Source organism: Phyllobacterium sp. SYP-B3895, assembly GCF_009647635.1.
Classification (GTDB): domain Bacteria; phylum Pseudomonadota; class Alphaproteobacteria; order Rhizobiales; family Rhizobiaceae; genus Phyllobacterium; species Phyllobacterium pellucidum.
The window spans coordinates 54,804-169,575 of the sequence record NZ_WJIG01000002.1 but is presented as its reverse complement, the minus strand read 5'-3'; the positions used below and the strand labels follow the sequence as shown (position 1 = coordinate 169,575).

Annotated in this window: 106 protein-coding genes, 1 tRNA gene and 4 pseudogenes (2 of these 111 only partly in view); 46 read left to right on the top strand and 65 right to left on the bottom strand. The window is 58.6% G+C overall.

Annotated features, from left to right (window positions below; translation table 11 throughout):
* A protein-coding gene (locus GF108_RS07290; RefSeq protein WP_246663887.1) for an autotransporter outer membrane beta-barrel domain-containing protein crosses the window boundary here: on the bottom strand, positions 1-24 show its 5' end (the start). 2,058 nt of this gene lie to the left of the window's left edge; only the first 24 of its 2,082 coding nucleotides appear in the window; it begins with the start codon at positions 22-24; its stop codon lies off the left edge, out of view.
* Positions 21-509: a hypothetical protein gene (locus GF108_RS22370; protein ID WP_246663886.1), complete on the bottom strand. Its 489-nt coding sequence runs from the start codon at positions 507-509 to the stop codon at positions 21-23. Before GF108_RS22370 ends, GF108_RS07290 begins: the two co-directional genes overlap by 4 nt.
* A 268-nt stretch (positions 510-777) precedes the next feature.
* Between GF108_RS22370 and GF108_RS07285 the strand changes: the two genes are divergently transcribed.
* A complete protein-coding gene (locus tag GF108_RS07285; RefSeq protein ID WP_027233266.1) occupies positions 778-1,023 on the top strand; it encodes a hypothetical protein in 246 nt (81 codons plus the stop codon).
* A 6-nt stretch (positions 1,024-1,029) separates the two neighbouring features.
* Here GF108_RS07285 and GF108_RS07280 read toward each other — a convergent pair whose 3' ends face one another.
* The gene (locus GF108_RS07280; RefSeq protein WP_153667458.1) at positions 1,030-1,572 is read right to left on the bottom strand and encodes a flavin reductase family protein; all 543 of its coding nucleotides are present in this window, start codon (positions 1,570-1,572) and stop codon (positions 1,030-1,032) included.
* Positions 1,573-1,928: 356 nt separating this feature from the next.
* On the opposite strand from GF108_RS07280, the gene GF108_RS07275 reads away from it, so the two are divergent.
* From GF108_RS07275 to GF108_RS07265, 3 genes are all read left to right on the top strand, one after another.
* A complete protein-coding gene (locus tag GF108_RS07275; RefSeq protein WP_153667457.1) occupies positions 1,929-2,072 on the top strand; it encodes a hypothetical protein in 144 nt (47 codons plus the stop codon).
* A 50-nt stretch (positions 2,073-2,122) separates the two neighbouring features.
* Positions 2,123-3,211, top strand: a complete 1,089-nt coding sequence (locus GF108_RS07270; RefSeq protein WP_153667456.1) for an alkene reductase — start codon at positions 2,123-2,125, stop codon at positions 3,209-3,211.
* Between the two features lie 168 nt (positions 3,212-3,379).
* The gene (locus GF108_RS07265; RefSeq protein ID WP_153667455.1) at positions 3,380-3,538 is read left to right on the top strand and encodes a hypothetical protein; all 159 of its coding nucleotides are present in this window, start codon (positions 3,380-3,382) and stop codon (positions 3,536-3,538) included.
* Positions 3,539-3,798: 260 nt separating this feature from the next.
* Here GF108_RS07265 and GF108_RS07260 read toward each other — a convergent pair whose 3' ends face one another.
* Positions 3,799-4,275 carry a host attachment family protein gene (locus GF108_RS07260; protein WP_246663885.1) on the bottom strand — a complete coding sequence of 159 codons (477 nt, stop codon included), beginning with the start codon at positions 4,273-4,275 and terminating at the stop codon, positions 3,799-3,801.
* A 193-nt stretch (positions 4,276-4,468) separates the two neighbouring features.
* Between GF108_RS07260 and GF108_RS07255 the strand changes: the two genes are divergently transcribed.
* The 7 genes from GF108_RS07255 (at position 4,469) to bfr (ending at position 7,971) form a co-directional block, all read left to right on the top strand.
* Complete coding sequence (locus GF108_RS07255; protein ID WP_153667454.1) at positions 4,469-4,648, top strand: hypothetical protein; 180 nt, start codon at positions 4,469-4,471, stop codon at positions 4,646-4,648.
* Between the two features lie 100 nt (positions 4,649-4,748).
* Entirely contained in the window at positions 4,749-5,111 is a 363-nt protein-coding gene (locus tag GF108_RS07250) for a putative quinol monooxygenase (RefSeq protein WP_153667453.1), read from the top strand.
* 114 nt (positions 5,112-5,225) lie between these two features.
* Entirely contained in the window at positions 5,226-5,456 is a 231-nt protein-coding gene (locus GF108_RS07245; protein ID WP_036815271.1) for a hypothetical protein, read from the top strand.
* A gap of 296 nt (positions 5,457-5,752) precedes the next feature.
* Positions 5,753-5,998, top strand: coding sequence for a hypothetical protein (locus tag GF108_RS07240; protein ID WP_027233260.1), 246 nt, complete (start codon positions 5,753-5,755; stop codon positions 5,996-5,998).
* 188 nt (positions 5,999-6,186) lie between these two features.
* The gene (gene rirA / locus GF108_RS07235; protein WP_153667452.1) at positions 6,187-6,648 is read left to right on the top strand and encodes an iron-responsive transcriptional regulator RirA; all 462 of its coding nucleotides are present in this window, start codon (positions 6,187-6,189) and stop codon (positions 6,646-6,648) included.
* A 560-nt stretch (positions 6,649-7,208) separates the two neighbouring features.
* Entirely contained in the window at positions 7,209-7,520 is a 312-nt protein-coding gene (locus tag GF108_RS22175) for a (2Fe-2S)-binding protein (RefSeq protein WP_081815984.1), read from the top strand.
* The gene (gene bfr / locus GF108_RS07230) at positions 7,486-7,971 is read left to right on the top strand and encodes a bacterioferritin (RefSeq protein ID WP_027233257.1); all 486 of its coding nucleotides are present in this window, start codon (positions 7,486-7,488) and stop codon (positions 7,969-7,971) included. Before GF108_RS22175 ends, bfr begins: the two co-directional genes overlap by 35 nt.
* Before the next feature lie 63 nt (positions 7,972-8,034).
* Here the strand turns inward: bfr and GF108_RS07225 are convergent, their stop codons facing one another.
* The 6 genes from GF108_RS07225 to pcsA all read right to left on the bottom strand — a co-directional run bounded on the left by GF108_RS07225 (position 8,035) and on the right by pcsA (position 14,582).
* A complete protein-coding gene (locus GF108_RS07225; RefSeq protein ID WP_153667451.1) occupies positions 8,035-9,102 on the bottom strand; it encodes a BMP family ABC transporter substrate-binding protein in 1,068 nt (355 codons plus the stop codon).
* A gap of 52 nt (positions 9,103-9,154) precedes the next feature.
* Positions 9,155-10,075: an ABC transporter permease gene (locus GF108_RS07220; protein ID WP_172982585.1), complete on the bottom strand. Its 921-nt coding sequence runs from the start codon at positions 10,073-10,075 to the stop codon at positions 9,155-9,157.
* A 1-nt stretch (position 10,076) separates the two neighbouring features.
* Positions 10,077-11,168 carry an ABC transporter permease gene (locus GF108_RS07215; RefSeq protein ID WP_153668205.1) on the bottom strand — a complete coding sequence of 364 codons (1,092 nt, stop codon included), beginning with the start codon at positions 11,166-11,168 and terminating at the stop codon, positions 10,077-10,079.
* Positions 11,168-12,751 carry an ABC transporter ATP-binding protein gene (locus GF108_RS07210; protein WP_153667449.1) on the bottom strand — a complete coding sequence of 528 codons (1,584 nt, stop codon included), beginning with the start codon at positions 12,749-12,751 and terminating at the stop codon, positions 11,168-11,170. The genes GF108_RS07215 and GF108_RS07210 overlap by 1 nt, the downstream gene beginning before the upstream one ends.
* Positions 12,752-12,867: 116 nt before the next feature.
* Positions 12,868-13,845, bottom strand: coding sequence for a quinone oxidoreductase (locus GF108_RS07205; protein WP_153667448.1), 978 nt, complete (start codon positions 13,843-13,845; stop codon positions 12,868-12,870).
* Positions 13,845-14,582: a phosphatidylcholine synthase gene (gene pcsA, locus GF108_RS07200; protein ID WP_036815269.1), complete on the bottom strand. Its 738-nt coding sequence runs from the start codon at positions 14,580-14,582 to the stop codon at positions 13,845-13,847. The genes GF108_RS07205 and pcsA overlap by 1 nt, the downstream gene beginning before the upstream one ends.
* Before the next feature lie 180 nt (positions 14,583-14,762).
* Here pcsA and GF108_RS07195 point away from each other — a divergent pair, with 180 nt between their 5' ends.
* The gene (locus GF108_RS07195) at positions 14,763-15,965 is read left to right on the top strand and encodes a UbiH/UbiF family hydroxylase (RefSeq protein WP_153667447.1); all 1,203 of its coding nucleotides are present in this window, start codon (positions 14,763-14,765) and stop codon (positions 15,963-15,965) included.
* Here GF108_RS07195 and GF108_RS07190 read toward each other — a convergent pair.
* Positions 15,962-17,308 carry an Nramp family divalent metal transporter gene (locus GF108_RS07190; RefSeq protein WP_091922869.1) on the bottom strand — a complete coding sequence of 449 codons (1,347 nt, stop codon included), beginning with the start codon at positions 17,306-17,308 and terminating at the stop codon, positions 15,962-15,964. The genes GF108_RS07195 and GF108_RS07190 overlap by 4 nt on opposite strands.
* Before the next feature lie 162 nt (positions 17,309-17,470).
* The gene (locus GF108_RS07185; protein ID WP_153667446.1) at positions 17,471-18,415 is read right to left on the bottom strand and encodes an AEC family transporter; all 945 of its coding nucleotides are present in this window, start codon (positions 18,413-18,415) and stop codon (positions 17,471-17,473) included.
* A 94-nt stretch (positions 18,416-18,509) separates the two neighbouring features.
* On the opposite strand from GF108_RS07185, the gene hspQ reads away from it, so the two are divergent.
* Entirely contained in the window at positions 18,510-18,845 is a 336-nt protein-coding gene (gene hspQ / locus GF108_RS07180; protein WP_027233248.1) for a heat shock protein HspQ, read from the top strand.
* Between the two features lie 71 nt (positions 18,846-18,916).
* Here the strand turns inward: hspQ and GF108_RS07175 are convergent, their stop codons facing one another.
* Positions 18,917-19,537, bottom strand: a complete 621-nt coding sequence (locus GF108_RS07175; RefSeq protein ID WP_153667445.1) for an invasion associated locus B family protein — start codon at positions 19,535-19,537, stop codon at positions 18,917-18,919.
* Positions 19,538-19,906: 369 nt separating this feature from the next.
* Here GF108_RS07175 and GF108_RS07170 point away from each other — a divergent pair, with 369 nt between their 5' ends.
* Together GF108_RS07170 and GF108_RS07165 are read left to right on the top strand one after the other, a co-directional pair.
* The gene (locus GF108_RS07170) at positions 19,907-21,631 is read left to right on the top strand and encodes an extracellular solute-binding protein (RefSeq protein WP_246663884.1); all 1,725 of its coding nucleotides are present in this window, start codon (positions 19,907-19,909) and stop codon (positions 21,629-21,631) included.
* Between the two features lie 9 nt (positions 21,632-21,640).
* Positions 21,641-22,312 carry a DsbA family oxidoreductase gene (locus GF108_RS07165; RefSeq protein WP_153667443.1) on the top strand — a complete coding sequence of 224 codons (672 nt, stop codon included), beginning with the start codon at positions 21,641-21,643 and terminating at the stop codon, positions 22,310-22,312.
* Here the strand turns inward: GF108_RS07165 and mfd are convergent.
* Both mfd and GF108_RS07155 read right to left on the bottom strand, forming a co-directional pair.
* The gene (gene mfd, locus GF108_RS07160) at positions 22,309-25,809 is read right to left on the bottom strand and encodes a transcription-repair coupling factor (protein ID WP_153667442.1); all 3,501 of its coding nucleotides are present in this window, start codon (positions 25,807-25,809) and stop codon (positions 22,309-22,311) included. The genes GF108_RS07165 and mfd overlap by 4 nt on opposite strands.
* A gap of 7 nt (positions 25,810-25,816) precedes the next feature.
* Positions 25,817-26,104: a succinate dehydrogenase assembly factor 2 gene (locus GF108_RS07155; protein WP_027233243.1), complete on the bottom strand. Its 288-nt coding sequence runs from the start codon at positions 26,102-26,104 to the stop codon at positions 25,817-25,819.
* Between the two features lie 230 nt (positions 26,105-26,334).
* On the opposite strand from GF108_RS07155, the gene recG reads away from it, so the two are divergent.
* Positions 26,335-28,434, top strand: coding sequence for an ATP-dependent DNA helicase RecG (recG, locus tag GF108_RS07150; RefSeq protein WP_153667441.1), 2,100 nt, complete (start codon positions 26,335-26,337; stop codon positions 28,432-28,434).
* Here recG and glmS read toward each other — a convergent pair whose 3' ends face one another.
* The 3 genes from glmS to GF108_RS07135 all read right to left on the bottom strand — a co-directional run bounded on the left by glmS (position 28,435) and on the right by GF108_RS07135 (position 32,566).
* Positions 28,435-30,258, bottom strand: a complete 1,824-nt coding sequence (glmS, locus tag GF108_RS07145) for a glutamine--fructose-6-phosphate transaminase (isomerizing) (RefSeq protein WP_153667440.1) — start codon at positions 30,256-30,258, stop codon at positions 28,435-28,437.
* Between the two features lie 109 nt (positions 30,259-30,367).
* On the bottom strand, positions 30,368-31,729 hold the full coding sequence (gene glmU, locus GF108_RS07140; RefSeq protein WP_153667439.1) for a bifunctional UDP-N-acetylglucosamine diphosphorylase/glucosamine-1-phosphate N-acetyltransferase GlmU: 1,362 nt from the start codon (positions 31,727-31,729) through the stop codon (positions 30,368-30,370).
* 90 nt (positions 31,730-31,819) lie between these two features.
* Positions 31,820-32,566: a cytochrome c biogenesis CcdA family protein gene (locus GF108_RS07135; protein WP_153667438.1), complete on the bottom strand. Its 747-nt coding sequence runs from the start codon at positions 32,564-32,566 to the stop codon at positions 31,820-31,822.
* 272 nt (positions 32,567-32,838) lie between these two features.
* Between GF108_RS07135 and GF108_RS07130 the strand changes: the two genes are divergently transcribed.
* Together GF108_RS07130 and GF108_RS07125 are read left to right on the top strand one after the other, a co-directional pair.
* Positions 32,839-32,914, top strand: a tRNA-Lys gene (locus tag GF108_RS07130).
* 75 nt (positions 32,915-32,989) lie between these two features.
* On the top strand, positions 32,990-33,286 hold the full coding sequence (locus GF108_RS07125) for a hypothetical protein (RefSeq protein ID WP_153667437.1): 297 nt from the start codon (positions 32,990-32,992) through the stop codon (positions 33,284-33,286).
* A 170-nt stretch (positions 33,287-33,456) separates the two neighbouring features.
* Here the strand turns inward: GF108_RS07125 and GF108_RS07120 are convergent, their stop codons facing one another.
* Positions 33,457-33,678 carry a hypothetical protein gene (locus tag GF108_RS07120; protein WP_153667436.1) on the bottom strand — a complete coding sequence of 74 codons (222 nt, stop codon included), beginning with the start codon at positions 33,676-33,678 and terminating at the stop codon, positions 33,457-33,459.
* Between the two features lie 405 nt (positions 33,679-34,083).
* Between GF108_RS07120 and GF108_RS07115 the strand changes: the two genes are divergently transcribed.
* Entirely contained in the window at positions 34,084-34,497 is a 414-nt protein-coding gene (locus tag GF108_RS07115) for a heme-binding protein (protein ID WP_153667435.1), read from the top strand.
* 196 nt (positions 34,498-34,693) lie between these two features.
* On the opposite strand, the gene GF108_RS07110 is transcribed toward GF108_RS07115, so the two are convergent.
* The 6 genes and pseudogenes from GF108_RS07110 to GF108_RS07090 form a co-directional block, all read right to left on the bottom strand.
* Positions 34,694-35,407 carry a type 1 glutamine amidotransferase domain-containing protein gene (locus GF108_RS07110; RefSeq protein ID WP_153667434.1) on the bottom strand — a complete coding sequence of 238 codons (714 nt, stop codon included), beginning with the start codon at positions 35,405-35,407 and terminating at the stop codon, positions 34,694-34,696.
* Between the two features lie 141 nt (positions 35,408-35,548).
* Complete coding sequence (locus tag GF108_RS22695; RefSeq protein ID WP_370462145.1) at positions 35,549-35,731, bottom strand: tautomerase family protein; 183 nt, start codon at positions 35,729-35,731, stop codon at positions 35,549-35,551.
* A 116-nt stretch (positions 35,732-35,847) separates the two neighbouring features.
* Positions 35,848-35,940: pseudogene (locus tag GF108_RS22690) on the bottom strand (tautomerase family protein); the annotation flags it as partial.
* Between the two features lie 194 nt (positions 35,941-36,134).
* Complete coding sequence (locus GF108_RS07100; protein WP_153667433.1) at positions 36,135-36,371, bottom strand: 4-oxalocrotonate tautomerase family protein; 237 nt, start codon at positions 36,369-36,371, stop codon at positions 36,135-36,137.
* A 36-nt stretch (positions 36,372-36,407) separates the two neighbouring features.
* Positions 36,408-37,040, bottom strand: coding sequence for a DsbA family protein (locus GF108_RS07095; protein WP_153667432.1), 633 nt, complete (start codon positions 37,038-37,040; stop codon positions 36,408-36,410).
* A 70-nt stretch (positions 37,041-37,110) separates the two neighbouring features.
* Positions 37,111-37,824, bottom strand: a complete 714-nt coding sequence (locus GF108_RS07090) for an SDR family NAD(P)-dependent oxidoreductase (protein ID WP_153667431.1) — start codon at positions 37,822-37,824, stop codon at positions 37,111-37,113.
* 342 nt (positions 37,825-38,166) lie between these two features.
* Here GF108_RS07090 and GF108_RS07085 point away from each other — a divergent pair, with 342 nt between their 5' ends.
* From GF108_RS07085 to GF108_RS07060, 6 genes are all read left to right on the top strand, one after another.
* Positions 38,167-38,661 carry a VOC family protein gene (locus tag GF108_RS07085; RefSeq protein WP_246272417.1) on the top strand — a complete coding sequence of 165 codons (495 nt, stop codon included), beginning with the start codon at positions 38,167-38,169 and terminating at the stop codon, positions 38,659-38,661.
* A gap of 351 nt (positions 38,662-39,012) precedes the next feature.
* Entirely contained in the window at positions 39,013-39,468 is a 456-nt protein-coding gene (locus tag GF108_RS07080) for a tripartite tricarboxylate transporter TctB family protein (protein WP_153667429.1), read from the top strand.
* 21 nt (positions 39,469-39,489) lie between these two features.
* Positions 39,490-41,025: a tripartite tricarboxylate transporter permease gene (locus GF108_RS07075; RefSeq protein WP_370462105.1), complete on the top strand. Its 1,536-nt coding sequence runs from the start codon at positions 39,490-39,492 to the stop codon at positions 41,023-41,025.
* A gap of 77 nt (positions 41,026-41,102) precedes the next feature.
* Positions 41,103-41,795, top strand: a complete 693-nt coding sequence (locus tag GF108_RS07070) for a response regulator transcription factor (RefSeq protein WP_246272424.1) — start codon at positions 41,103-41,105, stop codon at positions 41,793-41,795.
* Entirely contained in the window at positions 41,779-42,195 is a 417-nt protein-coding gene (locus GF108_RS07065; protein WP_153667428.1) for a response regulator transcription factor, read from the top strand. Before GF108_RS07070 ends, GF108_RS07065 begins: the two co-directional genes overlap by 17 nt.
* A gap of 137 nt (positions 42,196-42,332) precedes the next feature.
* Positions 42,333-47,900 carry an AAA family ATPase gene (locus GF108_RS07060; protein WP_370462104.1) on the top strand — a complete coding sequence of 1,856 codons (5,568 nt, stop codon included), beginning with the start codon at positions 42,333-42,335 and terminating at the stop codon, positions 47,898-47,900.
* On the opposite strand, the gene GF108_RS07055 is transcribed toward GF108_RS07060, so the two are convergent.
* Complete coding sequence (locus GF108_RS07055; RefSeq protein ID WP_153667426.1) at positions 47,897-50,194, bottom strand: PAS domain-containing sensor histidine kinase; 2,298 nt, start codon at positions 50,192-50,194, stop codon at positions 47,897-47,899. The genes GF108_RS07060 and GF108_RS07055 overlap by 4 nt on opposite strands.
* 470 nt (positions 50,195-50,664) lie before the next feature.
* Here GF108_RS07055 and GF108_RS07050 point away from each other — a divergent pair, with 470 nt between their 5' ends.
* The 3 genes from GF108_RS07050 to GF108_RS07040 all read left to right on the top strand — a co-directional run bounded on the left by GF108_RS07050 (position 50,665) and on the right by GF108_RS07040 (position 55,898).
* Positions 50,665-52,956 (top strand): FdhF/YdeP family oxidoreductase, encoded by a 2,292-nt coding sequence (locus tag GF108_RS07050; RefSeq protein ID WP_153667425.1) that lies wholly within the window; start codon positions 50,665-50,667, stop codon positions 52,954-52,956.
* A 695-nt stretch (positions 52,957-53,651) separates the two neighbouring features.
* On the top strand, positions 53,652-54,689 hold the full coding sequence (locus GF108_RS07045) for an alpha/beta hydrolase (RefSeq protein WP_153667424.1): 1,038 nt from the start codon (positions 53,652-53,654) through the stop codon (positions 54,687-54,689).
* Between the two features lie 171 nt (positions 54,690-54,860).
* Positions 54,861-55,898: an Atu2307/SP_0267 family LLM class monooxygenase gene (locus GF108_RS07040; RefSeq protein WP_153668202.1), complete on the top strand. Its 1,038-nt coding sequence runs from the start codon at positions 54,861-54,863 to the stop codon at positions 55,896-55,898.
* Between the two features lie 40 nt (positions 55,899-55,938).
* On the opposite strand, the gene GF108_RS07035 is transcribed toward GF108_RS07040, so the two are convergent.
* Both GF108_RS07035 and GF108_RS07030 read right to left on the bottom strand, forming a co-directional pair.
* Positions 55,939-56,400, bottom strand: coding sequence for a nuclear transport factor 2 family protein (locus GF108_RS07035; RefSeq protein ID WP_153667423.1), 462 nt, complete (start codon positions 56,398-56,400; stop codon positions 55,939-55,941).
* A 21-nt stretch (positions 56,401-56,421) separates the two neighbouring features.
* Positions 56,422-57,068, bottom strand: a pseudogene (locus GF108_RS07030) (type 1 glutamine amidotransferase domain-containing protein).
* 337 nt (positions 57,069-57,405) lie between these two features.
* Between GF108_RS07030 and GF108_RS07025 the strand changes: the two are divergent.
* Complete coding sequence (locus GF108_RS07025; RefSeq protein ID WP_246663883.1) at positions 57,406-58,062, top strand: response regulator transcription factor; 657 nt, start codon at positions 57,406-57,408, stop codon at positions 58,060-58,062.
* Positions 58,063-58,066: 4 nt separating this feature from the next.
* Here the strand turns inward: GF108_RS07025 and GF108_RS07020 are convergent, their stop codons facing one another.
* The gene (locus GF108_RS07020; RefSeq protein WP_153667421.1) at positions 58,067-59,293 is read right to left on the bottom strand and encodes a YbfB/YjiJ family MFS transporter; all 1,227 of its coding nucleotides are present in this window, start codon (positions 59,291-59,293) and stop codon (positions 58,067-58,069) included.
* Positions 59,294-59,437: 144 nt separating this feature from the next.
* Positions 59,438-60,523 carry a nitronate monooxygenase family protein gene (locus GF108_RS07015; protein ID WP_153667420.1) on the bottom strand — a complete coding sequence of 362 codons (1,086 nt, stop codon included), beginning with the start codon at positions 60,521-60,523 and terminating at the stop codon, positions 59,438-59,440.
* Positions 60,524-60,801: 278 nt separating this feature from the next.
* On the opposite strand from GF108_RS07015, the gene GF108_RS07010 reads away from it, so the two are divergent.
* The 6 genes from GF108_RS07010 to GF108_RS06985 all read left to right on the top strand — a co-directional run bounded on the left by GF108_RS07010 (position 60,802) and on the right by GF108_RS06985 (position 66,066).
* Positions 60,802-61,527, top strand: coding sequence for an SDR family NAD(P)-dependent oxidoreductase (locus GF108_RS07010; RefSeq protein ID WP_153667419.1), 726 nt, complete (start codon positions 60,802-60,804; stop codon positions 61,525-61,527).
* A complete protein-coding gene (locus tag GF108_RS07005) occupies positions 61,521-62,009 on the top strand; it encodes a RidA family protein (RefSeq protein WP_153667418.1) in 489 nt (162 codons plus the stop codon). Before GF108_RS07010 ends, GF108_RS07005 begins: the two co-directional genes overlap by 7 nt.
* Before the next feature lie 14 nt (positions 62,010-62,023).
* Entirely contained in the window at positions 62,024-63,013 is a 990-nt protein-coding gene (locus GF108_RS07000; RefSeq protein WP_172982584.1) for an enoyl-CoA hydratase/isomerase family protein, read from the top strand.
* A gap of 86 nt (positions 63,014-63,099) precedes the next feature.
* Positions 63,100-63,648, top strand: coding sequence for a hypothetical protein (locus GF108_RS06995; protein WP_153667417.1), 549 nt, complete (start codon positions 63,100-63,102; stop codon positions 63,646-63,648).
* A 19-nt stretch (positions 63,649-63,667) separates the two neighbouring features.
* The gene (locus tag GF108_RS06990; protein ID WP_153667416.1) at positions 63,668-64,303 is read left to right on the top strand and encodes an isochorismatase family cysteine hydrolase; all 636 of its coding nucleotides are present in this window, start codon (positions 63,668-63,670) and stop codon (positions 64,301-64,303) included.
* A 209-nt stretch (positions 64,304-64,512) separates the two neighbouring features.
* Complete coding sequence (locus GF108_RS06985; protein WP_153668200.1) at positions 64,513-66,066, top strand: aldehyde dehydrogenase (NADP(+)); 1,554 nt, start codon at positions 64,513-64,515, stop codon at positions 66,064-66,066.
* 44 nt (positions 66,067-66,110) lie between these two features.
* Here the strand turns inward: GF108_RS06985 and GF108_RS06980 are convergent, their stop codons facing one another.
* Genes GF108_RS06980 through GF108_RS06965 form a run of 4 tightly spaced genes read right to left on the bottom strand, consistent with a single transcriptional unit; the run spans position 66,111 to position 69,952 of the window.
* Positions 66,111-66,704 (bottom strand): NADPH-dependent FMN reductase, encoded by a 594-nt coding sequence (locus tag GF108_RS06980; protein ID WP_153667415.1) that lies wholly within the window; start codon positions 66,702-66,704, stop codon positions 66,111-66,113.
* 53 nt (positions 66,705-66,757) lie between these two features.
* Positions 66,758-67,786 (bottom strand): D-cysteine desulfhydrase family protein, encoded by a 1,029-nt coding sequence (locus tag GF108_RS06975; RefSeq protein ID WP_153667414.1) that lies wholly within the window; start codon positions 67,784-67,786, stop codon positions 66,758-66,760.
* Positions 67,787-67,821: 35 nt separating this feature from the next.
* Positions 67,822-68,631 carry an SDR family oxidoreductase gene (locus tag GF108_RS06970; protein WP_153667413.1) on the bottom strand — a complete coding sequence of 270 codons (810 nt, stop codon included), beginning with the start codon at positions 68,629-68,631 and terminating at the stop codon, positions 67,822-67,824.
* A 37-nt stretch (positions 68,632-68,668) separates the two neighbouring features.
* Positions 68,669-69,952, bottom strand: coding sequence for an epoxide hydrolase family protein (locus tag GF108_RS06965; protein WP_153667412.1), 1,284 nt, complete (start codon positions 69,950-69,952; stop codon positions 68,669-68,671).
* Positions 69,953-70,165: 213 nt separating this feature from the next.
* Here GF108_RS06965 and GF108_RS06960 point away from each other — a divergent pair, with 213 nt between their 5' ends.
* Positions 70,166-70,834, top strand: coding sequence for a VOC family protein (locus GF108_RS06960; protein ID WP_153668199.1), 669 nt, complete (start codon positions 70,166-70,168; stop codon positions 70,832-70,834).
* Between the two features lie 271 nt (positions 70,835-71,105).
* Here GF108_RS06960 and GF108_RS06955 read toward each other — a convergent pair whose 3' ends face one another.
* Positions 71,106-72,038, bottom strand: coding sequence for a LysR family transcriptional regulator (locus GF108_RS06955; protein ID WP_153667411.1), 933 nt, complete (start codon positions 72,036-72,038; stop codon positions 71,106-71,108).
* Positions 72,039-72,202: 164 nt separating this feature from the next.
* Between GF108_RS06955 and GF108_RS06950 the strand changes: the two genes are divergently transcribed.
* The 5 genes and pseudogenes from GF108_RS06950 (at position 72,203) to GF108_RS06930 (ending at position 79,064) form a co-directional block, all read left to right on the top strand.
* Positions 72,203-73,486, top strand: coding sequence for an epoxide hydrolase family protein (locus tag GF108_RS06950; RefSeq protein WP_153667410.1), 1,284 nt, complete (start codon positions 72,203-72,205; stop codon positions 73,484-73,486).
* A gap of 257 nt (positions 73,487-73,743) precedes the next feature.
* Positions 73,744-74,139: a response regulator transcription factor gene (locus tag GF108_RS06945; RefSeq protein WP_153667409.1), complete on the top strand. Its 396-nt coding sequence runs from the start codon at positions 73,744-73,746 to the stop codon at positions 74,137-74,139.
* Between the two features lie 2 nt (positions 74,140-74,141).
* Positions 74,142-77,213: a PAS domain-containing sensor histidine kinase gene (locus GF108_RS06940; RefSeq protein WP_246663881.1), complete on the top strand. Its 3,072-nt coding sequence runs from the start codon at positions 74,142-74,144 to the stop codon at positions 77,211-77,213.
* A gap of 497 nt (positions 77,214-77,710) precedes the next feature.
* Positions 77,711-78,055, top strand: a pseudogene (locus GF108_RS06935) (cupin domain-containing protein); the annotation flags it as partial.
* A 301-nt stretch (positions 78,056-78,356) separates the two neighbouring features.
* Positions 78,357-79,064, top strand: coding sequence for a haloacid dehalogenase type II (locus GF108_RS06930; protein WP_153667408.1), 708 nt, complete (start codon positions 78,357-78,359; stop codon positions 79,062-79,064).
* 75 nt (positions 79,065-79,139) lie between these two features.
* Here the strand turns inward: GF108_RS06930 and GF108_RS06925 are convergent, their stop codons facing one another.
* The 11 genes and pseudogenes from GF108_RS06925 to GF108_RS06875 all read right to left on the bottom strand — a co-directional run bounded on the left by GF108_RS06925 (position 79,140) and on the right by GF108_RS06875 (position 93,134).
* Positions 79,140-79,532, bottom strand: coding sequence for an ester cyclase (locus GF108_RS06925; protein WP_153667407.1), 393 nt, complete (start codon positions 79,530-79,532; stop codon positions 79,140-79,142).
* Between the two features lie 148 nt (positions 79,533-79,680).
* Positions 79,681-81,285: an MFS transporter gene (locus tag GF108_RS06920; RefSeq protein WP_153667406.1), complete on the bottom strand. Its 1,605-nt coding sequence runs from the start codon at positions 81,283-81,285 to the stop codon at positions 79,681-79,683.
* Positions 81,282-82,577, bottom strand: coding sequence for an HlyD family secretion protein (locus tag GF108_RS06915; protein ID WP_246663879.1), 1,296 nt, complete (start codon positions 82,575-82,577; stop codon positions 81,282-81,284). Before GF108_RS06915 ends, GF108_RS06920 begins: the two co-directional genes overlap by 4 nt.
* A gap of 99 nt (positions 82,578-82,676) precedes the next feature.
* Positions 82,677-83,558, bottom strand: a complete 882-nt coding sequence (locus GF108_RS06910) for an N-acyl homoserine lactonase family protein (protein ID WP_246663878.1) — start codon at positions 83,556-83,558, stop codon at positions 82,677-82,679.
* Positions 83,559-84,726: 1,168 nt separating this feature from the next.
* Positions 84,727-86,247, bottom strand: a complete 1,521-nt coding sequence (locus tag GF108_RS06905) for a mechanosensitive ion channel family protein (protein WP_091922327.1) — start codon at positions 86,245-86,247, stop codon at positions 84,727-84,729.
* Entirely contained in the window at positions 86,232-86,543 is a 312-nt protein-coding gene (locus GF108_RS06900) for a hypothetical protein (protein WP_153667404.1), read from the bottom strand. Before GF108_RS06900 ends, GF108_RS06905 begins: the two co-directional genes overlap by 16 nt.
* A gap of 11 nt (positions 86,544-86,554) precedes the next feature.
* Positions 86,555-88,255 carry an FAD-dependent oxidoreductase gene (locus GF108_RS06895; RefSeq protein ID WP_113282198.1) on the bottom strand — a complete coding sequence of 567 codons (1,701 nt, stop codon included), beginning with the start codon at positions 88,253-88,255 and terminating at the stop codon, positions 86,555-86,557.
* A 334-nt stretch (positions 88,256-88,589) separates the two neighbouring features.
* A pseudogene (locus GF108_RS06890) lies at positions 88,590-89,000 on the bottom strand (GFA family protein).
* Between the two features lie 712 nt (positions 89,001-89,712).
* On the bottom strand, positions 89,713-91,971 hold the full coding sequence (locus tag GF108_RS06885) for a xanthine dehydrogenase family protein molybdopterin-binding subunit (protein WP_153667403.1): 2,259 nt from the start codon (positions 91,969-91,971) through the stop codon (positions 89,713-89,715).
* A gap of 1 nt (position 91,972) precedes the next feature.
* Complete coding sequence (locus GF108_RS06880; RefSeq protein WP_153667402.1) at positions 91,973-92,434, bottom strand: (2Fe-2S)-binding protein; 462 nt, start codon at positions 92,432-92,434, stop codon at positions 91,973-91,975.
* 271 nt (positions 92,435-92,705) lie between these two features.
* Positions 92,706-93,134: a heme-binding protein gene (locus GF108_RS06875; protein WP_091922333.1), complete on the bottom strand. Its 429-nt coding sequence runs from the start codon at positions 93,132-93,134 to the stop codon at positions 92,706-92,708.
* 469 nt (positions 93,135-93,603) lie between these two features.
* Between GF108_RS06875 and GF108_RS06870 the strand changes: the two genes are divergently transcribed.
* On the top strand, positions 93,604-96,456 hold the full coding sequence (locus GF108_RS06870; protein WP_172982583.1) for a winged helix-turn-helix domain-containing protein: 2,853 nt from the start codon (positions 93,604-93,606) through the stop codon (positions 96,454-96,456).
* 25 nt (positions 96,457-96,481) lie between these two features.
* Here the strand turns inward: GF108_RS06870 and GF108_RS06865 are convergent, their stop codons facing one another.
* The 10 genes from GF108_RS06865 to GF108_RS06820 form a co-directional block, all read right to left on the bottom strand.
* The gene (locus GF108_RS06865) at positions 96,482-96,790 is read right to left on the bottom strand and encodes a putative quinol monooxygenase (protein ID WP_081815769.1); all 309 of its coding nucleotides are present in this window, start codon (positions 96,788-96,790) and stop codon (positions 96,482-96,484) included.
* A 20-nt stretch (positions 96,791-96,810) separates the two neighbouring features.
* Positions 96,811-97,563 (bottom strand): alpha/beta fold hydrolase, encoded by a 753-nt coding sequence (locus tag GF108_RS06860; protein ID WP_153668195.1) that lies wholly within the window; start codon positions 97,561-97,563, stop codon positions 96,811-96,813.
* Positions 97,564-97,624: 61 nt separating this feature from the next.
* Positions 97,625-98,422 (bottom strand): type 1 glutamine amidotransferase domain-containing protein, encoded by a 798-nt coding sequence (locus GF108_RS06855; RefSeq protein WP_153667400.1) that lies wholly within the window; start codon positions 98,420-98,422, stop codon positions 97,625-97,627.
* A gap of 147 nt (positions 98,423-98,569) precedes the next feature.
* Positions 98,570-99,805 carry an MFS transporter gene (locus tag GF108_RS06850; RefSeq protein WP_172982582.1) on the bottom strand — a complete coding sequence of 412 codons (1,236 nt, stop codon included), beginning with the start codon at positions 99,803-99,805 and terminating at the stop codon, positions 98,570-98,572.
* A gap of 414 nt (positions 99,806-100,219) precedes the next feature.
* Entirely contained in the window at positions 100,220-101,335 is a 1,116-nt protein-coding gene (locus GF108_RS06845; RefSeq protein ID WP_153667398.1) for a hypothetical protein, read from the bottom strand.
* An 81-nt stretch (positions 101,336-101,416) separates the two neighbouring features.
* Positions 101,417-101,692: a hypothetical protein gene (locus GF108_RS06840; protein ID WP_153667397.1), complete on the bottom strand. Its 276-nt coding sequence runs from the start codon at positions 101,690-101,692 to the stop codon at positions 101,417-101,419.
* 92 nt (positions 101,693-101,784) lie between these two features.
* Positions 101,785-102,165, bottom strand: coding sequence for a DUF6481 family protein (locus tag GF108_RS06835; protein ID WP_153667396.1), 381 nt, complete (start codon positions 102,163-102,165; stop codon positions 101,785-101,787).
* A gap of 30 nt (positions 102,166-102,195) precedes the next feature.
* Positions 102,196-102,420, bottom strand: coding sequence for a hypothetical protein (locus tag GF108_RS06830; RefSeq protein ID WP_153667395.1), 225 nt, complete (start codon positions 102,418-102,420; stop codon positions 102,196-102,198).
* 124 nt (positions 102,421-102,544) lie between these two features.
* Entirely contained in the window at positions 102,545-102,754 is a 210-nt protein-coding gene (locus GF108_RS06825; RefSeq protein WP_003567907.1) for a cold-shock protein, read from the bottom strand.
* Positions 102,755-103,016: 262 nt separating this feature from the next.
* A complete protein-coding gene (locus tag GF108_RS06820) occupies positions 103,017-103,610 on the bottom strand; it encodes a hypothetical protein (protein WP_153667394.1) in 594 nt (197 codons plus the stop codon).
* Positions 103,611-103,995: 385 nt separating this feature from the next.
* On the opposite strand from GF108_RS06820, the gene GF108_RS06815 reads away from it, so the two are divergent.
* Positions 103,996-104,412: a response regulator gene (locus tag GF108_RS06815; RefSeq protein ID WP_153667393.1), complete on the top strand. Its 417-nt coding sequence runs from the start codon at positions 103,996-103,998 to the stop codon at positions 104,410-104,412.
* A gap of 186 nt (positions 104,413-104,598) precedes the next feature.
* Here the strand turns inward: GF108_RS06815 and GF108_RS06810 are convergent, their stop codons facing one another.
* The 9 genes from GF108_RS06810 to GF108_RS06770 form a co-directional block, all read right to left on the bottom strand.
* Complete coding sequence (locus GF108_RS06810) at positions 104,599-105,318, bottom strand: hypothetical protein (protein ID WP_153667392.1); 720 nt, start codon at positions 105,316-105,318, stop codon at positions 104,599-104,601.
* 130 nt (positions 105,319-105,448) lie between these two features.
* Complete coding sequence (locus GF108_RS06805) at positions 105,449-106,672, bottom strand: hypothetical protein (protein WP_153667391.1); 1,224 nt, start codon at positions 106,670-106,672, stop codon at positions 105,449-105,451.
* Positions 106,672-107,280 (bottom strand): hypothetical protein, encoded by a 609-nt coding sequence (locus GF108_RS06800; RefSeq protein ID WP_153667390.1) that lies wholly within the window; start codon positions 107,278-107,280, stop codon positions 106,672-106,674. The genes GF108_RS06805 and GF108_RS06800 overlap by 1 nt, the downstream gene beginning before the upstream one ends.
* Before the next feature lie 263 nt (positions 107,281-107,543).
* Entirely contained in the window at positions 107,544-107,996 is a 453-nt protein-coding gene (locus GF108_RS06795) for an ATP-binding protein (RefSeq protein WP_153667389.1), read from the bottom strand.
* Entirely contained in the window at positions 107,993-108,235 is a 243-nt protein-coding gene (locus GF108_RS06790) for a hypothetical protein (protein ID WP_153667388.1), read from the bottom strand. Before GF108_RS06790 ends, GF108_RS06795 begins: the two co-directional genes overlap by 4 nt.
* A 55-nt stretch (positions 108,236-108,290) precedes the next feature.
* Positions 108,291-108,899, bottom strand: coding sequence for a hypothetical protein (locus tag GF108_RS06785; protein WP_153667387.1), 609 nt, complete (start codon positions 108,897-108,899; stop codon positions 108,291-108,293).
* Positions 108,868-109,347 (bottom strand): helix-turn-helix domain-containing protein, encoded by a 480-nt coding sequence (locus GF108_RS06780; RefSeq protein WP_172982581.1) that lies wholly within the window; start codon positions 109,345-109,347, stop codon positions 108,868-108,870. The genes GF108_RS06785 and GF108_RS06780 overlap by 32 nt, the downstream gene beginning before the upstream one ends.
* A gap of 216 nt (positions 109,348-109,563) precedes the next feature.
* On the bottom strand, positions 109,564-109,752 hold the full coding sequence (locus GF108_RS06775; RefSeq protein ID WP_153667385.1) for a hypothetical protein: 189 nt from the start codon (positions 109,750-109,752) through the stop codon (positions 109,564-109,566).
* A 190-nt stretch (positions 109,753-109,942) separates the two neighbouring features.
* Positions 109,943-111,175 (bottom strand): site-specific integrase, encoded by a 1,233-nt coding sequence (locus tag GF108_RS06770; RefSeq protein WP_153667384.1) that lies wholly within the window; start codon positions 111,173-111,175, stop codon positions 109,943-109,945.
* Between the two features lie 478 nt (positions 111,176-111,653).
* Between GF108_RS06770 and GF108_RS06765 the strand changes: the two genes are divergently transcribed.
* The 3 genes from GF108_RS06765 to GF108_RS06755 form a co-directional block, all read left to right on the top strand.
* Positions 111,654-112,751 (top strand): hypothetical protein, encoded by a 1,098-nt coding sequence (locus GF108_RS06765; RefSeq protein ID WP_153667383.1) that lies wholly within the window; start codon positions 111,654-111,656, stop codon positions 112,749-112,751.
* Between the two features lie 198 nt (positions 112,752-112,949).
* Positions 112,950-113,186 carry a hypothetical protein gene (locus tag GF108_RS06760; RefSeq protein ID WP_153667382.1) on the top strand — a complete coding sequence of 79 codons (237 nt, stop codon included), beginning with the start codon at positions 112,950-112,952 and terminating at the stop codon, positions 113,184-113,186.
* Between the two features lie 103 nt (positions 113,187-113,289).
* On the top strand, positions 113,290-114,772 hold the 5' portion of the coding sequence (locus tag GF108_RS06755; protein ID WP_246663877.1) for a S10 family peptidase. Its footprint extends 89 nt past the window's final position; only the first 1,483 of its 1,572 coding nucleotides appear in the window; the start codon lies at positions 113,290-113,292; its stop codon lies beyond the right edge, outside the window.

The window sequence follows — 114,772 nt, the reverse complement described above, 5'->3', positions numbered from 1 at the left end:
CTCCCCGATCTGCCCCCCCGTCATCGTGAAAAAGTCACCCGCAAAAAACTGCCCGATGATTCTTCCGCCAGAGACGACAGCCGTGTCGAGCTCGCTGCCTTGCTCGACGCGCTGAACGGTGCCCCGGTCATCTTGAACGTGTCGACGCCGGCGCCCTGGGTTATCGTTCCGTTGACGAAGCCTCCCCTCAGTTCGACGGTGTCATTGCCTGCACCAGTGTCGAGGTTGCCCTGTATGGTGCCCGATTCGATGAAGACCGAATCCGCGCCCGCGCCGAATACGACCGGACCGTTGATAAACCCCGTTCCGCGAACCGGCATGATGAGGGTGTTGTTGCCGCCCGTATCGATCAGTGGTCCGCCAACACCGCTGTCGCACGTATAAGTATTGTTGCCGGGATTTGGAATGAGGACACAAGCCGCCTGTGCCGATTGGCCCGCTAATAGAATGGTGGGAACTGAAATGATGGAGGGCCAGAGAAGTCGTGTGCGTACACCATGAAACTTCATGCTTCCCCTCACCTGACAGCAGTAGCTGGCATAGCTCGATTGCTATGCTGGCTCTTTGGAAGAACGCTCCAGACCCAACCTATATTTCACCGGCACACTCTACAACCGCAGGTTTCAGTTCGTGCTGCGCTGTGACAAATATGGCGCAATTGTGCGACGGCACATTCTTTGGGTCACGTTTTGGCCTCCATCGATTGATTTGACTGACACAGCATGTTTCGTTGTAATTGGAATGATCAGAATGCCGTTGAATGCTGGAGTACCGAAGATGGACCGCTACGAAACCTTCGCAACCTGGATTTTTATTGTCTTCGGGGCGCTGATCGTAGCCGGCCTGATGGCGTTCGCGATTGCGACCGGCGATAAGCCGGCCTTTCTGTTCGCACTTGCTTCGGGGTGCTCCGCCTTCTTCCTTGGCTTTGCTGTAATCTTCGATCAGCCGCGCCTTTACGGGCTTATTCTATTTGTATCGGTCGCGCTCATCGGCTGTTCGATAACCGCAATCGTTACTTGACGCCTCTCATTTCCGGGACTGCGGCGCGATCTGACGATAGGCGCCATGCCAGTAGAGCAGCGGTTCGGCATTTGCGCGCAGTGTGACCGCTCTTACCCTACCGATCAGAATGCCATGCGAATGCCGTTCGATCGCGTCATCAAGTTCGCAATCGAGCACCGTCAGGGCATGAGCGAGCGCCAAGGTGCCCGTCGAAAGTTCCAGCCACTCGGCATCCTTGTAGCGGTCGATCCCCTTTCGCCCGCCGCGTCCGGAAAAACTCTCGGCCACGTGGCGTTGATCGTGGGCGAGAACGTTCACGCAAAACGTGCCGTGGCGCTGCAGCACCGGCCAGGAGGACGAATCGCGATTGAGACTGACAATCACCGAAGCGGGATCGACCGCCAGTGATGAAACCGATGTTGCGGTAAATCCGGTTCGGTCGTTGCCGCGACCGACGGTTACGACGCTCACGGCACCGGCGAGATGCCGCATGGAATCCTTGAACAGGTCTGGTTCAACGGAAAGCTCGCGGCGGGCCGCGCCCGCTCCCGAATAAAATACGGACATACTTTCCTCATCATAGGTTGGTCGCGGATCCGCGAATGTAGGTCGTGCGGCAATTGCACCACACCAGGCACCCGGACAGCCAGCTTTTGCTTTGCGCCGGATACAACCATTTGGCGATTTTGTTTTGCCCATCCCGACACTTTGGAGAAATCCAATCTAGTCAGACGCTTTAGACGACTGTTGTGGTAGAGATATCCGCTTTTGGCTTGGAGGGTTCAGACGAAATTTAATCCTACCGAACAGGGGTTGGGCGCAAAACCCTACCGGAGGACAGCCTCAAATCGTAATCTCTATCGTGTTAATCGTGTAACCAATCCGTCAAGATAGCCATACGACCAAACGGAGAATCGGTCCTCATGGCCTCCATCGACTTCGCCCAGCGCACAACCCTGGGCCGGCCCCCTCGCCGGCTTGTCCGGGAAAGCGCGCCCGGTATCCTGCTTTTCGCAACGGCAGTCGCTTTCCACCTGGCGATCCTGTTCAACCTGTTGCCAGCCTGATCATCCGCTCGAATTTTCCTTCGCCTCATTAATTCATTCCCGATGTGACAATGTCTGCTACATGCCTGTTTGCGCCGATGACTTTCGGCGACCTTTCACTCTCCAACCGCATCGTCATGGCTCCGATGACGCGCCGCCGTGCGCTGCACGGCAAGATCCCCAGCGAACTCAACGCCCTTTATTACCGCCAGCGCGCCGGCGCCGGATTGATCGTTTCGGAATCGATCGAAGTCGATCCGTTCAGCACAATCGACGTTCCGACGAGACCGGGGCTCACCAATTCAGCCCAGGAGGCCGGCTGGCGCCTGGTGACCGATGCCGTTCACGCGGCCGGTGGAAAGATCTTTGCCCAATTGTCGCATATGGGACGCACGGCCCATCCTTCGCAATTGCTTGATGGCAGGCAACCGGTGGGACCATCGGCACTCGCCGCATCCGGGACTGTCTACACGTTGACAGGTCCCGAGCCTTACGCGACACCGCGCGCGCTCGAAATACCGGAAATAGGCACGATCGTCGCCGAGTTTGCGGCCGCTGCAAGACGGGCGCGCTCAGCAGGTTTCGACGGTATCGAGATCCATGGCGCCAATGGCTACCTGATCGATCAATTCTTGCGCGACGGCAGCAATATCCGGACCGATCGTTACGGCGGCTCGGTCAGTAACCGGACTCGCATTCTCATCGAGATCATCGCTGCAACCCAGATGCATTGGCCGGCCGCCCGCGTTGGCGTCCGTCTATCCCCGACAAACACCTACCAGGGAATGAGCGACAGCGATCCAACGGGGCATTTCGCCGGGATCGCCGCGTTGCTCGATCCGCTCGGACTGGCCTACCTTCACATCGTCGAGCCAATCGTGCAATCGTCCGGCCAACCGCGGACATTGCCAGGCATTCGCGATGCATTCGGCGGAACGCTTATTGTTGCCGGTGGCTATGGGCGCGCTGACGCAGAAAACGTACTCGCCTCTGGCGCGGCTGACCTCGTTGCCGTCGGCGAGGCCTTCATTGCCAACCCCGATCTTCCGGAACGGTGGCGACTGAGCGCCGATCTTAGTGCAGCAGACAAATCCACGTTCTACACGCCCGGTGAAGGAGGCTACACCGATTACCCGCCCTTGAGCGCAGTGACCGATTAGCAGATTTTTTAGAAAATTCGGAACCAAATTCCCAATCTAGCGTTTTGATTGTACTGGTTCCCCCAAACCAGCCCTTGGCTAACCCACAAGCCAACATGGCCCAATCCTCATGCCCCTTGAGGATTGGGCTTTCTGCATGTACCGTCCCCGGCACGAGTGGAGGTAGAGATGTCGATTGAAAATGCCAGACATGCGATCGAAGCCGCGATCCATAGCGGTGATTTCAAAGGCATGGGCGTTGCTGTCTTTAAGGCAATCAATGCCTTGGAAGAACGAATTAAACATCTGGAAGAAGAAGTAGAGCGCCTGAAACGTTCGTCGAAATAACGTTATCGGCATCTATTTCTTGAAATTCGCGATACTTGTGGTAGCATCTACGCAAGTTGAGTGTAGCGGTGCCTTGAGCCTGAGCCGCACTGAAACGATGCGCGATATTTTTATCCAGAATCCAGTTTGCTAGAGCCAAATCAAGCCTCAACCCGCGAAACCCCTACCGTCAAGGCAGGGGTTTTGCTTGTGTAGGAAGAGCTTGATCGAAGGCGCATTAACCTTGCCGTCCACCGCCGCTCTACCCAACGACCTGATACTTAATTCTCTTCTACGATGGCCTGAATATCTGTCGTCGAATGGTTTGTCAGGGTCTTGGGGATTTCGGCCACCACCCGGTCCGAGACTTCCTTGTGGAACTCCTGACGCATCTCTCCCAGCATAAGCGGAGGCGCGACGATGACGAGTTTCTCAAATTCACCCTTGTGAGCGTGGGCATAAAGCGTGTGAGCGATTTCCTTGGCAAAGCGTTTCTTGGCCATTTCATGCCAATCAGTGTCGTCGACGGCCGCACGGCCAAGGCCGGGTCCGCTGGAAAATCGCCCGGGCTTGTCGGTGCCCTGCTCGCGTGTAGCCGGATTGGGCTGGCTCAACTGGTGAATAATGCCAAGCTGAACATTGTTCATATCGTTCTTGTTGCGCAGAAAAAGTGCCTTTTCTCCGTCGGCAACCAGAACCCAGGTCTGGCGGTTCAAAATGACCTTCACCATCGCGGACTCCGACTGATATGTTGTCATCTGAAATTCCTTTTTACTGGAGTTTCGTGTGGTTGGAAATGTGCACAATGACCAAGCGAGTTCTTTAGCTGATGCCTGGTGGTGGTGCGGCGAGGACGTTGGTCAACGGGTTGCGGCAGCGGAAAGTTCCTGCTTTTTTTCCGAAAGTCTTTCCACTTGGCACCCCTAAGCATTTGAAAAGGAATGTAACGCAATGAAGATCGTCCTTTCGATCGCTTCCGTTCTCCTTGTGATCATGGGAGGTATCTGGGCGCTGCAGGGACTGAGCATCCTCGGCGGGAGCTTCATGGTGGGGCAGACGCGCTGGCTCTATATCGGTCTCTTGACAATGATCTTAGGAGGCGTCCTGTTTTTCGTCACGAGAAGGCGCTGACGTCAGAAAAGCCGTTGGTTAATGCAGCTCCATTGGCCTTGCGTCTGGATTTGTTGAATAACGGCTGTTAGCCTCGAAATGCATGGGAGAGATCAATTTTATGACTGCACTTACTATTATCGTCGAATTCGAAACCAATGACGGCTGCGAAGAGGAATTTACTGCGATTATTCGTGAACATGCCCGCAGGACCCTCGAAGAGGAAGCGGGTTGCTTGCGATTTGAAGTGATCAAGCCGATCGAACGCGACGGAACGCCGATCCCGAACAGGGTGATCGTCAACGAACTTTACGCAAACGAGGCGGCGGTTACGGCGCACGAGAACAATCCGCGCATGCCCAAGCTGCAGGCAATGAACGCACCGCTTCTCAAATCGCGCCGTTTGATACTGGCACAATCCCTCACTGCGCGGGCTGCCGAGGGGTTGAGGCCGCAAGAACTCAACGCCAGCAATGATGATTGAGTGGAAGCGCGCTCATTACCCGAAGGTCCAATTTCAGCCGCGTCCGAATTATGCGATCAGGGCGCGGACATTCTCGATTGCACGCGCTCTGACAACGCGTCGAAAGTACGAAACATGAAGAAACTGAGCCTGGCCCTCCTTTTGCCCTGCGCGTTCGCGGTAACCAATTGCGGCGCCATGCGCTGGATGAGCCAGCCGCCCGCTCACAATTCGAGTTGCGCCGGCTGGAACAAGATCCGCCTCAAGCCTGAAACCGCGGTCTATCTTGCCAAGAACGACTTTGCTGCCGGGATTGATATCGATTCTCACAATCTAAACGGCCAGAACAATGGCTGCTGGAAATAAGCGGACGGGGCTGCCCTTGTATATCGGCATCCACCTACCTATTTAAGTTCCAGAAATTCGCTTCTGCTTTTGACCACGGATGTACTGGCACTGGTATCGAGGCGAATTCGGAAAGGTCGGGAATTCCCGGCCTTTTTTGTTGCCTATCGCACACATGTTTACTGCAATCCGCGTCCTTCGGCGTATCCGATTGCCTTCGAGGGTGCGAACGGTCTATGAAGGTCTGGCTATCGGCCGCCGTCCAGTTTCGACGCCAGCGGGCCGTCTCGAGCTTGTATTGAGAGTGGGTTCCTTGAATGGACAATTTTGAGAAGTACGCTCTGGCCATCATGGTTGTGTTTGGCGCCCTGATTATCGGTGGCCTCATGGCTGTTCATATTGCCTGGGCCCACAAGGCAGGTTTTCTTTATGCCTTGGGCGCTGCGGTGGTGGCATGGTCCGCCGGTTTTGCGGTCCTGTTCGACAAGCCCCGTCTTTACGGATTGTTGCTGCTCGTCACGACCGCACTGATCACGGCCTCGGTCGTCGTACTCGTGCGGTAACGCGCCCGATTCTCGGTTCGCGCATAATATGAAACCGGGCTTCATATTATCGTTTACTTTATCAAGAATAATTCTAAACTGCGGCTCAGATTCAAAGTGCATGCCTGAATCCGTGACGCTGCCAGCTGTCGGTTTTATTCGATAGTTCAGCACCGGTCCCTGGCTCAGGTTGAAAGAGAAGTAATCCGATGCGCCTGACAAGACAGACGAATTATGCAATCCGCATTCTCATGTATTGTGCTGCCAACGAGGGCAATCTGAGCCGGATCGGCGAGATCGCACAAGCATACACAGTCTCAGAGCTCTTTCTTTTCAAGATCCTCCAGCCGCTGGTCGAGAACGGTTTTATCGAGACCGTACGCGGCCGCAATGGCGGCGTGAAGCTCGGCAAACCCGCGAAGGACATCACCCTCTTCGACGTGGTTCGGGTGACCGAAGAGAATTTCTCTATGGCGGAATGCTTCGACAATGATGGCGCCGACTGCCCATTGATCGACAGCTGTGGCCTGAATTCCGCGCTGCGCAAGGCGCTCAACGCTTTCTTCGAAGTCCTCGCACAATATACGATCGAAGATATCGTGGACAAGCGCGACGTGCGCGCACTCCTCGGTATCGACGTCATCGAGAAGCGACTGGCGGCGGCAAGCTAGCCGCGCGGTTTTTCATCCAGCATTGCGTCTTTACGCGGGAGCGCACCTGTCGTGCGCCCGAGCGACCGATTCTGCGTGAGCGCGACCCGGTATTGGGTTTTGCCGGGCATGCTGTGTCGGACCTTCAACAGTGAAGAAGCCTATAGTTAAGGCGCATGAGACGTTTTGACACATAACCGGATTTCGCCGGGAATTTGCGGTGCAAATGACCACTGGTGGTTTAACCTGATTGAATTGGTTAGGTTATTTGTCTAGTTTAGAACTATTCTAACTACTTGAAAACATGACATAATCTCACCACATAGATTTGACAGTTATCCCGATAGCCGGTTTTATGTACCAAGCGTTACGGTGACGCATGACCTTTGATGTTTGGGCCTTGAACCCTTGCGATTGGAGGAACCATTGTCTGGTTCGATAGTATCCCCCGTTTTCGGGACAGTATTTTCAGGTCTCTGCGTACAAAACGCTTTTATTTCAATAGCTTATTTAAGCTTTGATGCCAATTTGGTGTCGAAGGCCGGGACCCTTTCTTCTCAAGAATACGGCGTCGACCCGAAATGCTAGTTTGCCATTGCAACATCATTACCCAGAAGGAAGTCGAGAATACTATCATTGAACTTCTCGACGCCGATCCGTGGCAACTCGTTGTTCCTGCAAAGGTTTACCATGCCATGAAGAAGCGGGGACGCTGCTGTGGCTGCTTCCCAAACGTCGTTGAAACTATCATAAAGGTGACGGAAGAATATCACCTCCGCCATGGTTCGGATGATTCTGTTGCAGTTTCATTCATCGACCGTGTTCGGGAATTGCGTCACCAATACGGGAGTTCACGACATGAAGGGCGACATAAAGGTCATCGAGCGGCTTAACGAAGCTTTGTTCCTCGAACTGGGGGCCGTGAATCAATATTGGCTTCACTATCGCCTGCTTGACGATTGGGGCTACACCAAGCTCGCCAAGAAAGAGCGTGAAGAATCCATCGAGGAAATGCACCACGCGGACAAGATCATCCAGCGCATCATTTTCCTCGAAGGCCATCCCAACCTGCAGTCTATCGGCGCCCTGCGCATTGGCCAGAACATCAAGGAAGTGCTCGAAGCCGACCTTGCTGGCGAATATGATGCGGTCAAATCCTACAAGAAATCGCGCGAAATCTGCGATCAGCTCGGCGACTATGTCTCCAAGGAGCTTTTTGACGAACTCCTGAAGGATGAGGAAGGTCATGTCGACTTCCTCGAGACCCAGATCGATCTGTTGAACGCAATCGGCGTCGAGCGCTACGGCCAGCTCAATGCTGCTTCGGCCAACGACGTCGATTGATCAGAATTCTGCCGGACACAAAAAAGGGCGCCGGCGGCGCCCTTTTCTTTTTTCGTACAAAGCTCATTTCGGCAGCTGGTCATCCACGCCGGCAACGTAGAAATTCATGCTGAGAATGGTCTTGTCGTCGGCGGTTTCACCTGCCTTCAGCCATTCGCTGCCGTCCTGCTTCTTGATCGGGCCAGTGAACGGCTTCAGTTCACCGGATGTGATCTTCGCCTGGGTTTCCTCGGCCAGCTTCTTCACGTCGTCAGGCATATTGGTGTAGGGCGCCATGACGACGAGGCCCTCATGCATGCCTTCGAATACGTTGTGCGACTTCCAGGTGCCGTCGAGCACTGCCTTGGCGCGCTCGATGTAATATGGACCCCAATTATCGACGATCGACGTGAGCTGTGTTTCCGGACCGAACTTTATCATGTCCGATGCCTGGCCAAACGCCTTGATCTTCCGCTCCGACGCAACCTGCATTGGCGCGGTCGAGTCCGTGTGCTGGGTGATGATATCGACGCCCTGATCGACCAGCGCCTTGGCGGCATCAGCCTCCTTGGCCGGATCGAACCAGGAATTGGCCCAGATAACCTTGATCTTGAAGTTCGGATTGACCGACTGTGCGCCAAGCATGAAGGAATTGATGCCCTGCACGACTTCAGGAATTGGGAACGAGCCGATATAGCCGGCAACGCCCGTCTTCGACATTTTCGCGGCGATCACGCCTTGTACATATCGCCCCTCATAGAAGCGAGAATTGTAAACAGCGACATTCTCGGCGGTCTTGTAGCCGGTTGCGTGCTCGAATTTCACCTTGGGGAATTTCTGCGCGACCTTGTTCGTTGCATCCATGTAGCCGAACGATGTCGTGAAGATCAGCCGATTGCCGGCGCGTGCGAGGCGCTCGATGGCACGCTCGGCATCCGCACCTTCCGGTACGTTTTCGAGGAAGGTCGTCTCGACCTTGTCGCCGAGTTCCTTTTCCAGCTGCTTGCGGCCCTGGTCATGCTGGTAGGTCCATCCGAAATCACCGGGGGGGCCGATATAGATAAATCCGACTTTCAGTTTGTCCTCGGCGTGCGCCGCACCCGCCAATGCAAAGCTGGCGGCGACAGTCAGCGCCATCATCAATTTTTTCATTTAGGTTCACCTCTCTGTTAATGCGATATCGAGTTTCGTTTCCGGGGCCGCCCTAGCGGTCCGGTACGAAGGGTTTGCCGAGCGAAGTCGGGGTATTCATCAGCGTCAGCCGCTTGTTTCTGGAGATCAGCACGAGCACGATGATTGTCGCAAGGTAGGGCAGCGACGACATGAACTGGGAGGGTATTCCGATACCCAGCGCCTGCGCGTGCAACTGACCGATGCTCACCGCGCCAAAAAGATAGGCGCCCGCCAGAATCCGCCATGGCCGCCACGACGCAAACACAACGAGCGCAAGCGCGATCCAGCCCCGCCCCGCCGTCATGTTCTCCACCCATTGCGGCACATAAACCAGCGACAGCTGGCCGCCGGCGAGCCCCGCACAGGCGCCGCCGAAGAGAACCGCCAGGTAACGGATGCGGACAACGGGAACGCCAAGCGCATGCGCCGAGGTGTGGTTGTCGCCGACAGCACGCAATGTGAGGCCTGCGCGGGTCCTGAACAGGAACCAGACGACGGCGATCGTCAGAAGGATTGAGATATAGAAGATCGGATCCTGGCCGAAGAGAAACTTGCCGACATAGGGAATATCGGTCAGCCCGGGAATATAGAGCGATTCCATCTTGACCCCGGGCAGGCCGACAAAACTTTCGCCGATCATCGCCGATGCGCCCAGGCCGAGCAGGGTCAGTGCGAGACCGGTTGCGACCTGGTTGGTCACAAGGGTCAGCGTAAGAAACCCGAAGAGCAGCGAAAAGGCGGCGCCCGCCAAAATCGCCGCGCCCATGCCGAGCCAGGCGGATCCGGTCGTCTGGGCAACCGCAAAGCCGCAGACGGCGCCCATGATCATCATGCCCTCGACGCCGAGATTAAGTACGCCGGAGCGTTCGACGACAAGTTCGCCGAGGGCGGCGATGAGGAGCGGCGTCGCCGCAGTCGCAACCGTTAGAAGAATGGCTTCGAACATGGACATCTCAGGCGCCCTTTGCCACGGCGTCGCCGAGACGCGTTACGAACCTTATGCGGTAGTAGATCAGCGTGTCGCTGGCCAACACGAAGAAAAGGATGATGCCCTGGAAAATGCGGGCAGACTTTTCCGATATGCCGAGCGAGATCTGCGCCGCCTCGCCCCCGAGATAGGAAAGAGCCAGAACCAGTCCCGCGGCAACGATGCCGAGCGGATTGAGCCGTCCGAGGAAGGCGACGATGATCGCGGTGAAACCATATCCGGGCGTAATCGTCGTCCGCAACTGGCCGACGGCGCCGGAGACTTCAGCAATTCCGGCGAGGCCAGCAAGCGCACCGGATACAAGGAAGGCAAAGAAGGTAAGCCGGCCGGCGCTGAAACCTGCAAAGCGCCCTGCCCGCGAACTGCGGCCGAGCACCTTGATCTCGAAGCCGTTGAGCGTGCGCGACAGCATAAACCAGACGACGACAGCAGCGATGAGCGCAATGATGAAGCCCCAATGCGCGCGGCCCGAATCGGCCCAGATGGCCGGCAGGATAGCGCTGTCGTTAAACTGCACCGTCTCGGGAAAGTTGTAGCCTTGCGGGTTGCGCCAGGGACCGCGTACCAGCCAATCGAGGAAAAGCTGCGCGACATAGACGAGCATGAGGCTCGTCAGGATCTCGTTGGTATTGAAACGTACCTTGAGATAGGCCGGGATCGTCGCATATGCCATTCCACCCGCCATGCTGAATAGCAGCATCAACGGCAGGACGTACCAGCCTTGAAAATCCGGGAACATTACCGGAAGGATCGACCCCGCGATGCCGCCTGCGATCAGCTGACCTTCAGCGCCGATGTTCCAGTTGTTCGAGAGGAAGCAGACCGACAAGCCGACCGCAATCAGGATAAGCGGCGCGGCTTTCACCAATAATTCGTGGATTGACCAGATCTCGGTGAGCGGCTCGACGAAATAGGAATAGAGCGCGGCAAATGGATTCTTGCCAAGCAACGAGAAGAGAATTGCTCCGGCAATGACCGTGAGAAACAGAGCGATGAAAGGCGACAGCGCACTTAAAAGCGCCGAGTGTTGCGGGCGTCTGACGATTTCTATCCGCATCATGCTGCCCCTGCACTCGCCAGGGGTGCGGCGTGCTCGGCACCGCCCATCATCAAGCCGACGCGTTCACGGTTCATGGCTTCGATAGGCACGGATTCAGACAGGTGGCCATGCACCATCGCGGCGATGCGGTCCGAGATTTCGAAAAGCTCATCGAGGTCCTGGCTGATAACAATCACGGCCGAACCGCTCCTGGCAAGGTCGACGAGCGCCTGGCGGATATGCGCAGCCGCGCCAGCGTCCACGCCCCATGTCGGCTGGTTGACGATCATCACCGAAGGGTTGCGATCAAGCTCGCGGCCGATCAGGAACTTCTGCAGGTTTCCGCCAGAAAGCGCTGACGCATCGGGGTTTTCTGCGCTTTTGCGGACGTCCATGCGGCCGATGATGCGCTTTGCCGCCGAGGCAAGACTGGACTCTGCGACGAGCTTTAGCGCGCCGCCGGCAAGAAATACCTTACGATCCGTCGCATGGCGCGAAAGAAGAAGATTGTTGGTCAGCGACATATCTGGCACAGCACCATGGCCGAGGCGCTCTTCCGGCACGAAAGCGGCACCAATCTTGCGCCGGGCCGAAATGCCGATTCTGCCAGCATCCTTGCCGCGAAGCCGAATTATGTCCGGTCGCTCCTGCAGAACCTCTCCGGAAATTGCCTCGAACAGTTCGCCTTGCCCGTTTCCGGCGACACCTGCGATGCCGAGGATTTCGCCAGCCTGGACGGCAAGGCGGATATCGTGCAGCGAAACTGAAAAAGGACCGCGCGGCCGCTGCGACAATCCGTTGACCTCGACAAGCGGCAGGCTCTGTTCAGCAGATTTTTGCACCGGACTACGCTCGATGACGTGGATGTCGCTGCCTACCATCATCCGCGCCAGGGAAGCGGCAGTCTCAGCCCGGGGGTCGCATTGGCCAACAACTTTGCCGTGCCGAAGGACGGTTGCCCGATCGCATAGGCGCCGAACCTCCTCCAACCGGTGGCTGATATAAAGAATGGATTTTCCTTCAGAGCGAAGCCGTTCCAGTGTCACGAAAAGCAGGTCTGCTTCCTGTGGTGTCAGCACCGATGTCGGTTCGTCCAGGATAATAAGGTCAGGGTTTTGCAATAGGCAGCGAATGATCTCGATTCGTTGCCGCTCGCCGACGGAAAGATCGCCGACAAGCGTTTCTGGATCGACGGGCAAACCATAGGCATCGCCGATTTCGCGAGCGCGCGCGGCGATCGTATCGAGCGGTGTCTTTTCGTCGAGCGAAAGGGCGATGTTCTCTGCTGCAGTCAGCGCATCAAAGAGCGAAAAGTGCTGAAAAACCATGCCGATACCGAGCGATCTTCCCATGGCTGGATTGGTCACCGTGACAGCGTTTCCCTTCCAGGAAATACTGCCGGAACTTGGCTGCAATGCGCCAAACAGCATCTTCACCAGCGTCGATTTTCCAGCGCCGTTCTCGCCGAGCAGCGAATGAATTTCGCCGGCGCTAATTCTCAGGTCGATTTCATCGCAGGCTTTGAGTGTGCCGAAAATTTTGGTGAGCTTGTCAGCTTCCAGTAGCGGTGTTTCAGAGCCGTCTATTCTTTTTTGTGTCATCGTTCCCCGCGGCCAAGACCGTTCCTGATCCTATGCTACCCCGGCCAAACTTGGAAAGTACAAAACGAGTGGTTGCGGCCATTTGCGCACATTAATCGTGCACGAGCATCCGAGGCTTAAGGAATGAGCACGGTCGTGCCGGTCGTCTTGCGGGCTTCAAGGTCGCGATGAGCATTGGCGACATCCTTGAGCGCGTAGGTCTGGCCGACTTCAATACGGATGATGCCCTTGGCAACGAGGTCGAAAAGTTCGTTGGCACCGCTCTCGAGCGCCTCGCGCGCGGCGACGTAGACGAAGAGCGTCGGACGCGTAAGGTAGAGTGATCCCTTGCGCGAGAGAATGCCCAGATCGAATGGCGGCACTGGTCCGGATGACTGACCGAAGCACACGATCATCCCGCGGGGACGCAGGCAATCCAGCGAGCCTTCGAACGTGTCCTTGCCGACGGAGTCGTAGACCACATCGACGCCTTTGCCGCCCGTAAGCTCTTTCACTCGCTCGACAAAATTCTCACTGCGGTAATTGATGACATGGTCGTAGCCATGATCGAGGGCGAGCTTCACCTTCTCCTCTGAACCGGCGGTGCCGATGACCGTCGCGCCAAGATGTCTCGCCCATTGTCCGGCGATGAGACCGACCCCGCCGGCAGCCGCGTGAAAGAGGATTGTGTCACCTTTCTTCACCGGGAAAGTCTGGCGCAAAAGATACTGGGCCGTAAGGCCTTTCAGCATCATAGCTGCCGCTTGTTGCAGCGGAATTTCATCCGGGACTTTGACAAGGCGATCAGCCGGAATAAGCCGCTCATGCGCATAAGCACCGATCGGACTGGTGTAGGCGACGCGGTCGCCGGGCTTTAGCCATCCGGCACCTTCGCCGACGTCAAGCACAACGCCGGCGCCCTCGTGGCCAGGAATCAGCGGCAGCGGGGTCGGCGACGGATAGAGACCAGTTCGATAATAGACGTCGAGAAAGTTGAGGCCGATCGCTTCATTTCGGATACGTACCTCGCCCGGTCCGGGCGCCCCGACCGAAACATCTTCGTAAGTCAATGCTTCCGGCCCGCCGGTTTGATGAATACGAACAGCCTTGACCATTACGCTTTCTCCGTCCGCCCCAAATTGGGGAACAACTGCATTACGGCGCCGATGAAGAAAAGATAGATCCCCGTAACGGAAATGCCAATGCGCACCCAGAGCGGCGAATCAAGTTCTTGAAACAGCGAGAACGCCCCAAAGCCGCACCAGAGGAAAAATATCGTCAGATTGAGGTTGCGCAAACGCTGCACGCGCACCGGATGCAGGAAATAGATCGGCAGGAAAGAAACGATGGCAGCAACGAGAACGATTGCAAACGCCACCCATTCGCCGGGCCGCACGATGAACAAGGTGAAAACAATCATGTTCCAGACAACCGGGAACCCCTTGAAGAAGTTCTCCTTCGTCTTCATGCCTGTGTCAGCGTAGTAGATAGCGCTCGATACGACGATGATGGCCGCTGCAAGAAACGACAGGCCCTCGCCCATGAAGCCGCGCTGGTAGAGCGCGAAGGCGGGGATGAGCACATAGGTCATGTAGTCGATGATGTTGTCGAGGAGTTCTCCCGACCAATTGGGCAGGACGTACTTGACTTCCAGCTTGCGGGCGATCGGACCATCGATGCCGTCAACGAACAAGGCAAGTCCGAGCCACCAGAACATGGCGGTCCAGCTTTCCTCGCTGGCGGCGACGACGGAAAGAAACGCCAGAAACGAACCGGACGCCGTCAACAGATGGACCGAGAAAGCCTTTGCTTGCGGCGCCGTCACTTTCTTGGGCTTGACGCCCTTGGGCATGGTAGGTTTTTTCAAGGGTCCGCGCCAATCTGCTGCATCACAATTCAACGCCTGCCGTTATATCTTGGCAACGACGAACGATTTGCGATCAGCTTTTCTTGAAATTGGCTGAAAGCGCAAGCAATGAAACTCATATAAACTGTTGAAAGCCCCGCACGGGCCCGCAAACGGGAGACAGATATGACCAGCACCAGAACCGATCCGATCGTCATTGCCGGAGCTGGGCATGTCGGGCTGATTGCGGCGATCGCCACGGCCCGCTCGTTCGACAATGTCGTCAGCCTCGGCGTCGTGCCCGAGGCCTCCGACAAGCGCACCACGGCGCTGATGATGCCAGCCACCAAGTTCCTCGAAAAGATCGGCCTGTGGGAAGCGATCGAACCGCACGCAGCCCCGATTACCACGATGCGCATCCTCGACGGCACGCAGCGTCTGATCCGCAGCCCTGCCGTCACGTTCGAGGCCAGCGAGATCGATGAACCGGCATTTGGTTACAATATTCCCAATACGACGCTCACCTCGGTCCTTGCTGACGCACTCAAGCATTCAGGCGCGAGGCACATTGCCGCCTCGGCCAGCCACTACCACCCGAGCGACGACGCAATTATGGTGGAAGCCAATGATGGCTCGAGCATTACTGCGAACATTGTGATTGCGGCGGATGGCCGGTCCTCGCTTGCCCGCGAAGCGGCCGGCATTTCCGCCCGGACCTGGTCATACAACCAGACGGCCATCGTGCTGAGCTTCAGCCACACACGCGATCACCACGACATTTCGACGGAGTTTCACACCGAGCACGGACCGTTCACTCAGGTCCCGCTCCAGCGGAAACGGTCGAGCCTCGTATGGGTGACGACGCCGGCGCACGCGGTTGAACTGCTTGAACTCAGCCGCGACCAGCTCGCAATGCGGGTGGAAGAGCGCATGCAGTCCATGCTCGGCGCAGTGACCATTGATGTCGATCCGCAAAGCTGGCCGCTCTCCGGCCTCGTTCCGACATCTTTCGCTCGAAATCGCGTGTTTCTTGCTGGCGAATCCGCTCATGTTTTCCCGCCCATAGGCGCGCAAGGTCTCAATCTCGGTGTAAGGGACGTCGAGACCCTGCTCGAGACCTTCCCGACGGACGGGGCCGATCTCGGCTCGTCACGGGTCATCTCGACCTATAACCGCAAGCGCAGCCCTGACATCTTGGCGCGGACGGGTGCGGTCGATGCACTGAACAGATCGCTCTTGTCTGATTTCCTTCCAGTGCAGATGGTCCGCAGTGGGGGCCTGGAGTTGTTGCGGGTGTTTTCGCCCCTGCGCGGCTTCGTCATGCGTGAAGGGCTTCGTCCGGGCAGCGGCTTCCGCTTTACGCGCAAGCACACTGCCCCTGAACATTAGGCAAGAACGAAGTCGTAAAGCAGCTTCACATTGAGTACGGCGATCACGATCGCAATGATGACGGCAAAGGTGGTCAGCCAGCGCGGTGAGACCAAAGCGCCCATCTTGGCCTTGCTTGCCGTGAACATGACGAGCGGGAACACCGCAAATGACAGTTGCAGGCTGAGCACCACCTGGGTGAGTACGAGTAGCTTCGCCGTTCCGCTTTCGCCGTACCAGATCGTCACGATCGCAGCCGGGATGATCGCAATCGCGCGGGTGATGAGCCTGCGCAACCATGGTGCGAGCTTGATATGGAGAAAGCCCTCCATGACGATCTGACCTGCAAGCGTCGCTGTGACCGTGGAGTTGATGCCGCAGCACAAGAGCGCAATGCCGAACAGGGTTGGAGCAATTGCAAGACCGAGCAAGGGCGCAAGCAGGGAATGTGCTTCGCCAAGTTCCGCAACCTCCGTGCGGCCGGTCGTATGGAACGTCGCTGCGGCGAGGATCAGGATCGAAGCGTTGATGAGAAGCGCAAACATCAGCGCCGCGGTCGAATCGATCGTCGCGTATTTGAGCGCCTGCCGTTTCTCGGGCAGCGTATCGCCGTAGGCGCGCGTCTGCACGATACCCGAATGCAAGTAGAGATTGTGCGGCATCACCGTGGCGCCGAGGATACCCAGTGCCAGATACAGCATTTCCGGATTGGTCACGATTTCAGTCGTCGGCGCGAAGCCCTTGATCACCGCGCCCCATTCAGGATCGGCAAGAAAAATCTGGATGCCGAAGCAGACAGCAATCACGCCGAGCAGCGTTATGATCAACGCTTCCACCCAGCGGAAGCCCAATTTCTGCAGGTACAGGATAAGGAAAACATCAAGCGCGGTGATGAGGACGCCGATTTCGAGCGGAATACCGAAAATAAGATTGAGGCCGATCGCCGTGCCAATGACTTCCGCAATATCGGTTGCGATGATGGCGATTTCCGCAAGGAACCACAGCGTATAGGCAACGGGCTTTGGAAATGCATCCCGGCAAGCCTGCGCAAGGTCCCTGCCCGATCCGATCGCCAAACGCGCGCAGAGAGCCTGCAGAACGATCGCCATGATGTTGGAGATCAGCGCGACAACGAGCAGCGAATAGCCAAACTTGGAACCACCGGCGAGCGATGTCGCCCAATTGCCGGGATCCATGTAGCCGACCGCCACCAGATAGCCTGGTCCGACAAATGCGGCAGCACGCCGCCAGCCTGGGCCGGTCGAGCGCACGGCGACCGAACGATGAACGTCGGACAAAGATGCCTCGCCCCGGGCATGCCGCCATCCATCGGCCGCCGGGGTGTGCTGCGCTAGCTGATCCATAAATTCTCCGAAACGCAATTGCAAATCATTCGCAACTATATAAACAGATGGACGCCAGAGCCGCAAGGGGGTGGCCCACAAAACTTTAGAATTGATACAAACTAGCTAGCCGATTGCTTGCAGCGGCACGCATCGGGGACTAAAGGTGCGCCGTATGAGGGCTCACCGAACCAGCCCATGTGTCATGGCGTAGAGCCAAAGCGTCAATGTCACGATCGAAAACAGGGTGGTCGCGAGCACCGAACTCGACGCCCGCTCGACCCAGACGCCATATTGCTGAGCGATGACGAAGACATTCGTCGCGGTTGGCAGGGCCGCCATAAGCATTGCCGTATAGACCCATACCGGTGGGAAATCGCCGGCCAGGCGCAAGACGCAGTAAATCAATACGGGCTGGACGACGAGCTTCAGCGGAACGATCAGATAGAGTTCCTTCGGCACACGTCGCAAGGGACGCAGCGCCAGCGTCGCGCCCATGGCAAAGAGCGCGCAAGGCGCCGCCGCGCGGGCAAGAAAATCGATCATCCGGTCGACCGCCACAGGCGGCTCCAGTCCGGTGATGGCCGCTCCTACCCCGAAAATGGTGGCGATGATGAAAGGGTGGCCAAATATCTTCTTGAGCACCCCGGCGGCGAGATCGCGCGGCGAACGCTTGTCGTTGCCGGAAAGCGCCATCATCAACGGCGCCATCACAAAATGCAGCGTGTTGTCGAAGCAGAAGATGAGTGCGACCGGCACTGCTGCCGGTGCGCCGAAAGCAAGGATCGCCAGCGCCGGGCCCATGTAGCCAATATTACCGTACGCGGCCGCGAGCCCCTGAATGGTGCTCTCGTCAATGCGGCGTGTGCGCGCGAAAGCGACCGCGAACATTGCCATGAAGATGAGGAAAGTCGATGCGGTGCAGCCTATGATGAAGCCCCACTGCGTCAATTCGGCCACCGGAGTCTTCGACAAAATCTGGAAAAACAGCGCTGGAAGCGCCACATAGACGATGAACGTATTCATCCACCCGAGCGCATCGAGCGGCTGATGTTTTATCTTGGCCACGAAAAAGCCAAGAAAAATCAGCCCAAAGAACGGTAAGACCAGGTTGAATACATCAAGCATAAGCAGGCTTTGAGGTTTGCCGCGCCGGAAATAAGAGCAAGGACGCTTTAGGCTCGCGGGATTGGACAGAAACGGATATCTATCCTGAATGACGATGATAAAACAGATACGGCATGCCAAATTTCAGATCGGTCAGGTAGTCAGCCACCGCATTTTTGCGTTTCGTGGCGTGATTTTCGACGTTGATCCCGAGTTCAGCAACACCGAAGAATGGTATCAGTCCATTCCCGAAGAGATTAGGCCGCATCGCGACCAGCCCTTCTACCATCTCTTCGCCGAGAACTCCGAGACAGAATACGTGGCCTATGTTTCGGAGCAAAACCTCGTTGCCGATACGACCGGAACACCTTTGCGCCACCCGCAGATCAAGAACGTGTTCGAAAAGATCGAGGATGGCGTCTATCGGGTCAAGCGCCCGCATCTCAACTGAGGTCCCGACACCGAAGCCGGACAATAAAAAAGGGACGCGTCACCGCGTCCCTTTTTGTGCGTACTGGCTGATCAGTTGCCGGCTTTCGCCTTTTCCTGTTCGGCCTTCATCTTGTCTTCGAATTCCTTCTGGCGCTTCTGAACTTCGCTCTGCAGCGTCTTCTGGCGCTGTTCGAGTTCGTTCTGCTGCAGGCCGGGGCCGTCATAGGCCTGGCTGAAGCCGGTCAGAGCGACATTGATCGGGTTAGGCTTGTTCTGGAAGTTGACCGAGGTCAGCGTCAGCTGGTTACCCTTCTTGAAGGAGTTGAGCAGGTCATCCGACAAGGCGACTTCCGAAATGCAACGATCCGGGAAGCAGATCGCGTAGTCGATCTTCTGGGTCTTGCCGCCATTGATCTGGAGGCCGACGCCCGGAGGAATGAGACGGCCGGTCGGAACCGAGACCTGGAAGATCTTGCGGTTGATCTTGCCCTTGATCTCGATGAGGTTGACCGCGGTCAGGAGCTGGCCGCTATCGGCAGTCACGATGTTCTGGGTGTTGCAGATATCGTTTTCTTCCTGCTTGGAGCAGACCTTGAACCAACCTTGCGGCGCTCTCTGCTGCTGGGCTGCTGCTGGTACTGCCGCGGCGGCGAGCAATGCGATGGCACCAGCGAATGATGCGGTTGCCGCGATGGACTTCGGGTTGGACATGGTCAACTGGTTCCTTTCAGCGCACTTATCCTAAGTGTATCTCGATCATCTTTATTTGCTGGTCTGGCTTTGGTTGCCAAATGCGGCAAGAGAGTGACCCTTTGAATATCGAAGGCCGTGTTACACTGCATGTTCTCTCAAATCCAGCCACCTTTTGGACTAGTTGGGGATTCCCCTCGATGATTTACGGCCCACGCCGCAGAATCGTCGTCAAGTGGTAGTCTCTGTCACGAATCAGAATGAATTCCCGGCTTCCGGGAATGCTAGGTCGAGACGATGTTGAAGAAAACTACCCAGGCGCTGACTATACTTGCTACGATTTGTTGTACCACAAGCGGTGCATTTGCCGAACCGAGACATGGAATCGCCATGCACGGCGAACCTGCCCTGCCCGCGGACTACAAGCATTTCCCCTATGTCAATCCGCATGCGCCCAAGGAAGGCTCGATCACCTATGGTGTCGTCGGCACGTTTGACAGCCTCAACCCGTTCCTGGTCAAGAGCATGCGGACATACGCGCGTGGCCTGTTCAGCGACGGCGAGTTCGGCGATCTCGTCTATGAATCGCTCATGCAGCGCAACGCCGATGAGCCGTTCACCATGTATGGCCTGCTGGCCGAAAAAGTCGAAACCGACGATGAGCGGACCTGGGTCGAATTTACGCTGAATCCCAAAGCAAAATGGTCTGATGGCGAGCCGGTTACGCCCGACGACGTGATATTCACCTTCGACCTGCTGACAAAAAAGGGCCGCCCACCCTTCAGCGGCCGGATGAAGCTCATTTCGAAGATCGAGAAGATTGGCGAGCGCGGCATTCGCTTTACGTTCAACGACCAGGCCAACCGGGAATTTCCCCTGATCCTCTCGTTAATGCCAGTTCTTCCCAAACATGCCATCAACATCGACACCTTCGACAGTTCGCCTCTCTCGATACCCGTGGGCAGCGGACCCTATACGGTCTCACAGGTGCAGCCGGGTCAGCGCATCGTCTATAAGCGCAATCCGGATTATTGGGGGAAAGACATGCCGAGTCGCGTCGGCTTCAATAATTTCGACACGGTGACCGTTGAATATTTCCGCAACGACCAGGCGCAGTTCGAAGCCTTCAAGAAAGGTGTTTTCGATGTCTTCCTTGAGGGCGATCCCAACAAATGGGCAACTTCATATGACTTCCCGGCCATACGCGATGGCCGGGTTATCAAGGATACATTCGAAAAACACTCGCCTGCCAACATGTTCGGGTTCCTGTTCAATACGCGCCGCCCAAAATTTCAGGATCGAGCGGTTCGCCAGGCGCTGGCCCTGATGTTCGACTTCGAATGGGCGAACCGCAACCTCTATGCTGGGCGTTACCGGCGGCTCGGCAGCTATTGGCAAGGATCGGAACTTTCGGCGCTGGGACGTCCTGCCGATGCCATGGAGCGCGAGTGGCTTGCGCCCTTTGCCGATTCTCTCCAGCCGGACGTGATGGACGGTTCGTTCGTGCCGCCGCAAACGGACGGCACGGGGCGCGACCGCAAGGAAATGAAGCGTGCCTTCGATATCCTGACCGAGCGGGGCTACAGGATCGAGAACGAACGGATGCTCGATCCACACGGAACTCCCCTCACCTTCGAGATCATGACCCGATCCGTCGGCGAGGAACGCTTGGGTCTTGCCTATAAGCGCACCCTTGAGCGGCTCGGTATCGGCGTCACCATCAGGACCGTCGATGACGCCCAGTACCAGAAACGGCTGCAGACCTTCGATTATGACATGATACTCGGCGCCTATGCGAGTTCGCTGTCACCCGGCTATGAGCAATTTTACCGTTGGGGCAGCCAGTCGAAGGATGTCGAGGGCAGTTTCAATTATGCCGGCGTTGCCAATCCGGCCATCGACGCCCTCCTCGACAAGATGCTGGCGGTGCGCGGACAGGAAGAGTTTACCAGCACGGTCCGCGCTCTCGACAGGCTTTTGATCTCCGGCCATTATATGATTCCGATCTATTATCAGCCGGAGCAATGGGTTGCGCGGTGGTCGCACCTGCAACATCCCGAAAAGACCTCCCTCGTGGGAAACCAGCTGAACACGTGGTGGTCAGACAAACGATAGGTTGAAGATATGCCCGAAAAGAAATTCACCATCGACGTGGTGTCGGATGTCGTTTGCCCCTGGTGCTTCGTCGGGCGAAAGCGGCTCGAACAGGCGCTCGAGCTCAACCCCGACATCGATGTATCGGTGAACTGGCGGCCGTTCCAGCTTGATCCGACGATCCCGCCGCAAGGCAAGGACCGCAAGCGTTACATGCAGGAAAAGTTCGGCAGCTCGGACCGGATCTTCGAGATCCATCAACAGCTTACTGAACTCGGCAAGGAGGTCGGCATTGAGTTCGACTTCGATTCGATCGAGATAAGCCCCAATACGCTCGACGCGCACCGCCTGATCCGCTGGGCATCGCAGGCTCAGCCGAATGTCCAGGACACGCTCGTCGGCATCCTGTTTTCCTACTATTTCGAGCAAGGCAAGGATATTGGCGATGCCGAGGTTCTGCTTGAAGCCGCTGCAGAGGCTGGCATGGATGTTGCCATCGTCGCGAGCCTCCTGCCAACGGATGCCGATGCAGTTGGTGTGCGGCAGGAGATCGATACGGCAAACCAGATTGGCGTGCGCGGTGTTCCCTGCTTCATCCTCGACCAGAAATACGCGCTAATGGGTGCGCAATCGGCCGAGACGTTGGCCGACGCCATCCGCCAGACGGCGGACGGTTTCGAGCCTGGAAGCGGCGCCGCCTAGGCGGCGTCCGCCAGTTTCGCAAGTTGCGTCATGACCACCGCAGCGCCGTTCAGGCGCTTTTCCGCCGTCGGCCAGTCGCGAACGAGCACGATGCTCTGATCCGGCCTGATCTTCGCCATTGAGCCCTGCTCGCCGATCATCTTGACGAGCGCTGCGGGATTGTTGAACGTCTTGTTGCGGAACTGGATCACCACACCCTTCGGGCCGGCATCGAGCTTGTCGACATTGGCGCGGCGGCAGAGCGCCTTGATATAGACGATCTTCAGGAGGTGCTGCACTTCCTCGGGCAGTGGACCGAACCGGTCGATCAATTCTGCGCCAAACCCGTCAATATCCTGCAGTTCCTCGAGATCTGCGAGACGGCGATAAAGGCCGAGGCGCAACTGCAGGTCCGGCACATAGGCTTCGGGAATCATCACCGCCGTGCCAACGGATATCTGCGGCGACCAATGACTGTCTTCTATTTCGCCCGTTCCCTTGATCTCGGCGACCGCTTCTTCGAGCATCTGCTGGTAAAGCTCGAACCCGACCTCACGGATATGGCCCGATTGTTCCTCGCCCAGAAGATTGCCGGCGCCGCGGATATCCATGTCGTGGCTGGCAAGCTGGAATCCCGCGCCGAGCGTATCGAGCGACTGCAGTACCTTCAGGCGGCGCTCGGCCGTCTGCGTCAGCAATTTGTGCGCGGGCAGCGTGAACAGCGCATAGGCCCTTTGCTTCGAGCGACCGACGCGGCCACGCAACTGATAGAGCTGCGACAGGCCGAACATGTCGGCTCGGTGGATGATCATCGTATTGGCCGTCGGGATATCGAGACCGGACTCGACGATCGTCGTCGACAGGAGCACATCATACTGGCCGTCGTAGAAGGCGTTCATGATGTCGTCGAGTTCGCCCGGCGCCATCTGGCCGTGTGCGACGGCGACCTTCAGTTCCGGCACCTGCGCGTCAAGGAACTCCTTGATTTCGGCAAGATCCGATATGCGCGGGCATACATAGAAGCTCTGGCCCCCACGATAGCGCTCCCTCAGCAACGTTTCACGGATGACGAGCGGATCGAAGGGCGAAACGAAGGTGCGCACCGCCATGCGGTCGACAGGCGGCGTCGTGATAAGCGACAATTCGCGAACGCCGGTCAGCGCCAGCTGCAGCGTGCGCGGGATGGGTGTTGCCGAAAGGGTCAGCACATGCACGTCCGACTTCAGCTCCTTGAGCCGTTCCTTGTGTTTAACGCCGAAATGCTGCTCCTCGTCGATGATCAGCAGACCAAGGTTCTTGAAGGTGATACCCTGTCCGAGCAGCGCGTGGGTACCGACCGCGATATCGACCTTTCCCTCGGCGATGCCCTTCTTGTTCTCCGCAAGCTCCTTGGAGCCCACCAGTCGCGACGCCTGCGCCACATTGACGGGGAGCCCCTGAAACCGGTTGGAAAATGTCTTGAAGTGCTGGCGGGAAAGCAAAGTCGTCGGGACCACGACAGCCACTTGGACGCCGTTCAGCGCGGCTACGAATGCGGCCCGCAGCGCTACTTCCGTTTTGCCGAAGCCGACATCGCCGCATACCAGACGATCCATCGGCTTGCCGAGGGCCAGATCATCGATGACTGCATCGATGGCGCGATCCTGATCTTCAGTTTCATCATAGGGGAACCGGGCGGCAAATTCGCCGTAGAGCCCATCCGGCGGCGTGAGGACAGGTGCGCCCCGCATCTGCCGTTCCGCGGCGATCTTGATGAGATGGCCGGCAATGTCGAGCAACCGCTTCTTGAGTTTCGCCTTGCGCGCCTGCCACGCACCGCCGCCTAGTTTGTCGAGGATGGCGGTTGAGGATTCCGAGCCAAACCTCGACAACAGCTCGATATTTTCGACGGGAAGAAACAGCCGGTCATCGCCGGCATAGTGCAATTCCAGGCAGTCGTGCGGTGCGCCCGCGGCAGTGATGGTGCGCAAGCCGATAAACCGGCCGATGCCGTGATCTACGTGCACGACAATATCGCCGGCATTCAGCGCGGATACTTCGCTGATGAAGTCACGGTCGCGCTTGCGCCGCTTCGAATGTCGAATAAGCCGGTCGCCGAGAATGTCCTGTTCTGCAATTACGACGAGTTCGCCGGCGTCGAACCCGGTCTCCAGAGATAGCACGCCGGCGGTGATCTTGTCGCGCGACAGCGCCTTGACCGTCCGCAGCTCGTCGACAAGCTCGATCTTTTCGAGGCCATGTTCGTTAAGCACCTGGACGAGGCGATCGCGCGTGCCCTCGCTCCAGGCCGCAAGCAGCACCTTCTTGCCCGCCGCGCGCTCGTCCGCGATGTGTTTCACCACGCTGTCGAAGACATTGGTATCCTTGGCAGTCCGCTCCTCGACAAACGTCCGCCCACGATGGGCGCCGGCATGGACGATCGACCGGCCGCTGGCAAACGGCGCATCGAAGGGGGTGAAATCGATGCGCATGCCCGACGTTTGTGCCGCCACCTCCACCGCTTCCGGCGTCAGGTAGAGCAGGCCCGGCGCGACAGGCTTGTAGGGCACCGCATCGCCAGGCTCCTTGCCGTCCGATTGACGCCTGCGCGCTTCAAAATGGTCCAGGACCATCTTGTGGCGCTCGGCCATGGATTCATGCGCAAGATGATCGAAGACGACAGGCATGTCGCCGGTATGGTCGAACACGGTTTCCAGCTTGTCGTAGAACATGGGCAGCCAGTGTTCCATTCCGGCAAAACGGCGGCCCTCGGATATTGACTGGTAGAGTGCGTCATCACGCGAAGGCGCACCAAACGTCTGCACATATTGCGAGCGGAAATGGCTGATCACCTCGGGCGAGAGCGTGATTTCGCTCATCGGCTGCATGGTGAACTCGGTCTTCTGGCTCAGCGTCCGCTGCGTTGCCGGATCGAAAGCACGGATCGTCTCCAGCGTATCGCCAAAGAAATCGAGCCTCAACGGCGCTTCGGCGCCGGGCGCGAAGAGATCGAGAATGCCGCCCCGTACCGCGTATTCGCCGACGTCGCGAACCGTTGGTACGCGCTCGAACCCATTGTTTTCAAGGCGCTGCACGAGCGCGTTCATGTCGATTCTATTGCCGGGCCGGGCCATGAAGAGCTGCTGTGCAAGCACCTTGCGTGGTGGAAGCTTTTGCAGCATCGCATTGGCTGTGGCGAGGATGACACCGGGATGCTTGTGTTCACGCAATGCGGCAAGACCCGCAAGGGCCGCAAGGCGGCGTGCCGATGTATCAGCACCCGGAGAGACGCGGTCATAGGGCAAGCAGTCCCAGGCCGGCAATTGCAGCACCGGAAGTTCAGGCGCGACAAAACTCAGGACCTGTTCAAGATCGACAACGCGCTGGCCATCACGGGCGATAAAGAGCACCGGGCCGCCTGCCCCGGCCTCGGCGACGACCTTGGCCAGCGCAAATGCCTCATAGCCGTCGACGACACCGTCGACAACGACATGGCCCGCTGTACCGGGCTTCAATCCAAGCTTGGAAAACGCAGTCATTGAATTTTCAGAATTTCATCTCTTTGCGGGACGCGACGATCTTGTGGAAGATGTGCGTATCGAATTCGGCAGGAACATCGGCTTCGCCCGTGACCCATTTTAGAAGATCGCGATCCAAAGCTTCCATGAGTGCTTCATATTGGTCAAGTTCGCGTTCTGACAAGGTCTCGATATGGACGTCGGCGAATTGCCCAAGAATGAGGTCCATTTCGCGCATGCCCCTGTGCCACGACCGGAACAACAGCTTGCGCTGTCGCGGCGGCAGGTCGGCGGTGGTGCGACTGCTTCCTGTCATGATCGGCTCCGTGTTCAGACCAATGCGCGCATTTTGGCGAGGGTATAGCCGCATCCGGCGGCCGTGTCAGCCTTGCTCGTGCAATGTGCTGCCAATAATCCGGTACGGTCGCCCGTTCCGCGGGGCTTCACGTTCGATGAGAATGGATGATCCTCGGGATAAGGCCCCATGACAACGGACACGGAGCAACGAGACTGGTCTCCAAACTCGAAACATTCTAGACCTTTGCCATGCGCCCATCCCTGCTCGATCCCCTCTTTGCTTCGGTTCGCACACTTTCCGGCATCGGCCCGAAGGTAACCGGCTTGCTCGCAACCCTGCTCGGCACGCCGCCGGGTCAGGATCCGCGCGTCGCCAATCTTGTCTATCTTCCACCCCACAGCGTCATCGACCGGCGCCATCGGCCCGGCATAGCCCATGCGCCCGAGGGGGCCATCGTTACTCTTGAAGTGCGTATCGACCGCCACCTGCCGGCCGGGCGCAGCAACGCGCCTTACCGGGTTTACGCGCATGACGATACCGGGGAGATCGGGCTGACATTCTTTCACGCCAAGCAGGCGTGGCTCGAAAAGGCGATGCCTGTCGGTGAAACGGTGATCGTGTCGGGCAAGATGGAGTGGTTCAACGGACGGCCGACCATGGTCCATCCCGACCATATCACCCGCCTCGACGACGCCGCGTCGCTGCCGCTCGTTGAACCTGTCTATCCCTTGACCGCCGGGCTCTCGCCAAAAGTTCTGGCGCGCGGCGTAGAGGATGCCTTGACCAAAGTGCCGGAGCTGCCGGAATGGATCGACGCGCCGGTTCTTGCCGCCCACCAGCTTCCGTTACATCGCGAAGCGCTGCGGATCATGCACGGGCCGGCTGATCCGGCAGATATCGCGCTCGACAGCCCTGCCCGCCAGCGTCTTGCCTATGATGAGTTTCTTGCGGGCCAGCTCGCGCTCGCGCTTGTGCGGCTAAGAGCAAAGCGCCTTTCCGGCCGCAAGCTCGAGGGCAACGGCGAGATCAAAGCGCAGATCATTGCCGCATTGCCCTATTCGCTGACCAATAGCCAATCTGAGGCTATCAAGGAAATCATCGCGGACCTGCGACAGCCCGATCGCATGTTGCGCCTGTTGCAAGGCGATGTCGGTTCCGGCAAGACGGTCGTCGGCCTGCTGGCGATGGCGCATGCGGCGGAAGCCGGAGGCCAGTCGGCCCTGATGGTGCCGACCGAAGTCCTGGCGCGCCAGCATTACGCCACGATAGCGCCCCTCGCCGAGAAGGCCGGGCTGCGCGTTGCTCTTCTCACGGGGCGCGAAAAGGGCCGTGAACGCGAGGATGTTCTCGAAGGACTGCGTTCCGGGGCGATCAATATCGTTGTCGGCACGCATGCCCTCTTCCAGGAAAAAGTCTCGTACCGCGACCTTGTCCTCGTCATTGTCGACGAGCAGCACCGGTTTGGCGTTCATCAACGCCTGCTCCTCACCTCCAAGGGTGACGCGCCGGACATGCTGGTGATGACTGCAACCCCCATACCCCGCACCCTCGTCCTCACCGCGTTCGGCGATATGGACGTATCGAAACTCACGGAAAAGCCGGCGGGACGGCGGCCGATCACCACTGCGATCCTGCCGATGGACCGGTTGAGCGACCTTGTCGAGCGCATGCGGAGCGCCGTTGCCGACGGCCAGAAGATCTATTGGATCTGTCCGCTTGTCGAAGAATCGGAGATCGTCGACCTTGTCTCGGCCGAAGAGCGGTTCGAATCGCTGAAGCCCCTGCTTGGCAGCAAGATCGGCCTGGTGCACGGCCGGATGAGCGGTCCGGAAAAAGACGCTGCCATGCTGGCGTTCAAAAATGGCGTTACCCGGCTTCTCGTCGCCACAACGGTAATCGAGGTTGGCGTCGACGTGCCGGACGCCACCATCATTGTCATCGAGCATGCCGAGCGCTTCGGCCTTGCCCAGCTGCACCAGTTGCGTGGCCGGGTCGGCCGTGGCGACAAGCCTTCGACCTGCCTTCTGCTTTATAAGGGGCCGCTCGGCGAAGTGGCGCAGGCACGGCTCAAGATCATGCGCGAAACGGAAGACGGATTTCGCATTGCCGAGGAAGATCTGAAGCTGCGTGGTGAAGGCGAGCTTCTCGGCACGCGCCAATCCGGTACGCCCGGCTTCCGCCTCGCCAGCATCGAGGCGCATCAGGAGTTCCTGGAGATTGCCCGCAAGGATGCGCGCTATATTCTTGCGCGCGATCCCGAATTGCAGAGCGAGCGCGGCAAGGCGCTGCGCATACTGCTTTACCTTTTCGAGCGCGACGAGGCTGTCAGGCTTTTGCGCGCCGGCTAACTATTCGACCGTCACGGATTTTGCAAGGTTGCGTGGCTGGTCGACGTCGGTCCCCATGAACACCGCCGTATGATATGCCAGCATCTGGATCGGCAGCGCATAGATGATCGGGGCGATGATTTCCGGCATGTCCGGCAGCACGATCGTGTGCATCGTATTCAATGTGCTCGCCGCCGCGCCCTTCTCGTCGGTGATCAGGATGATCTTGCCGCCGCGCGCCGCGACCTCCTGCATGTTCGAAACCGTCTTCTCGAACCAATGGTCATACGGCGCAATGACGATGACCGGCATCGATTCGTCGATCAGTGCGATAGGCCCGTGCTTCAATTCACCCGCCGCATAGCCTTCTGCATGGATGTAGGAAATTTCCTTGAGCTTCAGCGCGCCTTCGAGCGCAAGCGGGTAGCTGGTGCCACGGCCAAGGTAAAGCACGTGCTTGACCTGGCTGAGGTCACGGCTGATCGTCTCCATCTGTTCTTCGAGGCGCAGCGCGTGATTGGCATAGCGCGGAATTTCCGAAAGCTCGCGCACGAGCTGGCGTTCTTCCTGCTCGTCGATCGTGCCGCGCATCTTGGCGGCGGCGACTGCGAGCGATGCCAGAACCGCCAATTGGCAGGTGAAAGCCTTGGTCGATGCGACGCCGACCTCAGGACCGGCGAGCGTCGGGAACACGGTGTTCGATTCGCGCGCCATCGTCGATTCGCGGACATTGACGATCGTGCCGATCTTCAGCCCCTGCTGCTTGCAGTAGCGCAGCGAGGCGAGCGTATCGGCGGTCTCGCCCGATTGCGAGACGAAGAGCGCAAGGCTGTCCTTCGACAGCGGCATCTCGCGATAGCGGAACTCGGAGGCGACATCGATATCGACCGGGAGCCGCGCAATGCGTTCGAACCAGTATTTGCCGATGAGTCCGGCATAAAATGCGGTACCGCAAGCAGATGCCGCAATGCGATCCACCTTGCTGAAATCGAGCGGCGTTGCATCGGTGCGAACGGTTCCCTTGGCGAAATCGAGATAATTGGCAAGGGTATGCGAAATGACCTCCGGCTGTTCATGGATTTCCTTTTCCATGAAATGGCGGTGATTGCCCTTGCTGACGAGGAAGGCGGTCCCCGCCGACTTCTGAACCGGGCGTTCGACCTCCATGCCCGTCTCATCGTAGATCACGACGCCTTCGCGCGTCAGGACGGCCCAATCGCCATCCTCAAGATAGGAGAGATTGTCGGTGAACGGGGCAAGCGCGATCGCGTCGGAGCCCAGGTACATTTCGCCGTCGCCATAACCGACCGCAAGCGGCGGGCCATTGCGGGCGGCAACGAGAAGGTTCTCCTCGCCCTTGAACATGATGGCGATGGCAAAGGCGCCGCGCAGCTGCGGCAAGGTCTGGCGCACTGCGTCAATGGGCGAAAGCCCGCGGTCGAGTGCGCGCGTCACCAGATGCGCGACGGTTTCCGTGTCGGTCTCGGTCTCGAACTTATAGCCGTCGGATTCGAGCATGGTCCGCAGTTCGGCAAAGTTCTCGATGATGCCGTTATGGATGACTGCGAGGCGCGGCGTTGTATGCGGGTGCGCATTGCGAACGGTCGGCGCACCATGGGTTGCCCAGCGGGTGTGTCCGAGGCCGATCGTGCCGGCGAGCGGTTGCTCTTTCAGGAGCTTGTCGAGATTGGCGAGCTTGCCCTCGGCGCGGCGGCGGTCGAGGACGCCATTGTTGAGGGTCGCGACACCGGCAGAATCATATCCGCGATATTCAAGCCGCTTCAGCGCGTCCACGAGCAGCGGCGCCACCTGCTCCCGGCCGATAATTCCAACGATCCCGCACATGCAAAACTCCGATGCCCCAAGCTTTTTTATGTTCCTGCCTTAGGGCGGAATCGCCCTGGCCGGAAGTCAATTTCCGTTGCGCAATCTTGCACGAACAATGGAATGCGATCTAGTCAGCCTTCTTGGCTAATTTCGCGGCGGCATAGCGGGCGCGCAGTTCGATCGCGCGTCCTTCCTTGATTTCCTGGCGCGCGCGCCCGAAAGCCAGGGCATCTGCCGGCACATTTGCCGTAATCACGCTGCCCGATGCGACATAAGCATTATCGCCGATCTTCACCGGTGCCACCAATGAGGTATTGGACCCGACGAAGACGTTGGCCCCGATCTCCGTCAAATGTTTATTGTAGCCGTCATAATTGCAGGTAATCGCCCCCGCGCCGATATTGGCCGCTGCGCCGATCGTCGCATCGCCGATGTAAGTCAGATGATTGACCTTGGCGCCGATGCCGACCACAGCGTTCTTCACCTCGACGAAATTGCCGACCTTGGATTTTTCCGCAAGATCGGCACCGGGGCGCAGCCGCGCGAAGGGACCGACATTGGCATTCGCGCCGATTTTCGCGCCCTCGAAATAGCAGAACGCATGGATAACCGCGCCCCGCGCAACCGTTACCCCGGGCCCGAAAACGATGTTGGGTTCAAGGATGGCGTCGGACTCGACCAGCGTATCGTGCGAGAAGAACACTGTTTCCGGGGCATGCATCGTGACGCCGGCCATCATCATGTCGCGGCGCTTGCGGTTCTGCCAGATGGCTTCGGCCTCCGCGAGTTCGGCACGCGTATTGATCCCGATGACATTGTCCGGAGAAATCTCGATGGCAACGACGTTCTGGCCGCCGGCATTGGCGATCTCGACCACATCGGTCAGATAATATTCGCCATTGGCATTGTTGTTAGTGATCCGGTCCAGCAGGCTGAGCGCACTCTTGCCGCGCAGCGCCATCAGCCCGCCATTGCACAGGCCGATCTGCTTTTCCTCGGCGCTCGCGTCCTTCTCCTCGCGAATCGCCACGAGACGGCCGTCCTTCTCGATGAGCCGGCCATAGCCGTTCGGTACAGCGGGACGGAAGCCCATGACGACGACATCGGCGCCGTCGGCAAGCCTGGCCCGCGCCTGCGCCAAAGCCGCAGTTTCGATGAGCGGCGTATCGCCGAAGACGACAAGCACATCATCGTAGCCGCGTGCAATCGCGTCGCGCGCTGCCAGAGCTGCATGGGCGGTGCCGAGCCGCTCGGTCTGCTCGTGCACGCTGACATGTGGCGCTATCGTGCGCACCGCAGCTTCCACCTTTTCGGCGCCCTTGCCAACGACGAGCGCAATGTCGCTGCCGCCAGCCCCCGTGACCGCCTTGGCCACATGTGCCACGATCGGCAGCCCCGCAATCATGTGCAGGACCTTCGGCAGCTCTGATTTCATGCGGGTGCCCTCGCCGGCAGCGAGAATGACGGTGAGGCAGGAACGTGATGTCATGTCGGACTTCCAGATCAGTTTTGGCCGGGCATTCTCATGCCTGATCCGGCACGGGCCCTATCGCCATTTGAATGAACATTTGAAGCACCTTTAGCCGAGTTGGCCAAGGATGGGAAATGTTTCAAGCAGCCAGAATGAGAAAGTCTGCAGTCCTCCGGTCAGGAACAGAATGCCCGTGGCGACGAGAAGCCCGCCCATCACCTTTTCCACCTTGCCGAGATGCATGCGAAAGCGGGCGAGAAACCGCATGAACAGGCCCGAAAACAGCGCGGCGACGATGAAGGGAATGCCGAGGCCGAGCGAGTAGACGGCAAGCAGAATTGCGCCGTCGGCGACCGTATCGCGCGCGCCGGCAAGGGCGAGGATCGGCCCCAGCACCGGACCGATGCAAGGTGTCCAGCCGAAGGCAAAAGCGAGGCCCATGACATAGGCCGAAAGCGGATTGGCGGGCTTGCCCTGCGTCTGGAAGCGCGCTTCGCGCGAAAGGAAAGCAAGCTTGAAGACACCGAGGAAATTCAGGCCCATCAGGATGATGACGATGCCGGCGGCGATGGCGATCTCCTGCTGCCACATGCGCAAAAAGCCGCCGATCGTCGAAGCGCCGGCTCCGAGCAGTACGAACACTGTGGTAAAGCCGAGGACGAAGGCCAGCGAAGACATGAGCAGCGCCTGCCGCACCGGCGAGAGGCGCGCCTGCGGCGAATCGGAACGGAAATCTTCGACCGTCACGCCCGCCATGTAGCAAAGATAGGGCGGGACGAGTGGCAGCACGCAAGGCGAAAGGAATGACAGGGCGCCGGCGCCGACGGCCGTCAGGTAGGAAACATCAAGCGCCATGCGCGCTCCTTGAAAATGGCATCTCGTTGGGCGCGGATTATGCCGAATCCCCTGCGAAGGCCAATCACCTTTTCGCCAGTTGGGCCATGATTGGCGAACCGTCGCGGTTTCGCTCGCGGGTTCAAAGATCACAGCACGCCGGAAAAGCACCGAATCCCGCAAAAACAAGGCTTTTTTCCGCAAATTATCTGCATGTTAGTTGTTGACCGATCGCCGTCTCGCCCCTATGTTCCGCCGCACTTCCCGAGGCGATTGAACGCGCCTCGTTTTGGGAGCGCGTAGCTCAGCCGGTAGAGCAACTGACTTTTAATCAGTAGGTCCAGGGTTCGAATCCCTGCGCGCTCACCAAAAACCCCAAAGAAAACAACTGTTTAACTAAACCAAGAAGCGGCGGTTTTTGGCATTTTTCATATTGGGGGAGCTATGGGGGAGAATCGCCCGTCTCCCGAAATTCACCGCTTCTCAACCCTTTCCTACTACGGTTGTGGCATGAAAGAATCGAGACGCGAACGAATTAAACTGACGGCCAACTACGGGAACGGCATTGCGCTGGCATTTATCGTCGTCGGCGGCTTGGCGCCAATGTTTGCCACTGCCAGCGGGTCTCCCGCATCTGGCTTCCCGTACAAGACGTTCGTCTTCTTCCTCCTGTGTGCGATGTTCAGCTTCCTCATCCATCAGAAAGCCAAGGACATTTTGAACCACCTTGACGAAGACTAACCCCTGAGCGGTGACGGTATCAACGTGGGGAATTTCCCCGCGTCCTTCCAATTTACGTTAGTCGTCGGCGTGGGTAGCGAGTGTTTGGATAACTTTGTCAAGTTTTGGCAGAATTGCCATTTCTTGTAAAACTATCGAAATGGATTGGTCGGTCATACCTTCGCTTTCAGCTATCCCCTGAGCGGCGACGGCCCGATCTTCTGCTCGTAAAGGTCGCCGATGCGGCAGACAGTCCGGTAGTCGGGTTGTCGCGCCTCGCCGATGGCCATGCGCCATATGGTGACGCGGTAAAGCCGGGTTGCGTCGGCGATCGCTGTGCGGTCCATGCCGGTGGCCGATAAATCCGCTATCATCACTTCGAGTATCGGGGCAATCGGCTTCGGTTTCGGCATGAAGCGTATTTACCCCCAGCCATGTGCGAGCGGCAAGCAACCAAGTTTTACTACAAAACGGAAGTTTCCGTTTCGTGGTAAATCTGTCTCAACCATGATCTTCACTGACTTTTAGAACTAAACGGAACTTTCCGTTTTCTTCTAAATCTGTCTCAACATGAGCTTCGCCGACTTTTGCCACGAAACGGAAACTTCCGTTTTGTAGCAAACTGTCCATTTGTGGACACTTTACCCCAGCGCCCGCTCAACTTTCAGCAGCCGATCGCCCGCCAACTTTCCTCCACTCGGCCAGGCGATGCCTGGGAGGCTATACTTTGGTATCGGCAACACCAAGGTTTAGTAGCGGTGCGGTCTCCTCGGCCGTAGGGTATTCGACGCGACTTAACCTCATTAAGGAACCTTGAAATGGACCTGCTTGCACTGGCAAAGGGCATCGCCGATCGGGTGGAAGAGGAAGCGTCCACCGCCAAGGTGCCCGTGACCGTCACCGTCATCGACGTTCATGGAAACTCGGTCCTCCAGCACAGGATGAATGGCGCGCTAGCCTTCTCGATGTTGATCTCCCACCGCAAGGCGTATACGGCGGCTCTCACACAGGAACGAACATCAGACCTGTTCGAACTCGTACAGCCTGGAAGGGAGCTGTTCCATCTGATGTCGCAGGATAGCTTCTGCGCCATGGGTGGGGGAGCGCCCCTTATCCATGACGGCGTGGTTGTCGGCGGCGTCGGAATAAGTGGCGGGACCGTCGCCCAAGACGTTGGGATACTCGAGGCGGCACTTCAGCCTAGAAGGCACGAGCTTCAGAAATCGCTCTAAGGAAGCCTTCACCGCTCCAACTCCGACTCCTTGCATACGATTACAGATGCTCGACCGGGCTGTGACCGTATTGTCCAAACTCCGCGCAGGCAACCATCTCGAATTCCTTGCATTCCCAAAAACGAACATCCGTCTTCCAGCGTAACCGGATATTGAAGAGGCCGCGGACAAGCATACGCGGCCTCTTTTTCGCTTCTCAGTGGCCCGCGCTAGGCGACGGCCGCGCGGCTTGCACGGTGGTGAGAAGCTTGACAAGCGCCTGCGCTCCCGCGGTGGAAGATGCCGGGTTCTGGCCGGTGATCAACCTGCCGTCGGTGATAGCGAAGCTTTCCCAGTTCGCCTTCTTCTCATAGAGACCGCCGAGACGTTTGAGCTCGTCCTCAACGAGGAAAGGAACGACCTTCGTCAGTTGCACTTCTTCCTCCTCGCCGTTGGTAAAGCCTGTCACCCGCTTCCCTTTGACGATCGGCGCGCCTTTGTACGTGACGCGGTGAAGCACGGCCGGCGCGTGGCAGACTGCCGCCACCGGCTTCCCTGAGTTGTAGAAGGACTCGATCAGCTTGATGGAGTCCGGATTGTCGACGAGGTCCCACATGGGTCCATGGCCGCCCGGATAAAAGACGGCATCAAAATCTTCGGAACGGACTTCGCTCAGCTGTCTGGTGCTCGCAAATACCTTCTGCGCAGCCTCGTCGGCCTTGAAACGCGTCATGGCCGGCGTCTGATTTTCCGGCAGATCGCTCTTCGGATCGATCGGAGGTTGACCGCCTTTGGGGGACGCGAGCGTCAAGTCGACGCCTGCATCACGGAAGACGTAGTAGGGTGCGGCGCCTTCCTCCAGCCAGAAGCCAGTCTTACGTCCCGTGCTTCCGAGGGTGTCATGCGAGGTAAATACCATGAGGATCTTCATGCTTAGGCTCCTTCCACTTGTCTGGATTCGCAGCCGGTCGGCTGCACGACCGGAAGCATGTCGCGGATCGGCTGGCTTTGCATGTGCACGTTAGTATCGCCGATACCTTAGTGTTGGTAGACCAGACCAGGACGTCTGTGCCTATCGGAGCTCGCCCGTCAGGAACTGAGCGTTAGCCATGCCGAACGACCAGTCTTCATCCGAGTTGATATGCAACGAGACCATAACGTCGGATGGCGGTACGTTGCAGCGAGCCTGAAGCGCGCTCGTTGGGCTTGAATAGAAAGCAACCTCGGCATCTCGTGGCCTCGGGCGGCTGGTGATTTCGAGCAGTAGAATTTCTCGGTCCAGGTGATATCGAGCCCAGTGTCGAGCGCGCGAATATGCGACGCCTCGTGCTCTTGAAGTATCTGGTACCGATCTCTCAGCGGAACCCCGAAAGACGCCACGACGACGTCGTGGATGGTTTCAAGCAATACAGCGACCTCCTGCGGAGAACGACCTTTCACGACATGGATTTTGACGAGGGGCATTGGCGTTTCCAAAGTTACCGAACACGGCTCACGAGAACTATCCTCTTTGAACAATCAAAGCTATTGCACGATGGTATCCCGACGCCTCACGGTCGCGGTAACGATAGCCGAAGCTCATTGGGATCGGTCGGTGGCGAAAAACACATGCCGCCGGTGACCGGCGGCCTGCATCTTTCATTGGAGTCACTTGAGGGTCAGGCTTTTCCTGCGGCCTTCTTCTTTCGGTATTGGACGGTTGGTAGGCCGCCCCAGCCCCAGTTGTCCAAGTCGACTTCCTCGATCACCACGTAAGTCGACTCCAGCGGCTTGTTGAGGACGTCGAGCATGACCTGGCTGACGCCGGCGATGATTGCCGCTTTCTCCTCGGACGTTACCGAGGAGCGATCTGGGGTTGTGCCTTCACGGGTTACTTGTACGATGACAATGGGCATTTCCAATTCTCCTTGTTCGATGGCCTAATTGATTGGCTAGGCGGCCATTGTAGCGAGGTGCTTCTCGAGTTCGTCGACATGAGCGTACCCGGCGCCGACCTTGCTGAGAGTTCCACCCTTGTTCAAGAACAAGGTCGGAAAGCTTGAAACACCCATTCCCCGCACCGTTGCGAAGTCCGTCGCTGCTTCTTCCATCGTGCTGCGCTTATTCCATTCTGCCAGGAATTCTTCCGAGCTGACGGGATGACCGAGTTCGGCGAGCGCGCGAGAACCCGTCTCAGCCAGAACAGCTCCGTCCGTCGTGTCGAGCGCGTCGACATAGAAGGCATGCTGGAATTCGCGGAAGACGCTCAGAAGATCAGCTTCGGGCTTGAGGATGCGGGCGGTCACCACGGCACGGCACACGGGTTCCGTGTCATAGACAAAGCCTTTCCTGGCGAGAAGGCCTTCTCGGTTGAAGGGTACGCCGCTGGCCTCCTCGACCTTGCCCCAGTGGTGCAGTCTGAACTGCTTTCCGGCGTCGTCGAGAACGTCGGTCGCGCCAGCGCGTAGTCCACCGAGGATGATCTTCAGGGATAGGTCCGGACGCCGCTCAAGCAGCAGCCCCAACTGTTTGCCGAATCCATAGCACCACGAGCACATCGGATCGGCCGCTAGTACAAGTTCCATTGTCTTTCCTTTCACTCGCATGCAAAGCGCGCGGCGTATCCACGCCACGAGCCCGCGCGATGTTTGAGACCTACCAGCGGCCGGCGTTCTGGCCGCCGTCGACATGGAGGATCTCACCAGTGACGAAGCTTGCGCCCTCGAGGTAGATCACGGCGTCGACGATGTCGCTGATCTCGCCCATGTGGCCGACGGGATGCAGCCCGGAGAGGAACTCGTGGGTCTCGGGAGCATGCATCGGGGTCTTGATGATGCCGGGTGACACGGCGTTCACCCGGACGCCCGTCTTGGCGAACTCGATCGCCAGTTCCTTAGTGACGGCGTTCAGGCCGCCCTTCGTAAGCGAAGCAAGGGCCGTGGGGACGGTCGACACCGGCTGGTTCACAAGGCTGGTCGTGATGCTGACGATATGGCCGGAACCCTGCTTGAGCATCTCCCTCGCAGCCCGCTGCGTGATGTGGAAGAAGCCCGAAACGTTCACACTGAAGTTCAGGTCGTAATCTTCCTGAGTGAAGTCGACGAACGGCTTGGCAGTGAACACGCCCGCGTTGTTCACCAACGTGTCGATCCGACCGAAACGGTCGATCGCCTCGCGGACGACGCGCTCTGCGGTCTCGGCGTTGGAGATGTCGCCCGCCACGGCATGTACGCCGTCGTCGGACCCTTGCTTGATTGAACGCGAGGTGGCGACGACTCGGTAGTTCCGCGCGCGGTAGGCGCGTACCAGACCTTCACCAATGCCCTGCGATGCACCGGTGACGACGGCGACCTTCTGCTGATTGCTCATGATATTACATCCTTTCAATTGCAGCGGTCCTTATCCGGGCCGCCCTACGCCCTCGGCGTCGGTGCTACTGATTTAGATGCTCTCGATCATCGGGAGAATTGCTGGACAGCGGCATTCAGTCCGCCGTTTTTCGGGATAATCGTGGGTTTTGGCTGACGTTGTCTCCGACGAGCCCGCATTCAGCTCGGACGTACGATACTAAAGTGTTGGGCACACCTTCGGACAATATCGGTCCGAAATCGACGCGGTAGTCTACGGTAACAACAACAGGAGCCGACCATGACCGACGCCACGCTGCATTCGAAACCTCCGGCTAGTACAACAGCCACAAGCCCGACCAGCATGAATCTCGAACTCCTCGTGATCCCGGTCTCCGACGTGGATCGTGCTAGAAGATTTTACGAAAGCCTCGGCTGGCACCTCGACATAGACCACGCTACGGGCGACGACTATCGCATCGTTCAGTTGACCCCGGCTGGCTCCGGAGGCTCGGTGATGTTCGGTCAGAACATCACGACGGCGTCGCCGGGCTCCGCGCAGGGCATGCACCTCGTGGTGTCCGACGTTGTTGCCGCGCGCGACGACCTCGTACGACGCGGCGTGAAGGTTAGCGAACCCTTTCACGACGTCGGCGGGATCTTCCATCACTCCAGCGGCGAGGGAATTGCCAAGGGACCGAATCCCGAAAGGAAGAGCTACGCCTCATATGTCACGTTCGAAGATCCCGATGGCAACGGATGGACGTTGCAGGAGGTGACAGCGCGTCTACCTGGTAGCCGTACCGACAGGAGCTTCACGACGCAGCTTCACGAGGCGGTATGGGGATCTGCCAGGTGAATGGTCCGCATCCGGCTCGGCATGCCGTCACCCACCACAGATCGGGCAGGTCTGAAAGCGGTTTAAGCGGATCCACCGTTCTTTCCGGTGGACGCTTGACTGCACTTGGTTCGTCGTCTCCACTACACTTCCAAGAGACGACGAAGTGGAGATAGTTAGTTTTGCGTCGATAACCCTCTATCGATCGATCAGTCGCGATCGTCGTAAGTCGGGTGACCACGTTTCGCATGAACGGCCTTGCGATGAACGCCGAGAGATGAAACAGCTCTCCTGGGGTGCGCGGGGTCACCACGTCGACGCTGGAATGCCTTACTTGCGCGGAATGGAAGTCACTGTCTGAGAGGTGCCAGCATGAGATCTTCCCACAAAACAGGCGACTATCCCGATCTCCTCGCAGGCGCGTTGATGATCGGGCTGGGAGGACTTGGGCTCTGGGCGGCTCGCGACTTGACCTTCGGCACTGCTGCCCGGATGGGAGCTGGCTATCTGCCCGACGTTACGTGCGGTTTTCTGATCCTGATCGGGGCGGTCGTGGTTGGAAAGGCACTGTCGAAGAACTTGCTGACAACTGGCCATTGGAACGTCAAACCACTTCTCGTCCTCTCCATCGCCGTCGTTGGGTTCGCCATCCTGGCCGAGAACTTCGGCTTCGTGATTTCGTCGGCGTGGCTCCTCGTGACCGCCAGCCTTGCCGATCGGGAGTCACGATGGAGGGAAGTCGTAACCTCGACGTTGATCCTCACCGTTGCGGGCGCCCTTGTCTTCGTCTGGGGCCTCGGCGTGAAGTTGTCGATCTTACCGTTTTAACTCGCCGCGGGGATCTCGCACGTGGATGTTTTTCATTTCCTGATACTCGGCTTTTCCGAGGCGTTGTCCCCTTCGAACCTGCTATTCTGTTTTGTGGGAGCCATGCTTGGAACGATCATCGGGATTCTGCCCGGCATCGGGCCGACGGCGACGATGGCGATCCTCCTGCCGCTCACGACCTCCCTGCCCCCACTCGCCGCCATCGTAATGCTCTCTGCGATTTACTACGGCTCTCAATATAGCGGATCGACGACGGCAATTCTGATCAACCTCCCTGGCGAGCCGTCTTCGGCGGCAACAACTATCGAAGGATACCAGATGGCCCGCCAGGGACGCGCCGGCGCGGCGCTCGCGATCTCGGCGTTGGGATCCTTCTTCGCGGGAACGACGTCAGCTCTCGCACTGGCGGTAGCAGCGCCCGCGCTTTCTACCGTCGCTCTCTCGTTCGGCCCCCCGGAATATGTGTGGTTGTGTGTCCTCGGCTTGCTGGCCGCAATGGTGCTGGCTCGCGGCTCGCTCCTCAAGGCCAGTGGCATGGTCTGCGTCGGCCTCCTGCTGGCAATGGTCGGCACCGTTGCAGATGGCGGCGCGCGCCTGACCTTGGGGATTCCTTCCCTCGCGAATGGCATCGACTTTGTGGTGGTGACCGTCGGCCTCTTCGGCGTCGCGGAGATAGCCAGCAATCTGGGCGGCAGATCCGAAGTCAAAGTCGCGCGAGCCGTCGTTGGTCCCCTCTGGCCGACAAGGCAAGAACTCCAGGATAGCTTGGGGGCAATGGTCCGGGGCACCGTGCTGGGAACGGTGCTAGGCGTCCTACCCGGCGGAGGAGCGACGCTCGGTGCCTTCAGCTCTTATTCGGTCGAAAAAAAGATTTCGAAAACTCCTGAGCAATTTGGGCAGGGGGCGATCGCCGGGGTGGCAGGTCCAGAATCCGCGAACAATGCTGCCTCGCAGTCCGCATTCATCCCGCTCCTGACGCTCGGCATCCCGTCCAATTCTGTGATGGCTATGATACTCGCCGCGATGACGATGCATGGCGTTTCGCCCGAACCATCTATCATAGAGGCCCAACCGGATATCTTCTGGGGACTGGTGGCATCCATGTGGGTCGGCAACATCTTGCTGCTTGTGATCAACCTGCCGCTCGTCGGTCTCTGGGTCCGGTTGTTCAAGATGCCCTACAGACTGCTCTATCCGGCGATCCTGCTGTTCTGCTGCATCGGGGTCTATAGCCTCAATAGTCGGGCATCCGACGTCGTCATGGTGATGGTCTTCGCTGCGATCGGGTACGTCCTGAAGATGGCGCGATGCGAGACGGGACCCTTGCTTCTCGGTCTCGTTCTCGGGCCCCTCTTCGAGCGTAGCCTACGGCAGGCCCTGCAATCCTCCAATGGAAATCCAATGGTGTTCGTGGAGCGCCCCATCAGCGTGGCCCTTTTGGTCATTACGGCTGCAATTCTGCTCGCGATCTCAGTTCCGGCCGCAGTCAGTATGCGTAGACGGCCGAAGGCCACAAGTGCGGACTGGCATGCCGGCGGTGGGGACCCGACACCTTAGTATACTCGACCTACCGGACCAATATGACGCAATCTCACGGCATTTAGTTCTGGGCGTCCGACGAGGGAGATTTTGGGATGCTTGCGCTCGTTTCTAATTTTGATGCTAGAACACTCTCCATGCCGCTAACCACGCCAACAGTGTTCATCGTGGACGACGACCCTTCGGTGCGAGAGTCGCTGGAAGCACTGGTGGAGTATGCAGGCTGGCGTTGCGAGACGTTCGAGACCGCCCATGAGTTTCTATCGACGCCGCCAGCCGCCGGACCTAGCTGCCTTTTGCTCGACGTCGGGCTCCCCGATCTGAACGGACTGGAGCTGCAGCAAAGGATCGGGGCTATTCGCTCCGACATGCCGATAATCTTCATCACCGGGAATGGCGACATTCCGGTGACGGTGAAGGCGATGAAAGCAGGTGCGGTCGAGTTCCTCGTCAAGCCATTGAGCCAGGAGGCTCTTCTCACCGCAATGCGAAGCGCGCTCGACCGTAGTCAGGAACAGCGCGAACTCGATGCTGCCGACGCTATCCTTAAGACCCGTTATAAAACGCTCACCCCGCGAGAGCGAGAGGTCATGGCGCTGGTCTCGGCGGGGATGCTGAACAAACAGGTGGGGTTGCAACTCGGCATAACGGAAATCACCGTAAAGGCGCATCGCGGACGCGTGATGCAGAAAATGCATGCGCGTTCGCTGGCCGATCTCGTGACGATGACCTGGTCCCTCAACCTTTCGCCAACGGAGCGACAGGGCGACGATGAACAACAGTTCTAGGGGAAAACGCACGATATTTCCGCAGAAGTCGAAAGTCTCCATCGCCATCATCGATGATGATGAATCTATCCGGGAAGGTCTGGCTGGGCTGATGCAGTGGCTGGAGTTTGACGTCGCGACATTCACGGCCGCGTCCGAGTTTCTCATATCGCCGAACTTCGCAAATTTTGCGTGCATCGTGTCGGACGTACAAATGCCAGGAATGACAGGCTTCGAGCTTCACCTCCGCCTGCTCGCCATGGGTCACCATGTTCCGACCATTCTCATCACCGCCTACCCGAACGACGACGCGAAGGCGCGCGCGTTGTCGGCGGGCATCATCTGCTACCTCCGCAAGCCATTCGACACCAAAGTCCTCATCGAATGCATACGATCGGCGATCGCTCCCGAAACGGCGTGAGGTGTTCCCTTTGGACGAATTGACCCGCCCGGAGAGGAGGAACATAGTCGCCTGCTTCTCGCTATCGCGAAGTTGGGCGGGCACAAGCCGCTCCCCTTGTGGAGGTTCGAAGGAAGGCAGGAGAGATGGAGCTAAACGTGGCCGGACGTGCTGCCGATATAACCCTGCAGCAGGTGCTGTGGGAGGATGGACAGCGCGTCGTATTCAGGGGTTCTCGCAACCAACCGGATGGCGCAAATCGTCCAGTTATCGTCGTGACGCCTGCTCGCGAGGAACCGTCCGCTGCAAGTCTCGACCGCCTCACCAACGAGTTCGACCTGAGGAACCATCTTGACGCTCCCTGGGCGGTCAGGCCGCTTGAACTTATACGAGAAAATGGTCGCACCATGCTTGTTCTCGCCGATCCAGGCGCGGAACCACTTCACCGTGTCGTCAGCGGCCCGATGGACCTCCAGAGGTTTCTTCGACTCGCCATTGCCATGACGCAATCTGTCGCGGCGCTTCATGCTACCGGGTTAATTCACAAGGACCTTAATCCGGCGAACTTCCTAATCGACCAAGCATCGGACGAGACCTGGTTAACCGGGTTCGGGATCGCAGCGCGGACGTCCCGCGAACGCAATGTCAACCTACCGCCGGAAGCCATCGTCGGCACCCTTCCTTATATTGCACCCGAACAGACAGGCCGGATGAACCGGTCGATCGACTCCCGGAGCGACCTCTACTCCCTCGGCGTAACATTCTACGAAATGCTGACCGCGTCCCTTCCGTTCACTGCATCCGACCCCGTCGAATGGGTCCATTGCCATATAGCACGAAGGCCGACGCCGCCGCACGAACGCCTCGGTGCGGTTCCGGAGGCCGTTTCAAGGTTGGTCATGAAGCTTCTCGCGAAGACTGCCGAGGAACGGTACCAGACCGCGACGGGCGTCGAGCATGATCTTCGACTTTGCCTTTCCGAATTGCAGGCGCATGGGCGCATTGGTATCTTCCCTCTTGCCCGCCACGATGTTCCGGACCGTTTGGTAGTTCCCGAGAAGCTGTACGGCCGGGCCCGCGAGATGACCACCCTGCTGGGGGCTTTCAATCGCGTAGTCGATACCGGCGTGACGGAACTGGCGCTTGTCTCGGGATACTCCGGCATCGGCAAATCGTCCGCGGTGAACGAGCTTCACAAATTGGCGGTGTCGTCCAGATCGATATTCGTCACCGGCAAATTCGACCAGTTCATGCGCGACATACCTTATGCGACGCTCGCACAGGCTTTTCGGAGTCCAATTCGGCAGATACTGGGCAAGAGCGAGACGGAGCTTCAGGAATGGCGAGATTTGCTCCTTGATGCTCTGGGGGCGAACGGCTCGCTCATCGTCGAGCTCATTCCGGAATTGCGGCTCGTTGTTGGAGCCCAGCCGCCATTGGCGGAACTGGGTCCGGCGGACGCTCGGCGGAGGTTTCAAAACGTGCTCCGGCGTTTTATCGGCGCGTTTGCAAGACCGGGGCATCCTCTGGTGATGTTCCTCGACGATCTTCAATGGATCGACGCCGCCTCGCTCGATCTCGTAGAAGATCTAATCCTCCGGTCCGAGATACGGCATCTGCTTTTGATCGGCACCTTCAGAGACAACGAAGTCGACACCTCTCACCCCCTGGCGCGTAAGCTCGGATCGATCCGGGATAAGGGCTCCGTGGTAACCGAAATCGAGCTTCAGCCGCTTTCGCCCGAAGACCTGGGCCAGCTAGTTTCCGACACTCTGCACTGCGACATTCAACGCGCCCACTCTCTCGCGCGATTGGTTCACGAGAAGACGGCAGGAAACCCCTTCTTCTCCATTCAGTTTCTGCAGGCCCTCGCGGACGAGCACCTCCTGAGTTTCGATCATGTCAACTTGGGATGGTCGTGGAACATCGAACGCATCCACGCGAAAGGATACAGCGACAACGTCGTCGACCTGATGGTCTTGAAGCTCAATCGTCTGGGAGACGCCTGCCTCGCGGCGCTGCGCCAGCTTGCCTGTGTGGGTGCGAGTGCGGATATCTCGCTGCTGGCGACGATCTGCGAGATCACTCAGGGGAAACTGCAAGAGAACCTGCGCGAGGCGGTTGAGACCGGGCTAATCCTCCGGCTGGGAAACTCCTACGCCTTCCAGCATGACCGGGTCCAGGAGGCCGTATATTCCTTGATCCCTGAAGATGAGCAGGCCTCCGCTCATCTCCGCATCGGACGGGTGCTTCTGGCGGTGACCCCGCGCGAAAGGCTCGAAGAACGGGTCTTCGACATCGTAGCTCAATTCAACGGAAACATCGATTCGCTAGGATCGACGGACGAGCGTGATCAGATAGCAGAACTCAATCTGATCGCAGGAAGGCGCGCTAAGAATGCCGCCGCCTATCCGTCGGCATTGAAGTACTTCTCGGCGGGGCGAGCACTGCTGGTCCAGGATTGCTGGACACGACGCTACCGCCTCGCCTTCGAACTGGAGCTTCATATCGCCGAGTGCGAATACCTCACCGGTGAGCTGGCGTCGGCGGAGAAACGGCTATCTGCGCTGTCGCAGAGAGCGGCAGGGCTCGCCGACCAAGCCGCCGTCACCTGCCAGACAGTCGACCTCTATACGATCCTCGTCAGGCCCGAGAGGGCGGTGGAGGTCGGCCTCGAATTTCTCCGGAATATCGGACAAGTCTGGCCCCAGGTCCCGACTGACGAGGACGTTCGCGGTGAATTCGCGTTGATCTGGCAGGAGCTCGGGGGCAGAGAGATCGAGGAGCTGATAAGCCTCCCCTTGATGACGGACGATGCTACTCGGGCGACGCTCGACGTACTCACCAGACTTGTCCCTACGGCGGTGAACGTGGATCCAAAGCTCCATCGTCTGATGATCGCGCGGATGGTGGTGCTGAGCCTCGAGCAGGGCAATAGTGGCGCGTCATGCTGCGGCTACGTCTGGCTGGGTCTCGTTCTCACCTCTTATTTCGGCGACTACGCTACGGCGCTACGGTTCGGGCAGCTCAGTCTCGCCCTGTTGGAGGAGCTGGGAGCGAGCGAATTCGGCGCCCGCGTCTTTCTAAACTTCGGCACCCGTATCAGCCCGTGGTCGCAGCACGTCCGCTTTGGTCGGCCCTTCATCCGGCAGGCTTTCGACGAGGCCCTGAAGATCGGCGACCTCGCTTTCGCCGGATATTGCTGCAATCACTCGGTCATCTATTCGCTTTTCTGCGGCGACACGTTGCAGGAGGCCGAAACGGTCGCTGTCGAAGGAGTGGATTTTGCAAGCAAGTCCGAGTTCGGCGCGGTCGTGGAGAGCCTTAGGGGGCAACGATCTCTCGTTCGGTCGCTTAGGGGTTTGGAGTCCGACTACACGGACGCCAACGGCACGCTGTTCGATCAAAAGACTTTCGAGGAGCGCCTCGACGCTGATCGTAGCCTAGTCCTAGCCGCATGCCGCTACTGGATACGGAAGGTTCAGCTCTGCGTTCTGAACGAAGACTTTTCAATGGCGCTGGAATCCGCCGCGAAAGCAAAGTCCCTGCTCGGGACCACGTCGGCCTTCATCGAGCAGGCCGACTACCATTTCTACTCCGCCATCGCACATCTTGGAGCGATCGAGGCGGACGTGACGTCCGAGCGGAAGACGACCCATCTCGAGGAGCTCGCGGTACACAGAAAGCAGCTTGCGGTCTGGAGCGAAAACTGCCCGCAGAATTTTGAGAACCGACTTGCGCTTGTCGACGCAGGGCTCGCGCACCTCGATGGACGTCACCTCGATTCTGAGCGTTTCTACGAGCTGTCGATCCAGTCGTCACGCGACAACGGATTTATTCAGAACGAGGCGCTGGCTCTTGAACGTGCCTCCAAGTTCTATCTTGCCCGCGGCTTCGAAGACATCGCCGACTTGTATCTGCTAAAAGCTCGCGAAGGCTATCTGCGGTGGGGCGCCGAGGGGAAGGTTCGACGCCTCGAGGCACGCCATTCGAAGCTCGGCATTGCCAGCCCTCTCGGCACCAAGATCAACTCTCCTCCCGGCAGACAACTGGATATCGCAGCGATCGTCGGCGCTTCTCAGGCTCTTTCAAGCGAGATCCTCCTGCCGCGGCTGATCGAGCGCCTGATGACGATCGCGTTACAGAACGCCGGCGCGGATCGGGGTCTGCTGATCCTGGCGGAGGATACTGACTACCGTATAGAGGTGGAGGCGCGAACCGACGGGGACGACGTCGTCCTGCACTACGCGAACGCGAAGACTGCAGCTCCTGAAACCCTCGTTCGCTATGTCATGAGAACGCAGGAGAGCGTGATCCTCGACGATGCCAGGGAGCACCACCTCTTCACGGGAGACTCCTACTTCAATTTTCGGACCCCCCGCTCCGCCCTCGCCCTTCCGCTCGTCCGACAGGGGCTTCTTAGCGGAATCCTCTACCTCGAGAACACGCTGGCGTCGCATGTGTTCACGTCGGATCGGGCCGTGGTCCTGGAACTTCTCGCCTCGCAGGCGGCGATCTCCCTCGAGAACACCCGGCTCTATAGCGATCTGCAAGAACGGGAAGCACGGGTACGACGACTGTTCAACGCAAACGTCATCGGGATTTTCACCTGGGACATCGATGGACGCATCACGGACGCTAACGAAGCCTTTCTCGAGATCGTCGGATATTCGGTCGAGGATTTCCATTCCGGCAAGGTGCGCTGGAAAACGCTGATGCCGAGGGATTGGAACCACGATGACGACCGCATCCTAGAAGACATGATGGAGACCGGGGTCGCCACGCCGTTCGAAGGGGAATACGTCCGTAAGGATGGCACGCTTGTTCCTGTCCTGGTCGGAGCGGCAGTTTTCGAAGGGCAGCGGACGGAGGGCGTCGCGTTTATCGTAGACCTCACGGACCGAAAGCGCGCAGAGCAACTCGCCCGCGAAAGCGAGCGCCAGTTTCATGAAATCCAGTTGCAGTTGGCGCACGCCAACCGTGTGGCCACAATGGGTCATCTCGCCGCCTCGATCGCCCATGAACTGAATCAGCCCTTGTCAGGTGTGGTCGTAAGCGCCGAAACCGCAATGCTTTGGTTGTCCGAGCAGCCCCCGCGCATATCCGAAGCGCAGAAGGCGCTCATCCGCGTCGTGAGCGATGGTCGTCGTGCAGGCGACGTCTTCGATCGGATCCGGTCTCTTATCAAGAATGCTCCGCCGCAGATGACCGGTCTGGATATCAACGAAGTCGTATTGGACATTATCGGCCTGGCGCGCGGGGCCGCTTTGAAGAGCGGCGTGCAGATTGAAAGTCATCTGGCGCAGAACCTGCCACTGGTGGTGGGCGACCGTGTTCAGTTGCAGCAGGTGGTGCTGAACCTCATCATGAACGCTATCGACGCGATTAAAGATGCGGAGGTCGAGCGGACCGAAATAACTGTCACCACTGCCCTCAGTTCGCCGGGCAAAGTCCATGTTGCCGTTCGGGATTCCGGACCTGGCGTCGATAAGGCGAGTTTGGAACGAATCTTCGCTCCCTTCTACACGACCAAGACCGAAGGGCTGGGAATGGGACTCTCAATCTGCCGCTCGATCATCGAAGGACACGGTGGAAAGCTGTGGGTGACCGAGGCGCTCCCACAGGGTGCCATCTTCCAGTTCACGGTTTCCGCCGGTGCGCGAGGGCACGCGACGCGCGGTCACGTCGAGGGAGAGCCGGAGATTTCCGCCGAGCCACGGAGTTAGCCCTGACGCAGCTCGTTCTCAAACGTGCCACGAATGACGACTCCGTCTGCCGGGATCGAAAACGCGAACGTCGCTCCGTGGGCTTGGTTCGGCTCCGCCCATAGACGTCCGTTGTGGCTCTCGACGATTGCGCGGCTGACAGAAAGTCCAACCCCCATTCCATTCGCCTTGGTCGTGAAAAACGGGCTGAACAGCTTCTCGGAAATCCCCCGATCGAAACCTACTCCGGCATCCTTGACTGCCAGGCGTACGTGACTGGGCCCTTCCCGCATTGTGGAGATTTCAAGATCCTTCGAACGACCGACAACCCCGTTCATCGCCTCCGTGCTGTTTTTGATGAAGTTGAAGATGACCTGCTGCAACTGGATGCGGTCGCCTCTAACCGCCGGTAGATCTGCCGAGAGATGCATTCGCAGGCTGACGCCATTCTTGCGCAGGTCGCCGTGCGCAAACCCGATGACTTCTTGAGCGATGGCATTGAGGTCCACCAACTCCACCACGGGATCCTTTTTGCTGTACATCGCCCGAAGCCGCTCGGTAACGTCCGAAGCGCGGTTTGCATCTCTGAGCGTCCGCCTGACTGTCTCCTTCGCGCCGTGGATGTTCGGCGGTTCGGTGCTCAACATCTCCATACCCGCGCTGGCGTTGGTCACGATCCCGAAAAGTGGCTGGGCGAGTTCGTGGGCTATGGCGGCCGTGAGCTGCCCCATGCCCATCACGCGGGTCATGTGGGAGAGCTCCGCCTGCGCCTCGCGCAGCTCGTCCTGTGCGAGTTTCCAGTCGTGTATGTCGACGTTGATCCCGAACCATTTCACGTCGCCGGCCGCATCGACGAGTGGGCTGCCACGGCACAGGAACCATCGGTACTCGCCGTCGAAACGGCGCAATCTCGCCTCGACTTCTCCTGCCTCGACGCGTTCCGCCATGATCCGCCACGCCTCCATCATGTCAGGGAGATCCTCGGGATGGACCGCCGTCGCCCATCCCCAGTTCCGAGCGTCGTCCATTGACAGGCCGAGGTATGTCCGGAAATGACGATTGGCGAATTCACCTCCTCCGTCGGAGAGGGCTGACCAGACCATGCCGGGTATCGTGTCGATAATAAGCTGCAGCCTGTTCTCGCTGGCGGCCATGTCTTCCTGCGCCGTTTTACGATCATGGATGTCGATGAGACTGCCGTACCACATCAGAATCGCGCCGTTTTCGTCGCGCATCGGCAACGCCCTTACGTCGGCCCATCGATAGTCGTTGCTGGCGGGAGGCCTATATAGAACCTCTACCTGATAAGGCTCACCAGTGGCGATCGAGCGGAGCCACGTTCCAATTGTCGTCTCAACTTGATCGGGATGAAGGCCATCGGCCCACCAGGTTCCTTCCGTAAGATCTTTCGTTTCCACCCCCATGAATGTCAGACCCTTTTTGTTAAGATATCCGATGACTCCGTCAGGGGTGGCGCTCCATAGCGCCTGCGGGATGGTTTCGGTAAGCTGCCGCAGATGGAACTCGTTAGCCATCAAGGCGTCCGCCGCTCGCTTTCTGTCCTCGATATCGATGTTCAGTCCGTACCAGCGAACCAACGCACCAGAACTGTCGAGCAATGGGTTCGTACGGAAAAGGAACCAGCGGTATTCGCCATCGAAGCGACGCATCCGAGCCTCTGCCTCGCCTCCCCGCAGCTCGGACAACATCTGCCGGAATTCCGCAGCCAGTCCATCGATGTCATCAGGATGCACCGTCGCCCTCCAACCGACGCCGCGAAGCTGATCGGCGCTCATGCCGACGTAGCTCAGAAATTGACCGTTGAAGTATTCGGCAGAACCGTCCGGAGCTGACGACCAGGCGAGGCCCGGAAGGGAATCCACCACTTCCTCAAGATCGGTTTTGTATAAGGATTGCGAGGTGACGCCCTGGTCCTTCCGTGCGTGCTGCAGACCGATCGAGGCCTGTAGAAGCGCGTGGGAAAGTACTCGACTTTCGTCGTCCGTCGGGAATTCCTGCCGTCGGCATCCGACAACCAGCGTCCGGGAAACGTGCCCCTCGATCAAGGTTGCATGGAGGAAGATCGTCGTGCCGGCAATGATCGTAGTTTTCGGAAGCATGCCCGTCTGGGGAATATGCAGACGACCGATGCCCGCCTCCAGGGCGTCCGCAGATAACTCCGGTGAACTGCGCATCAATTCGAAGGACTGGTCGCGAACTCCTTCGTTGCGAAGAACGCCGACGAGATCGACGCTCAACCCGCTTAGAAGTGTGTCGAGCAAGGTCTCAAGAACCAGGATCTCGTAGCTTACCATCTCCGATGAAGTCCCCCACGCGATATCCTGCGCAGCCGCGCGCTCGTTCGTTAAAAGTACATTCCGAACGGCCGTAAATCCATAGCGTGCTTAAGTTGGCGACGCGGACCGTAAAGCACCCACAGATAGTCGTCGCCGAGCCCTTCGTTCTCGACGAGTAGACACGCTTAATGACGGGCGATACCAAAGTCCACTTATGCCGGTGAGTGGGCGGGACTAGCCTCTGGTCGTCGCCTCCGCCTCCCAGTAGGCGACACGCTGCAAAACAGCGAACGCTCCTGCGCCCTCCCCTCCGCCGGAGCGCGCGGATCAAGCAATGATCCGCCTCGGGCCGTCTCCTTCCGCCAGGGGACGGCCCCTTCCAGAACCTGGAGACGCCGGCGTGCAATGGTCTCCCCAAAATTTATCGTGAGATGGTCGTCAGGCGGGAATCTGCCGCTTAAGTCGAAAGCCAATTTAAGGAGTCTGCAATGAAGAAGCCCCGCCCCAAAGGTATTGCCCGCTATGACCACCCCGCGGGTGGCTGGGACGCACTGAAAGCGGTTGCCAAGACGCTCGCCCACCAGCAGATCGTCGCGCAGGGCAGCAGAACCCTGCTGAAGGCAAACCAGCCTGAGGGCTTCGACTGTCCGGGATGCGCGTGGCCTGACCCCAAGCATACCTCGTCGTTCGAGTTCTGCGAGAACGGTGCCAAGGCGATCACGTGGGAAACCACTGCGAAGAGAACCGATGCAAGCTTCTTTGCGCAACACACTGTGTCAGAACTCTGGACTTGGACGGATCACCAGCTTGAGGATGCCGGGCGCCTGACGCTCCCCCTACGATACGACCCGGCCAGCGATCGCTTCGAACCGATCGACTGGAACGCTGCTTTCGAGTTGATCGCGAGTGGACTGAACAAGCTCGGATCTCCCGACCAGGCAGAATTCTACACGTCCGGACGGGCGTCGAATGAAGCTGCGTTTCTCTATCAGCTTTTCGTGCGCGCCTACGGCACCAACAACTTCCCCGACTGCTCGAACATGTGTCATGAAGCCACCAGTGTCGGCCTTCCCAAGTCCATTGGTGTCGGCAAGGGCACCGTGACGCTTGAAGACTTCGATCATGCCGACGCGATCTTCAGTTTCGGGCACAATCCGGGCACCAACCACCCGCGAATGATGACGACCCTGCACGATGCGGCCCGCCGCAACGTTCCAATCATCGTCTTCAATCCTTTGAAGGAGCGAGCGCTGGAGCGGTTCGCTGCGCCTCAAGATCCGATCGAGATGGTCACGATGTCCTCGACGCCAATCGCCTCGGCTTATCATCAGATCCGTGTCGGCGGGGATCTGGCCGCCCTCAAGGGTCTGATGAAGGCAGTGTTGGAACTGGATACGGCGAGCCTTGCCGGAGGCGGCGACGGAGTACTCGACCGGCATTTCATCGACGAGCACACGTCGGGATTCGACGGGCTTCGCGCCGATGTCGAAGCGACCAGTTGGGACGAAATCGTCGCGGTATCCGGCTTGACGAAGGAGGCTATCCGGAGCGCTGCTGGCATCTACGCGAACGCCGAAAGGGTGATCCTATGCTATGGGATGGGCATCACGCAGCATGCACGGGGGACCCACAACGTGCAGCAGATCGCAAACCTGCTGATGCTACGAGGAAACATCGGCCGCCAGGGCGCAGGCATCGCGCCGATCCGTGGCCACTCGAACGTTCAGGGCGACCGGACGGTTGGCATAACCGAGGTTCCGAACAAGACGCTTCTCGACGGTATGGAACGCGTCTTCGGCTTTCGGCCGCGGAGCGAAAAAGGCCACAATGCGATCGAGGCGGTGGAAGCCGCCATCGACGGCCGGGCGAAGGCGCTGATCTGCCTGGGCGGCAATCTCGCCGTGGCCATGTCCGATCCCCAGGCCACATTCGCAGGCATGCGCAAGCTCGATCTGTCTGTCCATATAGCGACGAAGCTCAACCGTTCCCACCTGCTTACGGCGAAGACAACGCTCGTTTTGCCGTGTCTGGCACGGACCGATCTCGACACGCAGGCATCCGGTCCACAGTCGGTCACCGTCGAAGATTCAATGTCGATGGTGCACGCGTCTCGAGGATTTCTGAATCCACCGGGCGAACTTCTTCGATCCGAGCCGGCGATCATTGCACGGATCGCCAGAGCCACTCTGGGCGACCGACATGACATCGACTGGGAGGGCATGATCGCCAACTACGACCGAATCCGCGACAAGATCGAGGAGGTCTTCCCCGACTTTTCCGACTTTAACAAACGCGTGCGCAAACCCGGCGGGTTCAGGCTGGACGTCGCCGCGTCATTTCGTCGGTGGAACACGCCGGACGGCAAGGCGAACTTCCTTGTGTCTCCAGGTCTGTCGGAGGACTCGCCCCGCGGAATTCAGGATGCGCTGATGCTGACCACGATCCGAAGCCACGACCAATACAATACGACCGTCTATGGACTGGACGATCGATACCGGGGAGTTTTCGGTCGGCGCGACGTCGTCTTTATGAATTCCGAGGATCTCGCGGGCCGGGGGCTGAAGGACGGAGACCGCATCGACATCAAAGGATTAATTGGGGGAGACGACCAGCATCTGGTCAGACGGTTCACGGCAGTCGCCTATGACATTCCTCGAGGCTCGATAGCGGGCTACTATCCGGAGATGAACGCGGTCATGTCCCTGCATCACTACGATCGACTGTCGGGAACACCCTCCTATAAGGGCGTCCCCGTGCGAGTCGCGGCCACGTCGGCTTGAAGATTGACTCAGCTCGCAACATCCGGGCGTTCAGGTCGGCGGCAGAAGGCGACGTAGGTTGTCGCGGTCAGTCATCCCGTTTTGAAACCACCACAGAAGGTGTCGGGCGGCATCCTCGGCCTCCGTACCCTGCCTCTCGCATCGTCGAATGGCGCAATGGTCCTGGAGCAAGCCGCGTATCATGACCACGTCTTCAGGCCACAGCGGCGTCCCGCAACTGTTGTAGTTCCGATACATGGGTTTCCGCCCTCTGTGCACGATTAGACTTGGTCCGCACCGCTGCATCCAGCCGATATGGGAGAACAATTCCCCGCCGACCCGCGGGCAGTGCCTGACTGGACTTTGCCGGCACCCAGACGCGGACTGAAGCTGTGGCCCGTTTGATGTTGACCTGGACTGCGACAAGACCCGCCATCGCGAGAAGGATCACGACGCCGGGAAATATCGAGGCGGACTCTTCGGGGTAGCTCATCGTCTTCTTCTCCTGAAAACTGCCGGCCGAACGCCATGGTCAGGAGATCAGTACGTCGACCGACGAAAATGGTGCCTGTTGGACACAGGCATCGTCGACACCTTCGTATGCCCGACACCTTCGTCCACTAGCGGGGCGACCCCACGTGTCCGAAACTCCGCAGGCGAGCGCCCACGACCACAGGGTCGTGGGCTGCGTTCACCGCCATATCGGAGAAGCACTTATGAGCGATTACGAGACAGGAAACCTCACACGCCGTTCTTTCGGCGGGTTTGCAATCGGCCTGACGGCAGCGGGTCTCCTTTCGGGACGAGCCGCGAATGCCGCCCAAAATAAGAAGTTTGCGCTACCATCCGGGCAAGAACTGGTTGCCGACCGACAGATCGACGCCGGGGACCTTAGTATCGGATACGCCGAGCTCGGCCCGGCGAACGGCCCCCCAGTCGTTCTTTTTCACGGCTGGCCCTACGACATCAACGCGTTCGCGGAGGTTGCGCCGCTGCTTGCTGACCAGGGTCACAGGGTGATCGTTCCGCATCTGCGCGGGTATGGAAGCACGAAGTTCCTGTCGGAAAACACCATGCGTAACGGCCAGCAGTCGGCGCTTGCCGTGGACGCGATCAAGCTGATGGATGCTTTGAGGATCGACAACGCGACCGTGGCCGGGTTCGACTGGGGTGCGCGGACGGCCGACATCGTGGCCGCGCTCTGGCCGGAACGATGCAAGGGTCTGGTTTCCGTCAGCGGGTACCTGATCGGCAACCAGATGGCCGGCAAGGCGCCGCTGCCGCCGTCCGCCGAGCTCCAATGGTGGTATCAATTCTACTTCGCGACGGATCGCGGCCTGGAAGGCTATGGAAAATATACTGACGACTTTGCCAAACTGATCTGGCAGCTCGCCTCCCCAAAGTGGAAGTTCGACGACGCCACGTTCGAACGAAGCGCCAGGGCATTCGCCAATTCGGACCACGTCGCAATCGTCGTCCACAATTACCGCTGGCGGCTGGGTCTCACCGATGGCGAGAAACGGTTCGACGAGTTCGAAACGAAGCTCGCGGCCGGACCTGAAATTCACATCCCTTCGATCACGATGGAGGGCGACGCCAACGGCGCGCCTCACCCGGATTCGAAGACCTACGCGGGTAAATTCAAGGCTAAATACGAGCACCGGCTCGTCACCGGCGGGATCGGCCACAATCTCCCGCAGGAGGCCCCGGAAGCGTTCGCAAAGGCGGTCGCTGAAGTCGGTTCCTGGACGTAAGGGAAATCGATGCGTCGAAACTGCGGGATGACTATCGAATATTTCGATGTTTCCTATCATAAAAAGACGGCTAGCGCGGAGCTCCCCGTCCGTGTGATGAAAGCCGCGATTACGTCGGCGACGTCCGCATTGACGCTGGCGACCGCGAGGTCACATGGAAAGGATCCACCTTTGGAAATCGGTATCGACAGCTTCGCCATGCTTCTGCCCGACTCTGAGACGGGAATGCTCCAGTCCGCCGTCGACCGCATGGAGGCCGTACTGGCCGAGGTCGAACTTGCGGATCAGGTCGGACTGGACGTCTTCGGCATGGGCGAGCACCACCGCGAAAACGCGCTCGACTCCGCACCGGCGGTTATCCTCGCCGCGGCGGCGGCACGCACGAAGACGATCAGGTTAACAAGCGCCGTCGCCGTCCTGAGCGCCGCCGATCCCGTACGGGTCTTTCAAGAGTTCGCTACTCTGGATCTGATTTCGCGCGGCCGCACGGAGATCGTGGTGGGGCGCGGGTCGTCAGTTGACGCATACCCGCTCTTCGGGTTCGATCTGCGCGATTACGATGCTCTCTTCTTGGAGAAGCTGGAACTGCTGCTCAAGATCAGAGAGGAGCCCAAGATCAAATGGCAAGGCCGTTTCCGTCCTCCGCTCAATGGCGAAGGCGTCTTCCCTCGCCCGCACCAGAGCACTCTTCCAGTGTGGCTCGGCGTCGGCGGCACTCCCGAATCCTTCATCCGCGCCGGCACACTTGGCCTGCCGTTGATGGTCGCCATCATCGGTGGGAGCTTCGAGCGTTTCAGGCCGTTGGTCGAGCTCTATCGTCGGGCGTGGGACGCCGCCGGGCATCCGCCCGAAGGCAAGAGGGTCGGCGTGCACGCGCTCGGCTTCGTAGGAGACACCGACGAAGCCGCCAGGAATGCGTTCTTTCCCGGCTGGTTTCAGATGTTTACGGATGCAGGAAAGGAACGAGGCTGGGCGCCGCCGACGCGAGCGCAGTTTGAACAGATGTGCGGTCCGCAGGGCGCGTTCGCGGTCGGCAGCCCGGCAACCGTCGCCGCCAAGGTCCTGCATGCAGACAGGGCTTTGGGCGGAGTTTCTCGCTTCACGTTCCAAATGAGCACCGCGGCACTCGAGACGGAGGCGATGCGCGGTTCGATCGAGCTGCTTGGCACGGATGTCGCTCCGCTCGTTCGCGGACGCGATCTGGATTAAGGTCCTCAGGGCGCCGGAAATCCTCGGCGCCCCGGAACTCCTATCCAAAGATCAGTCTTTGATAATCGGCCAGCATCTTCGGATCCTCGACGGACCCGTGATGATGGAGCTGTCGCCAGGCGCCCTCCTTTCGGATGAACCAGCGTGTAGTCCGAAAGGCGACGTCTAGCGTCTCGCCCACCGTCCGGCATATCCCGCGTTCACGGCCGACGAAGAGATGCCAGTTGTCTCCGCCCTGGCTCGTGAAATCATGGAAGGTCACGTGGACCTCCGCCCGTCCCTCGAAAAGCTTAGCGTAGCCTTCGGCGATTTGATCCCAACCTCGGCGAATGCCACCGATGGGATTGTCCATGCTGGGGGTCGTGTCGTTGAACCAGACCGCTTCCAGCCCCTGCAGATCCGCGGCGTTAAAAGCCCGATAGAATTCGATCAACACATCGATCGGGCTACCGTCTCCTCGTTTCGTTTCGTCGCCGTTGATTTCCATGAGATGCCAGTTCATCGGGGTCTTCCTCTCTACCTACTACAGCAACGTCAGGAGCTGGGCTCCCGCGGTCGACGAGGCCGGGTTCTGTCCCGTGATCAGGCGGCCGTCGATAATTGAAAAACTTGCCCAGTCCTCGGACTTAACTGGCTTCCAAGCGCCTTGAGATCGCCGTCGACGAGGAACGGAACTTCCTCTTCCAAGTTGGCGAACCCTGTGACCCGCTTGCCCCTGACCATGGGATATCCCTGGTAGGTCATGTGATGGAAGACAGCAGGTCCATGGCACACGGCGGCCACAGGCTTGCCCAAACCGTAGAAGTACTCGATCAGCGTGATCGATTTGCACTCCTCGACCAGATCCCACATCGGGCCGTGGCCGCCAGAATTAAACACGGTATCGAAGTCCTTCGCATCGACGTTGGCGGGACGCACCGTGTTGGCAAGCACCGACTGGGCGTCCTTGTCCACTTTGAAGCGGGTCATCGAGGGCGTCTTGTCTTCCGGCTCGTCGCTTTTCGGGTCGATCGGCGGTTGTCCGCCGCGCGGCGAGGTGACGGTGATCGCCACCCCGCCGTCCTTAAAGGCGTAGTACAGTGCCACGAATTCCTCCAGCCAGAAGCGGTTCTTTCTTCCCGTGTTTCCGAGACGATCATGCAAGGTCAGCACTGTCAGGATCCTACTCATCGCTCTCTCCGTTGATTGCGGGCGCGGAGCCCTGTTGCGGTCGGACATGAGCCGCAGGTATGCCTCCTCCATCGACAGAAACAGGATGCTTAAAGAAGTCTCGGGGTTCCATTGTACGATGGTGTCACAATCGGGTTTCCGCCGCCCGGAATAAGCCGGCCGCCCGATACCATCGTCCAATGGAAATCGAAATTGTAAGATGCGACGTCTTTTTTTGGCCGGCGACGCGCGGGATCGCCGATGCCGTGGACCGTCGAACATGCTATGTTCCGGCTGACGAGGGGGAAAGACTTTGCATTTGTTGGTGGGAAATCAAACGCAAGGGATGACGACGAGGATGACTGACGCAGTAGCTTCATCAATCGACGCGGTCGTACCACCTATCGTCTTCGTCGTAGACGACGACCTGTCCGTCCGTGAGTCTCTCGAGATGCTGATTACGGCCGCGGGCTGGCAGCCAGCACTGTTTAGTTCCGCGCGGTCGTTTCTGGAGGCCGCTCAGACGGCGGCCCCGAGCTGCCTACTGCTCGACGTGAACATGCCGGATCTGAATGGTCTCGACCTGCAGGGCATGGTTGCTCAGAGCGGAAACAAGATGCCGATCATCTTCATCTCGGGATACAAAGACGTTCCAGCAACCGTCCAGGCGTTGAAGGCCGGCGCCATGGATTTCCTTACAAAGCCTATCGACTCGGCGGAACTGCTCGGCGCCGTTCGATCCGCGTTAGCGCGCAGCGAGGCGCTTAAGCACGAGAACGCGGCGCTCTCCCAGCTGCAGCACCTATACGACGCGCTGACACCTAGGGAACGCGAGATCATGGTTCGCATTATCAAGGGGCTTTTGAACAAGCAGATCGCCTATGAACTGGGGATTAGTGAGATCACGGTGAAGGCGCATCGCGGCCGGCTCATGAAGAAGACGGGCGCCCGTTCGCTGCCTGAACTCATGGCAATGGCCGCCCGCTTGAACATGGACGACGGCGTCGGCCACTGACGTCCTAAGGGTGCCGGGCGGCCTTCACGACCTTCGTAGAGCTTCGCTCGCCCGGAAACATCTGGATCATGACGACGTAAACCCCAGCCCCCACCACCAGTGCGATGCTGGCGATGGCGAGCGCGAGATCGAATCCTGCGTCGACGTCCGCCACCCGAGCCATGATCGCTCCGACGGCAGGCGGCCCCATGATCTGCCCTATCGCGAAGACGGCCGTCAAAAGTCCCATGTACCGCGCGTGATGCGTCGATCGTATCCTTCTGACCTCGTTCATCGCGAAGAAGCTGATGGCGGTGAAAGGCAAGCCGACAAGAATGCTGCTGAACGCAAGACTCGGGGCGCCGTGCCAGACCACCGACAGCGCCACCCCGACCGCCTGCAGAAGATAGGCGACGACGAGATGGAGCCTGACGTCGGCGGTGTGCCGCACGCGCGCGGCGAGCAATGATCCGGCGACTGCGGCAAGTCCGAAAAGCGGCCAGAAGACGGTGAGAAGCGGCGAGCCGGGGATGGTATTCTTCGCGATGACCGGAAGATAGGTCGCCGTGATGATGTAGCCAAACCCGGCCAGCCCGTAGGCGATCGCAAAGAGTGGCATTTCCGATTTTGGCACCCTGCCAGACGCCCGCGTTGAGGTCCCGACCGAGTAGGCGTCGGACGGGCTCGAATTATTCCCAAAGGTTTTCCAGATAATGGCGCTGATGATCGCCGAGAGGGCGGAAAACACAAGCCAGGCCGTGCTGCCCGATAGCCCGAGCAAGGTCATTCCACTTGCGGCCAACCCGGACGCTGCGATGCCCGCCCCCGGACCGGTGAATATGGCGCTTCCGATCGAGCTACCAGTTCCCGAAAGCTGGGCAAGACACCATCCGGAGGTGAAGACGAATCCGACTGCGGAAGCCACGCCCGCGAGAAACCGAAGAGCAACCCAGGCATCGGCGTAGGGCGCAGACATCAAAGCGGTAAGCAGGACCGTGGCCACCAGTGTCAGGCGGATGACGAAGGTATGATCCCACCTCCTGGGCACTGCCATCGCCGCCAACGCGCCGACCAGATAGCCCACGTAGTTTGCGGTGGCGAGGCCTCCGGCTCGCGAGAGGTCCAAGACGCCGTCGTGCAGCATCATCGGCAGGATCGGAGTAAAGGCGAACCGTCCGACGCCCATGGCGATGGCGAGAGACGCCGATCCAGCGAGGACGACCACATATGGACTAGGGCTGTGTTTCGACATGACGCTGTCCTTCGTTCGATTTGAGACATGTCCCACGATCAAGAGATGCTCGCGCCACCCTCAGGTAGGATGGCCCACGTTTGTGTGAACCGTCACTCTGCGGCAGATTGTTTGCCGCGATCCGGAAGGATCGACGGAATGCCGTCAGGTCGGACTGCGGCGTGCGATGACGTCGAATGCGGACTGGTAGAGCGCGCGCGTCAATTCCTCAGCCCCGACTCTCAAAGCAAGACTGGCCGATTGACCGGACCAAAGGTTCGTAAAATCGTTTCGCATCTCCGCCTCGGCCATCGCTCTGATGGGAACGAGAGCTCCTCCGGCAGTCGGAAATGCCGGCACGGTATCCGAGATTGGACCCAGATCGCGCATTAGACGGTTTACAACGCCTCTCGCTGGACGGCCGGTAAAAACATTCGTTATCGCGGTGCTGTCGTCTCGGACGGAAGCCAGCGCCTCGGCGTGAACTGCGGGAATCCTCGCCTCGGGGCAGAATAAGTATGCGGTCCCGACCTGGACGGCGGAAGCGCCTAGCATTAGGGCGGCGGCGACACCTCTCCCGTCGGCGATGCCGCCGGCAGCGATTACTGGCACCCGCACCGCGTCGACCACCTGGGGCAGGAGCGCCATGATTCCAACCTGGGTCGTCATGTCCTGGCTCAAAAAGTTCCCACGATGTCCGCCGGCTTCGAAACCCATGGCAATGACTGCGTCGACGCCATTTTTTTCGAGCCAGACGGCCTCGGCCACGGTCGTCGCGGATGATATAATCTTCGCACCTGTCGCCTTCACACGCTGGACTAGTGACTTTTCGGGCAGCCCAAAATGAAAGCTCACGACCTCCGGTTTCAACTCCTCGACAACCTTGCAGAACGAACTGTCGAATGGTGCGCGGCCCGCCGCGGCGATCGGCGCGGCAGGGTCAAGTCCTGCCTCTACGAAGTAGGGCGCGAGCAGAGCTCGCCATCGCATCTGCGCCGCCAGATCTTCGGCGGGAGAAACGTGTGAGAAGAAATTCACGTTCACAGGTGCGTGGCTAGCGCCGCGAATCTCATGGAGTGCCTGGCGCAACCCCTCGACGTTTAACAGAGCGCTCGGGAGGGAACCCAGACCGCCGGCCTTGGCCGCGGCGACGACCATTTCGACCGTCGAAGCGCCGGCCATCGGCGCCTGGATGATGGGAAGCTCGATTCCAAAAAGGTCGAGAATTCGGCGATCCGGCCAGCGGGTCATGTGGACTCCTTGTCACGTTGCAACGCTGATACCCCCGGCCACCAGCCACGTCTATTGGACCTTGGTGTGCTGAACAACGACCCAATCCGAAGGTATCGGGAACACCTTCGTACAATATCGGGTCCCGATTTTCGGCGCGATGGTTGTAGCGGAGCGGACGACGGCGACTGCCGGGCAGCTCCCGGCCGATGGCTGGATCAAAGTATCACACGAGGAACAAAGCGACCGACCGCCACCTGGCGGCCGAAGGAATCCGCGTCGCCAGAACGGAGGTAGGCATGAGCGTGCATAAGACTGTTATCATCACCGGCGCGTCGCAAGGGATCGGCGCCGGACTCGTCAAGACGTTCCTGGACAAGGGTTGGAATGTCGTCGGAACCTCTCGGAATATCAGCGAGAGCACGCTATTCGACCGAGAAGGCCGGCTGGAGATGATCAGCGGCGACGTCGCAGATCCCGAAACGGCCGAGCGGGTGGCGACAGCGGCGGTGGAGCAATTCGGTTCGATCGATGCGCTCGTTAACAATGCCGGGGTCTTCTTCACCAAGCCGTTCCTCGAATACACAATTGAAGACTTCCGACGCCTGTGCGCGACGAACGTCGAAGGGTTCATCCATTTCACGAAACACACCATCGGTCAGATGCTACGTCAGAAGTCTGGCGGGAGTATCGTGACGATCACGTCGTCCCTGACGGACCATCCGATCGCCGGCGTGACAGCGTCGCTGCCTATGATCACCAAGGGCGGACTCAACGCGATCACGAAGAGCCTCGCGCTGGAGTTCGCCAAGAACAACATCCGTGTGAATGCGCTTTCGCCAGGCGTCGTCGACACCCCCCTCCACGCGAAAAACCCGCGAACATTCCTCGAATCCTTGTCGCCGATGGGCACTATCACGGCCGTACAGGAAATTGTCGACGGCGTCGTCTATCTTACGGAATCCTCCAATATCACAGGCGAGGTGCTGCACGTCGACAACGGCGCACATCTGGGAAAATGGTAGTCGCGAGCGCTGAGGCGCGCATCAAGGAACTAGCCATAGGCCTCCCGAAGGCGCCCACGCCATTCGGCGCGTACGTCGAAGCGTTCCAAAGCGGATCGCTGCTTTTCCTAAGCGGCATGCTGCCGGTCGCCGGACATGTGCCACTCTATACGGGCATCGTCGGGCGCGAGCTGTCCGTCTCGGAAGGCTACGACGCGGCGCGAGCGGCCTGCCTTAGTGGTCTAGCCGCCGCGCGGTCGCAGCTAGGAACGCTGGACAGAATCCAATCGGTCGCCAAGTTGGGCGTCTATGTCGCCTGCCCTGCCGATTTTCGTGAACACCCCAAAGTTGCTGACGGAGCGTCAGAGGTGTTGCTTGACGTGTTCGGCTCCGCCCGGCTCCCTCCCCGTGTCGTCCTCGGCGTTTCCAGCATACCGCTTGGAATGCCTGTCGAGATCGAACTGGTCTTCGAGATCGGGCCAGCGTTCGTCTCACAAACTTAAGAAAGGAGCCAGCCATGAAGGTCAGACAACCAACACTTACAAGCGCCATCGCGATGTCGTCGAAAACCCTTACCGCCGCGGCGCTGCTGCTGCTTCCGACGCTTGCCCTTTCCGGTCAGACGAAGGTCGCCGAGAAGGTGGATCGTACGGCAGAGGCCAAGGCCGACGCAGTTCAGGAACATGTGCAGATCAAGGTAGACAAGCGGACGCCCGCCTATTGGCGCGTCACCTTCGACAACCCGCCCTTCAACATCTTCGGACCGGAGACGATCCCCCAGATGGAGAAAGTTGTGGCCGCAATCGAGAGCGATTCTAATCTTAGAGTTGTCGTCTTCGAAAGCGATGTACCGGGGTTCTTCCTCACCCACTACAATTTTACGCCGCCTCTCGCCGAATCCACTGGCCTCCCCTCTAGCCCGACCGGCTTGCACCCGCTGCCCGACATGCTGGTCCGTATCAGCAAGTCACCAGTCGTCTCTATCGCGCTCATCCGCGGCCGCGCGACGGGGGTCGGAAGCGAGCTTGCTCTCGCCTGCGACATGCGCTTCGCGAGCCGTCAGAAGGCAATTCTTTCTCAGTGGGAGGTCGGCGCGGGGCTCGTCCCCGGTGGCGGCCCGATGGCAAGACTACCGCGGCTGATGGGGCGCGGTCGAGCGCTTGAAGTCCTTCTCGGGTCCGATGACATCAACGGTGAACTCGCTGAGGAGTACGGCTACGTCAACCGATCCTTCGACGATGACAAGCTCGATCCGTTCGTCGAGGCCCTGGCGACGCGGATCTCTGGCTTCGACCGACAGGCGATTGCAGACACCAAGCGTCTGGTCGATTTCGCGAGCCTTCCGAGCGATCCCGAGATCGCCGCTGGCTGGGACGCCTTCATAACTTCTGTCCAACGGCCGGCGGCGCAGAAGAAAGTCGGACGCCTGATGGAAATGGGCCTGCAGAAGGACCCGGACGTCGAAGCCCGGCTCGGACACTACACGCAAACTCTGGCCGACGAGTAGGCCGAGGCGGTGCCCGCGCCAGGACTCGGCAGGTCGCACGGGCATCCGACATCCTTCAACGCACTCAACGACAAAGGAGAAGTCTCATGCACAGTCTTGAAAACCAGATCGTCGATTCCAGCTTTTCGGCCATCATCAACGCCCCGATCGAGAAGATCGATATTCCGACATGGTGCTTTAACCTACCCGAAAAGGAATACCAGGGATGCTCGCCCGCCCACATCGCAGCGGGCTTCACGACGGCGGACGACGGCACGCGGATGTCGATTAACGTCGAGACGATCGGCGGCAGTCTGATGGTCCAGCATTACCATGAGACACTCGGCGAAAAGCATCATCTCATCCTCGACTCCGATTCGGACGTCTTCACGCCGAACGGCCGGGTCACCATCCACGTCACATGGGAACTGAGCGTGAAGAAGCTCGATGCGAACCGCTGCGAATTCACCAACCGCGTTCAATCCTACGCGACGGACGAAATGATGGCCTTCCTTGATCGCCAAGGCATCCCGTTCGAACTCTTCCGTACGCAGCGACAGCCGATGTCCATCGCCCATAACAAGGGCGAGACGCCGCTGTTCGCGGCGAGCATCGAGCGCGCGGCCCTGAGGAACTCCGCGACGAAGGCGGCCTAAACCGGCGAAGGAGAACATCATGACTGAACTATCCTTCGATAGGAGCAATACCGGACTCCTGGTGGTCGATCCGTACAACGACTTCATTTCCGAGGGTGGCAAAATCTGGCCGCGGATCAAGGCGGTCGCCGAGGCGAACAACTGCGTACCGCACATGCTCGAAGTGCTGACTGCCGCCCGCGAAGCCAAGCTCCGCGTGTTTTTCGCGATGCACCATCGCTATCGGGCCGGAGACTACGAGAACTGGAAGTACGTGGCGCCGATTCAGCGTGCGGCCTGGCACCGCAAGAGCTTCGAGTTCGGCACTTGGGGCGGGGAGTTTAGAGCCGAGTTCGCGCCCGTGGCTGGCGAGGTCGTCGCATCCGAGCACTGGTGCTCAAGCGGCTTCGCCAATACCGATCTCGATCTCGAGCTGAAGCGGCATGGCATCCAGCGTGTCATCGTGATCGGATTGGTGGCCCATACATGCATCGAAGCCACCGTCCGGTACGCTGCCGAGCTCGGATACGACGTCACCGTTGTGAATGACGCGGTCGCCGACTACTCGTCGGAAATGATGCATGCGGCGCTGGAGGTCAATCTCCCCAGCTATGCCAGTGCCATCGTCGATACGAAGGAGACCGTGGCTGCGATCGCCCTCAAACAGGCTGTGTGAATCTGCCATCTTATGGGTCACTTGCATCCGGCGGGCCCAAAGCTCGCCGGATGCAGCTCAATTTGAAAAGTAATACTATTTGCATGCCGAGGGTTGGCATGCCTCGCGTGGACGCCTATTTGAGGTCGAAAGCCAAGGCCAACGGTTCGCGTCGAGCCTCCCATATGAATGATGGACGGAACCGACTCCTAGTTTCGAAAGGATCCATGATGACACTCTCAGGCGACCTCCTTTTCGGCGGCGCGAACGTCCGCGGCTCGGCCGCGACATTCGCCGCCGTCAATCCCGCCAACGGCAGCCCCATGGAACCGAGTTTCGCGGGCGCGACCAGGGAGCAGATTGACCAAGCCGCGTCTTTGGCTTGGGACGCCTTCCCGGTCTACAAGGAAACTTCGCTCGAGGATCGAGCCCGCTTTCTGGAAGCCATTGCGGAAGGAATTCTGGCCCTTGGCGACGAACTAGTCCTGCGAGCGATCGAGGAGACTGGGCTGCCGCGCGGCCGCATCGAAGGAGAGCGTGCCCGAACGGTAGGACAGCTCAGGCTCTTCGCTAAGGAAGTCCGCGACGGAGCTTTCCAGGAACTGCGTTTCGATCCCGCAGACGCCGACCGCAAGCCGGTGGCGAAGCCCGATCTTCGGCTCCGCAACATCGCTCTCGGACCAGTCGCGGTGTTTGGGGCATCGAACTTCCCCCTAGCGTTTTCTGTCGCTGGTGGCGACACTGCCTCGGCCCTCGCCGCCGGCTGTCCGGTGATCGTCAAGGCGCACTCCGCCCATCCAGGAACCTCCGCACTCGTTGGCAAGGCCGTCGTCGGGGCCGTCGCGATATCCGGCCTTCCAAGGGGCACTTTTGCGCTCTTGTTCGACGTAGGTTTCGAAGTCGGCCAGACGCTGGTCGCCGACCATCGTATCCGCGCCGTCGGCTTCACCGGCTCGCGCCGTGGCGGGACCGCGCTGATGAAGATCGCATCGGAGCGGAAGCAGCCAATACCCGTCTACGCTGAAATGAGCAGCATCAACCCCGTCATCCTCTATCCAAACGCACTGCTGGGGCGGGGCGCGGAGATCGGGAAATCGTTTGCGGCCTCGCTAACCCTCGGGGCCGGTCAATTCTGCACGAATCCTGGACTGATCATCGCCATCGAGGGTGCTGGCCTCGACGCCTTCATCGAGAGCGCGGCCGCAACGTTAGCGGAAGCGCCGGCTCAGAACATGCTGACGGGCGGCATCTGCGAGGCGTATCGAAAAGGCGTGGCAAGGCTGTTGGCCGCATCATCGGTCTCGCTGATCTCTTCGGGGAAGAATGGAACGGCACATCAGGCCTCTGCCGCGCTTTTCCAGACGACGGCTGCTGCCTTTCTCGCCAATCCAGAGCTTCAGGAAGAAGTCTTCGGCGCGGCGGGGCTGATCGTTCGCTGCCACGACGACAGCGAATTGCGTAGGGTCGTCGAATCTTTAGAAGGTCAGTTGACCATCGCGCTACACGTTGATGCCGAGGACGTCGCCGCCGCCTCGCAGATGATCCCGCAGTTGGAGCTTCTCGCCGGCCGGCTCCTCGTCAACGGCTTCGGCACGGGCGTCGAGGTCTCGCCGGCGATGGTCCATGGCGGACCTTATCCGGCGACGTCGGACGGAAGATCGACCTCGGTAGGCACATTGGCGATCTATCGTTTCCTGCGCCCGGTCTCCTACCAGGACTTTCCGGTCGGCCTGCTTCCAACCCCACTCAAGGATGTTCAGGCCGCCGCTCGCGTGCAGAAATAGAACTGCAGCGGGGGCCTCACGCCCCCGCTCCGTGTCTACAAGGGTTAGACCCCGGAAGCCTTCGCAGCCATCGTGGCCTTCGCCCACCAGACCAGCTCGTCAAGCGCAGTCTTCGCCGATGGCAGGAGGTTGGCTTCGATCTCTTCGATAGGCTTGTTGCCGCCCATCGAGAAGACGGTGAAGAAATCGCTGCCGCCGATATGAACGGCCGCATGCGTGGAAACCATCTGCAGCTCGACGCCAATTCCGCGCAGATGCTCAAGTGCGCGCGACCCGCCCGCGCTGCCATAGGCAATCGCGGTGAATGGCTTGCGCGCCCATTCCACGTATGACTGGTCGAGAGCGTTCTTCAGTACGCCGGTGATCGAGCGATTGTATTCCGCGACGACGAAGATGTACCCGTCGTAGCGGGCGACGGTCTGCTGCCAACGAACGGCTTCAGCACTCTGGCTGGGTGCGTAGGCGTTCGACGCCACCTCGTCGAAGAACGGCAGGGGATGGTCACGCAGATCGACGATTTCGACGTCGATGTCTTCGCGGGCCTGAGCCTGCTTCAGCATCCACTGCGCGGGCTTGTCGGCGAATCGCGTCGGCCTTGTAGAGCCGATGATAATGGCGATTTTTGGTTTCGTAGGCATGGCATTCCTCATTTTATATCGTGTTAATGATGATGACCCTCGTGGAGAGAGGATCAGGTGCTGCTCAGGGCGTCTGCATAGGCATAAAGCCCAGGAGAACCTCCCGTCATGACGAACAGGACGTTCGATCCTGGCGCGATGACTTCGTTTTCGATATCGGACAGCAGGCCGGCAAAGGCTTTCCCTCCATAGACGGGGTCCAGAAGCAGGCCTTCAGTGCGGCCGACGAGCCTAATCGCTTCAATCATTTCGGACGTCGGCATGCCGTAGCCGCCGCCGAGCTGCGCTCCGTCTATCGCCAGCTTCTCCGCTCGAATTCGGTCTTTCTTCCCGAGGAGGTCGAAGACCGCGTTGACCTTCTCTAGCGTCGCGGCGACGCATTTCTCCGCTGGCAAGAGAACGGTGTATGCTCTGATCCTGGACGGATTTTTCCCGTCGAGGGCATCACCCACGGCCAGACCGGCGTGCATGCCGCCGCTACCGTTCGGGATGACGACGTGGTCGAACGCGATGCCCATCTGAGTCGATTGCGCTGCGATTTCGAATGCGCAGTCGACGTAGCCCAGAGCTCCGACCGGCGTCGAACCGCCAAGCGTGCCGACGAAAGCCTTCCCTCCGGCCGCGGCGATTTCCGACGCACGGCGCGCGGCGAACGCGCCCGCATCGTCGCCCGTGCCGAGGACGTGGACGCGGGCGCCTAAGACCCGGTCCAACAAGACGTTGCCGTTGGCCTGGTAGATCTCGGTCCCGCGGGGCACCATTTGAGCCAGGACGACCTCGCATGCAAGTCCGGTTCTAGCGCAGGCGGCCGCGGCCAAACGGGCGAAGTTCGACTGAACTCCCCCTGTTACGACGAGGGTATCGCAGCCTTCCGACCGTGCCTGGCCGATCAGGAATTCGAGCTTGCGGAGCTTGTTGCCCCCGCCCCCGAGTTCCATGAGATCGTCTCTCTTCACCCAGATCGAGACGCCTCGTCGGTTCTCGCCAAGCACTTGCTCCAGACGAGCCAGCCGCTGGATCGGCGTCGCTCCGTTCATCAGGCGCACGCGCGGAAACCGGTTCAAAAGATCCCTGTCGGACATCTCTGCCTCTCATCTTGAGTGTTGGAGCACGGGTGTCAGGACGCCAGCGCCGGCGTCCGGTAGCGAGGAGCGGGAACGTTGCGCGAAAGATTGGGCATCAGTTTCTGACGGGCCGCCTCATACGCGTTCCAGTCTTCTATGTTGGGTACCGAAGGAAGCGTGATCAGTTCGCCCATATCGAGACCGGCGAGTGCAGCATCCACCGCATCTTCGGCCTTCATGACGATCTGGTCGGGCAGGCGGTCGAGCGAGCTGCCCGACGCCTCCCAGAAAGGCGTCTCCACCGCGCCGGGAAGTACGGCCTGGATTCGGATGTTCTTTTCTGCCAGCTCTTTTTGCAGAGAGAACGTCAGAGCGATGACGAACGCCTTCGTCGCGCCGTAGACGCCGTTGAGGATTTCAGGAGCGACGCCCAATGCCGAGGCCATGTTCACGATCGTGCCGTGCTCGCGTGCGACGAAGGACGGCGCGACGGCATAGACGAGACGAGTCAGAGCCGTCACGTTGATCGCGATCATTTTTTCCATCGCCTCGACGTCGGACATGAGCAACGGTTCGACCGCGCCGACCCCGGCATTGTTGATGAGCATGGTGATCGACGGGTCGCTCCGAAGGATCCCTTCGACCTTCAGAAGGTCGTCGCGCTGGCCGAGATCCGCCCGAACGATCTTTACGTTCCGACCGGTCGAACTTGCGATGTCCTTGCTGATCCGGGCGAGCGCATCCTGGCTGCGCGCCACCAGTATCAGGTCGTAGCCGCGGCGGGCGAGCCTGTCGGCGTAGAGCGCTCCGATACCCGACGATCCTCCGGTGATCAGCGCAGTGCCTTTTGGAAAGTTTGTCATTGTGGTTCTCCTTGGTTGAGGTGATTTCGGTATAACGTCAGCGCAGCGTTCTGAACGCCGTACGCAGCTCCGATGAGAAAAGGTCTGGTTGCTCCCAGGCGGCGAAGTGACCGCGCTTGTCGACTTTGTTGTAGTAGATGAGGTTGTGGTACGCCTTCTCGGCCCAGCTCTTCGGCGCCTGGTAGATCTCGCCGGGGAACACGGTGATCGCGGCCGGAATCTTGATGTCGACGGCGTTGAAGTTGTTGGCGTTGTTTTCCCAGTAGAGCCGCGCGCTTGACGTGGCGGTCCCTGTGAACCAGTAGAGCGAGATGTCGTCGAGCATCTCGTCCTTGGTCAGCGAGTTCTCCGGATCGCCGCCGCTATAGGTCCAGTCGGCGAACTTGTCGTAGTACCAGGCGGCGAGACCGACCGGTGAGTCGGTCAACGCATAGCCCAGCGTCTGCGGCCGCGTGACCATCATGAAAGCGTAGCCGGCGCCCTTCGTGTACAGCGCGTTCATCTGCTCGTAGGCGGCCTTCTCGTCTTCGGAAAGCCCGGCCGGCGCGGGTTCGCCATCGGCGAGCGCCTTCGCAATGTCGGGCGGAACAGTCGCCGGCATGTTGGTGTGGATGCCGAGAAGTCCGTCCGGTGCCTGGGCCGCCATCTTGTCGGATACGACAGCGCCCCAGTCTCCGCCCTGCGACACATAACGGTCGTAGCCGAGCCGCTTCATCAGCACGTCCCAAGCACGCCCGATGCGGTCCGGCCCCCATCCGGTTTCGCTTGGGACCTCCGAGAAGCCGTAGCCCGGCATGGACGGTATGACGACGTGGAAGGCGTCCTCCGCGGCGCCGCCGTGCGCGGTCGGATCGGTGAGCGGCCCGATCGTCTTGACGAGTTCGAGCACCGATCCGGGCCAGCCGTGCGTCATGATCAGCGGCAGCGCGTCCGCGTGCTTGGACTTGACGTGAATGAAGTGAATGTCGAGGCCGTCGACTTTCGTCATGAACTGCGCGTGGGCGTTCAACTTCTTCTCGCCGCGTCTCCAGTCGTACTCCTTGCACCAGTATTCCACGAGCGGCTTCAGTTTTTGAAGCTGGACGCCCTGAGAGCGGTCGGGAACCGTCTCCTTGCCGGGCCAACGTGTCGCACGGACACGGCGGCGCAGCTCATCGACCTCCCGCTGCGGGATTGCGCACTTGAAGGGGCGGATAGCATCGCCCTCCGCTGCTGCCCTGACAGCCTTGGGAAGAATGCTAAGGGCCGCGGTCGTGGCCGTGACGGCAAGCAGTTCGCGCCGTGTCGGCGACAGTGCGCTTGCCGTTTCTACTCCTAACATAACGTCCTCCGTTAAAACTGAGTTGTTGGATTGCGTCTTAGGGATCGTCCGGCAGGGCTGCCGAAGATATTGTTCGAAGGTATCGGCGATACCAAGGGATCGGTTAGCGACGTGTCCGACCCATCGACACCTTCGAACAATGGACATCGGGGACGGCGACGGCGCATCGTCCCGATCGCGGTGAAGGTGACCGCGATTAACAGGGAGATCGAGATGGCTATCCAGGCACCCACCCCAACCAATTCAGCGCGGACAGATCAGATCGACATGAAGCTCGAAGTCGTCGTCATTCCCGTGTCCGACGTCGATCGCGCCAAGTCCTTCTACACCGGCCTTGGTTGGAGGCTCGACGCCGACGTGTCGGGCAAGGACGGCTTTCGTGTTGTGCAGGTGACCCCACCGGGCTCGCCTTGCTCCGTGATCTTCGGATCGAATGTGACGGCCGCCTCACCCGGTTCCACTCAAGGCCTCCACTTGGTCGTCAGCGACATCGAGATGGCACACGCCGCTCTCGCCTCCCGCGGCGCCGAGATAAGCGGCGTCTTTCACGACCCCGGCGGCGTCTTCCATCACAAGGGCGCCGACCAACGGCTGCCCGGACCACATCCCTCCCGGTCGAGCTACGCTTCTTTCGCTTCCTTCTCCGACCTGGACGGAAACGGCTGGCTGCTGCAGGAGGTCACCGCGAGACTTCCCGGTCGCGTCGATGCCAAGGGCGCTGCGTTCACATCCGCAGGCGACCTCGCAGAGGCGCTGCGAAGGGTTGCTTCCGCCCATGGCGAGCATGAGAAGCGCGACGGCGGCAAACACGACGATACTTGGCCGGACTGGTACGCCGACTATCTGGTCAAGGAGCAGGCTGGCCAAACCCTACCGACGTGACCGCTTCAATCTTTCACTTCACGGCATTCCGACCGCCCTCCGGGTCTGAAAGCCTGCGCCCCAGGCGATCCTCCCCGCCTGAGCGTCGCGCAAGAACGCCGGTCCTTTTCGGGCCGGCGTTCCCGCTGCTGCCGGCGACACTCGTCCGTCCGCCTCGGATAACGAGCACCAAGCCGATACCGAGCTCATCACCGTGACTGGAAGTTAGCCGGGGACGACGCCAAGGAGAACTGTCGTTTACCTGCAGACAGCCAACCGCGTTTCGGCACAATTATTCGAGGCTGCCGGATTCCGTGGCGATGCGTCCAAGTTCTGAACGTAGACGCGGGACTGCGAAGTCGATGAACGCTCGAACTTTCGGAACCGCTGCGCGCCCTTGAGGGGTCAGGATGTGGACAGGCAGCGCAGGTGGCTCCGCCTGAGGAAGAACGACTCTGAGGCGACCGTCTCGGACATATTCCGCGACATGATAGGAATAGAGCCGGGTCACGCCCATTCCTTCGGCGGCGGACGCTGCGGCTGCTCGGACGCTGTTGACGAGATAGCGCGGGGTGAAGTGGACGGTTCTTGGGACGGAAGTGTCTTTGGCCGGCGCAAAGCTCCAGGATTCGAGGCCGAAGTTCGAGAAGGCTATCAGGTCGTGGCGGGAGAGATCCGACGGCTCGTTGATTGCGGCTCGGCTGTCGAGATATCGCGGCGCCGCGACCACGACGCGGCGGACATCTCCGCCGATGCGTGTGGACATGTGGGTCGAGTCGGCGAGATTGCCGATCCTTAGGGCGACGTCCACTCCCTCGTCGACCAGGTTCACGAAGCGGTCGAGCATCAAAAACCGAACAGAGACGTTGGCGTTCTCACGAAGGAAGCTGTCGAGAATCGGCCGGAGCACCTCTTCGCCCAGGATGGGCGGCGCCGAAATTGTCAGCGTTCCTCTGGGAGAGGATCGCTCCGAGCCGGCGATCATGTCCGCCTCCTCGAGATCGACAAGCACCCTGCGGCACGCTTCGACATATCTCCGGCCTGCTTCACTGAGCTTAAGGCTCCGGGTCGTGCGATGGAGCAATTCGACGCCCACGTGCTGCTCCAGTAGAGAGAGAGCCCGGCTGATTGCTGTCGGGGACCGCTTCAGCTTGCGCGCAGCGCCGGCGAGGCTCCCCTCCTCCACGGCCGTCACGAAGACTTTCATTGCGTCGATGCGATCCATGATTCCTCACCTAACTGCTGGCCGTAGGATACCGTCACAGCATTCGCCGGCAGGCAATATCCTTGATATGATTCCAAGGTATTGGCGATACCTTGGTGCAATAGATGGCGCGCTTCGGGAATGACAGGTTCGGCCCATCAGTTTTCCAATCAGAGGATCGCGCAATGCATACCCAGTCAGTTACTCGTAGAACGCTTCTCGCGACTGCAGCCGTCGCCGGAGCAATGACCCTGCTTCCCGTTGCGGCTGCTATCGCCGGCAGCGACGAGAAGCAGATACGTCGATTCAAGTACAAGGCAAAGCAAGCCGATCTCGACGATCTTCGCCGTCGGATTAAGGCGACGCGCTTCCCCGAGCGGGAGGTCGTCGACGACAACTCGCAGGGCGTCCAGTCGGCCACGATCGAGAAGTTGGCAGCCTACTGGGCGACGGACTACGACTGGAGGAAGGTAGAGGCGAAGCTGAACGCCCTTCCCCAATTCACGACCGAAATCGACGGGGTCGAGATTCATTTCATCCATGTGAAGTCTAAGCACGAAGGCGCCTTGCCGATCATCGTGACGCATGGGTGGCCTGGCTCGATCATCGAACAGATGAAGATCATCGAGCCGTTGACCAATCCCGCTGCAGCAGGCGGCTCGGCGTCCGACGCGTTCGACGTGGTCGTCCCCTCCATTCCCGGCTATGGTTTCTCCGGAAAACCGACCGAGAAGGGGTGGGACCCAATCCGCGTCGCCCGCGCGTGGATCGAACTGATGGAGCGTCTTGGCTATAGCAAGTACGTCGCGCAAGGCGGCGACTGGGGCGACGCCGTCACCGAGCAGATGGCGCTGATCGCGCCGCCCGGACTTCTTGGCATCCACGTCAACATGCCCGCGACCATCCCTGAAAACATAGCGACAGCGTTGCAGCCGGGCGGTAAGAAGCCGGATGGCTTGTCCGCCGACGAATCCAACGCTTTCGACCAGCTCGCGGACTTCTACGCGCATGGTCTTGGCTACGCGATCGAGATGGCGAACCGCCCGCAGACGCTCGTGGGGATCGCGGATTCTCCCGTGGGTCTGGCGGCCTGGATGATCGACCACGACATCCGGAGCTACGACCTCATCGCGCGCGTATTCGACGGCGAGACCGAAGGATTGAGCCGCGAGGACATCCTCGACAACGTGACCCTCTACTGGCTGACGAACACCGCCATCTCGTCGGCTCGTCTGTATTGGGAAAACAAGCTGGCCTTCTTCCAGCCGAAGAACGTCAAGATTCCTGTTGCCGTCAGCGTCTTTCCCGACGAAATCTACGCGGCCCCACGAAGCTGGACAGAGAAGGCCTATCCCAATCTCATACACTTCAACAAGCTGGCCAAAGGCGGCCACTTCGCGGCGTGGGAGCAGACAAAGGTATTCTGCGAGGAACTGCGCGCCGGGTTTCGGACGCTCCGGACGTCGTGAGCGTTGATGAAAGCTAGATTCAATGCTTGAATGATTTCGGCCTTCGGGTCGCGATCAGGAACTTTCCACGGCGCCACGCCTTATCGTTCAACGGTGGCGTTTCATCGATTCGAGCGGAGAATGTCTTCAATGGGCCTTGCCCTTACCCGGGAGTTCGGTGTGCCGAAGAATTTGGCGACGGAGTCTCGCCTGCTCTTTCGGATGGTCTGGTTAGACTCCCGGTCCGAGGATGCATCGACCTTGCAAGCAGTATCTCGATGATGCCTGGAGAGTCTCTGGTGTCGGTCGTTGACGACGATGAATCTGTCCGGGAAGCTCTCCCGGACCTGATAAAGCTATTCGGGTTCGACGTTCGGGCGTTCTCCTCAGCGACGGAATTTCTCGAATCGAAAACAGTGGCTGATACAGGTTGCCTGGTGCTCGACGTCGCAATGCCGGGAATGTCGGGGCCCGATCTGCAGGAGGAACTCGTCAGGACCGGGGTATCAATTCCGATCATCTTCATCACAGCTCATAAGGACGAGAACGAGCGCCTCACACTTATCAAAAGCGGCGCCGTCGCGTGCCTGTTCAAACCCTTCAGTGCGGCGGTCCTCAGGGAGACGCTCGATCAGGTGTTTAAGAGCGGAAAGTCACCAGACGCTACCTCTTAGACATGGTGGAACTTGGTCCACCCGACACTTTAGGATACTGTTCCGCCAGTTTTTTAGTCCCTAAAATCAGCAGTCAGGCAAATCGCACGAGGAAGCGGATGCAACCAGATCTCGGTCGGATTCTCGATTCGTTACCGGGAATGGTATTTACCGCCGTGCCCGACGGATGCATCGATTACATGAACGAGAGCCTGGCCGCGCTAACGGGAATATCAACGCCCTGCACTTGGCCTGTAGCGGAAGCCGGCAACGAAAGCCGCAGTCAGATCGAGAATTGGCGTCAAGGTCTGGCGATGGGCAGTCCCTTTGAGATCGTTATCTCGGTTCTGGATGCCGCCGCAGTCCCTCGCGATCTAGTCGTCCGGTGTAATCCGATAATCGACGACGGACGGGTTGCGAAATGGTGCGGGATCGCGGTCGAGCCCCCCCCACCGCGCGAAACAGAATTCCAGCGGATTGTCGACAGCATCCCTGTCCCAGTCGCTGTCACTACGCCGTCTGGCGACGTCAGGTCTCTCAATCAGCCGGCCCTCGACTATTTCGGTATGTCCCTGGAAGCCCTCAAGGAATGGAAGGCGACCGAGGTCGTGCATCCTGATGACCTGAATCGCACGATCGACGATCAGATCGCCGCGCACGTCAACGGCACTTTCTACAATGTCGAAAGCCGCCACCTTCGGGCAGACGGCATCTATCGTTGGCACAACGTCCTAGGGATGCCCCTGCGCGACGCGGACGGAGAAATCCTCTGCTGGTTCCACCTGCTGGTCGACATCGATGACCGCAAGAGGGCCGAGATCGAACTGGCTGCTCAGCAACGCGAGGCCCGGCTGATCCCCGAAAGCATTCCGGCCGGCGTATCAGTCCTTTCGCCGGACGGCGGGATCGAAGCGGCGAACGGCCATCTTCTTCGATACTACGGGCGCACGCTTGACGAGATACGAATGTGGCCATGCCCTGACCTGGTCCATCCGGGCGACGTGCATCGCGTAGCCGACGTTCTAGGCAGCGCGATCGCTAACGGGTTGCCCTTCGACATCGAGCTTCGCCTCCGCGGCGCGGAGGGCAGATATCGGTGGTTTCAGGTAAACGGCCATCCGCTTAAGGACGATGACGGCGCCGTAATTCGATGGTATGTGCTGCATGTCGACGTGGACGATCGAAAGCGTGCCGAACAGGCGTTGAAAGACACCGAATATGATCTTCGCAAGATCATCAACGCATTGCCAGCCGCAGTGTGGACGACGCTTCCGGACGGCTACTGCGACTTTCTTAACGATCGATGGCTCGACTATGCAGGCTACACTGCGGAGGAGGCAGAGGGGTGGGGATGGGGCTCGGTGCTTCATCCCGACGATAAGGACGAGCTGGTGCGCGGCTGGAGCACATGCCTAAGCACCGGGCTCCCGATCGATCTCGAAGCGCGCATGCAAAGGTTTGACGGCGAATACCGGTGGTTCCTGTTTCGCGCCAACATCCTCCGTGACAGCGATGGAAGGATCGTTAAATGGCTTGGAACAAACGTCGATATCGAGGATCGCAAGCGCGCCGAACAGGCGCTTGCCGAAAGGGAGCGTGAGTCTCGTCTGATCGTCGACGGCATAGCAGGCATGATCGCGATATTCTCGCCTGCGGGCGAGTTGATGGGAGGCAATCAGCAGCTCCTCGACTATTTCCAGCTCCCGTTAGAAGAGGTGAAGCATTGGGACACCAACGGCATCACGCACCCTGAAGACCTTCAGCTCTGCATCGACACGTTCATGGGGTCGATCGTGTCGGGGGAGCCTTACGACTACGAGACCAGGTTTCGCCGGCATGACGGTGTATGGCGCTGGTTCCAACTTCGCGGTCTCCCACTCCGAGACGAAGAAGGTAGGATCCAGCGGTGGTACGGGCTGCTGACCGACGTCGACGACCGCAAGCGGGCCGAAGAAAAACTGCGTCAGAGCGAGGCGTTCCTTGCGGACGCCCAGCGTCTCAGTCGCACCGGAAGCTTCTCGATGATACTCGGCACCGAACGGATTACTTGGTCCGCCGAAACCTACCGCATCTTCGACGTCGATCCCGCGGCCCCGGAAGTGACATTCTCCACAGTGCTGTCTCGTGTTCATCCCGATAGCGTCCAGATGGTAAAGCATGTGATCGAGCAGGCCCGCAACGGCTGGGGCGACTTCGACTATGAGATTGTTCTGTCGATGCCGGACCAGTCTTCGAAAAATGTGCGTGTCCTTGCACACAGCGAGCGGAACAAGGATGGGGAGCAGGAGCTGACAGGCGCAATTCAAGACATCACGGATAGTCGAAAAGCGGAAGAGGCGCTCAACGAAGCGCGGTCGGAGCTTTCGTACGTGACGCGGGCGACCAGTCTTGGTGTCCTGACAGCGTCAATTGCACACGAACTCAACCAGCCGTTAGCCGGAATTGTGACGAACGCCAGCACTTGCCTCCTCGCGCTGGGTGCGGAACCGCCGAATATCGACGTTGCGAACGACACGGCACGTCGGATGATCCGCGATGCCAACCGTTCGGCCGACGTCATCGTTCGGCTGCGCGCGCTGTTCAGTAGGAAACCTCCCGTTATTGAACCGGTTGATATGAATGAGGTCGCGATGGAAGCCATCGCTCTGGCCACGAGCGACCTGCAACGGGCGCGCCTCGCGGTTACGACGCATCTGAACGGAGAGTTACCGCCGGTTGCCGGCGCGCGCGTTCAGCTCCAGCAGGTCATCATGAACCTCCTCCGAAATGCGATTGATGCGATGTCCGAGGCGGGCGGACGCACTCGGCGCATCATTATCCGGACAGAGCTTAGCGCAGGCGGCGACGTTCAGCTCTCCGTTGAGGACGCGGGCGTTGGGCTGCCGGCCGACGATATGGACCGGATATTCGACTCCTTCTATACTACAAAGCAGGATGGTATGGGGATCGGACTTTCCGTAAGCCGATCGATCGTCGAGAACCACAATGGACGGCTGTGGGCCCGCGCAAACGAGGAACAAGGAGTAACAGTATCCTTCACGCTGCCGCCATATGTGTCGGCGGCCACGGCGCAGAATGAGACGTTACACCTTTAGGCGTTGCCGCCATCCAATCGCTTTTTTGACCACAGCCGCTGCACGTTCCTAATGGTCGACCCACCTCGCCCAGTTTATCAGCCGGTCCTTCGGGAAGGTGCCGCTCTAGCAGATGCGTCCGCTGCCTACTTCGCGGCGCTCCTTCGGATGTTCGCCAAAGCAGGTACGTGACTGACATCCATCGCATCAACGCGAGGGACTACGGCCTTGCGCAGGACTGGTCTTGCAACCCGATCGTCGGTTTTTGCAAGGACATGGGGGCGCCTTCTGGTGCCGCCGAAGTTTCCTGGCCTGGCGACGAGCATGGGCGACGTCCTGCAGGAGTTGATGCCTAAGAACGGCTGGAGCGGGGCGAAAGATCGGGTAAGCAAGATGCGCGAACGCTCGAAGTTCGACCGGTTCGGGAAACCTATCGGCGTCGGGGCGCTTTCGGACACGTTCCGCGGTTATCAAAGCAGCCCCAAGAAGGGCGAAGCTCGCCGCGCAATCAGCCGCCAGACAAACCACACAACGCCAAAGTTACGGTTGTCTTCGATCAAAAGCTTCCGAATGTGCCCGGCAATAGCATGCGCGGCGTATTGGTTGAATATGGTCCAGGTGGCTCCAACCCGTCGCACACTCATACCAAGAGCGCCTTTATCTATGCTACGGTCATCGAGGGGCGCATCAAAACCCAGATCAACGACGGCAAGGTGAAGGTCTACAATACCGGTGAAAACTGTTTGAAGTCCCGCGCGATCACCACCGCGTCAGCGCTAATGCGGGCAAGAAGGAATCAGCGAAGATTCTCGCGGTTTTGTGTCGACACCGATGAAACCCAGTTGACAAAACCTGACAAATAACGCGGTTGCCGCCGGTATCATATTGGACAATGAATGAATGAATTGCCCTTACGAAGCTTTCGCGGTGACCGCGAAAGCTGACAGCTAGATCAGGGGAAATTACCCTTCCCCCAACCGGCTTTCTGGCGTCGCCCCCGATTTCTGGCTCGACTGACGGAGCGTTTTGATGTTGCAAAACCGGGACCGCACTCCGTGATCCAGTCCGCATTGCCGCTGCGCCGAATGACGCGATAGATTGGCTATGACTTAAGTCTCGTGTCTTAATGCCTTCTTGTCTTTTAGTTCACAACGGGTTTGCTCGATGTCCCAGCTACGTTCTTTCTTAAAGCCCAAAGCGGAAGTCGTTACCTTCGATTGTTATGGCACGCTCGTGCAATGGTTTGAGGTCCTCCAGCAAGAGATTGAAGTGGCGCTTGCGAAGCAGCGCGCCAGTAAGGCAAGCGCGTCGTCGATCCTCGACAGCTTCTCTGCCCAGGGACGGCGTCTGACGGCGGAGCGGCCGTACCGGCTCTATAAGGACATCCTCCGCATCGGCTTCGCGGCCGCCTTTGCCGAGCATGGTCTAACGCCCAGCGAGGACGAGATCGAACGCATCGCGTCTTCGCCAATGAGTATGGGACCGCACCCGGAAGTGCCGGACGTCCTGCGGCGGCTGCGCGAGCGCTACAAGCTGGCGATCTTCACGAACTCCGACGACGATCTCATCGCTCCCACCGTTGCGCGCATCGGAGTGCCCTTCGACTACGTCATCACCGCCGAACAGGCGCAGGCCTACAAGCCATCGCGACAACTCTTCGAGTATGCCTATCATAGGATGGACGTCACACCCGACCAAACCGTGCACGTCGCGATGGGTATGTATTGGGACATGAAAGCGCGTCACGAACTGGGCTTACGGGGTATCTGGGTGAATCGCCGGGGAGAAACCGGCAATCCAGACTGGCTGCCTTATGCGGAAGTGTCGGACTTAAACGGAGCCGCCGATTTGCTCCTGGCCCATCAAGACTGATTTGCAGGTGTCTTCTCCGCGCGACGGCGGACCATCGTCCTAACGGGTCCGGCGCTCGTTCGCTGATACCTCGCACTAGGATCGGGAGAGCTGGGCCTCGACCGCGGCTTTGTCGAGCACTGACCATACTCTGGCAATCTTACCGCCTTCATACTCATAGAAGACGTTTTCGCAAAACTTCACGCGTTTCCCGTTGACGGGAAGGCCAAGGAACTCGCCGCTTGGGCTGATGTCAAATTCGAGACGGCTCGCCACCGTTTTCCGATCGGACACCAGAATGCTTACCTTGAAATGCAGGTCGGGGATTTCACGGAATTCCCGTTCCCGGGCCTGGCGATATGCCACAAAACCGACCCTCTCTCCATTATAGGAAACCTCGGTGCCGACATATTTTCCAAGATTGTCCCAGTCCTGGGAGTTGAGACAGTCGATGTAACCTTGGTACAAATCGGCCAGAGCGGTCGCCATTTGTATTCTCCTTTCTCTCAAGTCATTTGCTTGTGCAAGTTGATGACAGCGTCAGCGAAAGCGCTTGGCCGTTCCTGCGGCACGTTGTGACCCGCGTCGACGACGCGGTGTTCGTGAAAGCCCGCGAAGGAAACTGCTCCGTTAATTATCAAAACGGCGCAGGTTTCCCCTTTTGCATCATTGCCACAAGGAAAACGCAGGCGAGCGCGCCCAAGGCCGCAACAGAGAAGCCGTCAATAAATGACAGCACGGCGGCTTGACGCGCCACAGCGGTCGCGAGCAAGCTCGTGGCCTGTGCAGTCGCAGCTGCTGGATCGCTTGTGTGCAGTCCTGACGCAATCCGAAAAGCCGCTATCCTGTCGAGTGTCAATCCGGCGATCCCGTCGATGTGCAGGCCTATGAGGTTCGAATGAAGTTGTTCGCGTAGGCGAACATAGGTCTGCATGAATGCAGTGCCAATTTCTCCGCCAAACAAGCGGCTGATCTGGATGAGGGCGCCGATCGTGAGCGCCTCGGCAGGGTTGATCGATCTCACAATCAATACCACCAAGGCCGTCAGTGCAAAGGATTGACCTAAGGCCTGTAGAATCTGCGAGGGAAGGAAATCGCTTGTTGCCCATTGACTTGTCAGGTTCGTAGCCATCAGACAGGCTACGCCAACCACCGCAGCCCCAATCGCAAGGACCCATCTCCCATCGACACGTCTGAGCAGCGCGCCTAAGGGAATCACAATGAGAAGTTGCGGAAGCGCAATCCAGAGTAGCACTGAGCCCACCTGAAGCTCCCGAAAATTCTGTACGGTCTGAAGGTAGGTGGGAATAATGTACGCTGTCGATAGAATAATGAAACGAAAGCCCGCGAGCAGGAGCAGCAGCAAGACCAGATTCTCGCGGAAAATCAGTCGGATGTTTATGAAAGGGTGGTCCGTACCAAGCTCGCGAACAATGAACGCGACAGTGAGCAAGGAACCGGACGCCAACAAGGCGCTGATCATTCCGTTGTTGATCCAATCCAGTCGATTGCCCTGATCCAGACCCGCGTACAACAAACTGAACCCGATGGCGGCATAGGCCACACCTGGCCAGTCGAACCGGCGCAGAAGGTCAGTTTTGATTTCCTCCCGAGGGACGCCATGCCAAACACACACCGCCATAACCGGCAGCATCACGCAGTACTGCCAGGATATCCATGCCCACGACCAATTGTCGGAATACCAGCCCTCCAGAGATGCTGCTACATTAAGGGATAACTCGATATTCATCGCATAGATGGCGATCCCGTAGATGACCATGGTTACGGGGAGGCTCCGCACTATAAAACTGATCGTGAGCGGAATGAACGTTCCTGATCCTACGCCTGCCAGAAACTGCATGGTCAGGAATGCGGCAAGGTTGGGAGAGAATGGAGCCAGAAGGCTCGCGACGAAAAACAGGATGATCCCGAGAAGCAGAATTCGGCGAACACCGAATACCGCGCCGAGATATGGCGATGTGACACCGATCAGCATCTGGCCGACTGCGAAACTGGTGGTGATCCAAGCCCCTTCGTCATAGCCTGCGCCAAGCGCCCCACGCAGATCCGCAAGGCCAAAACTTGTAACACGGCTGCCCAGCGTGGCCATGACCGCACCCAACATTACGCCGACGAGACCGATATACGGGCGGTACGAATCGATCGAAAGTCGGGGATGCTGTTCCGAAACCGGATGGAGGGCAATTCCCGCCGAGCTGAAGGGCCCCGCTTGGAGACTCATGGCTGTGGCGAGGCTTTGGCAGAACTGAGGCGTGGCTCAGTAGCGGACCTCGTGTCGATTGTCGCTTGTACCGACATTCCCGGCCGTACAAGCTCGCCAAGGGCCGGGTTGGCATCGAGCACAATCTTTACCGGCACCCGCTGCACAACTTTCGTAAAGTTGCCCGTCGCGTTGTCAGGCGGCAGAAGTGCGAAGGTCGAACCTGTACCTGGTGACCAGCTGTCCACATGGCCGGTCAGCACGACACCGGGAAAGGCATCGACCGTTACTTTGGCGAGTTGACCCACCCTGATATTCGTCAGTTGGGTCTCTTTGTAGTTCGCCGTTACCCATAAATTCGGCATGGGAACAATGGCGATGACCTGTGTCCCGACATTGACAAATTGACCGGACCTAACCTGACGTTGACCGACAAGGCCTTCGGCCGGCGCAAGAACGCGTGTGTAACGAAGATTATTCTCGGCGAGACCGACCTGCGCCTCGGAAGCCTTCACCTGAGCGGCAAGCAATTGCTCCTGTCCGTCGAGTCCGGCGAGCAGTGCGTTCTGCTGATCGAGCTGTGCCTTACTCAATTCGAGCTGGGCATTGGCGCGCTTTTCGGTTGCGTCCGCTTGTTCAACCAATTGTTCGGTGCTTGCAATCCGCGTATCGAGAAGCCTGTGCTGGCGGGTCAGCTCGAGCGACGACCGTATAAGGTCTGCATTCGCAGCCGCGATCGTCGCCTCGGCCTGTCTCACGAGGGCGCGTTGTACATCGCGCTGATAGGCCAGATTGGCAAGTGAAGCGCGCGCCGAAGCGAGGTTCGCTTCAGCAAAGGCAAGCTGTGCGCGATAATCGGAAGGTTCAATTTCGACAATGAGGTCGCCCTTGTGAACGGCTTGATAATCTCCCACCGCGACAGTAGCTACATAGCCGGAGACCTTTGCAGAAAGCGGCGTGACGTCTCCTGCAACGAAGGCGTCCTGTGTTACCTGGAAACGGGCGTTGCCAATCCATTTATTCCAATTGGCGGCAACGAGCCATGCCAGCAAGGCGACCGCGAATACGAAAAGAACACGTAGCAAAGGAAAAAGCCATCGTCTGCGCTTGGTGCTCTCGGTGTCTCCGGTCGCTGTTGACGATCCACTCTCCAATTTGATTCCCCAATAAGTTCGTTTGATCGCCGCGATAGACTGGGAACGAGTGCGTGCATTGACGGTTATATCGTGGCTTTGATCTGCTTGCCAACTAACGGTTCTGCTGTCATTCCAAGACGCTGTGGGCGGATGCGAACGGCGCATATGGCGCGACATTCGCCTTCTCCATCCCGGTAAGCGAAGTGACAAGAGACGCCAAACCGAGACAGTTCCCAGTAAAACGCCCTATTGCGGTGGCTAACACGAAACTCCAGTTCAGTCATAATAGTCAGGCAGCAGCTTCAAGCTATCCGCCTGCTGCTTGTCGTGGTTTATGAACATGGTCGCGTTATACTGTTTTATCAGCGCCCGCACACGGTCCATTGATGCAATCGACTGTGCTTTGTCGACGTTCAACGCGGGAACGATGTCATGCTCGAAGTTGCTCTCGAGATGCACGACGTCTCCCGACAGGATGACATATCCGGTTTGGGCCAGATGAACCATGAGCGACTGGCTCCCCGGCGTGTGCCCAGGTGTCGATAGCAATCTGACGCTTCCATCGCGAAAAAAGTCAACATCCCCGGTCACGAGTTCCAGGCGGCCGGGGTCCCCGAGTAATTTCTTAGCAAGTTTCACAAGCGTGTTCAGGTTTGGATCTGACGGCGGAGGCGAGTTGATCCAAACGTATTCGGCTTTCTGCATCACAACTGTCGCATCCGGAAATAACCCGACGTTTCCGATGTGATCGCCATGCGTATGGGAAACGAGGACGTAGTTGATATCAGCAGGTTTCAGACCGAGTTGCGCGAGCTGAGAGGAGATCGTTCTGTCGAGATGATAGACGATGAGGCTAGGAAGCGTAGACCAGCCCTTCGGATCGCCAATTGTCCCTTCCGGAACACCGGTGTCCCACATCAGATATTCCGTTCCACGCTGTATGAGGTAACACGTCGATGAGAATTCGATCGATTTTCCTTTGTTCTCGCCCGGCGTCCAGACGGACTCGTCATTTGCTAAGGAGTGGCCGCAATCCACCCTGTATAGCCGATCGATTGTCTTAGAAGACGCGCCAGCCGCGGACGCAACTTCTCCATCGAAGGTGAGCGAGGCGAGCGCTAGGGCGACCATGGTCGAGGACAGAGAATAAGTTTTCATTTTCATTGCTCCTATCAAGAATTCCTGTTCGGGACGCGACCACGGAAAATATAGCTGTGTACTGTGTCCTGCCGAGATTGCACTTAGGTATCGCCTTTGGATGACCGCGAATGACCGGTCGCGTATGCCCTGGCGGTACAGAGGCTGCGTTGGTGCCAGGATGGGTGCGCCACCAGAGCAGCCCGATCGGGCGCTTCGCCTGAAGGATCGTGAAGGAGTGGGGTCCGACGCTTCCCCGGGAAGGGATGTCGGCACGGGACCCCTGCCGGAAGAAGTGATCCTCGCTGACGCAAGGCCTACCGAGTGCGTTTGCGCCAAGATCGAAAGCTCAGGCAAAGCCTTTTCCCCGCGTTTGTGGCGGCGACGAGGAATAAAATCGGCGACAATCTCTAGTTGTGGGCGCACCGGTCCGAGCAATTTTGAACGCAGACGCCCATCCGCTTTCGGCCTTGACCGGACATCATCGACCGTCTAGCGGACTGGCAGCTTCAGGAATTCGCCAAGGCGGTTCGAACGACCGAAATGGAGGCGCGAAGCGGGCAGTCGCGCCAGAATTGCCAAACGCCAGCTTCGGGGCCGGAAGCCGTCGGTCCCTTATCGGGGCGGCTCGGCGAATAGCCGCCATTCGGCAAGCGACCTCAAGTAGGTCATTCCACTATCTGTTGGACTCCCCGAAAGCTGCCGCTGGAGAGCGAACGAATAGTCGATACTAGATTGGGTACACTCTCGAACACTGTCTGAGGCGGTGCATTCGGATATTATTTCCGTCCCGCGCTAGTCGCAGCAAGATTCAGCCAGGCTGGCATGTTGTTCCTGATAGTGCTGCCCCATGTTGGCCGCCAACGCCAACAGTATTGTGCTGTCGCCGCACTTGCGGACCCTCTGCAACCCGACCAGCGTCGGGCAAGTGCTGACCTCATACACAAAGGGGTCAAAAGTTCAACGCCCATTGACACCTTTCGCGCTCACAGTAATCGGTCTCCTCGAAACGGAGCCGAAGCGTCGGCCTTCCTCGACGCGTCTGCTTGGGTGAAAAGCCCTGCTTTTTCAGCAAGCGTATCAGCTCTTTAAAAAACAAAGTGACAGCGCCCGGCGGCCGCATTCCCGACGGTGCATTCATGACGGCCGGTACACCTACTTGGGTCTGGGTCACGTGTCATTTAAGAATTCAGGTTATTGCCGTTCCAATCTCAAACAAGTGCCTGATCCTCTTCACCAAACCCGGGACCGCATGAATGCCTGCAATCTCGTCACTGTTACCGAACAGATGCTTCTCCGCTTCGGCGCGCCGCGATAGAATAAGACTGAGTTCTTCCACCAGGCTTGGTCGATCGTGCAGCAGCGGAGCCAAGGTAGACTTGGCGATCTCGTAAACAACGGTGTAGGCAAGGGCGCGTACGGAACCGGTCTCTCCAGCTCCAGTCAGGAGGCTGGCTTCGCCGAAATAATCCCCAGGCGCGAGCCTGTTCAATTCGAGCTGCCGACGTTCTTCCTTGCGGGTAACGACCAGAACACCCGTCCGAACTATCACCAATGATTTCATCTCGCAGCCCTGTTCGGCGACAACCTCGTCTTTGTGGAAGGTCCGACGCGACATGGCGTTGGCTAGAACTTCCTTTTCGTCCTCGGTGAGTGTCTTGAAGAGTGGCATCGCATCGAGTAGCCGCATTTGTGTTGAGCGCATAGTGGACAGCGTGTCCGTCTTGGCTGGCAGGGAGCCATGCTCGCCTACAGCTGATGCCAACGGTAGACCGGCCGCCAGACTGTGCCGATAGATCAGATCGAATATTTCATTCTGCGCTTCTCCGGCCCTGGCGATGTCAGTCACGCGAAAGAACAATTCCACCTCGACGGCCGAACCATCGAGCGATTTGATCTGAATACCGGGCTCGGGGGAATTCAATATCGTGGTGGAGCTCAAGAGAACCGAGCGCATGAGATCTGCAATAGCCGAGGGCCTGGTGGTGGGCGAAAAACGCACGGTGATACTCACGCCGTGGCTCCGGTCAGGGCTGCTGATATTGATCAACCTTGCCTTTGCAAGGTCGCTGTTTGGCAGGATCACGAGGTCGTTTTTATTGTTGAGAAGATGTGTTGCACGCCAATTGGTTTCGACAACCCTGCCCTCGGTGCCATCGCCAAGCACAATCAGATCACCTATGACGTACGGCCTTCCAAGATTAAGGGCGATGCCCGAAAAGACATCGCTCAATGTACTTTGCAGGGCAAGGCCAAGAATGATGGCAAGTACGCCGGATGTGGCGATAAGCGTGCCGACGGGAAGGCTGAAGACATTGGCGACGACGGAGAGAACCGCTCCCAGATAGATAATGCCGACGACGAGATCCTGTATCAGCCGCCCTTCGCGTGGGCGCCGTTCAAAGATCAGGAACACACGGGCGAATCCAACGAGCGCCCAGGCAGCGTTGATCCACCAGATAACCTTTGCGATTCCAATGAATATTTTCTGGACGCCGGAGGCAGTGGGCGGGCCTGCCTGATATGGCACTATATCATGGTAAAGCAGCAGCACAGTCAAAACTACAAAAAACGTAACCTGAAAGATCAGGTGCCATGTCGGGTTGTTGCGTAGCGCCACCCGCGAGACAAATGCACCCGCAGCCGCAAGTGTCCCGGCCTGAATAGTGGGATCGGTGATCACGTCGGAGAGCGTCATTCTGAAAAGCACGCTAGATCGCTTCCGCTCCACCTACAAGCGTCCTTCTCACAAAGCGGTGGCTCGCTGCAGCCAAGCGGCCACCCCTGTATCCACTTCTTAAAACCGGAGCGCGGATCATGCATCATTTCGATTGTAGAGTTTTTAGCACCAATCGAATTCAACAACAAAACAGCCATTATCGGCATTTTCAAAGAAAAAGTTTCTGAGCGGGGCTTTTGCAGGGACGAGAGATTTTTGAGATTGTTTGACTTTAAAAGCGCGTCGGTGGCGATTTTCGCCGCCGAGCAGTTTCCACCTTGGTTCATTTCGCACTTGCCTAAGTTGGGATCGGCGAAGCGGCCAGCGCAGACGTGCCTCCCACATTTCGCACCAAGAAAGAATGGATCTGCGCGATGACGGCCGCGCCTTCACCGACGGCGGCCGCGACCCGCTTTGTGGAGCCGGCCCGTGCGTCTCCAATGGCAAAGATGCCAGGGCAACTCGTTTCCAGCGGCAGTCGCTCCCCATGGCCGATACCGTCTCCCGTGAGAACGAAGCCCTTTCCGTCGATCGCGACACAGCCGTCAAGCCAGCTGGTATTAGGATCGGCGCCAATAAACAGGAAGAGATGGCGCGAAGCACACTCCTCGGTCTCGCCGGTTCGGACGTCACGGAAGGTGGCGCCGGTCAAACCTGTCTCTCGGTCGCCATGCAAGCCCACAATCTCCCTGCCCACATGGAGTTCGACATTGGCCAATACCGCGAGCCGGTCGATCAGATACTGGGACATAGTCTGCTCGAGTGGTCGCCGGACCACGAGATGCAGGTGCCTGACCTGTGGTGCGAGGTAAGCAACGGCCTGGCCGGCCGAGTTCCCGCCGCCGACGAGAGTGACTTCCTCTCCGGCGCAGAGGCGGGCCTCGATCGGCGATGCCCAGTAGGAGACGCCGGCTCCCTCCAGCTCTTCGATATTGGTGACATCAGGCCGTCGGTAGCGCGCTCCTGACGCGATCACGATGGAACGCGCCCGTGCGGTACACCCATTGCTGAGCTCGAGAGAGAAAGGAGCTTCCGACTCAGGTCCATGACAGCACAGCTTTCCGACAGTCAGTGGGATCGCAAGCTCGGCACCGAACTTCGTCGCTTGATTGAAGGCCCGGCCCGCAAGAGCCTGTCCGGAGATACCAGTTGGGAAGCCGAGATAATTTTCGATCCGGGCGGATGCGCCCGCCTGGCCGCCGAAAGCGCGCGAATCGAGAACCAAAACAGACAGCCCCTCAGATGCCCCATAGACAGCCGTGGCCAGTCCAGCCGGTCCCGCTCCGACGACTGCCACGTCATAGACATTCTTCGGATCGAGATCCGGCACGACGCCCAGACAGGACGCAGCATCCGCGTCGCTCGGATTTCTGAGCAATGTGCCGTTTGGGCAGATCATCAACGGCAGATCTTCAGGTGCGATGCCGAGCCGTTCGACCAGCTCGCGCCCCTCGGCCTCGCATGCGGCGACGAGGGCGTGGGGATAGCCGTTGCGGGTGAGAAATCCAGACAACCTCACGATGTCGGGAGCATCCCGGCGTCCAACCAGAATCGACCCTGCACCGCCGGCCCGCCCTTCTTCGATCAGCGAGACGCGACGGAGGATGTAGGCGCGCATGATCGCCTCACCAACATCCGCCGACCCGATGACAAGCGCGCGAAGATGTGGGGCATCAAAGGGTATTGCAATTACGCCCTTCTCGCCCGCGACCACCGATGCCAGGGTTGCATGACCAGACAACTGGTTGGTCTCGCCGGTGAACTGGCCCGGACCGTAAGTGGCGATCACGGACGACCTGCCAGCCGCACCGCGCTGAATTGCATCGGCGGAGCCCTCTAGAATAAGCCAGGCAGGCACGTTGCGGGTTCCGATCTCATAGAGGATGTCGCCTGGGCCGAAGCGCCTCGGCTCGCCGCTCGCGAAGCGTCGAGCCATCCCGATTTGGAAAGTCGAAAGTGTTGGATATGCTTGTTCCCGCCGAGCATCGGTGATCGCCATTGTGTGAACTCCATATCGGACTATCCCGATGATCTCGTCAGTTTATCCTGTGCACTACAAAACCAAACAATTTCCGAGGGCTCTCTGTTCGCGGACGTTTCCACGCATCCCATAGCCGGGCGCCAAGGCGAAGACCGCGGTTTCACCGCTCCCCTTCGTTCGTGCAATGCAGGGTCACGGCAGCGCATTGACCGCGATAGGTATTCTCCAACATTCGTCCCTCCATTCGTAATGTCTGCGCGGATGGCTGCGATCCGCCCAAACATCCTACGCGCCCTCGTTGTTCAGGCGGATAGTCAAATTCGGCGACCAGTTATCGGCCAAACGGCAGAGTTCATCCCGGCATAGCCTCGAATTGCGGCGCCTCGAGCGGAACGGCCCAAGCGAGCCGGCGCTTGGTGAACATTTCAGCACAGCATGACGCCTTCGCGGTTGTCGAGGCCGCCGATCGTGACGAAGACCATGCCCGGATAGCTTTCCCCGTTGCTGGTGAACAGTCTTGCGCCGCAAGCGGGACAGAAATTACGGTCCAGCCCATTTCCCGAAGAAGCGGTGTAATGAAAAGCCTGGGGTTGACCGCTTAGGAGAGTGAAATCATCTTCAGCTACGCAGAGAAGTGTCATCGCTTCGCCGCCCGATGCCCTTTTGCAGTCGATACAATGGCAGACAGCGACAAAGTCGGAATTGATGTCGAACCCGAATCTCACGCGGCGCATGCGCATTGGCCGGTATGTTTGTTTACCATAGCAGTGTACCTCGATGCATTAGGATAACCCCGCTGATCCCCAGTAACACATAGCAATTATGCCTCCTTAGTTTGGACAGGGTTGCCCCGCGGCCCCCCAAAGAGCCATGTCTTTGACATGGTCCTCGAAGGTTCCAGGCGGCCTGCTGCGGCCTGCTCCCGGTTCCCAACTTCTTGGAATGAACCCACCCAATGATGCATCGTGCCGAAGATGGTCGAGCAAGCCCACATTATCGCGGCCTCCGTTCCGGGCCGGATCCTTTAGTTGTTTGCAAATCTCAGTACCACTCTGACCGTACCAAAGAAACTCCACGGGAGCGAGTTGCCAAGGAATGCCTGCACGCGGTGGCGCGGGAGCAGGGTCGTTCGGCTGAGTGGACGTCATATGGCATGCCGAACAGGCTATTTCTTCGGCTCCAATCCGGCTCAGGCCCGCATGAATGTTCATGCCATGAATTCGAGACTTCGTTTCACCGGCTGGAGTCCAAATCGGAATGCCGCGAATATCCACATGGCAATTGGCGCAGCGCGGATGGGTAACGACCGCTTCGATCCTTTTCCATGCCTCTAGACCGGCCGTCCTGCTGACGCTCCCCGGGGGAAGTACGTCTTTCGAACCTTCGCCCTTTGCGTAAACCATCACTGTAAGAGGTGTTACCGTGCAAACTGCGAGGGTAATGGCAATCAGAATTCTTGTCATATCCGCCCTCACTCAAACGAAATCGATGAACTTGTTGAAGGGCATTTCGCGGATGCGCTTGCCTGTCGCAGCGAATATGGCATTTGCGAGTGCGGGTGCTGCAGGTGGTACCGGCGGCTCACCAATGCCTCTGACCGTGTAATCGTTTTCCAGGCCACGAACCTCGATCACCGGACACTGATACATGCGCATGGCCTCGTGGTGGTTGTAGTTGGTCTGTTGGACAGCCCCCTTGCTATAGGTGAGCTCGCAGTTCATTGCATGACCAAGGCCCCAGATGACACCGCCTTGGACAAGATTCTCAAAATTGATGGGATCAATTACCTTACCGACGTCAGCCGCAACCCAGACCTTGTCGATTTTGATGCCCGACTCTGTCATAGTCACTTCAACGATCTCAGCCACCGCTGTGCCAAACGACTCGACAAACGCCACACCACGGCCTTTTCCGTTCCCGAGTGGTCCCTGCCAGTCGGCCATTTCTCCGACGGTTTCCAGAAGCTTTCGGTAGATCGGGATCTTGCAAAACTGGATGCGCGCCAAGAGCGGATCAAGCCGTGCAGCGTGGATGAGTTCGTCAAGGAAACTCTCGGTAAAGAAGCCGTTCGCCGAAGCCCCGACCGACCGCCAAGTGGTGGAAGGGGATAGTCCCTTTACCTCGAAGCTCGTCGCACGATAATTTGGAATATCGTAGTATACATTCCATATGCCAACCGCCAGTTGAGCATCAGGGTCTTTGGGCGGCGAGCCCATCCTTCCAAGCAATTCTTTGAATGGAGGGGTTGCTGCAACCTGAACGTCAGCGGCGATTATCTTGCCGTCATGGACACTACCCCTATATCTCCCCATCGCAATCTGGCGCGGAATATCCTGCCGGAAATCCTCCTCACGCGAGAAGACGAGCTTTACAGGAGTTCCGCGTAGCTGGTTCGCGATCTCGGCGAGCACTCTGATGTTTTCGAATTCAAGACGGTGTCCGAAGCTTCCACCTGACCACTCGTTATGAAAGGTGATCTGCTCGGGCTTCATGTCGATCGCTTTTGCTGCAATATATTGCACTGACTGCGGAGTTTGATGACCAGCCCAGATTTCCATTCCGCTGTCGGTAACGATGCCTATACCGTTAAGTGGTTCCAGTGGTTGATGTCCGACATATGGGGCGCGATATTCTGCCTCCACGAGCGTGCCCTCTTTCAATCCAGCGTCTATATCGCCATCATTGCGCCACTCTTTGCCGAGGAATTCCGCAGTAAAGGAAGAGCCCACGATATTCCAGTGCTCAGCTTGCTCGGCGGGGTATTTGGACGGCTCCCATAGGCAATCGACAAGCTCGGCCGCCTTCATGGCATACCAGCTGTTTGTCGCGATCACGGCAATGCCGTTCGAGATCTTGATTATCTTCTGGACGCCCGGCATCGATTGAGCTTTGCTTGCGTCATACGACTTTATGGGCTGACCCTTGTTGGGGTTCAGTTTGACGGCTGCGTAAACCATTCCGTCGATCTCGCGATCGATGCCAAATTTCAATTCGCCGGTAACTTTGGAGCGTATATCAAGCCGTTCCATAGGCTTGCCAATCAGTCGCCATTGTGACGGGTCACGAAGCTTGACGTCCATCACCGGAGGAATGTTTGCCGCGTCTGTAGACAGCTCGATGTAGGAGATTTTCTTTCCATCCGGAAGGATCACGTTGCCAGCCTCGGTGCGTAATTCGGCAACGGCGAATCCGCTTCGCTTGGCTGCGGCCGCTTTCAGCGTTTCTCGCGCAACTGCGCCTGCTGCGCGCAGTTTTTCGTAGGTATCTGGTATGGTACTGGAGCCCCCTGTCATCTGCAGGCCCGACTGCCTCAACCATTCCAGAGCAGCCGCTCGTGCCTTCTCTGCTTCCGGGCTTTGGTCAGGCGCCATGAATGGAGCAAGTTCATGAGCGAATCCGGTATTAAAATAGGCGGGGCTAGGTGCGGCAAAACGAATCTCAAACTGACCCGGCTCGAGGTCTAACTCCTCCGCGATCATGAGCGGTTGGATAGAACCGACGCCTTGGCCGATGTCCGCATGCTGGGCAATGAGCGTAATTCTTTGCGGACTGATCTCCACCCACGGATTGAATGTGACCGAATCCGGCCCGAGACCTGATGCCAACGGATTTTTGGCAGTAGGGGCAGAAGGCGCCTGTTGGGCCCGACCATACGAACCGAAAGCGACACCGCCGGCGACAGCTGCAGAGCCGAAAACGAAGGCTCGGCGGGAAAGACCTGGTATCTCGCCCATATCATCTGCCTCCTATCTTTTCGGCGGCTGCATGGATGGCGACGCGAATACGCTCATAGGTGCCACATCTGCAGAGGTTGCCCGACATGACTTCATTGATATCCTCATCTGATGGATTGGGAATCATCTCCAGGAGCGAGATCGCTTGGATAATCTGGCCGGTCTGACAGTAGCCGCACTGGGGTACCTGATGTTCGATCCAGGCCTCCTGCACCGGGTGAAGCTTGCCATTGCCGACGGCTTCGATCGTGGTAATCGCCTTGCCTGCGACGTCACCCATGCGCGCTTGGCATGAGCGCACGGCTATTCCGTCAATCTGTATCGTGCAGGCGCCGCACTGGGCTATTCCACAACCGTACTTCTGACTTGTGATGCCAAGCTCGTCGCGCAAAACCCAGAGCAATGGCATCTCGGGAACCACGTCGACTTGGTGCCTAACGCCATTTACCGTGATATCAAACATCGCAAGCCTTTCCAAATTTGCCAGGACTCAGCTATTGCATGCAACCGTACCCGCGGCTTCCGAAGCTGCAAAGGACAGTTGACCAGAATTTACTTCTTTTAACCGGCGGTTGAGCATCCCAACGGTCAGGGGTCCGTCTTCGATTGGATATTGGCCGTTCGACAGGTTTCATTGAAGGCGGAGCTCGCGCCAGGGGGCACCCAGGCATGATGTCTGGAAGCGGCGGTCGGTCGAATAGCGATGCGCTCCGCTCTCATTACCGATGTTTCGTTCAGGCGTTGCTTGAATTGAGTGCCGCGATCGCAGCCTCAGTGACCGAAATATCTTGTTCGACCGATCCGGCGCTCGCGCCCACCGCACCAATGATTTCACCGCCGATGCGCACCGGAGCGCCACCACCGAAGATAATGACCCGTCCGCCATTGCTATGCTCGATACCAAAGAGTGGCGCGCCGGGCTGCGCCAGTTCGCTGAGATAGGCGGTGGTCTTATCGAATAAACGGGCCGTCACTGCCTTGCCGATGGCGAGATCGATGCTTCCGATCAGCGCACCGTCCTGCCGGCTGAATGCAACGAGCGCCCCGCCCGCATCGACGACGGCGATATTGTAGGCAATGCCAATGCTGGCAGCTTTTGCCTCGCCTGCCTCGATTATATGCTTCGCGTCTGAAAGCGTGAGGGTGTTGAACTTGCGTGGCATCGTATGCGGCCTTTCTTTGATCGAGCTTCTCACTGAGCAGGGGTGGATGCGGCACAGTCGTTCAGGGGTCGCGTCTTCGAAGATCTAGCGTTTATTCAGATCGATGGGCACTTCGGTCGAATTAATCGAAAGCCGGTATGCTAGCGTCTATGTTGAAAGTACGACTACCACCACAGTCACCGCCTGCGTGGTAAAAAGAGGTAAAATCGAATACTGATTACTTAGTTTACCGCTATCAATGATGTCATGGTTTGGCCAGGACGGTCTACATTTACAACCAAGGGCCGACATCACCGGCCCCACGACGCGCACTCCTGCCTGTCACGTCCGACGGTTCTATACGCGAGCGGACAAAGAGGTTAAATTGTCCCCACGCCAGAGCAAACAAAGCTGAGCCTGGGGGACATCCGGTCAGATGCTGAGGCGCAGTACGAAACGGCGCGTTGATCACGGAGTCAATCGTGGGTGCATGAAACGATCCGGCAAGATAGACGGTAAGACATATTGCTTCGGCGACTATCGGTTCATTCCGGACCGGCAATTGTTGATGTTTGATGACAAACCGATGAGGGTGGGAGCCCGAGCTCTCGATCTGCTCCACTTGCTGCTCATCCATGCGGGAGAGGTCGTCACCAAGAACCAGCTGATGAGCTTCGTCTGGCCGGACACCTTCGTCCATGAAAGCAATCTGAAGGTCAACATCGCCGCATTGCGCCGTGCTCTTCAGCGAGAAGCGTCAGGACTGTCGTGCATTGCCACGGTAAGCGGGCGCGGCTATCGCTTTGTCGCCCCGCTGCGTATCTATGGAGGAGATCATTCGCCGCCGGCTTTCGATGCCCAGGCGCCAGCGAGAGAATTGTCGAACATCGCGCCGATTATAGGACGCGATCAAGTTATCGCGGCGCTCGAAGCCAAGCTTCCGACGGAAAAATTCGTGACTGTTGTCGGCCCGGCCGGAGTCGGCAAGACGACCGTCGCATTGGCCGCAGCGACACGCATTCTGAAACGTTATGGCGATGGTGTTTGCTTCGTCGATCTCGCCACCATCGGCGACCCACAGCTTGTGGACACGACGATTGCGGCTTCGCTGGGCGTCAGCGGCAAATGGACCAATGTGCTTGCCGGCATCGTCGAAACATTGCGGGATCGCGAAATGCTGCTTGTGCTCGACAATTGCGAGCATGTTCTTAGCACGGCCTGCGCCATCGCTGAGCATTTGAGGCTGGCAGCTCCCGGCGTTCACATCCTCGCGACGAGCCGGGAACCGCTCCACTCGCGGTCCGAGAGCGTCTATCGCTTGTCACCACTAGCTTATCCGGAAGAGGAAGAGATCAACAATCGAAAGGATGCCTTGGCCTTTGCTGCCGTGGAGCTCTTCGTCAGAACGGCACACGAGGCGTGTGGCTACCAATTATATGACATGGACGCGCCTGCGGTTTCGGCCATTTGCCGAAGACTCGAGGGCATTCCGCTTGCCATCGAGCTTGCGGCATCGAGGCTGGTGACTATGGATTTGGCAACCCTACTCGGTCTTCTGGAACGCAGCTTCGAGCCTCTCAATGCAGGAGCACGCGATACTTCAGCCCGCCACCAGACGCTGCTTGCGACCATGGATTGGAGCTACCAACTTCTCGCCCGGGATGAGGCCCGGCTCCTGCGGTTGCTTTCGGTTTTTTCGGCAAGCTTCTTTCTATCCGACGTCATCGGCGTCGCCGGTCGCATCGGCGGCAGGATCGAGGAGATAGCGGCGTGCATTGAAAGCCTCGCCGCGAAATCACTCCTGTCGGTCGTGTACGATGCGGGCGTGCCGCGCTATCGCCTGCTCGACAGTACTCGCAGCTTTGCGGCCGAGCGGCTAAACAAGAGTGGAGAAGCCGTCGACGCTCAATCCAGCCATGCGCGCCATCTTCTACAACTGTTCGAGCAAGCCGAGGCGGATTGGCAATGGCAACCGAGGAATGAATGGACCGCCTGCTACGAACCGCGAGCGAACGACTTGCGGAAGGCGATCGACTGGACCTTAGGCGACGGTGCCGATCCCGAGGTCGGTGTGCGTCTTACCAGCGCGGCAATCTCGCTTTGGGACGAGTTGTCGACCGTAGCGGAAAGTCGCCGGCGCGTGGAACGGGCACTGGAATCGGTTGAAGCGCTGTCTCGGTGCGACCCCGCCGTCAAAATGAAACTGATAGCGTCCTACGCCTCGGGCCTCAATTTCTCCGATCATTTAGGCCCCGAAGCCGATGCGGCGTGGATGGAGGCCAACCAATTGGCCCGCGAGATCGGCAATGTCGACTACCAGCTGCGTACATTGTGGGGACTTGGTATCCTGCAAAGCTTCACCGGACGGCACCGGCAAGCAATTGCGACTCTCAAGCAGTTCGCCCAACTCGCCGAACGGGAAAATGAACAGGCGGTGGTAGCGGAGGGCGAGCGCGTAAGGTCAACGGCCGCCTTTTACTGCGGCGACGTCCGGCTTGCGTGCGATGACCTGAAAAGGCTCTTGCGCGAGCATGCGATCACCGCGAAACGATCGGCCGTCACCCGATTCCAGATGGACCGGTTCGTGTCGATCCGGGTGGCGTTTGCGACGGCGGCCTGGGTGTGTGGCGATCGAAGCGAGGCGACGACGGCACTGCAGGAGGCGCTCGATCACAGCCTTGCGCTCGATCACTTGGTTTCGCATTCCAACGCCCTTGCACAGGCGGCGCTGCCTATCGCGCTGTGGTCCGGCGAGAGCGAAACTGCGCGCCGACATGTTGCGATGCTAGCGCGCAACCTTAGCTTGCGCGATATCGCCATCTGGCGACCCGTTTGTAAATTCTACGAGGGCGCCGTGAGGAGCATGGACGGCGAGGGCGGAGGCGTTGACATGATGCGACTTGCGATAGGCCAACTCATTTCCAACATTTTCCTCGTCCGGGTGCCTCTATATCTCGCCATGCTCGCGGAAGCCGCATTGCGTCATAAACGTATCGCGCTCGCCCGTGACAGCTTGAGCGCTGCCTTCGACCGTGCCGACCGCCAAGGCGAATACTGGTCACAGCCGGAACTGCATCGGGTGCACGGACTGGTGCAGTGGCGGGATGGCGACTTGTCGGGCGCGTCGGAAACGCTGCTGCTGGCCACAGAGACTGCAAGAGAAAGCGGTGCGCTTTTCTTCCAGCTTCGGGCCTCGACGGCTCTGGCGCAACTTTGGGCCGAAACCGATCGCCTCGTGGCGGCAGCCGATCTGCTGTCGCCCATCTGCGCCGAGTTCGATAACGTGCCGGCCTGTGCGAACATAGCGAAGGCGCGTCACCTGCTCGAGACACTTAGGCGATAGTACACAGCCCGGTCGATGGTAGGTCTTAACAGCCATTCTTGTTCGCTACTAGTGCGGGCTCGAGCACAATGGCGTTGCGGTCGGCAAGGTCGTGGATTTTCGACAGATAGTTCTTGAAATGCGGCGTCTCGTGGTGAGCCTCCACCGCTGCATTGTTGAGATAGAGCTCGTCCAGAACATATTGGTCGGCTTTCGTCTGGTCCCGCCAGATGTCCCATCGCAGATTACCCTGCTCGGCCCTGCAGTGGGGCGCCATGCTGAAGAGCAACGCCTCAAGCTCTCCCGCTTTCCCAGGTCTTGCAAGCAATGTCCCCACAATCTTGATGTGAGCCATGATCAGGATCTCCCAGTCGGCTATTTCGTACGGCCGGCAGTTTCAATGAAGGCTGCAACCTCGCGCGGATGGGAGAGCATCACGGCATGGCTGCTATCAATCTCCATGGTTGTAGCGCCGGCCCGTTTCGCGAATGCCCGCTGGAAGGTAGGCGGAATCATCGAGTCTTTGGTGGTTACCATAAAATGCGACGGCTTGGCCTTCCACGCGACCTTGGTGATTTTTGTCTGCACTGCTTCTAGCCCCCACGGCACCTGCGAGGCGGCCATGAATCGCGTGATCGAAGCATCGACATCGGCGGCGAAAGCACCCGGGAATTTTGACGGGTCCACGAGCAGGTAACCGTCGTGGGGCGGCAGCAGCGGCGCGGCCGATTCTCCCGTCGGCGGCTTCTGTTCCGCAAGCGATGCCACCGACTCCCCTGAGTCTGGCGCAAAAGCAGCGATATAAACCAGACCTCGTACCTTCGGATTGTCACCGGCCTCCGTGATGACCATTCCGCCATAGGAGTGGCCGACGAGGATCACCGGATGTCTTGCCGCGGCAATCACCTGATGCGTGGCCGCAACATCGCCATTGAGGCTGATCGTCGGGTTCTGGACGACCAGCACCTCGTATCCTTCGTTAGTCAGTATGTCGAAGACCGCTTTCCAGCCGGAGCCGTCGACGAACGCGCCATGCACAAGAACAATCGACACAGGCTTTTCGCCCGACTGCGCCAACGCGGCTGCAGGAGCGATCAAGGACAACAGGAGGACTAAAGCAATGCGCATCATAAAACCAGCTCCAGTTGATTGAGGGATGTACACGGCGAGACACTACACCCCATATGCTTCACAACGCCGGACTGGCGCGATCGAGTGCTTCGATGAGCTTTGCCGCGATCGGATGATCAGAGCGAGGATTCTGGCCCGTGATAAGTTCACGATCCACGATCACGTAGGGTTCGAAGTCTGGGCCGGTTGTCGCCTTGGCGCCAGCTAAGTCCAGGGTTTCGGGCATATAGAAATAAAGCTTGCCATGCAGGATGTTATCCTCAATGGGTTTTTCCTCGCTTCTCGAATACACCGTCATTTTGTAGCCGGCATATTGCCATCCGTTGGCAAGTTCTGCCGCCTTGACCTGGTCACCCAGGATCAGCGCCGCGCGAAATTCCTTCGCCTGAGGCATTGCGGAGATCGAGACGATCGGGCCGTGACAGAGCAAGGCGGTGGGCTTTCCGGCCGCGTGGAAATGCCGAAGGATCTCTCCCGCGTCGGGATCCTGCATCAGATCGACGACGGGTCCTTGGCCTCCTGGCGCGAACACGCCGGCATACCTATCCAGCCCCTCCTCGATCACAGATCGCAGGGTGCGGCCCGTGTTCATTGAGGGATCGTTGGCGAAGAACTCTTTGCCGCGAAGATACGCCTCCTCGTCGCCGTCGAAATGCTGGACTGCGTCCGATGCCGGGTCAATGAAAGGCTTGGCCCCAGAGGGAGTGGCAAGCAGAACTTCATAGCCTGCACCGACAAGCGCCAACATAGGCACCACTGTTTCATTTAGATATTGTCCCGTAGGCCCGGTGCCGGCTCCCTGAATTTCGATGCGTGTGGCGTTTGAGCCCATCACCAGCACTTTTCCTTTGCTCATAAACCCGCCTCCTGATGTTTCACGGCGGAGGGCGGAGTGAAGCCAGCCATCCGGACTGTAGGCATGATAGCGCGGCGCTTCCCTGCTGGCTGGTTAAAAGAGGTTAAAACCCACACGGACCCTGACGGCCAGAATTGATCCGGCGATCTAGGCGAATGCCTGGATCTTTCGGTTCGGATAGGGCCCCAGGAGAAGAATCGTTGCCGCGCCAGCCACAAGCAGCAGCGCACAGGCCTTGAGTAATCCCGAATAGGTACCCGTACTGTCGAACGCGTAGCCGAACAGGCTGGGACCTACAAAAGCGCCCACCACAAAAATTCCGTACAACGTGGCGTAGGTCGTGGCATAGCTGCGCATACCGAGATATCGGGCAACCAGATAGGCCATCAGGTCGAATTCCACCCCAGAAGTTAGGCCAAGCAATATTATAGCGATGCACGCCATGGGAAAGTCCACCTGGCCTAGCGAAAGGATAAGGCAGGAGACTGCGCCGAACGTCAATATGACCGTACCGACTGCCGGTGCCCAAAAGCGATCAACCAGAATGCCGCCCAACAGTCGGCCCACCACGGCCGCTATTCCGACGAGCGAGGCGAGTTGGACGATTTCGCTGGGCGAGAGGCTCAGCGAGCGAAGTATGTTTTCGATGTTGGGCAATGGCGCGGCGATGGCGAGTGACATCGGCACAAAAACGATCGCCAAGATCCAAAAATAGCGTGACTGGAAGGCCTCACGAGCGCTCATGCCATCCGACACCTCGTTCATCGCCAACTCGGTGCTGGCATTCTTACTTGGCAGCCTAGCAAAGCCCCAGAGGACCATTGGGCACGCGATAAATATGGGCAGTGCCCCGATCACCAAGATAGCGACACGCCATCCACCAGTTTCGATCAACAGTTGTGCCAGCGGTTTCACCACGAAGGCGAACAGGCCCGCGCCAGATAGCACGATGCCAAGGGCAAGACCTCGGCGTTCTTCGAACGCATTATTCATCGCCCGCGTGAAGACGACGGGGGTCGCTCCCAACCCGAAGATCGCGATAGCCAGCCACGACAGATAGTATTGTTCGATAGAGCCGTTCGATGCCGCGAGCGTCATGTAGCTCAGGCCCAGGCACGGTAGCGAGATCGACGCCACCAGTCGCGCACCAAACCTGTCGATCAACGTCGCGAAAAATGGACCGACGATCAGAATTGCACCGGCCAACAGCGACAGACCGCCAAAAATGATCGCGAAGGACCAGCCGAATTCTTCCACGAAGATCGGCGCAAAGACGCCGATCGTGTAGAACGGAATGGCGGGCATGCCCAAAGCCGTTCCGAGTAAGCCGGCCAGCACCAGCCGCCATCCGTACCTGAACTCGTTGAAGTCTGTTCCTTTCAACGGGCACTTCCTGTTTTTCGAAAGTTCGGCGATCGCATCGTTGGGCAAGACACTAAGCGCAATGTATCCCTGTCTGCAACCCATGCGAGGTTTGTGACAATCTCGAAAACGGCGAATATGTCGGATGAATGCGGCCAACCGTGAATGTGCTGTCCCTTTGAATGTCAGCTTTCAGGATGCGGCCGCTACCGGGTCAATGACTTGAACGGCGGCGCGAAGCGGACATTGATGAATGTCCACAAGGAAGGCGCGAATTCGCCATTTAGCAATCTAACTTCCTGTGTCCGCAATGGGGCCGACAGTGGACTTCAGCCGTGTGTTCGCTCCGGGTACTTCCACGGCGTTAGCTCGTCGATCCGGCCTGCTATGCCATTAACGAGGCGGTTGAGCGTTTCGGTCAGGTGCGCGAACTGATCAACGGCATTGAGCTTGTAAGTTTCTCTCGGCGAGGCGATGGCAACCAATTCCCCGCCCCTGCGTCGTACCTAGCCGAGAGAATATTCTTCCAGTTGCTGCCAGTCTAACACAGTGGTAAGAAAATACCGCAAACCGAGATGTTACCGTGTCCGGTGTAAAGGGAAGATCGGGGCGCTTGAGCATATTGGCGAAGGCTTCACCGGCGCTAACGCCATTGCGCATATCGTTGATGAAGCCGGTAATGCCGGATTTGATGCCCTCGGCGAAGGCTTGGTTCAGCTCGGCATAGGCGTCCGCTGCCTTTTTCTGCTTGGTGGCAAGATCACCGGTAGAGTCCTTGAGTTTGTCGGCGGCAAGCCCGGCGCGCGCCATGGCGGTTGCCTGCGCGTCGATCTGGCTGCGCAGCCTGTCGTCGATGGTAAGTCCCTGTTCCTTGGCTGGGTCGTAGAGTTTCTGCGCCTCCGCCTGCTTGGCGATCGCCAACGCCTTCTGGTCGGCGGTCAGCGTCCAGTCGGCGTTGATCTGGTTTTCTTCGCGCTGCTGGTCGAGCCGCTTCTGGTTGGTGGCGTATAGCTCGTCGAAGGCCTTCTTTTCCTCGCGCGCCTTGACGGTGCGATCCCCGCCCTGCGGCGGCGCAAACGCCTGCGACGCTGACTTCAGCTGGTCGGCTGGCACGGAAATGCCCTCGGTGGCACGACGGATAAGTACCTGTCCGGCGTTTACCCATGACTTGCGCACCTCGTCCGCCGAGTTGCCGGAAAGCATTTCAAGTTCCTGTCTGCCGCCACGAAACCGGACTTGTCCGGTGGCAAAACCGACGTGCCCGCCCGTCTGACCCACTGCGCGACCGCGCGATTGGACGAGCACGTCGCCGCGCGCTACCTCCTGCGGATTGACCCTGATTCCCCAGTTGCTGAAGCTCGTCGCAACGTTGGAGCCGCTGCCCCTGACACCCATCTGCGCCAGCGACGAATTGACGAAGCCCGCGCACCATGCGGTGGCAGCCGCGTTGAGATCGACGCCCCCGGCCTTCAGGAACGCGTTGATCTTGCCGCTGTCGATCTTCTCGTTTTTGCCAAGCAGATTTTCTGCCGCATCGACCGCTGCCGCCATTTGCGCTGCTGCGGTCTTGGCGAAAGCTTCCTTCTGCGTCTTGGTAAAGGCCGTTGTATCGGCGCTGACCGTGAATCGTGGTCAGGCACGATCATAGGTAAAGGACGTCAAGAGCGTCGTCACGAAATTGCTGGCCCGTTCCTTGACCAACATCTCGGTCCACTCGTTGGTGCCGCGGAGTCTCAAATCCGTGTAGATGCTGTCCACCGCAGCTTCTTCGATCCGCTTGATATGCGTGTTAAATGATGCTTCGCCGCCGGCATGATACATGTCTCTGATGATCATGCGCAGGATTTCCTGGATCGCAATCTGCCAGGACGTGTTGATTGCCTGCAGCTCGTTTGTGTTCGGTGCCATGGTTGGTTCCTAAGGAATGAGTAAGTTCGGGCATGACTGTATCATACCCTGATTCCACGGACCCATCCCAACGGAGGGTGGGTACCTGAACGTTAAGCCTGCCGGGCCTTGCGGGCGGCATAACGTCTGTCGCGTTCGGCCTTGCGAGCGGCCTCATCTTGAACAACCCGTGATATCCGGGCATTCTCGGCCGACTGTCGCGCCGCGATCTCGGCCGCGGCTACTGCCTCGATGGCCGCCTGTTCTTGAGCCGCAAGGGTCTCGAGCCGGGTTCGCTCCTCATGCTTAACTCGTTCCCGTTCCGCACGGCGCGCTTCACGAGCTTCGACAAGGGAGACGCGCTCGGCCTGTCTGGCGGCTTGTGACGGCTCGTCCGCCGTCTTTGCAGCTCGGTAGGCTGTGAGAAGAGATGCCTTGGCCTCCGCAGCAGCAGAGCGTCGGTCGGTGAGTTCGTTATTTCTGGCGTGTCTCAAATTTTTATCCTGATTTCGTACTTGGGATGATCAGCCGGCCTTGGATCGCTTGGCAAGCAGGGCCGATGTTGCAGACATCCGATCGGCTTGCTCCTTAGCGAGCCGCGCTTCGCGCAGCCTGACAGTTTTGGCATCGCGCGCCTGAGCCACGGATTGGAGCTCTTCCGCCGCATTGTTCTTGGCGAAAAACTCCGTCTGAAGACTGCCGAAGGCGGTCTCGGCCTGCTGGCAAGATTTACTATATGTCTCCGTCATTAAATTTCCTTGATCTGGGCTGTGAGGCCAAAACGAAAAAGGCTAGGCGAACTGCCTAGCCTCAAAGTGATAATTGCTTCCGGCGATGCCAGTACATCCGTGGTCAAAGGGAAGCAGATACCAATTAAGCGGACTGCAGGTTGCAGGCCGACATCTTGCCCGACTTCATGTCGCGCTCGAGATCATAGCCAATCTTCTGGCCTTCGACGATTTCGCGCATTCCGGCGCGCTCGACGGCAGAGATGTGAACGAACGCGTCAGCGCCGCCGTTGTCAGGCTGGATAAAGCCGAAGCCCTTGGTGGAATTAAACCATTTTACTGTGCCAGTGGTCATGATGAACCCTTTCAAAGCATAGAGTTGAGAAACCGCGAAGCTAATGCCACGCAGACGAAAACCGACTATTTTTGAAAGGGAAGTTCGCTTAAAGCGCGGTGCCAATCGCGCGGTAGACAAAGCTCGGCAAGCAAAAGATCGATTACCCGGATATACGGCAGAGGAGCGGGTTCGTCAACGTTTAGTTTTCGAAGATCGCGTTATTCGTTTTTTGATTGTGTGCTTTCGGCCGCGATTTCTACAGTGCTGTAATGCTCGGCTGTCAGCCGGGTAACTGCGCATCGAGGATGCGTTCGATCGTCGGTACGGACCTTCGGCGAAGTTCGTTGGAAAACGTCGACATAGAGACGAGCTTTCCTATCGACGGCTTGACGCTGCCAAACCGCAGCTGCTCGATTGGCGCTGCGCTCGCCTCGGAAACCCAGCCGCCGACAAAGGTGCCGGGAACGCGATAGGGAACACTGACCGGCCTTCCGACACCACCGATGTCGAAGCCGCTCGACAGCAGCCGCGCGAACAGCGACGGCGCGCTACCGGCGAGCAGAAAATCTACGCCGTCCTCCACCGTGAGTTCCGTAGCCCAACCAGCAACGTCGGTGCGCGCCGGGTTGGACGTCGCCTTGACGAGATCGGGATAGCAATGCTTGACGGCGAGGTCAGGCCTCTCCGAGCTGACGAAATTCAAAACCCCGGCGCGAACCACGTTGCGCCTGCCTCCCGGCTGCGCCGTCTCACGCCGATGCAGCGCGCGGTTGTTGGATATCTGCAGTTTCTGCAAGGCCTCGATGCGCTGCGACAGATCGCGGAAATGCGCGCGGAAACCGTCCTCAAATTGCGAAAGCAGAACGTCGTCCATAAAAAAACCTCCTCGGAGAAGGCCGGGAGGTTGCGCTTTTTGCACTGGCCCACCGGACGGCACTTATCAACGGTTGGACGCAGCATAGCAGGAGAGTTGTTTCAGGGGCGATACAACGAAACGGCAAGGATAACGGCGATGACCAGCCGGTTAAAACCGGCCCTGCAGGCGGCATTTCGGCGCGAAATCGCGGCGGCGAAAAATTTCCGTATGCCCGCAAGTTCGCGCGCGACCGCCTAGCCGCTCGTTGAGAGCCTTCGAGAGCTTTTACTCTACCCCCCGCCATTCGGTCGCGTCCCGCCCTTTTGGAACGACTCTGCCTCGAATGCATTTCAGAGCGCCAGAGCGCGCGCCTTTGCGAGGCCGGCAGGAGCCTTGAAAGCCCATGACGCAACAACCTTCGGTGCAGCAGCTGGTTCTGCTTGTAGAAGACGAATCGATTCTGCTGATGGCAAACGAAGAGACGCTCAGGGCCGAGGGTTTCGATGTTGTCGCTTGCGTCAATGGCGGCCAGGAGGTGGCCGAGCTGGAGCGAGATGCAACCCGATTTTGCGCACTGGTGACCGACGTTCAGCTTGGCAGCGATCCCAATGGCTGGGAGGTCGGGCGGCGGGCGCGTGAGCTGGCGCCGGCAATACCGGTGATTTACGTCACGGGCGATAGCGCCGCTGCGTGGAGCGCAAACGGTGTGCCGGAGAGCATCCTCATCGCCAAGCCGTTTGTGCCTGCGCAGCTCGTAACCGCGCTCGCGACGCTGCTTAACCAACCCAACCTTGATCAGCCTGGTCCGAGCGGGGCGTGACGGGCCGCACCGTCCTGGGGAGCAAGAACCTCGAAACGCAGGCACAATCGACGCCAACAGTAGTGCGGGGGTACACAGGGGCACTGGCGAAACAAAGGGTATACGCCACCAGAGTATATTGAACTAGCTGCACGGTTATGGGCGGCATTGACCTTGATCCGGCTTCGACGGCCTTGCCAATCTCCGCTAGTATTGCTTTCGAAGTTTCACAAGGTCGGCAGCGATGCTTAGCAACTTCATGCGCTCGCCATAGAGCTGCTCCGCCGCATTCAGGCCCCATATACCCACCTGCCCAGTAGTACGAAGAGCGTGGTCAAGCGGCACTCCATCTCCGTGTAAATAGACCGTATCGAGGTGCAAATCGCCGTCTACACGCCGTATTGTGGATGACATGGAGAAGCCATGTTCGTTCGGATGAGCGCCGAAATCGATCAATCGCTCGTAAAGTGTCTCATATGACGCCGCAAGCTTCGTGTCCACCGAGGTGATACATTTGAGGATTTTCGCTGCCGTAAATTCGGAACGCACAGCCTTCCGCGCGTCCTCATTGTCGTGCCGTGACATCCATCGCTTCCAGCGCTCGGTGTCGGGACCAATGTACAGTGCATAGGAGGAGTGCTCGAGGCAAAGGCGGAGAAGAGCCTGCGCTTCGTAAAGCTGTCCGGCCATAACCGCTCCCGTTGCTGACCGGTATGCGGAGTGCGCGCGAAGAAAAAAGGTCATCGGAATGAACGGCTTTGGGTTTTTCGCGCCGTCGAGCAGCAGCTTGTACATGCCATCGATTAAGATCAGGTCCGAGATCACTGCACGCTTGCCGACGAAAGTTGCGAATTGATTATCGCGATAGTTGTCCAGATACTTGGTCAGGCTGTCATTGCCCCATCCGGGCGGCGATTGCTTCGTCATGAAGGCTCCGTGAAGAATCAAATAATATTTTGAAACAATGACATCATATTACCATGGCACTAAGGTTGTCGCGGTGGTTGCGGAGCTCCGGTGAAGTGCTGGCGCTATGCGGGCGCGCCGGGCTTATCCGCTATCGTTTTCCATTCATGATTTCCACGAGAAGATCGTCCCATGTGCGCTGGGGCGCAGCTTCAAGCCGCTTACGCAACTGGTGCTCAATATCGTCCGGTATGGCTGTTTCGTCCGCGCCATCCCTGACCACAGCGTCAATGGCCTTCTGCATCCGGGCAATCATCGCTGCCCGCTTGGCCGCGATGGTCAACGTTTCCTTGTCGGGAATAATCTTGCCGATCCCGTTCTCGATCAGCTTGCGTTCGACATGTGCAATGAACTGCGGTGACGTCATCGCGTTCAATTCGACGCGCTGCCTGCGCCGCAACAGGAATTCAATTTCTGCGTCAGAAGCCCCGTATTTGCGCAAGGTCGCTGCCACGGCGGCAAGATCGGTCTTCTCAGGAAAGAACACGTCCTCCGCCTCAAGCTCTTCGGCATCCTCCAGCCGCAGGCCGATATCGATGACACGAAAGCCGCGCTGGAACTGGTAGCGGGTGGTGTCATGCTCCATTGTGCCGCCAATCGTAAAACCGGAAACATCGAAATCGTGCATCACGAGCAGCGGAATATCGTATTTGGAGCACAGGTTTTCGGCCAGCGAGCGCGCGGCGGTCACGCTCATGCCCTTGGTTGACATGATTCCTATATCGAAGCGCTCGGCTATTTTCGCCGCCTCGAAATGCGGCTCGAACCCTTCCTTCTCGATGAACAGGATCGCGCCATAGCGGTTCTTCGGTCCCACTGTCGGGAATTCGGTGTCGATGGCGATGAGCGGCAGTCCGGTCGGCTGCAAATGGTGCTCGACCTTTTCGAGATACTTGCGGACCTGCAATGTGCCGAGCGGCACGGTCAACCCGGTATGCGGCTCGTTGAAGTTGCCGCGCGCGTCGTAGATGACATCCCAATCGACGCCGTACGTCTTGATATATTCGGGAAGCAATGTTTGTGCGAAATAGCCATAGTCGAATTTATCCTTGTCCGTCATTGCCAGTATGGCCGGACGTGCTGCGTAGAAAATCTGTCGCGCCGACGCCGGAAGCTTCCCATCACCGGAAGCCTTACCCCACGCCTCCGGCAGAATTTGCCACACCGCGTCCTTAATCGTGACACGCCGCACCTTGCGAAGCATCGCATTGCGGCGGTTCATCCTTGCTGAGGCATCGCGTTCTTCGGCCTTGCGCTGCTTGGCCCACTTTTTGGTGACACCTTGAATAGCATCGAGGATAGCTTTCCCGCGCATCACCGCACCTTTACTGAAGATTTGCCGCGATCAAGATATTCAACGCGCGGACAGGAGACATGCAGCAATACGATCACCGGCTCGTTGCGCCGGACATATTGGCGGTCAAGAATGCCGTCGAGGCTCTGGCCATAACCGCCGATGACGCGGAACGGGTGTCCGGCAACGCTTGGTGACCAGTTGATTCCGGTGATTATGCTACGCCGCGCATTCTCGACATCAAACCAGCCGAATGCCGTCTCGACGATGAAGGGCACGTTCTCATCGTCATAACCCTCGACCTTGCGATAGTCGAAAGACGCCATTTCGCAGCCACACTCGATGAACCGCTTCTCGAAATGCGCGCGGCCAATCACACCAAGGATCGCAGGTTTGATCGCCTTCGATTGCAACTTCATGTGGTGCAGAAGCAGGCGCGCCCGGTCGCGGTCGATGGCGTTGTCCTTTACGAGGCCGGACAGGGTGGCGCGTTCAAGACGGGCGCTGCCCAATACCAGCTTCTGCTTGGCGCTGCCGGACAGACCGCGAAACTCGGCGACAAACTCGCGCAGCGGTCTGTCGCGGCCATTGTCGGCATCATGCGCGATGTAGGCGGATAGAAGCCGCATGAAGCGTTCGTCGCTATACCAGTGCGGGGACGTCGGGTCAGAAGGCGTCCATTTGCGCCAGTTGGTATCGGTGGCCGTGTAGGAGATGGTTCGGTCGAACCAGTCGACGGTAAGGGTCAGATGAGGATTGAGCCACGTGTAGTTTTCGGCAATTTGTAAAAACCGGTCCTCCGCATCCTCTAGAACTGAGCTTGCTGATTCCGGCCACTCGACCTGGAATTCCGTGCCGTTTTTACAAACGACGTTCTCTACGCCATAATCAATCAGCGGTGCCTGCCGGATATGATCAACGTTGAAATCAATCGTATGCCGCTGATCCCGATACGCCCCTGTTTTCCGCCGGATAAAACAAACGGCATGGCAACCAATGTCTTTAGCGCGTTTCCCTGCGCGCCGCGCGTCGGCGAGACATAGGCCTCGCGGCTCGACACTTTGACGGTGAAGTCGAGCACCGACTTGACGGTCGCAGCCGGGATGCCAGAGCCATTGTCGCGAACGCGAATTCCTTGCTGGTCAACGTCGATGTGAATGCTTGGTGCAATGCCCGCCTCCTCGCAGGCGTCCAGCGCATTGTCCATGAGCTCTTTCAGAACGACGAGAGGCCAGTCGTCAACCTCGTGGCCGGTCTGTGCCTGCAACTCCTTCTCGGATGCGAAATCGAGCAAGCGGCTGGTGCGAAATGTCTCGCGGTTGAGAATCGGCAAGTTCTGGTTCATAGCACACCCTGCCCTCCATGCCGCGTTGTTTCGTCGAGTTGGCGCGCGGTGTCGATTTCCGCAAATTGGCCGTCCCCCGGCCAGGCTCTCGCCTTTTGCTCGCGTGCGCGCCGCCGCTTGAGTTTGCGCATTTCCTTGTGGAGCGCGACGCGAATGAAGTCGACGCGCGTTTCCCCTTCGGCGCGCGCCGCGTCCATGTCCGCGAGCATGGCTTCACTCAGCGGCAACGTGATACGCACTGAGAACTCCATTGGTCGACCTCGTTTGGCTGGCTTGGCTTGCATGGTTCCCCCCTCAATGCTGTGTTGCGGTTTCGTCGAGGTCGCGCGCCCACGTTGGTGGCCGCTTCTGCACTGGAGTCACGGCATCGCTATATCGGCTGTAAAAGTGTTGCGTGTGCGCCAGCGGATTTGTGCTCTTCGCGTTGTCCCTGCGCTTCATGCCCTTTAGCGGCACATCGATATTTGGTGCCTTAGCCTTGTTGGCTGCCTTACAGCCGCCGTGCGCGACAAACGCCAGCGCCGTTTGGATATCGGTTTCGGTGGCAACCTTCACCACGGCCTGCCATTGCCACGCGCGCCAATTGTCCATGGTGACGGCGGCGCGCTCCGGGAATGCTTCGGCATAGGCGGCGACGAAGCCGCGCAGCGCGATGACATATTTCGACGCCACGCGCGGCGGCAGCCGGTTGATACGGCTGTGGATGTCGTTGAGGCGCTTGGAGTTGTTTTGTCGGTGTCGCAGACGCGCTCGCTCTGCCTTTTTATTTTTTCTTTCCTGAGCAGCAGCTTCTTGTTTTTCGTCGCGCGCGGATGACGACCAAAGACGCTGCTCACGATTTTCCTTTCGGATAGGTTCCTTTCGGATAGGTTCAGATTCTAAGGTTATTCGTGGTTTTCGCACCGGTGGTCGTGTGTGTTTTCGCACCGGTGGTCGTGGTGTTTTCGCCCCGATGGTCACTCGCACTACCGGTATTTTCACACCGGTGGTCGGCGGTCGGTTCAGCCGTATCCTTAGCGTCGCGCGCGTCGCAATCAGGCAAGTGCAAAGTGTAGTAGTTGCGCTTTCCCTTGCCAAAAGGCCGCATGACGGTTCTCGATTGCAAATAGCCTTCATTCCGAAGCCGCCGCATTGCCGAGCGGACACCTTCCGGCTTCATTGCGCATTTATCGCCAATCGTCTCATGAGACGGAAAACATTCGCCGGTTGCCGAGTTGGCAAAGTCGGCCAGGATACTGAGCAAACGGTAATCGGTAGCCTTCACTTGCCGATCATAGAGCGCGGCTTTCAAGATTATCGCTTTGCGGACTTGGAAGGCTTTTCGCTTGGCATTGTCGTCGGCATTGTACATTACAGGGGCCTTTTGGGTGGCCCGGTGTGTCTTGCCGCAGGTTATCGGAAGGGTTATGCTGCGCCTGCTCTTGGTAAAGCAGACATTTTGTCCCTTCATGATAACCCGCCTTGGTGGCAGACAAACGCCGGGCGGGTTTTCTTATGCGCGATCGGGGCATTCGCGCCCCGTCCTCTCCCCGTATCGAAAAAGTACCCTTCGTATGCTCGGTTACGCTTAAACTGGCGCGCTGACGCCCTTGGCCATGCGTTCCATGGCCTTTTCGAATTCCTCCTCGTCGAGCGGCTTTCCCGGAGCATTGACCGATTTCGGCAACAAGCCGCGGTGCTGCAAGCGCCACAGCGTCATCGCTGAAACGTCACCCAGCCTTCTGCGAACTTCCTTGCGACTGATGAACCGGCGCATGGTGCCGTCTCCCTCGTGTTGAATTTCACAAAGTCCAACACAGAGTAACTTGCATTTCAACCGATATTTTTGTGTATAATTTGGCTATAGTTGCATAATTAAAGTAAACCAACGATTTCTCAAGTAAAAGCGCAAATTTGCGTTTCTGATATTAAGCCAGCCTAAAGTCGTTGCCGTGGAGTTGACAATCTCAGGCCAGCTTCTCCTTTTTGGAAACGGTCTTTTCCAACGGCACGACGTTGCTCTTTCCGGCCTGTACATTGGCAAGATGCGCCGCCCACGTGATCATGGCCTTGCGGATTTCCGGCTGGTATTGGGCCTGATTGTAAATCCCGGCGACGCCCGCCCGAAAGCCGGAAACATGGTTGACGCTTGCCTCGACGACATGCGGTGCCACCTTCATTTCGTTAAGGCCGGTGACAAACGTCCGCCGGGCGTCGTGCGCAGTCCAGCGTTCGTCGAGTACTTGCAGGTTCGCCCGCACCGCCTTGGCGACGGCATTGGATTCGATGGGCTCCTCGGCTACCCGGGAAAACAGCGCGTTCGCCTTGGTGCGCTGCATTGCGGCCTGGACAATGGCAAGCACCGGTTTCGACAAAGGCACCAGATGCTGGCGCTGGTTCTTGGTCCGCGACGCCGGGATCAACCACTCGGCTGCGGCAACGTTAATTTCCGAGCGCCGCATGCCCGCCACCTCGCCTGCCCGTTGGCCCGTGTAGAAAAGCAGCAGCAGGATATCGCGCATGTTCTGCGTTAGCGGCGCGCTGGGCAGCGCTTCCAGCACCACCTTGATCTCGGCATCACCCAATACGCGATCGCGCTTGGCGGGCTTGCCTATGGCTTTCAGGCCAAGCGATGGCGCAGTTTCGATATAGTCGGATGCCAGTGCCCAATTAAACAGCTTCGACAGCAGCGCCTTGATGTTGCGAGACTGGCTCTTTTTCCCCTCGGCGTATTTCGCCTCGATGATATCCAGCAGATCGCGGCGGCGCACCTTGTTGATTTTGTGGTTGCCAATGACCGGATAAACTTCCGACTCCAGCAGCGTCTCGTCCCCCTTCCACGTCTTCTTGTGCGGTTTGGCGTGCTTCTCGATGTAGAGCGCACCGAGCTGCTTGACGGTGAGCGCCGCCCTGTCGGCCCTGCGTTCGCCTGCCACGTCCTTGCCTTCGACAGCACCGCCAGCAATAGCCTTGGCCTTCTCGCGCGCAATCGATACCGGGATATCGGGATAGCGGCCCAGCTTGTAGCGCGGGCGCTTCTTGGCGCCCTCCAGGCCATAACGCACATACCATGTCTTGGTGTTGCGCGGCTGCGGTTCTACCCGCATTTCAAGGTCGCGGACGATGGTGTCGTAAAATTCGGTGCGGGTATCGACGACGATGGCGTCAGCCCATTCCTTGGTCATTTTCAAGCGCGGCATGTTAGCTTTCCTTTAGTCAGTAGGCCCAGCCTTCTCGCTCTCCCCCAATTTCATTCTCCCCCAATTTCCGCAAAAAAAGCCGAAATAGCTGGGTTGGGTTGTACCAGTCAGTAGGCCTTCCCCCAAAATTGGGGGAAATATGGGGGATAAATAACGGAAACGCTCTGTTATGTCCAGAAGGGTTCTGTTATCGTAGACACCCGCACTATGTGCAAATATTTCAATGCCTTGTTGGAAAAATCTCAATGGTTTCAAATGCTTAAAAATGGGGGAAAAAGCAAAATTATCTACTTTTAATCAGTAGGTCCAGGGTTCGAATCCCTGCGCGCTCACCAAAAAACCCAGTAGTTTGACGACTTAGCTAGATAACGCCGCAGCGGTTTTTAGCCAGAACAGGCACTGTTCATGCTAAACTAGTCGCTGTTAAGGGGATAAGCACGACTTAAAACTTTCAACGTGCTTTTGATGGGGGGTCACAATGGCCGAGCTCACACCTGCTAGCAAGTTTATTTTCGTTGATCCTCCAGGGGAACGAGAAGCCTCCATAAACTACAAGAAAGACGAGTCGGAAGAAGCCTGGGAGAATATTGGAGGCGGTTGGATCGGACCAGCGAAGGTCTACGAGAGGGTCGGAACAAAAGATGCGGGCGTTCGAGGCGCATTAACCGCCAAGCTTACCCCCGGTAAGATTTATCAGCTATGCATAACCCGGGTTGGTGAAGGACCATTGACAGAGCGGTATGAACCGCAGGCGTTCGCAACGGTATTTTGTTTACGGTTGAAATCCTCGGAGAAGGCGCTCGTGCAGGAGTACGCGCTTGATTTTGGCGGCACTTGGTCGTGGCATAAAATAGTAACGCTCGTTAAAACCTATATCGCCGAAGCCGGCGTCAGCCGAGGGTCGATATTATTCGATGGTCAGGGGATTCCGACGTTTAACCCCAATTTGACGGAAGGATCGCTTGAACCAAAACCGCTCCTGATAACCAACCACGTCATGGAGTTTCCTGGCCTATTGCCGGGCCAGAACTACTTTTTCGCATTCCTCGTGATGGACCCCTCTGGGCAATGGGAAGTCTATCAGGGGAAAACCCACCCTTATTTTTTCACTACACTGCGACGACAGCTTTCCGTCGAGTTTTCAACGATCCACGTTTACAATGACGGAGATTGGGCAACGACGGGAGAGGCCCGAATCCAGATGGGAGTAATAGGAGCGACCAAACCCGATCCAAGATATGAATGGTCGAATGATGAGTTGGATGACTGGGGTGAGACTGACCGGCCATACGCTTTGGGGTACCGATACGATGGAAGGCCCGAGACAGTGGAGCGAGAACCACCTGAAAGCCTATTCGAGGCGTTGAGAGTCGATGTCTGGTCCAATGGCAAAGAAAACGATTTCGTCCTTCTCGACGATCTCGCGATGAGTGGTCGACAAAGCCTCCCTCTGCCAATCGGGCGGGGTGAGAGCATCGCCAATCAGACATGTCTGTTGGACTGCCCCGGTGCTTACGCAGGCGATATCTTTCACTACGGCATAGACGTAATTTGGTCCGTGACCTACGTACCGTAAGGGTCCGCTTCCGTTTCCACGACCCTGCTAAACGCGCGGAATCGTCGCCATAATGTCGCGCGTGCCATCGCATCTGTCATTGTTGAACTGGTGGTCTTTGCAACTGGCGATCCTCGGCCGCTGCAAATCCGCGCGAGCGTCGCCAGACTTGCCCGTCGGCTTAACCCTTCATTTACCCCTTTTCGCCACCCTCGCCGCATGAAAGCCACCGCTATCATGCTTGCGCTGCTCGGCTTTGCCCTCACCGGTTGCGCGAGCCGGCCGCCGCTGGAGCAAATGTCCTATGGGCAGTTGGGGCAGCTTGCCGGCGCGGTGGAGCGCAAATGCCTCGCCCGGGGTTTCGGGCTCGATACGCCTGAATACAAGGCCTGCACCGTGCAGGAGATCACCCAGGAGCAATATAGCCGCGAGTTCGGCAGCGAAAGTTTGCTGTAGCCAACTGGTGCCATCGGGCCGGGATCAATTTAGTTTGAGTTTCCTCCTGCCGATCAACAGCAATACACTCGCCATGTATTTCTGTTTTCAAAGGACGAAGCCATTGTATCTCCAACGTTTTCTTTTGTGCCTTGCACTTTCGTCGCTGTTTCTGGTAACGCCCGCCGCCCCGCAGGACCATGCGCCCCAGGGCAGCCAGACCGATAATCCCAGCGCTGCCGATCCAGGCCCCGAGGCAGGCGCTGCCGCGGCCGGTTCAGGCATACTCGGCCTGCTTCCGGCAGATTCGGTAACCGAGCACGTGCTGAAAACCGCTGCCGGCGACCTGCCCTATACAGCGACCGCGGGTACGCTTGTCCTTTACGGACAGGATGGCAAGCCGATGGCGAAGATGTTCTACACCGCCTATGCCGCGCACGACCGCACGCCCGGCCGGCCAATCACCTTTGCCTTCAACGGCGGACCGGGCGCGGCGTCCGCATACCTTCACCTTGGATTGGTCGGACCGCGCATTCTGACGTTCGGGCCGCATGGCGAAGGCGGCACCAGTCCGGCTCTTACCGACAATCCGGACAGCTGGCTCGCCTTCACCGATCTCGTCCTGATCGATCCGGTGGGAACGGGATGGAGCCGCGCCAGCAACGACAAAGTCGCTGCGGACTTCTACGGGATCGGCGAAGACGCCGACAGTATCGCCAAGGCGATCGCGCTTTACGTCGGGCAGAACGATCGCATGGCCGCGCCGAAATTCCTGCTTGGCGAAAGCTATGGCGGTTTTCGCGCCGCAAAGGTCGCGACGCGGCTGAAGGACAGTCAGGGCATATTGGTATCAGGCATTGTCATGCTGTCGCCGCTCATCGAGGGAAATCTCCTCTTCGGCGATCGGCGCTATCCGCTATGGGCGGCGCTGCAATTGCCCTCCCTTGCCGCCGGCGAGCTTGAGCGCAAGAACGCCTTCGATCCGGCCGCTGTCGCAGAGGCCGAAAAATTTGCGATGACAGACTATCTCGTCGCCCTTTCCGGACCCGAACCCTCGGGCCACGCCGCAAAAAACCTCTATGCCCGGATCGCTCAGATGACCGGCATACCTGAAGCTGTGGTAACGCGCGCCCGCGGCTTTCTCACCGACATCTATGTCAAGAACTCGAAAAGCGCCTCGTCCGAAGTCGTCAGCCGCTATGATGCCTCGCTCGCAGCGCCGGACCCTTATCCTGAATCCGACTCCGAAGAGGGCGGCGACCCGGTTCTCGATGGTTTTACCCGCGCCTATGGCGCGGCCTTCGCAAGCTACGCCCGCAACGAACTCGGCTTCAAGACTGAGCTCACCTACAATCTGCTCGCCAACCACGTCAACGAAAAGTGGAAATGGAGCCAGAACGAGAACGGCGGCGGCCGCACACGGGCAAGCGCGGCAGGCGACATACGCGAGCTTTTGTCGGTCATCCCTTCGTTTCGCCTGCTCGTGGCCCACGGCTACAGCGATGCGCTCACGCCTTACGGGATCAACAAATACGTCATAGATCACCTGCCGGCGACGCTGAGCGCAGGAAGGGTGGAGCTCAAGCTCTACCGCGGCGGCCACATGT

Excerpts from the sequence above, each read along its gene's own strand:
- GF108_RS06865 (WP_081815769.1), bottom strand. The coding sequence starts at position 96,790 with ATGGCTCACATCAAGATTGTGGGGACATTGCTTGCAAGACCTGGGAAA.
- mfd (WP_153667442.1), bottom strand. The coding sequence starts at position 25,809 with ATGACTGCGTTTTCCAAGCTTGGATTGAAGCCCGGTACAGCGGGCCAT.
- GF108_RS06995 (WP_153667417.1), top strand. The coding sequence starts at position 63,100 with ATGCACAGTCTTGAAAACCAGATCGTCGATTCCAGCTTTTCGGCCATC.
- GF108_RS06880 (WP_153667402.1), bottom strand. The coding sequence starts at position 92,434 with ATGTTTGATATCACGGTAAATGGCGTTAGGCACCAAGTCGACGTGGTT.
- GF108_RS07260 (WP_246663885.1), bottom strand. The coding sequence starts at position 4,275 with ATGACAACATATCAGTCGGAGTCCGCGATGGTGAAGGTCATTTTGAAC.
- GF108_RS06760 (WP_153667382.1), top strand. The coding sequence starts at position 112,950 with ATGAAAGCCACCGCTATCATGCTTGCGCTGCTCGGCTTTGCCCTCACC.
- GF108_RS07000 (WP_172982584.1), top strand. The coding sequence starts at position 62,024 with ATGAAGGTCAGACAACCAACACTTACAAGCGCCATCGCGATGTCGTCG.
- GF108_RS22175 (WP_081815984.1), top strand. The coding sequence starts at position 7,209 with ATGCTAGTTTGCCATTGCAACATCATTACCCAGAAGGAAGTCGAGAAT.
- GF108_RS07245 (WP_036815271.1), top strand. The coding sequence starts at position 5,226 with ATGAAGAAACTGAGCCTGGCCCTCCTTTTGCCCTGCGCGTTCGCGGTA.
- glmS (WP_153667440.1), bottom strand. The coding sequence starts at position 30,258 with ATGTGCGGGATCGTTGGAATTATCGGCCGGGAGCAGGTGGCGCCGCTG.
- GF108_RS06940 (WP_246663881.1), top strand. The coding sequence starts at position 74,142 with ATGGTGGAACTTGGTCCACCCGACACTTTAGGATACTGTTCCGCCAGT.
- GF108_RS07275 (WP_153667457.1), top strand. The coding sequence starts at position 1,929 with ATGGCCTCCATCGACTTCGCCCAGCGCACAACCCTGGGCCGGCCCCCT.
- GF108_RS07095 (WP_153667432.1), bottom strand. The coding sequence starts at position 37,040 with ATGGAACTTGTACTAGCGGCCGATCCGATGTGCTCGTGGTGCTATGGA.
- GF108_RS06900 (WP_153667404.1), bottom strand. The coding sequence starts at position 86,543 with ATGAACCAAGGTGGAAACTGCTCGGCGGCGAAAATCGCCACCGACGCG.
- GF108_RS06975 (WP_153667414.1), bottom strand. The coding sequence starts at position 67,786 with ATGTCCGACAGGGATCTTTTGAACCGGTTTCCGCGCGTGCGCCTGATG.
- GF108_RS06795 (WP_153667389.1), bottom strand. The coding sequence starts at position 107,996 with ATGAACCAGAACTTGCCGATTCTCAACCGCGAGACATTTCGCACCAGC.
- GF108_RS07005 (WP_153667418.1), top strand. The coding sequence starts at position 61,521 with ATGGTAGTCGCGAGCGCTGAGGCGCGCATCAAGGAACTAGCCATAGGC.
- GF108_RS22370 (WP_246663886.1), bottom strand. The coding sequence starts at position 509 with ATGAAGTTTCATGGTGTACGCACACGACTTCTCTGGCCCTCCATCATT.
- GF108_RS07055 (WP_153667426.1), bottom strand. The coding sequence starts at position 50,194 with ATGGTAAGCTACGAGATCCTGGTTCTTGAGACCTTGCTCGACACACTT.
- GF108_RS06945 (WP_153667409.1), top strand. The coding sequence starts at position 73,744 with ATGATGCCTGGAGAGTCTCTGGTGTCGGTCGTTGACGACGATGAATCT.
- GF108_RS07280 (WP_153667458.1), bottom strand. The coding sequence starts at position 1,572 with ATGTCCGTATTTTATTCGGGAGCGGGCGCGGCCCGCCGCGAGCTTTCC.
- GF108_RS07100 (WP_153667433.1), bottom strand. The coding sequence starts at position 36,371 with ATGCCCATTGTCATCGTACAAGTAACCCGTGAAGGCACAACCCCAGAT.
- GF108_RS07210 (WP_153667449.1), bottom strand. The coding sequence starts at position 12,751 with ATGACACAAAAAAGAATAGACGGCTCTGAAACACCGCTACTGGAAGCT.
- GF108_RS06910 (WP_246663878.1), bottom strand. The coding sequence starts at position 83,558 with ATGAAAACTTATTCTCTGTCCTCGACCATGGTCGCCCTAGCGCTCGCC.
- GF108_RS06930 (WP_153667408.1), top strand. The coding sequence starts at position 78,357 with ATGTCCCAGCTACGTTCTTTCTTAAAGCCCAAAGCGGAAGTCGTTACC.
- GF108_RS06820 (WP_153667394.1), bottom strand. The coding sequence starts at position 103,610 with ATGGACGACGTTCTGCTTTCGCAATTTGAGGACGGTTTCCGCGCGCAT.
- GF108_RS06955 (WP_153667411.1), bottom strand. The coding sequence starts at position 72,038 with ATGGATCGCATCGACGCAATGAAAGTCTTCGTGACGGCCGTGGAGGAG.
- GF108_RS07155 (WP_027233243.1), bottom strand. The coding sequence starts at position 26,104 with ATGACAGGAAGCAGTCGCACCACCGCCGACCTGCCGCCGCGACAGCGC.
- GF108_RS07240 (WP_027233260.1), top strand. The coding sequence starts at position 5,753 with ATGGACAATTTTGAGAAGTACGCTCTGGCCATCATGGTTGTGTTTGGC.
- GF108_RS06970 (WP_153667413.1), bottom strand. The coding sequence starts at position 68,631 with ATGACAAACTTTCCAAAAGGCACTGCGCTGATCACCGGAGGATCGTCG.
- GF108_RS06990 (WP_153667416.1), top strand. The coding sequence starts at position 63,668 with ATGACTGAACTATCCTTCGATAGGAGCAATACCGGACTCCTGGTGGTC.
- GF108_RS06915 (WP_246663879.1), bottom strand. The coding sequence starts at position 82,577 with ATGTCGCGCCATATGCGCCGTTCGCATCCGCCCACAGCGTCTTGGAAT.
- GF108_RS06965 (WP_153667412.1), bottom strand. The coding sequence starts at position 69,952 with ATGTTAGGAGTAGAAACGGCAAGCGCACTGTCGCCGACACGGCGCGAA.
- GF108_RS06985 (WP_153668200.1), top strand. The coding sequence starts at position 64,513 with ATGACACTCTCAGGCGACCTCCTTTTCGGCGGCGCGAACGTCCGCGGC.
- GF108_RS07255 (WP_153667454.1), top strand. The coding sequence starts at position 4,469 with ATGAAGATCGTCCTTTCGATCGCTTCCGTTCTCCTTGTGATCATGGGA.
- pcsA (WP_036815269.1), bottom strand. The coding sequence starts at position 14,582 with ATGCCCAAGGGCGTCAAGCCCAAGAAAGTGACGGCGCCGCAAGCAAAG.
- GF108_RS07085 (WP_246272417.1), top strand. The coding sequence starts at position 38,167 with ATGAATCTCGAACTCCTCGTGATCCCGGTCTCCGACGTGGATCGTGCT.
- GF108_RS06775 (WP_153667385.1), bottom strand. The coding sequence starts at position 109,752 with ATGCGCCGGTTCATCAGTCGCAAGGAAGTTCGCAGAAGGCTGGGTGAC.
- GF108_RS07185 (WP_153667446.1), bottom strand. The coding sequence starts at position 18,415 with ATGCTTGATGTATTCAACCTGGTCTTACCGTTCTTTGGGCTGATTTTT.
- GF108_RS06855 (WP_153667400.1), bottom strand. The coding sequence starts at position 98,422 with ATGAGCAAAGGAAAAGTGCTGGTGATGGGCTCAAACGCCACACGCATC.
- GF108_RS07190 (WP_091922869.1), bottom strand. The coding sequence starts at position 17,308 with ATGGATCAGCTAGCGCAGCACACCCCGGCGGCCGATGGATGGCGGCAT.
- GF108_RS06885 (WP_153667403.1), bottom strand. The coding sequence starts at position 91,971 with ATGGGCGAGATACCAGGTCTTTCCCGCCGAGCCTTCGTTTTCGGCTCT.
- recG (WP_153667441.1), top strand. The coding sequence starts at position 26,335 with ATGCGCCCATCCCTGCTCGATCCCCTCTTTGCTTCGGTTCGCACACTT.
- GF108_RS07220 (WP_172982585.1), bottom strand. The coding sequence starts at position 10,075 with ATGTCCATGTTCGAAGCCATTCTTCTAACGGTTGCGACTGCGGCGACG.
- GF108_RS06830 (WP_153667395.1), bottom strand. The coding sequence starts at position 102,420 with ATGACGGAGACATATAGTAAATCTTGCCAGCAGGCCGAGACCGCCTTC.
- GF108_RS07270 (WP_153667456.1), top strand. The coding sequence starts at position 2,123 with ATGTCTGCTACATGCCTGTTTGCGCCGATGACTTTCGGCGACCTTTCA.
- GF108_RS06780 (WP_172982581.1), bottom strand. The coding sequence starts at position 109,347 with ATGTACAATGCCGACGACAATGCCAAGCGAAAAGCCTTCCAAGTCCGC.
- GF108_RS06805 (WP_153667391.1), bottom strand. The coding sequence starts at position 106,672 with ATGCGCGGGAAAGCTATCCTCGATGCTATTCAAGGTGTCACCAAAAAG.
- GF108_RS07125 (WP_153667437.1), top strand. The coding sequence starts at position 32,990 with ATGGGGGAGAATCGCCCGTCTCCCGAAATTCACCGCTTCTCAACCCTT.
- GF108_RS06810 (WP_153667392.1), bottom strand. The coding sequence starts at position 105,318 with ATGACGAAGCAATCGCCGCCCGGATGGGGCAATGACAGCCTGACCAAG.
- GF108_RS06950 (WP_153667410.1), top strand. The coding sequence starts at position 72,203 with ATGCATACCCAGTCAGTTACTCGTAGAACGCTTCTCGCGACTGCAGCC.
- GF108_RS07285 (WP_027233266.1), top strand. The coding sequence starts at position 778 with ATGGACCGCTACGAAACCTTCGCAACCTGGATTTTTATTGTCTTCGGG.
- GF108_RS06825 (WP_003567907.1), bottom strand. The coding sequence starts at position 102,754 with ATGACCACTGGCACAGTAAAATGGTTTAATTCCACCAAGGGCTTCGGC.
- GF108_RS07225 (WP_153667451.1), bottom strand. The coding sequence starts at position 9,102 with ATGAAAAAATTGATGATGGCGCTGACTGTCGCCGCCAGCTTTGCATTG.
- GF108_RS06980 (WP_153667415.1), bottom strand. The coding sequence starts at position 66,704 with ATGCCTACGAAACCAAAAATCGCCATTATCATCGGCTCTACAAGGCCG.
- GF108_RS07175 (WP_153667445.1), bottom strand. The coding sequence starts at position 19,537 with ATGTCCAACCCGAAGTCCATCGCGGCAACCGCATCATTCGCTGGTGCC.
- GF108_RS06840 (WP_153667397.1), bottom strand. The coding sequence starts at position 101,692 with ATGGCACCGAACACAAACGAGCTGCAGGCAATCAACACGTCCTGGCAG.
- GF108_RS06875 (WP_091922333.1), bottom strand. The coding sequence starts at position 93,134 with ATGCCACGCAAGTTCAACACCCTCACGCTTTCAGACGCGAAGCATATA.
- GF108_RS06815 (WP_153667393.1), top strand. The coding sequence starts at position 103,996 with ATGACGCAACAACCTTCGGTGCAGCAGCTGGTTCTGCTTGTAGAAGAC.
- GF108_RS06895 (WP_113282198.1), bottom strand. The coding sequence starts at position 88,255 with ATGGCGATCACCGATGCTCGGCGGGAACAAGCATATCCAACACTTTCG.
- GF108_RS06870 (WP_172982583.1), top strand. The coding sequence starts at position 93,604 with ATGAAACGATCCGGCAAGATAGACGGTAAGACATATTGCTTCGGCGAC.
- GF108_RS07135 (WP_153667438.1), bottom strand. The coding sequence starts at position 32,566 with ATGGCGCTTGATGTTTCCTACCTGACGGCCGTCGGCGCCGGCGCCCTG.
- bfr (WP_027233257.1), top strand. The coding sequence starts at position 7,486 with ATGAAGGGCGACATAAAGGTCATCGAGCGGCTTAACGAAGCTTTGTTC.
- GF108_RS07070 (WP_246272424.1), top strand. The coding sequence starts at position 41,103 with ATGCTTGCGCTCGTTTCTAATTTTGATGCTAGAACACTCTCCATGCCG.
- GF108_RS07250 (WP_153667453.1), top strand. The coding sequence starts at position 4,749 with ATGACTGCACTTACTATTATCGTCGAATTCGAAACCAATGACGGCTGC.
- GF108_RS06920 (WP_153667406.1), bottom strand. The coding sequence starts at position 81,285 with ATGAGTCTCCAAGCGGGGCCCTTCAGCTCGGCGGGAATTGCCCTCCAT.
- GF108_RS07115 (WP_153667435.1), top strand. The coding sequence starts at position 34,084 with ATGGACCTGCTTGCACTGGCAAAGGGCATCGCCGATCGGGTGGAAGAG.
- GF108_RS06845 (WP_153667398.1), bottom strand. The coding sequence starts at position 101,335 with ATGGCGGCAGCGGTCGATGCGGCAGAAAATCTGCTTGGCAAAAACGAG.
- GF108_RS07110 (WP_153667434.1), bottom strand. The coding sequence starts at position 35,407 with ATGAAGATCCTCATGGTATTTACCTCGCATGACACCCTCGGAAGCACG.
- hspQ (WP_027233248.1), top strand. The coding sequence starts at position 18,510 with ATGATAAAACAGATACGGCATGCCAAATTTCAGATCGGTCAGGTAGTC.
- GF108_RS06765 (WP_153667383.1), top strand. The coding sequence starts at position 111,654 with ATGGCCGAGCTCACACCTGCTAGCAAGTTTATTTTCGTTGATCCTCCA.
- GF108_RS07205 (WP_153667448.1), bottom strand. The coding sequence starts at position 13,845 with ATGGTCAAGGCTGTTCGTATTCATCAAACCGGCGGGCCGGAAGCATTG.
- glmU (WP_153667439.1), bottom strand. The coding sequence starts at position 31,729 with ATGACATCACGTTCCTGCCTCACCGTCATTCTCGCTGCCGGCGAGGGC.
- GF108_RS06960 (WP_153668199.1), top strand. The coding sequence starts at position 70,166 with ATGGCTATCCAGGCACCCACCCCAACCAATTCAGCGCGGACAGATCAG.
- GF108_RS06770 (WP_153667384.1), bottom strand. The coding sequence starts at position 111,175 with ATGCCGCGCTTGAAAATGACCAAGGAATGGGCTGACGCCATCGTCGTC.
- GF108_RS07080 (WP_153667429.1), top strand. The coding sequence starts at position 39,013 with ATGAGATCTTCCCACAAAACAGGCGACTATCCCGATCTCCTCGCAGGC.
- GF108_RS07120 (WP_153667436.1), bottom strand. The coding sequence starts at position 33,678 with ATGCCGAAACCGAAGCCGATTGCCCCGATACTCGAAGTGATGATAGCG.
- GF108_RS07020 (WP_153667421.1), bottom strand. The coding sequence starts at position 59,293 with ATGTCGAAACACAGCCCTAGTCCATATGTGGTCGTCCTCGCTGGATCG.
- GF108_RS06800 (WP_153667390.1), bottom strand. The coding sequence starts at position 107,280 with ATGCGGCTTCTATCCGCCTACATCGCGCATGATGCCGACAATGGCCGC.
- rirA (WP_153667452.1), top strand. The coding sequence starts at position 6,187 with ATGCGCCTGACAAGACAGACGAATTATGCAATCCGCATTCTCATGTAT.
- GF108_RS07215 (WP_153668205.1), bottom strand. The coding sequence starts at position 11,168 with ATGCGGATAGAAATCGTCAGACGCCCGCAACACTCGGCGCTTTTAAGT.
- GF108_RS07015 (WP_153667420.1), bottom strand. The coding sequence starts at position 60,523 with ATGACCCGCTGGCCGGATCGCCGAATTCTCGACCTTTTTGGAATCGAG.
- GF108_RS07050 (WP_153667425.1), top strand. The coding sequence starts at position 50,665 with ATGAAGAAGCCCCGCCCCAAAGGTATTGCCCGCTATGACCACCCCGCG.
- GF108_RS07165 (WP_153667443.1), top strand. The coding sequence starts at position 21,641 with ATGCCCGAAAAGAAATTCACCATCGACGTGGTGTCGGATGTCGTTTGC.
- GF108_RS07025 (WP_246663883.1), top strand. The coding sequence starts at position 57,406 with ATGACTGACGCAGTAGCTTCATCAATCGACGCGGTCGTACCACCTATC.
- GF108_RS07170 (WP_246663884.1), top strand. The coding sequence starts at position 19,907 with ATGCACGGCGAACCTGCCCTGCCCGCGGACTACAAGCATTTCCCCTAT.
- GF108_RS07065 (WP_153667428.1), top strand. The coding sequence starts at position 41,779 with ATGAACAACAGTTCTAGGGGAAAACGCACGATATTTCCGCAGAAGTCG.
- GF108_RS07045 (WP_153667424.1), top strand. The coding sequence starts at position 53,652 with ATGAGCGATTACGAGACAGGAAACCTCACACGCCGTTCTTTCGGCGGG.
- GF108_RS06860 (WP_153668195.1), bottom strand. The coding sequence starts at position 97,563 with ATGCGCATTGCTTTAGTCCTCCTGTTGTCCTTGATCGCTCCTGCAGCC.
- GF108_RS06925 (WP_153667407.1), bottom strand. The coding sequence starts at position 79,532 with ATGGCGACCGCTCTGGCCGATTTGTACCAAGGTTACATCGACTGTCTC.
- GF108_RS07035 (WP_153667423.1), bottom strand. The coding sequence starts at position 56,400 with ATGAACTGGCATCTCATGGAAATCAACGGCGACGAAACGAAACGAGGA.
- GF108_RS07010 (WP_153667419.1), top strand. The coding sequence starts at position 60,802 with ATGAGCGTGCATAAGACTGTTATCATCACCGGCGCGTCGCAAGGGATC.
- GF108_RS07090 (WP_153667431.1), bottom strand. The coding sequence starts at position 37,824 with ATGAGCAATCAGCAGAAGGTCGCCGTCGTCACCGGTGCATCGCAGGGC.
- GF108_RS07195 (WP_153667447.1), top strand. The coding sequence starts at position 14,763 with ATGACCAGCACCAGAACCGATCCGATCGTCATTGCCGGAGCTGGGCAT.
- GF108_RS07265 (WP_153667455.1), top strand. The coding sequence starts at position 3,380 with ATGTCGATTGAAAATGCCAGACATGCGATCGAAGCCGCGATCCATAGC.